Source organism: Konateibacter massiliensis, from assembly GCF_900184995.1.
Classification (GTDB): domain Bacteria; phylum Bacillota; class Clostridia; order Lachnospirales; family Lachnospiraceae; genus Lachnotalea; species Lachnotalea massiliensis.
Window position 1 is genome coordinate 516,830 of record NZ_LT860099.1, and the last position, 115,343, is coordinate 632,172.

Below are 115,343 nucleotides of genomic sequence, written 5' to 3' on the forward strand. Positions count from 1 at the left end.
GGCGGGAGCAGACACATTTGATGAGGCGTTTATATTTTTTAGCAACGCAAAAAGGGGTGGTGTAAATGAATAGAATCAATACGCTTGCTTTTCGCATTGTAGCGCAGCTTCGGCATGACAAGAGGACAATGGCACTTATTTTATTTGCGCCGATTATCGTACTTGTCATGATATACTCTATACTAGGTAACGATGATGTGACTTATAAGATCGGTATTATTTCGGCACCGGAGTCTTATGTCACGCAATTGACGGAAAACGAAGATATTTCAGTAGAAAGCATAGATTTTTCCGAAGCGGATAGGGAAAATGCGATAGATGCTATAAAAGCAGAAGAGATTGCGGCGGCTGTTTATGTGTCAGATGACCTTGCAAGTATAGACGTTTATCTGGACGGGACAAACACTACAACCGCAAAACAGGTTATCGCAGTAATTAAAAGCTCTCTAAACCTCACTTTGCGGGCAAATTCTCCGATTGCACTGTCAGAGGCTGCGGTTGCAACAAACTATATCTATGGTTCCGAGAATACAAGCAACTTTGACAACTTTGGTACGCCAATGATTGGAATTATCATTTTCTTTTTTGTATTTTTGATTGGCGGCATTAACTTTTTAGGAGAACGAAGCTCGGGAACTTTGGAAAAAATGCTTTCTACGCCAATTAGACGAGGAGAAATTGTCGTTGGCTATGTGATAGGCTTTAGTATTCTTGCGCTGCTTCAAACTGTAATTTTAACACTGTTTGTTGTGTATGTGCTGAACGTGACTGTGGTTGGAAGCATTTGGTATGTGCTTCTTATCAACCTTTTGACCGCTCTTATGGCATTAACGCTAGGAATGTCGATTTCCTGCCTGGCTTCCAGTGAATTTCAGATGGTGCAGTTTATTCCGATTGTCATTATTCCGCAGATTTTTCTTTGCGGATTATTTGATCTGACTTCCGGCTGGGAGGTCTTTAGCAAATTCATGCCGCTCACCTATTCAGTCGATGCGCTCCGTGAGGTGATGCTTCACGGAAATGGTATCGAAACTATCTGGTTGGATTTACTTGCGATACTAGGCTTTTCTGCAATTTTTATGTTGCTCAATATTTCTTTTTTAAGAAGACAGAGGAGCATATAAGGAAACAACAGGTTTTCTATGAATTTTAGTTATCATAGAAAACCTGTTGTTATATTGGGGACGGATTACTGTGCCAGTTCCTCCCACTTTTCATAAAGCTCCAGCAATTCCTCTTCAATTGCTGTCTTTTCATTATTTAATTCCACAAGCTTTGCCACGTTCGTGCAAATATCAGGCTGGACAATCAAGTCATCAATCACGGAATTTCGCTCCTCCAACTCATGGATTCTCTTTTCAGTTTTGGCGAGCTCATTTTCACGTTTTCGATTTCTTGCCTGTTCTTCCTTTTGCTGTTTCCAGTCCAGCTTGGAGGCATTGTCCTCAGACGAAGCAGCTTCAACAGCAACGTTCGAGCCGGCATATATCTTTGTCAACTCCTCGCGTTTTTCCATATAATAGTCGTAATTTCCAATGTAATTGACAAGCGTGTTATGTGTTAAATCTAGTATTCTTGTAGCTGTTTTATTGATAAAATAACGGTCGTGGGAGACAAATAAAACAGTGCCGGTATAGCTGTTTAAGGCAGATTCCAAAATTTCCTTTGAGGTGATGTCCAAATGGTTGGTCGGCTCATCGAGAATCAAAAAGTTTGCTTCCGAAAGCATAAGCTTTGCCAGAGACACGCGCCCGCGTTCACCACCGCTTAAATCCTTAATCCGCTTAAACACATCGTCATTCGTAAAAAGGAAAGCAGCCAGCACATTTCGAATCTGGGTGTTTGTCAAATTCGGATAGGCATCAGAGATTTCTTCAAACAGTGTCTTGTCCTTATTTAACACATTATGTTCCTGATCATAGTAGCCGATTTTCACCTTGGAGCCTAGCTTGATTTCCCCCTTATCAGCAGAGATAATGCCATTAATAATCTTAAGAATGGTCGTTTTGCCGGTTCCGTTGTTACCAATTAAGGCAATCCGCTCGCCGCGCTTGATATCAAAATTAATATTTTCAAAGAGTGAGAGAGGAGGAAACGCCTTAGAAAGTCCCTCTACATCTAGTACATCATTTCCGCTTATGACCTGCGGCTCCAGTTGAATATTCATCTTGTCATTAATCTCTGTCGGCTTGTCTAGCACGTCGATTTTGGCAAGCATTTTTTCGCGGCTTTCTGCGCGTTTGATGGACTTTTCGCGGTTGAAGGATTTCAACCTTGCAATGACCTCTTCCTGATGCTTGATTTCGCGTTGCTGGTTTATATAGGCTTTGATTTCAGCCTCACGGACAGCAGCCCTTTTTTCGGCGTAAGCCGTGTAGTTGCCGGAAAAGACTTTTCCGTTTCCAGAGTCAAGCTCGATAATTTTGGAGACAACCTTATCAAGAAAATAGCGGTCATGCGCCACAATAACAACAGCACCGCTATAGTTTAACAGGAAGGTTTCCAACCATGCAATTGACTCCATATCCAAATGGTTGGTCGGCTCATCGAGCAAAATAATGTCCGGTTTCGAAACAAGAAGCTTACCAAGAGATACACGTGTTTTTTGCCCGCCGGACAAAGAACTGACAAGCTTGTCAAAGTCCTGCTCCGAAAAGCCCAAGCCCTTTAAAATTCCGGTTACCTCACTTTTATAGGCATAACCGTTTTTTAAGTCAAATTCATGAACAGCTCTGTTGTAGGAGTTGAGCATCTCGGTAAGCTCGGCGCCTTCCTTCGAGCGCATTTCCTCCTCCAGCGTCCGGATTTTATTTTCAAGCTGAATCACATCAGCCTTTGTCTCCAAAATTTCCTCATAAATGGTACGGGAGGTTGACAAATCCTGATGCTGCGCCAAATAGCCAATCGATTTTCCTTTTGCTAAAATAACTTCCCCCGAATCAGGCGGAAGCTGGTTCATAATTATTTTAAGCAGGGTGGTTTTTCCCGCCCCGTTAATTCCAACAATAGCAGCCTTTTCCCTGTCATTGATATGAAAGGAAACTTCTTTCAGTATTTCTTCCGTTCCAAAGGCTTTTGATATATTTTGACATGCTAAAACCATAGTAAATATCCTTTCTGTCTGTATGAATAACGCAATATAACCCAGTATTATTATACAGGAAATACAATAAATTGCAATTACCTAGCTTGAAATTAAATCGTTAAGTGAGACGTTTATTGCGTTGATTTTGACAAGTTTGGAGGTGGAGCAATGCTTTACAAGTCAAAGAGAGAATTTCTAAACAAACCTAGAATTATAATTGATTGAATTTGTAAAATAGTGTAATATAATTTTATACTAATTATAATATTTATTATATTAAGGAGGAGTAAATTAAAATGAGGAATTCAAATAACTTAAAAACATTGACAAGTCTTGCACTTATAGAGACACAGTTGTTATCACAAGATTATTTATCAACATTTTTACCATTTATTGCAACTCTTGTTATTAAAAAGGAATACGAATTTATAGATTTAGGTATTATTGTGCAAGATTTTAAAGAGGAGTATGGGATTAGTGTTCCAAGAGCACCGATGCAATCCATTCTTTCAAAAGCAGTATCCACAGGTTTAATTATTCATTCACAAGATGGAAGATTTTTACCTGTTGTATCAGAAATGCAAAAAATATCTTTCTTAAGTGGGCAAAGTGAAAGCAATAATCAAATACAAATTATACTTAGTGGATTTATAGAGTTCGTCCTAAATAAACATAATATTACTATTGATCAAAGTGAGGCAGTAGATATTTTTATTAATTTTCTTGATGAATACTCACCTCAAGCAGTCTCAAGTAGAGAATATGATAGTGCTAATAATGAAAAATTTTTATCAAATAAAAATTTGTATTTGATGGGGGAGTTTATTCAATCAACGATTTCTACAAACTTTTTATTATTTGAGACTATTCGTAAATTATCTATGTCTTATCTTATAACAACAGCTCTAACTTTTGATGAACCAGTGGAAACTAGAACAAAAGAATTATCTGGATTAACAATTTATTTAGATACTCCTATTGTACTGAGATTACTTGGACTTCAAACAGAAGAATTGCAACTTGCATATAAAGAAATGTTTGATAATTTTAAATTAACTATTAATCCAACGTTAATGATTTTTCAACACACATTAGATGAAATTTCTGGGATTATTTCAGATTGTGCTAATTGGATTGATAATGCTGCTTATAATCCAATATATGCTAATCCTGCATTATTAAATTTTGTAAAGAAAAAATTTAGTAAAACTCAAGTAGAACTATATAAATCAACATTGGAAGGAAAATTACTAGACATAGGAATTGAAATAGATAATAATGAATATTATCAAATTTTAAATAAAAGTTCACAAATTGATATAATTAAACTAGAAAAAAAATTAGTTGATGCATATACTCAAAATAATCCACAATATGATGTGATTAGGAATAAAAATTCAATAGATTATGATATCCGTTCTGTTGAGAATATTATTAAGCTTTGGGGGACAAAATCATCAAAATCATATAGCCGTTTAGGATATTTATTTATAACCAATAATTCCACACTTGCTTATGTTAGTCGAAAATTTACATCAGAATATTGGTGGGATGGAAAAAATCACAAAGCACCATGTATTACAGATTATTATTTAGGGACTATGGTTTGGTTAAGTACTCCTGCTAATAAAATCGAAAGTGTTAGTAAATTAAAATTAATAGCAGACTGCAGTGTAGCCACAACTCTTTCTAGAGAGGTTATGGAAAAGTTTTCAAATGAATTGAAAAAGCTACAAAACGAAAAAGGAATTGAAAATGGGGACTATTTGCTTATACGTAAATATGCTTATGAAAAGAATTATTTACAAAATCTTACACTAAATGAAGAAATGGCTTTTAAAGATGATATTCTTGAACAATTATTAGAGGATATTAAGGCGGACATACAAAAACCATTTGTTGAAACTATTAAAGAAAAAGAATTACAAATTAATAGTTTGGTAAATGAGAAAGATGAACAATACAAGATTATAAAGTCATTAGAACACGAGAAGGAAAAAGAACTAGTAACACAAAATGCAGTGCAAAAAGAGATTGAAGAACTTGCCGATAAAGCCACAAAGCGAATGATTAATACTTTTGCTCCTATATCCTTTGCTATATTTGCATTTATTACTGTTATATTACAAGTTACCCCAACATTTTCAAATTTAACTTCTTTTATAAAAGTAATAGTGATGTTAGAATTTAAATAGTACAAGTCAAAATGAGAAATTCCAATATAAAAAATTATGGTACAATACTTGTACTGAATCATGGAGGGTCTCATTATGCCGAAGAACTATGACAAACAATTTAAATTGGATTGCATCCAGTACTATCATGACCACAAGGAGCTTGGTTTGATTGGCTGNGCTGGTTTAGTTTCTTTATGTTCGGCTGTTATATTTGGAGTTATGAAGTCTAATTTATTCAAATTATATAGTAGATTTAATATATATATGAGAAATTATTATTCGGTAAAACGATTTAAAGAAAACTTGAAGTTAACTAAAGAGGTTTAGGATATATATAAATTCGTTTTCTTTTACTATTTTATTCAAAGAAACCAAATACTGGAATAAGGCAGCGACTATTTAGCGAGCTATTGCGAAATAGTCGCTTTTCAAAAGCTGTTTCAAAGGAGAATATATAATACTCTCATATTTTTAAAATTGGAAAATCTACATTGGCACAATTCACCTTCAATTATATAATTGGTTCTTTGCTTGAAGGGAAAAACTCGCCACGCCTGTACTTGTAAATATTTCAAACAATTTTTTTTAATTTCTGCACTGGTTTCATCATTGATGTAGTAACGACCACACATTATATTTTTAACAACTATTGTACACCAATTTATATAAAATAATAAACTTCTATTGATTTATTAAATAGACAAATATAAGACAAATCGCAAGGTAAGAATAAAATGGAGGCTATCGGTATAACCAACATCCTGCTGCTTTAATTTACCCAATGAAGATAGCCTACAAAAATAATTTACTTATTATATTTCATAGAAGAAACACAAAATATTGATAGCAAGATATTGTAAATTATCGTATGTATAAACGTCGCATTCAACAATACAACTTTTGTTTTTGAGTTATTACTAAACAATATATTTTTTATAAAACTTTAGGGTTTTAAAACTTAAAATTCTCAGTGAAATCAGGCAATTAGAGGTCTTTAATAATACTGTAAAGTATGGTACAATAACAGAATGATAACTGATTATTTTGATGATACAGGTATCCGAATCCAAAATACACAGATAAAGTGAGGAATTTATATGGAACGAGAAGTAAGGCAGGGAGAATTTTATAAGCATTTTAAAAATAAATTATATCAGATTATAGCAATTGCGACGGATTCTGAGACAAGGGAAAAGATGGTTGTATATCAGGCGTTATATGATGATTTTAAGGTGTATGTGAGACCTTATCAGATGTTTGTAAGTGAAGTAGACCACATAAAGTATCCAGAGGTTAAACAAAAATACCGTTTTGAAAAATGTACAGTAGGCTCTGGCATAGCTATGACAGAAATTCTCCCGGCGTCTTCACCGGATTTGGAGGAAGGCGAAATTTCTCCGCTGTTATTGGATTTTTTGGAATGCAGCACCTATGAAGAAAAGCTGGACAAATTTATGATGATGAAAGATAAGTTGGATGACCGCCTGCTAAATGATATTGCAATGTCTTTGGATATCACAGTGGACAGTGAAAATCTGAAAGAAAAATTTGAGGAAATTAAGAACTGCCTGATGACGTTTGTCCACTTTGAAGATAATAGAATGAGGTAAATTTGTATTTCGATAAAACTTGATTATACTGTAAAAATATACTATAATTTTAGTAGTTTATTCCTATATATAATTACAGTGTCAAAAGTAACTATTAATATAATAGCAACTTAATTTTAAATCCAAAGGAGGAAGAATTATGGCATTTTTCGATTTTGATAAACTGGGTGAAACTATTTCAGCAAAAAGCAAGGATGTTGCAAAAAAAGCAAAGCAGGTAGCAGAGATAACAAGTTTAAACGGTAAAATCGGTACACAGGAAGACATTATCAGAAGAACTTATTTGGAAATTGGTCAGAAATACTATGAGCAGCACAAGCAGGACACTTCAAGTGAATTTGGGGCAGAATGCGAAGTGATTACAGAAGCGCTTGATGAAATTGCCAGAATTAAAAGTGAAATACAGTTATTAAAAAATTGCAAGGTCTGCCCAAAATGCGGAGCAGAGGTATCTTACGATGCAATATTTTGTTCCTCTTGCGGTTCTCAGTTTGAAATAGTGAATGAGGAAGATGGAACAGAGGAAGCTGCAAATGAAACAGCGGAAGAAAAACCAGAATTTGTGGAAGCAGAGGTTGTAGAAGAAGAGAATTTAGAAAAGCCTTCTTCTGAAACACAAGAATAGATATGAAAAAAATATAAAAGTCAAGACCACCGGCTTAGCCGGTGGCTTGCTCTGACCCTGTAAGGGTCTATTCCCTGCTTGCGCCCGGAGGCGCCTGATGGTTTTGCCAACCGCACTTCCTTCTCAGGCAGCCCTAAAGGGCCTTTTTTATTGCCTCCTTACTCCTGCAAGCTCCTTGAGCCTTTCATTATAGCTTTATTCCCTAGCTTCCCTTTCAGGGACTACTTCTTGCTTTTTTGTACTGGCTCACCCGTGAACGGGTCTATATATTCATTCAATGTCATTTGATCCGATTCATGATCTTCTTTCAATTGATTTGCAATATATTCTTGTATCTTCTTTGTATTTTTTCCTACCGTATCTACATAATATCCTCTACACCAAAAATGGCGATTTCCATACTTATATTTTAGATTAGCATGTCTTTCAAATATCATCAGTGAACTTTTTCCTTTTAGATATCCCATTATTTCAGACACACTATATTTGGGTGGTATTCTAACTAACATGTGAATATGATCCACACAACATTCTGCTTCCATTATCTCTATTCCTTTACGCTTACATAATGTACTTAATATTTGAGCAATATCTGCTTTAATTTTTCCATATACTATCTGTCTTCTGTATTTTGGTGCAAATACCAAATGATACTTGCATTCCCATTTAGTATGGGCTAAACTATTCATATCCATTTTGGATACCTCCTATGTCTTTTTTGTGGTTGGCTAAACCCGCAATTATTATAACATAGGAGGTTTTTTGCTTGAAGCTAAAGCAAAACCGTGGGACCACCGGCATAGCCGGAGGTTTATTTTTTCTGTTTATACAAAAAAGTAAAACAGGCACTTTAAGTGCCTGTTTTATTATTCTCCCTTAAACTGCTCCTGATAAATATCCTCAGAAATTTTATCCAGATAATCCTCATCAAGCTCCCCGTAAGCTTTTTTCACAATCGCTTTGATATTATCTATACGTTTAAAATACTTTTCCTCTTCCTGCATATCGTCTGTGATTTCATTGTCGGTCAGTTCAGAAGTAATGTTTTTCCCAAACCACACCAGAATATCATCGGTCAATTGATTTTCGCTTTCTGCCTCTTTTGCAAGCCGTTTAGAAGATTTTAACGAAGCGAAGCCGATTATGATGAAAGCAATCAGCATAATTCCAATGCCGCTGTAAGTAATATATTTGCCCGGAGAAGCAAGGTGCAGGTTAATAATATCTGTAATCACCAGAAGGAGCACTGCCAGTCCGCCAAAGCCGACAAGTAAAAGTGTATAAGCGGAAGAGAGGGTATCTTTGTATTTGTCCTCCTTCTTCATATAGACAGGAGTGCTCTTGGTAAGACTGTTTCCTTCTTCCCCATAATGCTCCTCTGTTTCCTCATAATCAGGAATTTCCCCTGCGATTATCTCAGAATGATAGAGGGATTTTTCCTCCATAATTGCTTTGTCATATTCTTCCAAGGATTCCACAAGCTCTTCCTTGCAATCCTCACAAATCGTAACACCATCTACATATTCATTTCTGCATTTGGGACACCAAGCCATAATTATTCTCCTTTTATTTTCATGCTAATATATGAATAGTAGCATAATTTGGTTCTGCATTTCAACATTTTCCACTAAATTGTAAAAAATAATTAAATTTTTTCGAATAGTATAGTATACTAAAGGCTAGGAAATATACAAGAATAAAGAAACAAAAGCAAAGGTTTACATAAATATATTATGTTAAACCAAAAAAGAAAGGCTGATATGAAAGGCAAAATTTTAAACAAGACAATATTAAATCGTGAGCTTGCCGTCTACCTGCCGGACCACTACGATACATCTGATAAAATATATCCTGTCATTTATGTGCAAGACGGCGATACCTTCCAAAAGCTGTTTTCCAAAATAATGGTTGACATAGAAGCGAATACCATATTAAAGGAGCATGTTATCGTGGCAATCACGCCTGAAAACAGGCTGGATGAATATACACCTTGGTCTGCAAGGGCAAACAGTGACCGTTTCCCGGACTTTGGCGGAAAAGGGGATAACTACTTGGAATTTTTAGGCATGATTTTTCACGTTTTATAGCAGAGGAATTCCGGGTAAGCAATGCAAAGGAAGATAAAAAAATCATGGGACATTCCCTTGGCGCACTGATTTGTCTGTACTCCATCTTCAGAAACGACGATTACGGAAAAATAGCAAGCCTATGTGCCTCCCAGTGGTATGATAAATGGCTTTCGTTTATTGAAACGGAGCATATAATAAATAAGGATATAAACCTTCTTCTCCTTGCAGGCAGAAGAGAGGGCGAAGGAAAGAGTACCATCCAAAAGGATACGACAAAGTGCACACAATTATCCTGTGAAATTTTTCAAAAAAGACTTGGAAACGACAGGGTGGAAATGCTGTGGGATGATTACGGCCATCATGATAACATGATTTCCAGATACACGACGGCACTGGAATTTTTGATGAAGGATTGAAGCAAATGAAAATAACATTATTGACAGTAGGAAAAATAAAAGAAAAATATTTTACAGGGGCAATTGAAGAATATACAAAACGTTTAAGCCGATATTGTAAGCTTGAGATTATTGAAGTGGCGGATGAAAAAACTCCCGACAATGCAAGTGCGGCGATGGAGGACATCATCAGGGCAAAAGAAGCGGAGCGGCTTCTCAAATATATTCCCGAGCAGGCATATGTGATCGCACTTGCAATTGAAGGAAACATGTTAGATTCGGTTGAACTTTCTCAAAGGATAGAGCAGCTCGGTGTTAGCGGACAAAGCCATATCATCTTCCTTATTGGAGGTTCTCTCGGACTAGACAAAATAGTTTTAGCGAGGGCAGACTACAAACTGAGTTTTTCCAAGATGACCTTTCCGCATCAGCTTATGAGAGTAATTCTTCTGGAACAAATCTATCGCGCCTATCGGATTAGTCACAATGAGCCTTATCATAAATAAAGTATAAAACTTGTAACAATATTTGAAATCATGGTATAATAATCGCGCTTGGCGAGGTATTTTCGAGCTTAGAAAGATATAATACCTAAATCCTTAGCGAGGTATTTCACGAGCTTAGTATTTATGGTATAATAGTAGCGTTAGTGCAAAAAAACAAATCAGTTCTTACTATACAACGGAGGAAATTATGGCATACGAAATGCTTGTTCTGGACATCGATGGAACTTTGACAAACTCAAAAAAAGAAATATCACAGACAACCAAGGAGGCAATCAAGGCAATTCAGGCGAGAGGACATCACGTCGTGCTTGCATCAGGAAGACCGACTCCAGGAATACTGCCGATTGCAAAAGAATTAAAGCTAGAAGAATTCGGCGGATATATCCTGTCCTTTAACGGAGCAAAAGTAATCAACTGCCAAACAGGAGATGTTATTTTCCAGAATACCCTTCCGCCCGAAATGCTTTCACAGGTATACGAGGCCGCAGTGGAGGAGAAGGTTGGAATTGTTACCTATGATGATACCTCCATTATAACGGCAAGCGAGATAGATGAATATATGGAAAAGGAAAGTAAAATAAACCATATGCCGATAAAGAAGGTAGAGGATTTTATTTCCTATGTCGACTATCCAATCAATAAATGCCTTATAACAGGCGAGCCTGTTTATCTGGCGGAAGTAGAAAAGAGAATGAAGGCGCGTTTTGGAGATAAGCTGAGCATTTATCGCTCTGAGCCGTTTTTCTTGGAGATTATGCCTCTGCATATCGATAAAGCACATTCCCTTGAAAAGCTTTTGGATACCCTTCATATGTCAAGAGAGCAGATGATTAGCTGCGGCGATGGATATAATGACCTGACTATGATACAATATGCAGGGAAGGGTGTTGCGATGGCAAATGCTCAAAAAGAAATAAGAGAAGCGGCAGACTATATTACCTTGTCAAACGACGAAGACGGCGTAGCGCATGTAATTGATAAGTTTATGCTGCCTTAATTCATAAAAAGGAGAAACAAATGAGTCAAATCGTACTCGCGTCATCTTCACCAAGACGCAAAGAATTACTGGAAAAAATCGGAGTTACATTCATTATTGATCCAAGCACCTGCGAGGAAGTGATAGAGGATACAGACCCTGCAAAGGTTGTATTGTCACTTTCCAATCAAAAAGCAGTTGATGTGGCTGCACGGCATGAGAACGCTCTTATTATTGGAGCAGATACCATTGTGGCAAAGGATAATCAGATTCTTGGAAAACCAAAGAACAGGGAAGATGCTTACCGCATGCTGAAACTGTTGGAGGGAACAGCACATCAGGCTTACACAGGAGTAACGGTAATTGAGAAAAAGGCAGGGACAGAAAGAATATATTCCTTTTATTCTGCTACCGATGTAACCTTTTATTCCATGACAGATGAAGAAATTTATAACTATATTGACAGCAAGGAGCCTATGGACAAAGCAGGTGCCTACGGAATACAAGGAAAATCAGCAATTTTTATCAAGGAAATAAAAGGGGATTATAACACAATAGTGGGGCTTCCAACGGCTCTGCTGTATCAGACATTAGCTTCAGAAGGTATAAACCTTCTGACATATTAGGAGGTTTTGTAAATGTATAAAGGGTGTATTTTTGACTTGGACGGAACGCTTGCCGATACCGTCGAATCGATAGCGTATAGTGCCAACCGTGCAATACAGGAATGTGGTTTTGAGCCAAATCCTGTGGAGGCTTATAAGCTTTTTGCAGGAGATGGCGCAGATAAAATGCTTGAGAGAGGTCTGATTGCTGCCGGTGATGAAAACTTAAGATGTTTTGAGCAGGTAAAGCAGCGCTATAAAGAGATTTTTGAGAAGGACTGCATGTATAAGGTAAAACCTTATGAGGGAATACCAGAGCTTTTGAAGGAGCTGAAGGATAAAAATATAAAAATTGCAGTGCTTTCTAACAAGCCGCATAAGCGCACGGTAGATGTAATTGAGTCGTTGTTCGGCAAGGATTACTTTGATATCATTATGGGACAATCCAAGCATATCAAGCGAAAGCCAAGCCCCGATGGTGCATTGATTATTGCCGATGAATTTGGCTTACTGACGAACGAATGCATTTATATCGGGGATACCAATACAGATATGATTACAGGCAAATCGGCAAATATGTTTACGGTAGGTGTTACATGGGGCTTTCGGGACCGTCAGGAATTAGAGGAGAATTATGCGGACCTGATTATCGATTCCCCGTTGGAATTATTAGAGATAGAGGATATACAATGATTAAGCTGATAGCAAGTGATTTAGACGGCACTCTGTTGCAAAACGAAGCACAAAGTCTGAGTGAGCAGGTCGTACCGTACATAAAAAAGTTAAAGGAAATGGGCATCATCTTCGTGGCAGCAAGCGGCAGGCAGTACGCCAATCTGCAGCGATTGTTTGAGCCGGTTAAGGATGAAATAGCATATATTTGTGAGAACGGAGCACTTGTTGTTTATAAAGGGCAGATTCTATACAAATCTATTATCGATAAAGAGCTGGGAGAGGAAATTCTTGTTGATATCCGCGATCGTGATGGTTGTGAAATACTTCTGTCCGGCATGAATACGTCCTACCTTGAGCCAAAGACAAACGAGTATGCGCATAGGATGCAGTATATTGTAAAAAATAATGTGACAATCATAAAAGACATTTTAAATGTGACGGAGGATTACTTAAAAATATCCGTCTACGAGAGAGAAGGAATTGATAATTCTGAGGAGTATTTCAGGGAAAAATGGGGCGATAAGGTTACGGTAGTGACATCAGGAACGGCATGGCTTGACATGATTTCCCTTGACACAAATAAAGGAAACGCGATGAAGGTGCTGCAAAAGCACTTTGGTATTTTGCCGGAGGAGACAATGGCATTCGGTGACAACTACAACGATGTGGAAATGCTTTCCAATGCAGGCTACAGCTATGCCATGAAGGGCGGCAAAAAAGATATCATAGACCTATGCAAGTTTTCTTCTGACAGGGTGGAGCCGGTTTTGGCGGATATCATAAGCGGTAAAATTCGGTAACAAAAGCAAAAGGGGGAGGAAACGCAGAAAGGATAATACAAGATATGATAAAATTGATTGCAACTGATATTGACGGAACACTTGTAAAAGACGGCTCTGCCGATATCAATCCTGAAATTTTTGATGTGATAATGGAGCTGAAGGAAAAAGGCGCTGTGTTTGCAGCGGCAAGCGGCAGACAGTATCCAAGTATTAGAAGACTGTTTGATCCCATTCATGAGAATATGATATTTATCGCTGAAAACGGTGCTTATATCAAATGCCGCGGTGTTGAAATGTTTAAATCCAATATGGACAAGGAGATTGTGAAGGAACTTGTGATAGAAGCAAGGGGATTTGAGTCCGAAAAGCTCTATCTCACTGTATCCACTCCAGAATGTCTTTATATCGAGACGAAGGACGAGGAATTTTATGATGTGCTTGTCAACGGCTACCGCAACAATGTCAAGCAGGTTGATGATGTTTTAAAGGAAGATTTGGATGTTATTAAAATTGCACTTTACAAAGCAGACGGTATCCGAGATATAGCTGACAACAAGCTGATTCCTAAGTGGAGGAATAGGTTAAAGGTTGTGATGGCAGGAGCTGAGTGGCTAGACTTTATGGACAGCAGTGTTGATAAGGGAGAGGCATTGTCTACAATACAAAAAGCACTTTCCATCAGCCGGGAAGAGACAATGGCGTTTGGTGATAATATCAATGATATCGGAATGTTGAGCAATGCAGGAGAAAGCTACGCAGTAGCGACGGCAAGAGAAGAATTAAAGGCGATTGCAAAGCACATTGCAGGCTCTTACTTAGAGGACGGTGTTTTGACAGAGCTGAAAAAATTATTATAAAGGATAAGGAGTACACCTATGTATCAGTTTGATGAAGAATGTCTTACCACATTTTTAAAGGTGCAGGATAAGATATATAAAGAAAAAGTCGCAGAGACATTAGAGGAAGCAGATGAATTTTTGGAGGAGTGCATGGCAGTTGTGCTGGGTTCCCCGAAAGAAATTATGGAATACTGGGACGAGCTGGGCCTTGATATACAGGGTATGTCTTTGCAGGATATAGAGGATTCCATTGAGGTAATTAAATTGCCAAGTGGAAGATATTTGGTAGTGGAGAGCTAATGAAGAAAAATGATATCATATTAATTGGGATTGTAGTCGTACTCGCCATAATCGGCTTTGCTTTTTTTCAGCTTACGGCAAAGGAAGGGGCAGAGGTTGTGGTGACCGTGGAAGGACAAGAGTATGGCGTGTATCCACTTAATAAAGAGGCGGAAATTGAAATTAAGAGTAATGGCGGCATAAACGTGCTTGTCATCAAAGATAACAAGGCGAAGATGATGGAGGCAGATTGCCCGGATGAATTATGCGTAAACCAGCAGCCAGCCATAAGCAAAACAGGTGAGACAATCACCTGCCTGCCGCATAAGGTGGTCGTTACCGTGAAAAACGGGGAAGAAAGTGAAGTGGACGCAATAGCAAAATAAAAGCGACGGAGGAATGGGACATGCTGTCATATATAAAGGGCGAAGTAGTGGAAGTAGAAGAGGATTTATTAATACTTGAGTCCAATGAAATTGGGTACAATATAAGAATTTCGGGTCAGACTGCTGCAAACCTTCCAAGAGCAGGCGAGCGGATTAAGATATATACTTACATGCATGTGCGTGAGGATGCCATCAATTTATTTGGCTTTATGACAAAGGATGACTTGAATGTATTTAAGCTGCTAATCGGCGTGTCTGGTATTGGACCGAAGGGCGCTCTTGGAATTTTGTCAGTATTATCGGCAGATGATATACGTTTTGCTGTTTTATCCGACGATGTCAAGACTATATCGAAGGCACCTGGCGTCGGCTCCAAGACCGCACAGAGGCTTATTATTGAGTTGAAGGATAAATTAAAGCTTGAGGATGCTTTTGAGCAAAGACTTGAGAACAATCAGGCTGTCGCACAAGGTATTGACGGCAGGGGTGATGCAAAGGGAGAAGCTGTGCTTGCCCTCACCGCTCTTGGATATTCCAATTCCGAGGCACTTCGTGCCGTGAAGGAAGCGGATATTACAGAGGATATGGATTCGGAGACAATTTTAAAGGCAGCGTTGAAAAAGCTGACATTTTTATAAAGATAAAGGATTGAGTTAGCGATGGGAAAACGAATTATTACAACTGAATTAACCGAAGAAGATAGTAAGATTGAAAGTAATTTGCGTCCCATGACGCTAAACGAGTATATCGGACAGCAAAAGGCGAAAGACAATTTAAAGATATATATCGAGGCGGCAAAGCAGCGTCAGGAAGCGCTTGATCATGTATTATTTTACGGACCTCCGGGACTTGGAAAGACAACACTTGCAGGAATCATTGCAAACGAGATGCAGGTAAACCTAAAGGTGACCTCGGGACCGGCGATTGAAAAGCCCGGTGAGATGGCAGCAATTTTAAACAATCTGCAAGAGGGTGATTTGCTTTTCGTGGATGAGATACACCGCTTAAACAGACAGGTGGAGGAAGTTTTGTATCCTGCGATGGAAGACTACGCCATCGATATTATCATCGGAAAAGGTCCGACGGCACGCTCGATTCGCCTTGATTTGCCGAAATTTACTTTGGTTGGTGCAACAACAAGGGCAGGGCTTTTGACAGCACCGCTGAGGGACCGTTTTGGAGTCGTTCACCGTCTGGAATTTTATACGACGGAGGAGCTGACAGAAATTATTACGCGTTCCGCAAAAGTACTGGAAGTCGAGATTGATGAAAAGGGTGCAAAGGAACTTGCCAGAAGGTCAAGAGGAACGCCAAGACTTGCAAACCGCCTGTTAAAGCGCGTCAGAGATTTTGCTCAGGTAAAATATGACGGCGTGATTACCGAAGAAGTTGCAAAATTTGCATTGGATTTACTGGACGTGGATAAATATGGACTGGACCATATTGACCGCACTATATTAGTGACGATGATAGAAAAGTTTCAGGGCGGCCCCGTCGGGCTTGATACACTTGCAGCCGCCATCGGGGAAGACTCCGGCACAATCGAGGAGGTATACGAACCATACCTGATTAAAAACGGATTTATCAACCGCACACCAAGAGGCCGAACCGTTACAGACCTTGCCTATCATCATTTAGGTCTTTCTGGAAATGAATAACGTTGATTATTCTATTTTTATCGTTTATAATGTAACTTATTAAGCCAAGCATTGTAAATCACATAAATGGAAATGGGGTTAATTTAGTATGGCAATGAAAAATAGCATAGACGTAATCATTGGCGGGAAGGTACTGACACTGAGCGGGTATGAAAGCGAAGCCTACTTACAGCAGATAGGCTCCTATATCAACCATAAAATATCGGAAGTTACGCAGACTCCCGGTTTTAATCACCTGAATTATGATACGCAGAATATGTATATCCAGCTGAATATCGCAGACGATTATTTCAAGGCGAAAACGCAGGCAGATTCGCTTGCTCAGGAGTTGGAATTAAGAGAAAAAGAAATCTATGACTTTAAGCATGATTTGATAAATGAAAAATTAAAATCAGAGGAAGCCGAAAAGAAAAAAGAGGCACTGCAAAAAGAGATAAATGAATTGCAGAAAAAGCTGGTAAAGCTTCAGACAAAACTGAGAGAAGAACCAGATGAGACAGAAAATGAATCAGAATAATATGTAATTGGCTGTTGCAAATACTGTAACAGCCAATTACATATGAGGTTAAAGAAATGAATGAGAAAAGAGTAGAACTTTTAGCACCCGCAGGGTCGCTTGAGGGAATGAAGGCGGCAATCAATGCAGGGGCAGATGCGGTTTATATCGGGGGTCTGATGTTTGGCGCGAGGGCATATGCCGATAACCTGAATGAGGAAACCCTAAAATATGCGATAGACTATGCTCATTTGCACGGCAGAAAGCTCTATCTTACAGTAAATACGCTGCTGAAAAACGAAGAACTAAATGGCAAGCTCTACAGCTATCTAAAGGAGTACTATGAGCATGGTCTGGATGCCGTCATTGTCCAGGATATGGGCGTTTTCCAGTTTGTGAGGGAGCATTTTCCGCAGCTTCCAATCCATGTGAGCACACAGATGAGCATCAGCGGTGTGGAGGGAGTAAAAATGCTTCAGGAATTAGGAGCATCCCGCGTCGTGACGGCAAGAGAGCTTTCCCTGAAGGAACTTCGTGAAATCTATGATGAGACAGGCATGGAGATAGAGAGCTTTGTTCATGGCGCCCTTTGCTATTGCTACTCCGGTCAATGCCTGATGAGCAGTTTTATCGGCGGAAGAAGCGGCAATCGCGGCAGGTGTGCCCAGCCGTGCAGATTACCTTATAAGGTAATGAAGAACGGAAAACAAATTAATTCCAACAAGGAAACTTACGTGTTGAGTCCAAAGGATATGTGCACCATTGATATCATCCCTGATATTATTGAGGCAGGGGTTTATTCCTTTAAGATAGAAGGGCGAATGAAGAAGCCGGAATATGCGGCAGGAGTTGCTCGCATTTACCGCAAATATATTGACTTATATTTGGAAAAAGGACGGACAGGTTATCGTGTGGCGGAGCATGACAGAAAAGAGCTGGAGGATATTTTCAACCGCTGCGGTTTTAATCAAGGCTATTATAAGACACATAACGGAAGAGACATGATTACGCTTAAAGAACCGGTAAAACGTGCCAGAAATGAAGCGCTTTTTGATGAGCTTACCCAGTATGCCGATAAGGAACCGAAGGAAAAAATAAGCGGCGTACTGACGTTACGGGTGGGAAAACCCGCAAAGCTAAAGCTTAATTTTCAGCACATCGAAGCGGAAGTAACAGGAGCCGAGGTGGAACCTGCCTTGAAACAACCGATGGACCGGGAGAGAATTGAAAAGCAAATCAAAAAGACAGGAAACACGCCGTTTGAATTTGAAATTCTAACGATTGAGATGGAAGAAGCTGTTTTTATGCCAATCCAAGGGCTAAATGAGCTTAGAAGAGCGGCATTAGAAGAGCTTGAGTCGAAAATACTGGCAGAGTATAAGAGGAATCAGTCAGAGACAGCAATGCAGGAGCTGACAGCCCCCAAAAAGGAAGCTGTCAAAAAACGGACGGAATTCCCAATCCACGTTTATATTGAACAGGAAGCCTATTTACAGGAGGTTTTAAAATTCAAGGAAGTGGAGAAGGTTTATCTGGACATCAATCTGATTGAGAAGCCGATGAAGTATTATGCTGATTTATGCCATCATGCTGGGAAAAAGTGTATCTTAAGTTTACCACATATTTTCAGGAATACGAAAAATACCACATATCAGCCGTATGAGGACTTTCTTATAGAGGAACTGGATGGCATCTTAGTGAAAAATTATGAAGAATATCGGTATTTAAAATCGTTAAATTATACGAAAGAGATTATAATTGACTATAATGTCTATACTTTTAATCAGAAAGCACATGAATTCTGGATGAAGGAAAAGGTGACAAGTGACACGGCACCGGTGGAATTAAATGACAGAGAGCTTGCCAGACGCGGGGTTTCGGAAAGTGAATTCATCGTGTACGGTCATCTTCCGGTTATGGTTTCGGCACAATGTGTTCATAAAACAACGGAGAAATGTGATAAAATAAACACGAAGCTGTATTTAAAGGATAGAATGAATAAACAGTTTTTTGTACGGAACAATTGTAAATACTGCTACAACGTCATTTATAATTGTGAACCTCTTGTACTGCTGGAAAATGCAAAAGAGATAAGAGAGCTGTCTCCAAAGAGTCTGAGACTTCATTTTACAATCGAGGAGCCAAAAGAGACAGCCGAAATTTTAAGGCAGTATACCGACTGCTTTGTCTATCAAAATCAGGTCAATCATTCATTTAAGACATTTACAAGAGGACATTTTAAACGAGGAATAGAGTAGGTGCTAATGTGACAAACATACTAATTGAACTATCCAGATATCTAATCATAATAGCAATTGCGATTTACACATATAAGGGTTTTGCAATCTTTCGCTTTCATGAAGAGGAGGACAAAAATGCGGTTTTGCGGGTACAGAACCAGCTTATGTTCGCCATTCATTTTATGGCGTTTTTGGTTTTGTTTTTGACGACAAAGACGACAGAAATTATTATTTTGTATTTGGCGCAGGTGATATTTTTATCTGCCGTCATCGCCTTGTATCGTGTGATTTATCCAAAGGCATCACGACTGATTATCAACCATATGTGCATGCTGCTTGCGATCAGTTTTATCATTTTAACAAGATTATCCTATACCAAGTCCATCAAGCAGTTTAAAATCGTGATTATATCGACGATTATTACACTTTTTATCCCATATCTGATAAAGAAGCTCAAATTCTTGGATAAACTGGGATATGTCTATGCAGGTGTTGGAATTGGACTGTTAGGGCTTGTGGCGATTGCGGGAAGCATCAGCTACGGTGCAAAGCTGTCATTTAGCATCGGAGGAGTCAGCTTACAGCCTTCGGAGTTTATCAAAATTACCTTTGTCTTTTTTGCCGCAGCCTTATTAAGTAAATCACAGGAACTAAAGCAGCTTATTATCGTGACGGGGCTTGCCGGTCTCCATGTTTTGATTTTGGTGGCTTCCAAGGATCTTGGAGGGGCTTTGATTTACTTTATAACCTATACTTTTATGCTGTATGTGGCGTCAAAAGAATATCTTTATCTGACAGGAGGTCTGCTTGCCGGGGCATTTGCGGCTCTTGCAGGCTATAAGCTTTTCAGTCACGTAAGAGTCAGGGTTATCGCATGGCAGGACCCTTTCCGGGTCATTGAGAACGAGGGCTATCAAATCAGCCAGTCCCTCTTTGCTATCGGAACGGGAGGCTGGTTTGGAATGGGCTTGTATCAGGGTATTCCTGACACGATACCGGTTGTGGATCAGGATTTTATCTTTTCGGCAATCGTGGAGGAGCTGGGCGGTATTTTCGGATTGTGCCTAATTTTAATCTGTGTGAGCTGTTTCGTAATGTTTGTTAATATTGCCATGCAGGCAAAAGATGATTTTTACAGGCTTGTCGCGCTTGGTCTTGCTCTTATGTACGGATTCCAGGTGTTTTTGACGATAGGAGGAGTGACCAAATTTATCCCACTTACGGGAGTGACGCTGCCGCTTGTCAGCTATGGAGGAAGTTCGATCCTAAGTACGCTAATTATGTTTGCAATTATTCAGGGACTATATATTTTGAAACAAGATGAGGACGAAAAAGTTGAAAAAGTTAAATCAGATTCTGGAAGAAAGACAAGACAAACAGAAAAGAAAAAGAAAGAAGAATTCTGACAACAGGGAGCTTTCTGTGGTGGTTTACATATTTGTGGGGCTTTTTATTCTTCTTATGGGGTATTTTGTCTATTACAATGTCATGATAAGCCCGACTGCGATTAACAGCTCTTACAATAAGAGGCAGGATTTATTTGCAAAAAAAGTGGTAAGAGGCGAGATACGGTCGGCGGACGGAAAAGTGCTTGCAAAAACGAACGTAAGCGATGACAAGACGGAGACAAGAGAGTATCCGTATAATAATATATATGCCCATGTGGTAGGCTATTCCACAAAGGGAAAAGCTGGGCTTGAATCACTTATGAACTTTAGCCTTCTACGCTCCAATGCACCGTTATTAGAGAGGGTTGTGAAGGAATTTCAGGGAGTAAAAAACACCGGTGACAACGTGATTACAACTCTTGACAGCAAAATTCAGGAGACCGCCTATAATGCGTTGGGTTCGCACAACGGAGCTATTGTTGTGATGGAGGCAGATACAGGCAAAATATTGGCAATGGTTTCAAAGCCGGACTATAACCCAAACAATATTGACTCGTTGTGGGACAGTCTCGTTGCTGCGGAAAATACAGAGGACAGCTCATTATTAAACCGTGCGACACAGGGAAAATATCCTCCGGGCTCTACCTTCAAGATGCTGACACTTTTGGAGTATATCAGGGAGAATCCTGACAGCTATCAGGATTATACTTACTCTTGTACCGGACAGATTTCAGTGGATGGAAGTGTGATTAACTGTTATCACAACACGGCACACGGCGAAGTGGACTTATTTGAGTCCTTTGCAAAATCCTGTAATTCCTCGTTTGCAAATATCGGATTAAGTCTGGATATCACAGCGCTTTCTAATCTATGTGACAAATTTTTATTCAATGAGGAATTGCCTTATGCAATGGTGTATAACAAAAGCAGCTTCAGCCTTACAAAAAACTCGGAGACCTATGATATCATGCAGACCATGATAGGTCAGGGAGAGACACTTGTATCACCGCTTCATATGGCATTGCTTGCCCAGACCATAGCAAATGAAGGCGTTATGATGAAGCCTTATCTTGTTGACCATACAGAAAATTATGAAGGAAGAATAATCAAGCAATACACTTCATCCGCTTACGGAACGATAATTTCCACGGATGAGGCTGCTATAATGAAGGATTTTATGCACGAAGTTGTCGAAAAAGGTACGGCATCTAAGCTGAGCGGCCAGACCTATACGGTTGCAGGAAAAACAGGCTCGGCGGAATTTGGAAATGTTAAGGGGCAAAGCCATGCATGGTTTGTCGGCTTTTCCGAGGTAGAGGATTCCGATATTGTAGTCAGCATTATTGTGGAGGAAGCCGGAGCCGGAAGTGAATATGCAGTTCCGATTGCCAAGAAAATATTTGACGCATATTATAACTAAGTTCTTGCATGGATACAGGAAAAGGGTTATACTATAGTTAGTCGTGTGACACACCATAATACAGGAGGGATTGCAATGATTGAAGCAACTAGCTGTGGCGGTGTGGTAATATTTCGGGGCAAAATATTGGTCTTGTATAAAAATTTTAAAAATAAGTATGAAGGCTGGGTTTTACCAAAAGGAACTGTGGAGGACGGAGAGGATTACAAGGAAACCGCTGCAAGAGAAGTTCTTGAAGAAACCGGAGTGAATGCTGCAATTATTAAATATGTTGGCAAAAGCCAATATAGCTTTAATGTGCCGGAGGACACAGTTGAAAAAGATGTTCATTGGTATTTAATGATGGCTGATAGTTATTACAGCAAACCACAGCGTGAGGAATATTTTATGGATTCAGGCTATTATAAGTTTCATGAAGCCTACCATCTGCTAAAATTTTCCAATGAGAAGCAAATTTTAGAAAAAGCGTATAATGAATATTTGGACTTAAAGAAGTATAATCTTTGGGGAAGCCACAAGTATTTCTAATCGAATGAAAGCCTGTCTTTGACAGGCTTTTTTTATAGCATATCTTGCGTAATTTCGAGAGCTATGCTATAGTATAACTTATGTTAGGTCTAACTAACCGCTTGGTACAATAGGAAATATTCAGCAAAAGAGGAATGTAAGATGAATTTAAATAACTTAGTGCTGCAATATGCAAAGGCAAATCTTGAAATAGACGGCTCATACCGCCTGTCCATCCCGCCCGGAAGCAAGGTGACTGCCCAGACTACCGTAAAGGGTGTGTGTGGTTTCGTGATTCCGATATGCGGCAGGGCAAAATTTACGGTATGCAATGAGGAATATGAATTAAAGAGAGGGGTTATCCTTCACGCCGGTTCCGGTATGGACTTGAGCAAGGAGGTAATCGGAGACAAAAACTGGGAATTTATTTTGCTCCATTACAGGGTACTTGGCGAGGAAAGGACAAAAGAATCGCTTATGGATATGAATTATACCATGAAGGTTTTCCCTGATCAGCATGAGGAAATTATAAAAATACTCGATGCCATTCTCTCCCTGCAAAAAGAATTTGGCACAAAACATGTTTTAAAAAATAAAATTTTGTTATATGAGCTGATTGCAAAGATATTCAGCTTTTCTGAGGTTCGGCAGAGTGCAGAGCCAAAGGATAAGATAGAAGAGGTGTTAGGCTATATTCACGAACACTTGGAAGAAAACTTGTCTGTGTCTGAGATTGCCGAAAATTTTCAATGGAATGCAAAGCAGTTTAATTATTCCTTCCAGAAAAGAGTAGGGCTTTCCCCGAAGAAATATATTATGACGACTCAGATCAAACGTGCCAAGGAGCTTTTATTGGAAAGCGATCTCCCCATCATAGAAATAGCAAATCAGGTGGGATATGAGGATGCTTTGCATTTTAGCCGGATTTTTAAGCAAAATACGGGCGTTTCTCCCAGCTTGTTTCGACGTCAGGTAGAAAAAAATCCATATTAATTTGAAAAAAGTCTATTCAAATTTTAGATTTGGTATGTTATATTTTCCTTTGTAATTGAAAATGAGTATCATAATCAAAAGGAGAATATTATGAAGAAACCAATATCGTTATTAACAGTAGGTGTGTTGTCTTTATCCCTGCTTGCGGGTTGCGGCAGTAACAGTGCAGCAACAGAGGAGGCAACTGCAACAGAAGCTTCGGCAGAGACAACTGAAGTGACAAATACAGAGGAAGATATTGCTGACATCGCAGAAACAGAAAGCAGTGAGACGGTTTCTGCAGGCATTACATATCCATATGTCTACACAGACGAGGCGGACAGAGAGGTTACAATCGAGGAGGAGCCAACTGTTATTGTGGCAAATTACTTACCGCTTTGGGAAAGTTTAACTTTACTCGGTGTTAAGCCGACTGCCGTGACAGGTGCTGAAAACTACATCGCTACGTGGGATGCATTTGAGGGCTACGATGTAACCGGAGTTCAGGATTTGGGTACAGATGGAATAAATTTAGAGTTACTGGCAGAATTACAGCCCGACATTATTTTAAACCAGAGTGCTGATATGGGAAATCTGGATATTGAAAATCTGGAAAAGGTAGCTCCGGTAGTTGTTTTCGGAAACGCATCAAAAATGGATTGGAGACTTAGCTTAAGAGAAGTGGCAAAGGTCGTAAATAAAGAAGAAAAAGCGGAGGAAGTAATCGCCGAGGTGGATGCCAAATTGGCTGAGGAGAGAGAAAAGCTTGCCGCAAAATACGAAGGACAGACAATGATACAGTTCTCGGTTATGGGTGAGGATAAGTACTTCGCGGCATATCGCCCTGATTTATACGATAAGGAAACCGGTTTGGGACTGAATGCTCCGGAAGGTTTCACCACATCCGAAACCTATGAGCAGCTTTCTATGGAAGCTATTGTGCAGATGAATCCGGATTACATTTTTGTAAATGTATTTGACGGAGATGAAGCATTATTGGAAGCATTGGAACAAAATTCCGTATGGCAGTCTCTAAAAGCAGTGCAGGACGGACATGTATACCGCCTGGACGGCAGCGGACATGCAGCAAGTGCTCTTGCTACTTTATACACGGTTAACTTTATTACAGACGCATTAACCGCAGAATAGAAAAGGTAAACTCGGCATAAGCATTTGCCCGAGCACGCATCATGCAAGGCAGCATAAAGCACGCAAAGTGTGAGCAAAGCTCACACTTTTTTATGCGCACGAATGCAGGCGGAAGATGTCACTGCGTGGCTGCTTTGTTATGCTGTCTGTTTTAGCTACAGAGGAAAGGCGGAAAGGAGAAACTATGAACGCCGCTAAACAACCACCAAAAAACAGGACACAGATTTGCATTATCGTTATAACAGGAAGCTTGCTTGTACTTGGGGCAGCTATATTTTTATCTCTCATAACGGGGGCTGCGAGTTTATCGCTTCGAACCGTATCTGATTCATTTTTTCACTTTGAAGCAGGAAACTCTAGTCATCTGCTCGTACGCGATATGAGAGTGCCAAGAGTGATGGCTGGCGCACTCATCGGTGCCGCGCTTGCTGTAGCAGGAGCTATTATGCAGGGAATGACTAAAAATCCACTTGCCGATTCTGGCTTGATGGGACTCAGTGCCGGAGCGGGCTTATTTTTGGCTATTTCGTTGGTTATTATGCAGGGAATGAGCTATTCGGGTATTATCGTCATGACTTTTTTAGGCGCAGCCTTCGGTGCGGTCTGTGTAAATATTGTAAGCACTCTGGTTCCCGGCGGAAACCAGCCAATGAAGCTTGTTTTGGCAGGTGCAACCATAAGCACGCTGTTTTCCGCTATCAGCCAGGCATTTGCAATCTATACAAACAGTTCCCAGAGTATTATGTTTTGGACGCTGGGAAACGTATCCGGCACAAATTGGGCACAGTTAAAAATAGGTGGGCCGGTTATTTTATTCAGCCTTATCATTGCAATTATGCTGTCTCGAAGAATTTCTATATTAAATATGGGAGAAGAAATGGCGAAAGGACTCGGTGTCAATACAAAGCAAACCCAAATTATAGGGAGTGTTGTTGTTGTTCTTCTTTCGGGAACCTCTTTTGCCCTGTGCGGCAGTATCACCTTTGTCGGAATGATGATACCGCATTTTGCAAGATTTCTGATAGGCCCTGATTACAGACTTGTTATACCGGTCAGTGCAGTTCAGGGAGCTGCTCTGGTTGTCATTGCGGATATACTTTCAAAGACCTTGAGTCCGCCTGCGGAAATACCGATTGGAGCAATTATTTCCATTATAGGTGTTCCGATCTTTCTCTATTATGCAAGAAAAGAAAAGGGGAGGGATTAGACATGAGACACTTATTTGAAAAATATAAATACCAATGTACTTTGGTTCTAACCCTTGCGCTGTTAATTGTTTTATTTTTTATCAGTATCAATGCGGGCTATACAAAAATTGGCTTCTTCGATGTTTTAAGAATACTGACCGGAGGCGGAGATTCAAGAGAGAACCTTGTCATATTCAGCTTTCGGCTTCCTCGTATTGTGATTGCCATATTGATTGGTATGGGCTTTTCGCTTTCAGGCTGTGTTCTACAGGGAATTACAAGAAATCCCCTCGCTGATCCGGGGCTGATGGGAATTAATTCAGGAGCCGGAATTGTCGTTGTAATCTTCACTACTTTATCCGGAACATTGAGTATCGGAAGCGTTCTGATGCTACCGTTTTTCTCCCTTCTTGGGGCATTGCTCACAAGTATGGTATTGTATATCATTTCAACCGATAAAACCTATGGCTTGAAACCGACACGCCTTATCTTAAACGGTATAGCAATTCAAGCCGGTATTAACGCTCTTATGACCTTGATTGTATTGCAGCTTGACGATACCCAGTTTGATTTTATAGCCGTATGGCAGGCGGGGAGCATCTGGAATTCGAATTGGAAGCTGGTTGCCAGCCTTGTTCCGTGGATTGTCATCGGCATGTTCTTCCTTTTTTATAAGGCGAAGGAGCTTGATATTTTAATGGTAGGAGATGAGTTATCCTCCGGTCTTGGCGTCTCGGTTGCAAAGGAGAAGAAAAAACTGTTATTTGCAGCGGTGGCATTGGCAGCGGCATCCGTAACAGTAAGCGGCAGTCTGCATTTTGTCGGGCTTTTAGGACCTCATATGGCAAGGCGGATTGTGGGTGCAAGGCATAAGGCCTTATTGCCGTTTTGTGCCCTGACAGGGGCTATTTTGGTGCTTGCAGCGGACACAATCGGAAGAACGATTGTTGAGCCGTCCGAAATACCAGCAGGAATTATAGCTGCCATATTAGGAGCACCTTACTTTATATTTTTAATGATTACAAACAGCCGTATGAAGAAGGAGAGGTAAAAGAATGACGGATTTTAAAATAAAAGACATTGAAGTAAGCTATGGAGAAAATACGATTATCAACAATTTAAGCTTCGACGTTCCGATCGGCAAGATAACGACTATCATAGGCCCTAACGGCTGCGGAAAGTCAACGCTCCTAAAAACCATTGGGAGAATTATGAAAGCCAAAAACGGAGCAGTTTATCTGGACGGAAAAGATATTCACACGTTATCCAGCAAAGAATTTGCAAAAAAGCTTGCCATTCTTCCCCAAACTCCGATTGCTCCGGATGGACTTACCGCTGAGGAACTGGTTTCCTACGGCAGATATGCCCACCAGAAGGGGTTTGGAAAGCAAAGCGAGAAGGACAAGGAAATTGTAAGATGGGCATTGGAGGCGACGAATCTCTCAGAGCTTGGTCAGAGAAATGTCGATAACATGTCAGGTGGACAGAGACAGCGTGTCTGGATTGCGATGGCGTTGGCACAGCAGACTGACATGATTTTGTTAGATGAGCCTACCACCTATCTGGATGTAGCATACCAGCTTGAGGTATTAGAGCTTCTTGAAGACTTAAACAAGATACACGGCTGTACGATTGTCATGGTTTTACATGATATTAATCTTGCCTCCCGCTACGCGGATTATCTTATCGCATTAAAAGGCGGTAATATTGTGAGTTTTGGTACTCCTCGTGAGGTTGTGACAAAGGAGCTGCTTCGAGAGGTTTATCAGATTGATGCTGATATTATGACGGAGGAGCACAGCAAAAAGCCTGTCTGCATTTCTTACAGGCTGACAAACAGAAAAAAAGCGATTGATAAAGTGAAACTTAATTTAGATGGGGTTTTACCCCAACTAAATTGTAGTTGAACTTATCTAGGGACGTAGCAGCTGTTATTCCCACTTTTTAAGTGGGGATATTACAGCTGGTAGTCATCAGATAAAGGCATAAAGGCGGTAGGTTAATATGAAAAAAATAGCGATTTACGGGAAAGGCGGTATCGGAAAATCCACAACCGTATCAAACCTGTCTGCGGCACTTGCGGTAAGCGGTTTGAAGGTAATGCAGATTGGTTGTGATCCAAAGGCAGATTCTACAAGAAATCTGACCGGTGGTGAAAAGATTCCGACCGTTTTGGAGTTACTTCGAGATAAAGAAAATGTGACATTAGAAGATTTGGTTTATGTGGGGGACGAGGGAGTTCTATGCGTGGAAGCGGGAGGTCCGGTACCCGGTATCGGCTGCGCCGGAAGAGGAATCATTACAGCATTTGAAAAGCTTGAGGAGTTAAATGCCTTTGAGGTATACCAGCCGGATATCGTGTTGTACGACGTGCTTGGCGATGTGGTCTGCGGTGGCTTTGCCATGCCGATACGCGGCGGTTACGCGGAGGAGGTATACATTGTGTCCTCCGGTGAAATGATGTCGCTGTATGCGGCTTCTAACATTGCCTCGGCAGTAAAAATGTTTGGAAAACGAAAATATGCTTCGTTAAAAGGCATTATTTTGAACAGCAAAAATATTGAAAATGAAGAAGCACTTGTGGAACAGGCGGCAAAGGAGATTGAGACAGACGTCATCTATAAGATCCCCCGAAATCCTTTGGTACAGCAGGCGGAGGCACTTGGGAAAACAGTTGTCAGTGCCTTTCCTGACAGTGAAATGTCAAAAACCTATTCTGCTCTTGCTGCGATGCTTTAGAGAAAGGAATATTATATGAGTAACCCAAACAAGGCGTTTCGCCTATCTGAAATAGAGAGCAATCAAGGCATCCGCTTTTCTCATGCAGGCGCCACCCCTGGGCATCACTGTCCGATGCACACTGCCTTATCCGCTGTCCGCAGCATGAAAGGTGTGTCAACTCTTGTTGTAGGAATGCCCGAATGCGGATTTTACAGCAGATATGTATTGGAAAATCCCATCGGTGTAAACGGGGAGCTTCACTACACATACATACTTGATTCAAACGAGGTGGTGTTTGGCTGTCGTGACGGTTTAATCGCAGCATTGGAAGAGATGGAGCGAGATCAGGCAAAGGCAATTGTCGTTGTGATGACCTGTATTCCGGCATTGATTGGTGAAGACATTGCGGAGATTACCGAAACCTTTTCCGAGGAACACGACACAAAAGCAGTCTGTCTTGACTTGGCACATTACAAAAGGAATGGCTATGAGGCAGGCTTCTATGAAATTTACGCCGCTTTGACGGCATTTTGTGATAAGCCTGATCCGATTAAAACGTCCCAAAGACAGGTGACCTTACTCGGACAGGCATCCGGCGCAGAAGCAGATTTGCTAAAGAGTTGGATAAGCAAGAATGATTATCAAATAACAGAGATAAATCCCCGTCTTATCCTCCAAGATTTTATACAGGTGACAAGCTCTTGCCTTACCATTGTAACTCACATTCATTTCCTTCCTTTGGCAAAAAAGCTGGAAAAGGAATATGAGATTCCGTTTGTCTTTTTAGGCGGTGCTTATTCACTTTCAGAGATTAAAGAGTGTTATCTGGAAATTCAAACCAGACTTTCCTTATCGGATATCCCGGAGTTTCCGTCATTTTCTTTGGCGGAGCAGTTGGAGGCACAGGTAAAAAAAGAACTGGCTGGCAGTCATTTTATTGTGACAAACACTATTGAGGATATTCTGCCGCTGACAAAATATTTGTGCTCTCTGTCAATAAAGCCTTGTTTTCTCCATTTGGAGGAATACCAGCCTTGGATGAAGGCGTGGAAGGAAGAAATTATTTCTTATTCCGCAAATCCACTTATTTCCTATGTCGTACGAAAGGATGCAGGAGAGGAGTTGTTAAAAGAATCCGGATTTTGGGAGGAAACAGGATTTCGTTTTTCCATCGGGGAGAGGGGAGTCGGGGAAACAGCACATATCAAGGCACAACGCTCACTAGGGCTTTCCTCGATTGGCTGCGAGAGAACATTTTCTTTGTTAAAACGCCTGGAAGGAATTTGGAAGGAGGAACATCATGCCACTGTATAAAAACAGACCTGAACCATCAGGCAGAATGGGGCTTTTATGGGCTCTTGCACCTGTTTCTGATGCGGCAATCATCGAATTTGGCTCTATGGGGCATATGATTTATGCAGATAAATTTCTGGGGCACACCGGACTTGTAAAATATGCAAAGCTTGTTACCACTCACTTATCAGAGAAGGATATCGCACTTGGTATCACAAAGCGCTTGGAGGACAGCGTAAAGGAGATTGTGAGGAAGAAGGAGGCGAAAGCCATATTTTTGCTGCCCTCAAGTGTACCGGAAATGATTGGAACGGACTTGGAGGCAATCGGAGGGGAACTGCAATTTTCATACCCGGATATTCCGATTGTTACCTTTAAGGCGGGAAATTTTAAAGCAACGAAAGAGCAGGGAATGGAGGAAGCATATTACAGTCTTGTGAAGAAATTCTCAGAGTTTCATGCTTTTGAGGCTGCGGACAGACTTAGCAAAGGAACGCTGCGCTTTAACTTGATTGGACCGGCATGTGATTGGTCTCGTTTTCAATCGGATGCGAGGGAAATCAGCAGAATGCTGACAGGAGCCTTTCATATGGAGGAAGCGGCAATATTTGGCTCTTCTTCGACTGTTGAATCGCTTCTTAAAATGTCTCAGGCAGACATTACCCTTGTCCTTCGAAAAGACGGAATCAAGGCGGCGAAGGAACTGGAAAGACAGTACAAAATTCCGTATTTGTACCTGACTCCATATGGTTATACCGGAACACTTCAATGGATAGAGCGGCTGGAGGAGGTACTTGCTAAAAAGGCAGATATAAGTTTCTTAGAGCAGGAAAAACAGGAGGTCAGTCACGTTGTATCACATTGCAGAGAATGGGTGAATTACCGAAAAGCCAAAGCAAAGCTGTGGGTTGGGGGAGAGGATGAGCTTTCGGGAGGCTTACAGGAGTTTGCTGTCACTGACTTGGGATTTTTGCCGGGAGAGGGCGAGATTCATATGTCAGATTTGCATGAGTTAAGAGAAAATCCGGGTAAATGTTCGACTGAGATACGTCGAAGCACCTTGTCCAATGATATCAATCCTTATGAAGCGCCCTTTATGGGATTTCGCGGTGCCATGAATTTATGCTCGCTCTGGTATCAGCATCTCACAACCGGATAAGGGTTATATTGCTTTACATGTGTAAACAAAATATTAAATTTCTAAAATAAACTCAAACTTTCTTAACTCTTTTTAAAACCATAGTCTCTTTCCTATTTTAGGAGTATAATCACTGAGAAGATTATATCAAACACTAACTAGGAAAGAAGGATGAAGTCTATGGTTCAACTGTTTCGCGATATGTCAATCAAGGCAAAATTATTGGGAGGTTTTTTACTTATCGCCATACTTTCACTCATTATTGGTGTGTATGGTTCCGTCAATATGAATAAAATTGCCGCGAAGGGCAATCTTATGTATTCGGACAATCTAAGGAGCATTGATCAATTACATTCAATCAACGAGGAATTATATGCAATTCGAGGAGACGTAAATATCATTGCATATTCAAAGGACCCTGACGCAATCAAAAAGGCGGCTGAAACGGTTGAGGAGCTGCGTATTGTTAATCAGGAATATATTGATGCATATGGAAAGAACAACCTTTCAGAAGAAGAACGAGATAACTGGAATGCTTTTTTAGCGGATGTGGAAACGTATAAAAGTGCAAGACAGGAACTGATTGATGCGGCTTTGGCAGGACAATATGACGCGGCTCTTACCAAATTGCCTGAAGTCACAACAATCCGAGAAGAGATGATGACAAAGCTTGATGCTTTTATTGCTTCAGAACAGGAGGTAGCAAGTGTAGGAAATGAAGCGAATCAAGCAATCGCTGCTACTTCTTCACTGGTAATGGGTATTCTGATTATCATCGGTATTGTTGCATCAATCGGTCTTGGTATCGGTTTATCCTTCAGTATTGCAAATGCAGTTAAGAAAGGGCTTAACTTTGCCGCTGCACTGGGAGATGGGGACTTAACGGTCAAGATTGATACAAAGGGCAAGGATGAGCTCGGAAAATTGATTATAGCATTGAATGAAGCTCAGACGAATATGAGACAAATTGTTTCCGGTATCGTGGAGCAGACAGACGAGGTTGCTGCTGCCAGCGAGGAGCTATCCGCAACACTGGAGGAAATATCAGGAAGCTTTGAAAGTATCAATGATAATACCTCAACAATCGCAGATGGAGTACTGGATATTCAGTCTGCCACACAGCAATTGACAGCCACTGTGGAGCAGGTCGATTCGGGCGTTACCCAGCTTGCAACCAATTCCTCTGAGGGAAGCAGCCAGGCGGCTGAAATCAAGAGCCGTGCAATTGAAATCAAGAAAAAGGGCGGCGAGTCACAGCAGTCTGCAGAAGCTCTCTTTATTGAAAAACAGAAAAATATATTGGATTCAATTGAAAAGGGTAAGGTCGTAGAGGAAATTTCCAATATTGCAAACCTGATTAACGGTATTGCAAGCCAGACTAATTTACTTGCTTTAAATGCTTCAATTGAAGCTGCAAGGGCGGGAGAGCACGGTAAAGGCTTTGCGGTTGTGGCAACGGAAATCGGTACTCTGGCAAGCCAATCCACCCAATATGTAAGCGAGATTACTGCGGTAGTAAACAATGTAAAAAGTGCCTTTGACAATCTGGCAAACAACTCCAAGCAGGTACTGGATTATATGGATGCTGATGTAAGAGCGGGCTTTGCTTTACTTGTCGACACAGGTATAACTTACGAGAAAGATGCTGTTTATGTAAGCGGCTTGTCGCAGGATACAGCGGCAATGGCAGAGGAATTAAATGCTTCCACCGAGGAAATCTCAAGTGTTATCCAGACCATTGCAGCCAATATGGATCACACCGCTGCGAGCTTTCATGAAATTCGGGTTAACATGAAGGAAACAACGGAAGCGATGGATCACATTGCAAAGACAGCAGAGAATCAGGCTGTGATTGCAGAGACCTTGAGTAATCTGACTTCCAGATTTAAAATATAATCATACAAGTAAAATAACCAGGTTCCTTTTTGTGTGCAGGAACTTGGTTATTTTGATTCGACCATATTTTCGTAATATAAAAAATAACCTTCACATATGATTTATTAGTATATTAATATAAGGTGGAAGGAAAATGGAGTCAGAAATAAATGTACTAAAGCGAACAAAAGACACGTTGCGTGCCTTCGTGGATGCTGTCATTCCACGTTCCCCGGGACTTGTCCCCAAATATGGAGCAGTACAATATTACGGTGCGGTCGATTTTCTTGTAGAAGAGTACCTGATTGTAACCTTAAATGAATATGTGCCGAATCTGGCGGAGGCGGTAGCAGAAATGCTCAATATTGCAGCACAAAAGCTGATTTCCAGAAGGGAAAACAAGGAGAATCTTATCTTATCGGAAAGCGGAATTTTTGCCTCCCTTGCACCGAATGACAGACTGCTCGCTATTGCTTTGTTAAAAAAACATCAATATACTTCCTCCCAACTGCTTTCTCCTTTTGAAGCCATATATTTTAATGTCACAGACAATCTGGTACGAATGACGATAATGGGATACTATTCGGAGTGGTTTGGTTATGGGACAACAAGGCTGCTGCTGCCAAACGACCGTGAATTGGAATTTTACCCATTAAGCTGGGAACAGGTAGGTTATCCGGGACCGAGACCTCCGCGCCCGCTAAGAGCGGTGCCACCAGAAGGGAGTGTAGAAAATGAATCAGAATTTTGACGTTATTGTAATTGGCGCAGGAGGCGGAGGCGCTGTCGTTGCAAAGGAGCTTAGCGAGAAAGGACTTCATGTTGCTGTTTTAGAAGCAGGACCTTGGTATGGAAATAAAAAATGGGAAAAGCCGAATGACGAACAGGGCGGAGAAAGCAGCGCAGATTTTAATGATTTAGATATCGGAATCTTAAAGGAGTGCTTTACTGATTTAGAGGAGGATATGAACAGCCTTATATCAGGAAGATTTCGCTGGGGTCCTGCCGATAGAAACAGGGCGCCGTGGGAGAGAAGGGTACCGCACGGCGGCTTCACATGGCAAAATTCGGGAGTAGGAGGCAGCACCCTCCATTATCTTGGAAATCACCCAAGAGCTTTTCCAAAGTCTATAGAGGAAACATGGCCCATTTCCTATCAGGAATTAATTCCTTATTATGAGAGGGTGGAACGAGCATTACCCGTAATCTCTGCTCCGGCAACCGCCAAGGAGAACATATTTTATTATGGGGCAAATAAAATGGGATGGGCACGACTTGATACGCCAGATGTTTTTGAACCCGGATACCGTCCGCAGCCAAATGCAATATTGCTGCGAAACCAGCCCTATTCCTTTGCGGGAGAGGGAAGTTTGGACTATGAGGGGTATGGCTGTACGTTTCGGGGACATTGCGTAAATGGCTGCAACATTGGTCCGACAGTGGACTCCGTTGCAAAGCGCGCCACTCTGGTGAGCTATATTCCGTTTGCTTTAAAAACCGGGAACGTGGAAATCCTTCCAAATATGTTTGTAATTGAAGTTTTGACTGAAATCTTCTGCACCGGAGAGAAACAGGCAATTGGGGTGGTGGCTCGAAACACCTGGTCAGGCGAGACGAAGGAATTTCGTGCAAAAGTGATTGTCATGGCGGCGGGTGCAATTGAAACCCCGAGACTTTGGCTCAATTCAAAGCTTCCTGACAATCCTTGGGTAGGAAGAGGTCTGGTAAATCATTGGTTTGACTCTATTACCGGAATTTTTGATGAGCATGTACTGCAAACGGCAATTGACAGAGAAAACATCAATCCTTTTGTCGGTCAAAATGCTGCTGCCAGATTCGATTATCCAGGCCTTGGGGTGCTCGAAACATACGGCTCCAGTCCTGCAATCTTTGCGACACTTCTCTATGCTTCCAGCGAAAAAGGCTTTTATTTTGAAAATGATACAAAGAATCAGGAATGGGACTATGAGGGAATGATTGCAGGTGAACTGTTAAAAGAATGCATGATGAATTACCAAAAAACACTTAGCATTGTCAGCTTTACCGATGACGAGGTCAATGAGCAGAATAGCGTTACACTTGATATGCAGACACGGGATGAAAACGGCTATATTCCTATTATCCGCTATCATCCGAGCCAGAATGACCGTATAAAGAGGGATAATCTTGCAGTTATTGCCGCAAATATTTTACGGGCGGCAGGAGCTAAAATAGTAGTTCGGGCGAATTGGTCGCCTGATATTTATATTCATATTATGAGTACAATGAGAATGGGGCTTGTCACGGATAACAATTGTGAGGCATTTCAGGTAAAAAGGCTCTACATAGCAGATAACAGTGTTTTATACAATGCTTTGGGCGGACCAAATCCAACGCTTACGACGCAGGCTCTTGCAACCCGCACCGCAGATAAGCTTTTTGAAAAATACTTTGCACACTAAATATGTTTCGGAATAAACTAATATCGAAAAGATATCGTGACTGTGAGGGTACCAAACAGTTATCAGATTTCAATATTTAGGAGGCTTATATAAGTTCATATGGATAATATAATTTATCGCACAGAAGACAATCCCGCAATGGGAATTCCATATCAGGATATAAGCTGGCATGATATTCCAGAGCAGCCCTTTGGTCTGGCATCCCGGTTTAATCTGTTTGTATTTGGCGATGCAAATAATATTGTGGACGTAGAAGGTGCTGTGGCAATCGGAGGCAGCTTTTACAGTCCAAGAGGTGTAAGCGTCGGTTTCCAAATGAGAGGAAGTACTCCAGAAACAGAATTTTCACCCGACCTTGTAAGATATATGACGGGAAATGTTACATCCACAAAAGGCCCTTTGGTTGTAATCGGCCATGCGGTGTCCGGTGGTGGTTTTCAGTCCTCCCCGGGAAGCACCTATTACATCGGAAAAAATCATATGGCGGATCAGATTGATGAACTGAGACGGCTGTATGAAGCGAGGGGCGGAAGCCCTTACTGGATTCCTAGCGACAGAGAAGAATATTATTTAATTTCCAGTTATGATGTTCCGCGTATTATACCGGCTTCCAGAATAAACGCAAATCTTCCTGCATTTTTCCAAGCCGCAAGAAGAAGTATGGAAGCGTTTAAGACTTGTATTGAGCAATTAAGCACAAACGGAACCGTGACAAGTAATTCCTATGAGTGGATACTGAACGGAACCGATCCGAAACAAAATATTTTCACCATCGATGTAAGTCCGAACGGACTGATAAATAAAGCCATTCGTCTGAATGTACCGGCTGGCAGCGTTTCCATTATAAGATTCAAAACAGGTCCGCATGCTCATCTGCAAGCAGGAGTATATGGAGATAAAAGTCTTACAAACCGCACACTCTATGTATTTGAGGATGCAACGGAAATTCATATGGAGAAATCCTCTGACATATGGGGAAGCATCTTGGCTCCTCAAGCAATGTTCCATGGCCATAAAACAGGCGGTCATGTAAGTGGAAATGCAGTATTAAATGGCTTTGCCGTAAATGCGAACAGTGGTTTTGAATTTCATAACTATCCGTTTATAGGAGGGGTTGTGTGCGGAGAGGTTATGCCGGGAGAAGAGGTTATCACACCACCAACACCAGCACCTATGCCAACACCGACACCTATGCCAACACCGACACCTATGCCAACACCAGTGCCTATGCCAACACCGACACCGGTACCAACACCAGCACCTATGCCAACGCCTACACCGGCACCAACACCTATGCCTATGCCAACACCTACGCCTATGCCGATGCCGGAAGTTACACCTTGCCCGGCGTGTCCTGAGCCGACACCTTGCCCTACACCACGACCGTGCCCATCTTGCCCAGAACCAACACCTTGCCCAACACCGCAGCCGTGTCCATCTTGCCCAGAACCAACACCTTGTCCAACACCGCAACCTTGCCCAACACCGCAACCTTGTCCTACTTGTCCGACGTGTCCGACATGCCCAGAACCAGTTGTTTGCCCGACATGCCCGACGTGTCCTGAGCCAGTTGTTTGCCCAACGTGTCCGACCTGTCCTGAACCAACACCATGCCCAGAATGTCCGACTTGCCCTGAGTGCCCAGTATGCCCGGAGAGAGAAGAAGTTTCGGACAGACGGCCTATTCCATTCCCTGTCATGGTAAAAGTGACACCGCAGAGGCCTTGCCCTCCGTGTCCGAGCTGCGAGGTTACCGCCGGTGTTATTGCAGGCTGTATTTGTGGCTGTGAATGTCGCAGAAGCCATGAGTGGGAGGTTATGCTTTACGAGATTATAAATGACAGGAAAGTTATGGTTGCCTGTGATACAATTTGCCATATGGAATGTTTTGAGTTTAACGTAGGCTACGGCGGGACATATGTATTGAGAGTATGCCCGGTAAGAACGAATTGGTTTTCAAATACTTGCAGACCGAAAATAAAGTTTACCAATATTGGTGTATCTAATTTTATGGTCGAATAATTTAGATAAAAGCTCTATGTGCTGATAAATTAGTGCATAGAGCTTTTTTGCTGCTAAATCGTTACTGGTACAAATTATACAAGTTTCTATAATATAAAAAAGGTCCAACCCCTAGAGGTTGAACCCTTCAACAAAAAATTTATTTACAGTATTGAGCAATCAAATTTAAAAGGTCGTTTAAGTTACATGAGCTAAAATTGAAACACATATCGCATATCCTCCTTTATAGTTTGTTTTCTTAAGAACAAGTTAATTGTAACACTAATGAAACATAATTGTAATATTTAAAGAATGGTAAGAGAAGCAGCTATTGGAAGATATGGAAATTCAGCATATTAGGGGTAACAGGTAAGTGATTAGACTTTTAAATTATTTTGTCAGCGAATTTCCTTTATCTGTAAAAGACGATAATTTTTCGGTGAACAGCCCTTATATTTTAAAAATATCTCCGCATAATAACTTGGGTTGTTAAAGCCGCAGGAAAATGCAATTTCCGTAATACTTAAGTTGGTTCCGGATAATAATCCAATGCTAACCTCAAGACGGTAGGTATTTAAAAAGTCAATCGGTGTTCTCTTTAAATAATTTTTAAAAATCTGACAGCATTTGCTTCGGCAAACCCCACCCGCCTGTGCGATTTCATCTAATGTGATTTTTGACTTATAATTGTCATAGATAAATGCCACCATATTTTTCTGTATCAGGACATCGGGGTTATCCGTATATTCCTTTGTATTTAGTTTGCCACTCACAAGAGAAAACCAATTGAGCCACATAAGATTTAGTCTGCTCAAAGCATGTAACTCAAACCCGGGCTCTTTTTTCTCATAAATCTCTGCCAGCTCGTCAAAAAAGCGGATTAGCTTTGCTTCCTCAGTAATTTCGGCATTTAAGTATTGCTGTGCAATGCAGGAATGTTCTATAATAGGATCAATATACTTGTTTTTAATACCGATACTTCCAGACAAAAGCTGAGGCTTAAACAAGACGCAGAGAAACTCACAATCCTGATTTTCATTAGAAAAACCATAATGAAGCTGCTTGGAATTGATGATGAGGGCATCACCCTCCCGAATCAAAAACTTCTGTCCGTTTACATAGTAATACATTTCCCCTTTTAGAGACTTGATAAATTCGATATCGCCATGCCAGTGGCACAGTGCCTTTTTCTGGGGAAAATACGAAAGATTTCCCGTTTTAACATAGATAGGAATATTGATATCATCATAATGGACAATCTCAGAAAAATCCTTTAACACACTTAAATTCACCATAGTACACTTCCTTATAAATACGATTGTTATAGTCGAACGGAAAATATTGATAGTTATAATAATTATAATATACTATTATTATAGCAGACAAGATAAATATCGCAACCATATAGGTTGGATTGTAATTTTAGGAGGAGAACGATAATTATGACAATGAGAGAGAGAATAGCCTCCGGCAAGCTATTTACGGACTATTGTGAAGGACTTCCAGAGGACAGAATGTTTGCAAAGAAAAGAATGTTTGCTTTTAACAATACACCGCCGGATTCCTTGGAGGAGCGTACAAGACTTATACAGGAGATATTTGGGTGCGAGACAAAAGTATGGATAGAGCCGCCCTTTTATTTTTGTTACGGAACAAATATTGAAATCGGGGAGGGCTCCTATATCAATTTCAATTGCAATTTTGTGGATGATACGAATATTACACTCGGAAAAAAGGTTATGCTTGGACCAAATGTCACAATTGCGACAGTGGGACACCCTATCAATCCGGATTATCGGGAATACATGTATGCAGATCCTATCAAAATCGGCGATAACTGCTGGATTGGTGCCGGAAGCATCATCTGCCCAGGCGTGACAATCGGAGAAAACAGCGTAATCGGTGCGGGAAGTGTAGTGACAAAGAATATTCCGGCAAACAGCGTGGCAGTCGGGAATCCGTGTAAGGTTCTCAGAGAGATTGACGAACACGACAGAAATTATTATTATAAAGATAGAAAAATAACAGCAGAGGATTTAAAAGAAGAAGCAAAGCTGAGATAACACTAATATGGTAAGATAAAGGAGAATAACTATGAAGGTAATATTTTTAGATATTGACGGAACACTGGTCGGATATGATATGAAAATACCCGAATCTGCAATTAAGGCGATTCAGGAAACGAGAAAAAGAGGAAATAAGGTTTATTTGACGACAGGAAGAAGCAAGGCTGAGGTTTATGAAAACCTTTGGGAAATCGGTCTTGATGGAATGATTGGCGGAAACGGCATGTACATCGAAGATAACGGTGTGGTAATCCAAGACCTCGTCATGAAAAAAGAGGATGTTATAAAAGCAGTGGACTGGATGAAGGAACATGATTTGGGCTTTTATTTAGAGAGTAAAAACGGCCTGTTTGGCAGTGATAATCTTGCGGAGAAATCCTCCCTTGTCATGTACGGCGAGGATACCGAGGAGCACAGAAAGCAAATAGATGCTGTATTTCCTCATATGATATTCGGCACTGATTTTTATCGCGACGATATCGCAAAAATCAGCTTCTGCCTTTATCCTGATTTGTTGGACGAGGCAAAGGAAAAATTCGGCGATATCCTAAAGGTAAGCAGCTGGTCCGGTTCCGGCAAAAAGCAGGAATTCGGTGAATTTGCAATCTTAGGTATCGATAAGGTGCATGCGGTTGACACGCTGCTGGAATATCTAAAGGTTGGTAAGGAAGATACCTTTGCTTTCGGCGATGCAGCAAGTGACAAACAGATGGTAGAATACTGTGAAGTTGGCATTGCAATGGGAAATGCCGAGGAAGGATTAAAGGAAGCAGCCGATTTCGTAACAGACACCGTTGCCGATGACGGACTTTGGAATGCATTTGTAAGATACAATCTTGTATAGAAAAATGTTTTTATTATATCGTTTATTTCAAAATCTGCGAAAATTTTTACCTTTCGCAGATTTTTTTATAGCATAAGAAAGTTCTTTGAACTTCCTATACTATACGTGACTGCATTCGGCGCGGCAAAGCAGACACTCCCTCATGAATGAGGGAGTAGGGAGTTGATGCGGACTTGTCCGCTTTGTTATATAATGTTATACTGTAACTTATCGGAAGTGCATTAAGGAGGACAGAATGAGAGGACTTGGAACAATTATCAATACAGTCGCCGTGATTTTGGGAAGCGGCTTTGGATTATTTTTAAAAAACGGATTAAAGCAAAAGATGCAGGATATCCTGATGCAAACTTGCGGTCTGGCAGTTATCTTTATCGGAATAGCCGGGACGCTTCAGGGCATGATTACGGTTACAGACGGAAAAATTCAGACAAGCGGCTCCATGCTTTTGATTTTTTCACTTGTTATCGGAGGTATTGTTGGAGAGCTGTTAAATATTGAAAACTTTTTAGATACGCTTGGTGATAAATTAAAAGAACTGGCACATGTGAAGGAGGACAATCGTTTTGTGGAGGGGTTTGTCAATACCTCCCTTATTATTTGCGTCGGTGCAATGGCGATTGTGGGTTCTATTCAGGACGGATTGAGCGGAGATTACTCTATGCTTGCAGCAAAGGCTGTATTGGACTTGGTAATTGTCGTGGTTTTTGCCTCTACATACGGAATCGGGGTTATGTTTTCAGCAATCCCTATTTTTGTTTATCAGGGCAGCATCACACTTCTTGCTGCGCTTGCAGGTTCCTTTTTGGGAGATCAGCTCATTGCTAATCTTTCCTTCATCGGCTCTGCCCTTATTTTTTGTGTGGGTGTCAACATCGCCTTTGGGAAAAAATTCAGAGTAGGAAATATGCTTCCGGCATTTTTTATTCCGGTTATATATGAAGTGATTTTGCATTTTTAATATTATGTGGGTTAGGAGATAGAATTATGGAATTTTCACAGAGAATGGACTACTTTAAGGAGAGTATTTTCACAAGACTTCTTGAGATGAAAAATAAGAAGCTTGCAGATGGAGAGAGGGTGATTGACATCAGCATCGGTACGCCGAATATTCCGCCTGCGGACCACATTATGAAGACACTTTGCAGTGCGGTGGCTGATAAGAAAAACTATGTCTATGCCATCCAAGACCAAAGTGCTCTGCAAAAAGCAGTAAGCAGTTGGTATGAAAGACGCTACGGTGTGTATTTAAATCCTGAAACGGAAATATGTTCTTTGCACGGCTCCCAGGAGGGCTTTGCAAATCTCTCTATGACAATTGTAAATGAGGGAGATATTGTGCTTGTGCCGGATCCATGTTACCCCGTATTTGCAGACGGACCGCGTCTTGCCGGAGCCAAGCTTTATTTTATGCCGCAAAAAAAGGAACATGATTATCTGATACAATTTTCGGATATTCCAAAGGATATCGCACAAAAAGCCAAATTAATCATTGTATCTTATCCAAACAACCCGACGGCAGCAATAGCACCTGACAGCTTTTATACAAAGCTTATTGCCTTTGCAAAAGAAAACGATATCATTGTGCTTCACGACAACGCATACAGCGAACTGGTTTTTGACGGCGGGAGCGGAAAAAGCTTTCTTTCCTATCCGGGAGCCAAGGAGGTCGGGGTGGAATTTAATTCCCTTTCTAAAACGTATGCTCTTGCCGGTGCTAGAATCGGTTTTTGTGTCGGCAATGCAAAGGTCGTAGAAAACCTAAAAAAGTTGAAATCAAATTTTGATTATGGCATGTTTATCCCGCTTCAGGAGGCAGCAATCACCGCAATTTCCGGTTCGCAGGAATGTGTGGAAGAGACGAGGAGTTCCTATGAAAGAAGGCGAAATCTTCTCTGTGACGGCTTTCATGCCATCGGCTGGAAGATGGAACGCTCTAAGGCAACTATGTTTGTCTGGGCTCCGATACCGACACATTATAAAAGTTCCGAGGAATTTGCTGTTGACCTGCTAGACAAAGCAGGTGTGTTAGTGACGCCCGGCAGTGCTTTCGGTTCCTGCGGGGAAGGTTATGTCAGGATTGCTCTTGTATGCGATGAAGAGGATATTCAATATGCAATTGCACAGGTGAAGAGGAGTAAAATATTGGAAGGGTGAAATAATTTTTAGCTCGAAATTACTTATTTTAAATTTATTCCTTTACAATTATAAAATTTTTATAAAATTAATATTAAATATTTATTGCCATACTATTAACAACATGTTACACTGGGGGTGTAGTCGATAACTTTTTTTCTCAGATAAGGGGGATACGAATGAATGGAAGTATCAAAAAAGTTTTACAGACAGTTCTTAGTATGAGTATGGTTTTGACTTTAGCTGCAAATGCAAACGTTTACAATGTGCAGGCAGCACAGGAAAGCCTGTCTTCAAAGGGAATGTACACAAATCTTTACAACGTGGAGGATTCTTCTTTTGATGACGCAATCTATGTATCGGCAGACGGAACGAGTAATGGAGCAGGAACGTCAAGCAGCCCGCTGGATTTGGCAAGCGCAATCGCGCAGGCAGCCTCGAAGGATAATGCCACAATTCTTTTAAAATCCGGTACATATAAGTTTACCAGCCAAATTACCATTGATAAATCAAACAGCGGTAAGAGCAGCTCCTATAAGGTGCTAAAGGCATGTAAGGGTGCAACCGTTAAACTGGATTTTTCGGGGGAAAGCTACAACAGCAGTGATACCTCCAAAAATGAGAGAGGAATTCAGCTAAACGGAGATTACTGGTACATAGCAGGCATCACAATTTACGGTGCAGCGGACAACGGAATTATGGTATCAGGCAGTCACAATGTGATTGAACGGTGTATTTTCGATTCCAACCGTGATTCCGGGCTTCAAATCAGCCGTTCCAGCTCATCCGTAACAAACTACTCGGACTGGCCAAGCTATAACTACATTATCAATTCGACTGCAAAAAACAACTGTGATCCTGCCACCTATGAAAATGCCGACGGCTTTGCGTCGAAGCTGACCTGTGGTGACGGAAACGTGTTCGATGGCTGTATTTCTTATAATAACAGCGATGACGGCTGGGATTTGTATGCCAAAACTGATACGGGAGCGATCGGTGTCGTAACCATCCAAAACTGCATTGCCATGCGAAACGGTATGACAGAGGACGGAACGACAAAGGATTCCTGTGACGGAAACGGCTTCAAGCTCGGCGGCTCCGGTGTAGGCACCCCTCACGTTGTCACAAACTGTATTGCAATCCAAAATCTCCATCACGGTTTCACTGACAACAACAATCCAAGTGCGCTTCAAATTACAAATTGTACCGCATTTGACAACAACACCGGCGGAAGCAAGAATAATTTCAGCTTATATCGTTGTCTGAACGCCTATGTGGCAAACTGCGTTTCCTATACAACAAGCAGCACCTCGGACAAATTTGTGAATCTGTCCGCAAAATATCTGGTATATTACAACAGCAGCAAGTGGTACAAGGTTACGGATTTGCAGGTGATGGATACCTCTTCCTCAGCAACAAGGGGAACAGTATTATCTACCGGCATTACATCCTCCGACTTTACGAGCACTTCTGTACCGGCAGTAGGAACAGATTTTGACACACTCTGGAGGAATTCAGACGGTACGCTCAACACAAAAGGAGTGGCAATGATTGCAAGCTCAAGCAGCTATGCAGCCTTTTCCAGTGACGGCGGAACAATCGGCTCCAGATTTTCGGCAAGCAACTCACCGACCCTGCTCACGGTGCCCCACACTAATACGGGCAGCGGCGGAGAAAGTGGCGGCAGTACAGGAGATCCCTCCGACAGTACATCCTATGTACAAAACTTTACAGAAAGTGGTCTGGAAAGTGATTTCTTTACGATAACAGGAAATCTTTCCACAAGTAAAGGAACCGTGACTTACAATGGTTTGACACTGACCACTGCGCTAAAAATTGAGACAAGCACAAATATTTCATTTACGACAAGCAAAGAAGCGGCATTGACCTTGGTATTTAATGAGGACTGCAATAAGAAAATAAAAATTGACGGAACCTCTTACAGCATAAGCAACGGCATACTGGAAACCACACTTTCTGCCGGAGCACATACAATTGCCAAGGAAGATTCGATCAATCTGTATTACATATCGGTCGTGAATAAATAAAGACAGCTTACAATTGTAGACACAGAAGAATAACCTATATAAGACACTGTCATAAAGTACCTAGCTTTATGGCAGTGTTTTTATTATCCGGGAAATTCTGCTTTTTAGTACTATTGCACAAAGCATATTTGTTTTCAAAAAGAAAACTAGTGAAATAAATATCACAAATTATCAAAAAATCATGTTTCTTCGTATTTTTTTAAATACAATATACAATTTCTAGAATCCAAATTCGTTTTTATTGCATGGAAAAATCTTGAACCTCTCTATTCCACCCAAACGAAAACAGCGCAAAACCGAGAAATGACGTAATTTTTGTTAATAATTAAACAGTCGTGACAACTTTTCTATGACTACGTTAATTATACATCAATACTGTTAATTAAAAGACTATTGTTTCGAAAGCGTTGCTTTATTGATATAATATTATTAATAAACGCAACGCAATACGGAGGTGTAATCAATATGAAAACGGCTGAAGGAATCGTCATTGAGGTAGTTGGAAATACTGCCAGAATTAAGGTCGGCAAACATAATGATTGTCAAAATTGTGGAGCTTGTCCGGGAAGCAATTCTGTGGTTGTAAGTGCAAAAAATCCACAGGGCGCAAAACCGGGACAGAGAGTAATTTTTGAAGTAAAAGAAACAAATGCCCTTATCGCTGCATTTATAGTATTCATTTTCCCGCTTATCGGGATTTTAGTCGGAGTACTGTTAGGCGGCCTCATTGGACAGCTCGCTGGTGGCTTTCACGTTGGTTTTCAGGTAATTGGAGGAGTAGTCATGTTTGCCCTTTCCGTTATCGGTATAAAACTGTTTGATCATTATGCAAATAACAACGAAAAAGCCAAACCTTCCATTTTAAAAATATTATAAGAATATAAATTACGAGGTGATTGCAAATGTTAAAAGGTTTTCTGGGGGGAATTCACCCTGCGGACGGTAAGAAAATTACGGCGGAAAAAGCGATTGAAGTGGCTCCACTTCCGCAAAAAGCCATTATTCCAATGAGGCAGCACATCGGAGTAGCCTGTTCTCCGAGTGTAGCAGTGGGAGATTTGGTGAAAAAAGGGCAGGTAATTGCGCGAAGTGAGGCATTTGTTTCAAGCCCGATTCATGCTTCTATATCAGGAAAGATAGTTGCCATCGGTGATTACCCTCATACGTCAGGAACGGATTGTCCGTCAGTCGTAATAGAGAGCGATGGTTTGGATGAATGGGCGGAAGGAATCCCGTTTAACAGAGATTGGAAGAGCCTGAACCAAAAAGAACTTATGGATATTATCAAGGAAGCAGGAATTGTCGGAATGGGCGGAGCTACGTTCCCTACCCATATCAAACTTTCTCCTGCTCCTGAAAAAAAGATTGATACCTTCATCCTAAATGCCGCAGAATGCGAGCCGTATCTAAATGCAGATTATCGCATGATGTTGGAATATTCAAGACGCATTGTGACAGGTGTCAAAATCGCAATGAAGATGCTCGGTGTAACCGATGCCTTTATTGGAATTGAGGATAACAAGCCTCAGGCAGTAAGAGCGATGAAGGAAGCGTTTCAGGGTACAAATGTCCAGATTGCTTCCCTGCCTACAAAATACCCGCAGGGTGCGGAAAAAATGCTGATTAAGGCACTGACAAACCGTGAGGTACCAATCGGCGGTCTTCCGGCAGACATTGGCGTGGTTGTGCAAAACGTAGGAACTGTAATCGCAATCTGCGATGCCGTGGAGCACGGTATTCCGCTTATTGAGAGAGTGGCAACTGTTTCCGGCGATGCCATTAAGGAGCCGAAGAATTTATTGCTGAGAATCGGAACAACCTTTCAGGAGGCAATTGATTTTTGCGGAGGATTTAGCAAAACCCCTGAGAAAATTATCATGGGCGGACCGATGATGGGCTTTGCACAGTCTACATTAGATGTTCCGGTAATCAAGGGTGTCTCCGGTATTTTGGCGTTGAGCCATTCGGTTGTAAATTCCGGTGATGAGCATCCTTGTATCCGCTGCGGAAGCTGCGTGGAGGTCTGTCCGATGGGCTTAGTGCCGAGTATGTTAAGTATTTTAGGAGAGCGCAACAAATATGAAAAAGCAAAAGAAGAGTATGACCTATTTAACTGTATTGAATGCGGAAGCTGCGTTTATGTCTGTCCTGCCAAGAGAAATATCGTCCAGTATATCAGATTTTCCAAGGCACAGGTTGCGGCTCATCCGCCTAAGAAATAGGAGGGGGTGAAGGTATGGATACGCAAATGAAAGAAACTAACACAATATATACCGTCTCAGCTTCACCGCATGTCCGTTGTGAAGAGACAATATCAAAAATCATGTGGAGAGTAAATTTTGCACTGGCACCGGCAGCAATTTTTGGAATTATACATTTCGGATTGCCTGCGCTGATTAACATCATAGTGGCAATTGTTTCTGCAATCGCCGCAGAATATGCGGTACAAAAGATTAGAAAGGTTCGTATTACAGCATTTGACGGAAGTGCCTGTCTTACCGGTCTGCTGCTTGCCATGTGTGTTCCGCCGAGCCTTCCGCCTTATATGATGGCAATCGGAAGCGCAATTGCAATTGTGATTGCAAAACATTCTATGGGTGGCTTGGGCTACAATATTTTCAATCCGGCACATATCGGAAGAGCGGCGCTCATGGTATCCTGGCCAGTGGCAATGACAGGCTGGAGCACCATGCAGACGAAGGTTGATGCGGTAAGTTCTGCTACGCCACTTGGTATTTTAAAGGAACAGGGCTATGGAAGTCTTTTAGATATCTTTGGAAGCAAAAGCAATTTATATCAGGCAATGCTTTTTGGAAACCGAAACGGAAGTATCGGAGAGACCTGTACCGTACTTTTGATACTTGGCGGTATCTACCTGATTTATAAGGGTTACATAAAATGGGAGATTCCTGTAGTTATGATAGGAACGGTCGGTATTTTGACATGGGTTTTCGGACCGGATGGATTGTTTACGGGAGACCCGGTTTTCCATATGATGGCAGGAGGACTTATCCTCGGCGCTTTCTTTATGGCAACTGATATGGTGACAATTCCGATTACAAAACTCGGACAGATTATTTTCGCAGTAGGTGCCGGTATGCTTACCGTATTAATCCGATTAAAGGGCGGATATCCGGAAGGTGTCTGTTATTCCATTCTTTTGATGAACTGTATTACACCGTTGATTGACCTTGCAATCAAGCCAAAAAGATTCGGTGCAAAGGAGGTAATAAAATGGCAGAAGTAACAAAAAGCGAAGCGCATCATGACGAAGCACATGTCCAAAAAGAATACACCATTCTTCAGGTTGCTTTAAACCTGGCGATAGTCTGTATCGTTTCCGGACTAATCATCGCAGTTACTTATTTTATTACTGCACCGATTGCTCTGCAAAAAAATGCCGAGTTGGAAAAACAGGCAATGCAAAATCTGGTGGAGGATGCCACTGACTTTGTGGAGGTTACGGATAAAGCAGATTGGTATGCCGCTCAAAAAAGCGGAGAGACCATCGCTTATATCGTTCCTGCTGAAATCAAGGGCTATGGCGGAATTATCTCCATGCTGGTTGCTGTTTCCATCGAGGACAGAGTACTGGACTATAAAATATTATCGGCAAACGAGACGCCGGGACTCGGCGACAATGCTTCCAAGCTGCCTTTTAGAAGCCAGTTTGAAGGAAAGATAGCGGCCGCCCTCGTTGTGACGAAGGATAAATCAAACACTCAAAACATTCAGGCATTGACCGGAGCCACCATTACCTCAGAAGCGGTGACAAAAGCAGTCAGGACCGCACAAGAGAGTGTAGTTGCGTATATGGGAGGTAATTGAGATGAAAGAACTATGGAAAATTTTTTATAAGGGCTTGTTTGACGAGAACCCGATTTTTCGACTGGCTTTAAGTCTTTGCCCTGCACTTGCAGTTACGACAACGGCACAAAACGCGTTGACAATGGGTTTGTCCGTACTCTTTGTTATCACAAGCAACAACATTGCGGTGTCTTTGACACGAAAGTTTGTAAATCCAAAGGTACGTGTTCCTGTTTACATAACATTTATAGCGACGATTGTAACGGTACTGCAGCTTTTATTGCAGGCGTTCTTCCCGCATCTGTATCAGGCACTTGGAATTTATTTATCACTCATCGTAGTATTTGCAATTATTTTGGCGAGAGCCGAAGTGTTTGCTTCCAAAAACAAGGTTATTCCATCTATTTTTGACGGACTTGGAATGGGAGCTGGTTTTACAATTGCAATGCTCTCCATCGGAATTATCCGTGAGCTGCTTGGCAACGGAACAATATTTGGCATTACGATATTAGGTTCTTGGTATAATCCGGCATTGATTATGATTTTACCGCCGGGCGCATTTATGTTAATCGGTTATATGATTGGCGCAATCAAGCTATGGGATGAGAGAAAAGCAAAAAAACTGAAAGGACGTGAGGTATAATGGCAGCGTATATTACTCTATTTTTAAGTGCGGCAGTTGTAAACAACTTCGTATTAACCCGATTTTTAGGCTTATGTATCTTCTTTGGTGTTTCCAAAAGCTTAAAAGCGTCCGTGGGAATGGGAATGGCGGTTACCTCAGTTATCACCTTAAGCTCCATGCTTGCATGGGTTGTTTATAACTTTGTACTGCGTCCGTTCAATCTGGAATTTTTGAAAACAGTTGTCTTTGTACTGCTTATTGCGAGCTTTGTTCAGCTCTTGGAAATGATCATCAAAAAGCAGGCGCCGGCGCTTTACAATATGTGGGGAATTTATCTTGTTCTTATCGCAACAAACTGTGTTGTACTTGGTGTTCCTCTTCTAAATGCAGAATCAAACTTTAATTTTGTGACAAGTGTTGTAAATGCATTTGGTTCCGGTGTAGGTTTTGCACTTGCCATTGTACTGATGTCAAGTATTCGTGAAAAATTAGTGGATGCGGACGTTCCTAAGTCACTGGAGGGCTCTGGTGTAGCGTTTATTCTAGCCGGCATGCTCGCCTTAGCATTTCTTGGTTTTTCCGGTATGATCGCAGTCTAAAGGAGGCAGAATATGGAAATTGCAATTATGGTTTTAGCTGTAATGGCGGGGGTTGGAGTAGCATTTGGTTTTATTCTTGCCTTTGTAAATAAAAAGTTTTCAATTGAAGTAAATCCGTTGATTCATATTGTAGAGGATGTACTTCCGAAGGGACAGTGCGGTGCCTGTGGTTATGCGGGCTGTGCCGCTTATGCGGAAGCTGTCGTGTTAAACCCTGACGTAGCACCCAACTTATGTGTACCGGGTAAGGACGCGGTAGCGGCGGTAGTGGCAGAGCTGACCGGAAAAGCAAGCGCTGCAATGGAGCCTAAAATTGCCCATGTCAAATGCTATGGCACAAAAAGTAATGCGGTGTTAAGCTATGAGTACAAGGGAATTTCGGACTGTATCGCTGCAAATCTGGTTCAGGGCGGTCCAAAAGGCTGTAAATATGGCTGTCTTGGCTTTGGAACCTGCGTAAAGACCTGTCCGTTTGATGCCATGAGTATGAGTGAGGAAGGACTTCCAATTATTGACCCAGATGTCTGTACCGGCTGCGGAGCATGTGAAGCTGTCTGTCCTAAAAAGGTCATTGATTTGGTTCCGCTAAATGCCCCTGTCTTAGTAAACTGTAACTCAAAGGCAAAGGGTGCCGCTGCGAAAAAGCTTTGTTCTGTTGCATGTCTTGGCTGTGGTATCTGTGCGAAAAACTGTCCGCATGGGGCAATCAGGATTGAGAACAATCTTGCAATTGTCGATACAAAAATATGCAAAGAACAGTGTACCGAGGTTACTTGTACCGCAAAATGTCCGACTAAAGCAATTGAGATGTTAATTGCGAATTAAATTTACTTGCAAATTTAATTGTCATATTTTAAAATATTAAATATTGGAGTGTCTAAAGATACATTTCCTGCCAAGTACCTTGTGTACTTGGCTATCTTAATATCATAGGAAATTGATTTGCAATTCTCTTTTATAGAAATGTACCAAGGCATATTCTCATTTAAAAAGGACGGAACATAACATGAAAAAAATAATTTGTCTTATTCTCACAAGCTGTCTTATTGTTGCCGGTATGACTGCCTGTGGTGTAGAGGAACATTATGAGGAAAGCAAGGTATTAATGGATACCTTAGTCACATTAAATGCCACAGGGAAAAATGCGCAGAAAGCGGTGGAAGAGAGCTTTTCCAGAATCGAAGAAATCGAATCGATAGCTAGTTCCACGATAGAAGGCAGCGATGTGTATCAGATTAATGATGCTGCTGGAAACTCTGCTGTAACGGTACACACCGAAACGCTTACGATGATCCAAAATGCTGTGACATACTCCGAATTATCTGACGGGGCATTTGATATTACAGTCGGTCCGTTAATCAAGCTCTGGGGTATCCACACAGACCATGAAAGAGTACCTTCCGATGAAGAAATTAAGGCAGCACTTCCTCTGGTAGATTATCATAATATCCAAGTTAATGAAAAAGAAAGCAGTGTTATGCTGTTGAAAGAGGGAATGTCAATCGATTTAGGTGCTGTGGCAAAAGGATTTGCGGCAGATGAGGTGCGCAGTATTTTTGAAAAATATGAGATTAAAAATGCCCTGATTAATCTGGGAAACAGCACCATTTACACGATTGGTAAAAACAGTCAGGGAACTTCATGGGGAATTGGAATTGCCAATCCGAGAGATACCGATTTAAGTCATTATTTTGCCATTGTGAGAACCTCCGGTGAAGCATTGTCAACCTCCGGCGATTATGAACGTTTTTTTATTCAAGATGGTAAGCGTTATCATCATATTTTAAATCCAAAGACAGGTTATCCGGCAGACAGCGGCGTTATGAGTACTACAATTGTGACAGACGGTACATTATCAAACAATTCCATGCTCGCTGATATCCTCTCGACCGTCGTATTCGTCCTTGGAAAGGACAAAGGAATAGAATTTGTGGAAAGCCTTGACGGAGTGTCCTGTGCGGTCACAGGACAAGATTATAAACTCTATACCTCCGAAGGCTTTGACACAAGAATTGAAAATTTAAACTCTGAATTTGAGTTTGCTGATTGACGGTGTTTCATGTCTGCTGATGTTTAACTACGCGGCTGATGTAAGCTTTAATCCCAAAATTCCAATCAATATAAAAGCCACGAACAAAAGTCTTGCCAAAGTAACCGGCTCATGGAAAATAACAATTCCCAAGATTACCGTTCCTACCGCACCGATTCCTGTCCAAACGGCATATGCAGTTCCGATTGGTAATGTTTTGGTTGCTGCCGCCAGCAGATAAAAGCTGATTAGCATACCGACAATTGTTATGATGGACGGAACGAGCTTTGTAAATCCATGTGAATATTTTAGCGCAATCGCCCATACTACTTCAAAAATTGCAGCGATTGTAAGATAAATCCAAGCCATATTTTCACCTCCTTTTGCATTCGTGCAATAAATAGTTTTTATATCATAGGAAATCACTTTGCAATTTTCTATGATATAAAAAAGCCTGAAAGATATCATGTTGATATCTCCCAGGCTTTTATCCTTCCGTGACATAGCCAGCGGCTATGAGTTTTCTCTCGGTCACAGACCAGTCTTACTGCGGAACCCTAGAAAACATTTTGTTAAATTTCATAATAAAAACTAGAAACTAAGGCGAGTATACACAATTTATTTTTATAAGTCAATAAAAATTTAAAATTTTATGATATAATGGAAATTACTTAAAACAGAAAGGATTGATAGTATGGAGAACGCACAGCTTTTGGAAATGATAAAGAACAATCCCCATGTTATCGTATCGATAAAGGAACCAACTGAGGAAATGAAGTTGCTTGCTGTCAGGAAAAACGGGCTTATGCTGCAGCATATCAAAAATCCTACCTGCGAGATGAAGGAGCTTGCGATTGAAAATAACGCAAGAGCCATTCGCTTCGTGGAAAATCCAACGGAGGCTATGATGCAAAAGGCAGTGGAAGCGTCATGGATCAATCTGGAATATATCAAAGAACCGACCGAAGAAGTAATAAAAGCGGCATTGGAGCATACCGGCTGGGCGATTAAATATATTGAACATCCAAGTGAAGAGCTTCAGCTCACAGCAGTCAGAAAAAACTACGATGCTCTCAAATTTATCAAGGAGCCTTTTGAGAGTGTACAGGAAGCAGCCGTTTTGATAAGCTATGATGCCCTGCGTTACTTGGAGAATCCGACCGAGAAGGCAGAACAGCTCGCTGTCAAGCAAAATGCAGGTGCTATTTTATTTGTTAAAGATTTGGATAAAAATAAAATATTGGAATTTTTGAAAATAAATATACTAGTCATAAAATATGTGCGAAAGGACATATCCAAGCTGGAATTGGAGGCGGTCCTAAAAGAAGTGATTGCAAGGGAGGATGTGGACGAGAGCTACATCAGAAATTTTTTGAATTATAGTACGATGGACCAGAGTATTATGAATGATTTAGATAAAATACTGTTTATTTATGAATTTGGAAGCAGACGAGCAAAACAAATAACCGTCGATGAAAAGCTAAAGTTTTCATAAAAACAGGGAATGCATATAGATAGGAGCACACATGAATTTTACGGATACAAAGAAAAGTGCTGCTTTGGTGCTCGCAACAGGGGAGGTTCCCTTGATTGTGGGAGACAGCGGCATCGGAAAGACGGCTCTTGCCAAAGAGCTTGCAAAGGAAAACAATTGGAGCTTAATTGTCATTGACGGCAATCTCCTAAAAGAGGGAGAAATCGGCGGACTTCCGACAATAGAAAATTATATCGGCACAGATGAAAACGGCAATCGGTTTGAGAGAAAGACGACGATTTATGCCATTCACCATAAGCTAAAAGAAATTGATGAGCAGCTTGCTAAGGGACGTACCATTCTTTTGTTTATCGATGAGATAAACCGCTGTGAGCATACGGTTCAGCAGGAGCTTATGAACCTGATTTTAAACAAAGAGATTAACGGCTACCATCTATATGAGGGCGTTAAAATTATGGCGGCAATGAACCCATCCGGAAAATACGGCGAGAGCTTTGACTATCAGGTTGTCGATATGGATTCGGCGCAGGAAAACCGCTTTGTGTGGCTTTATATGGAGTCTGATTATATGCAGTGGCTAAGTTGGGCAGTCGATGCAAAAATTGAGCCGGTTGTGACAGAATTTATTTCCACATTTCCCGAATACTTGCACAAGGCAAATGACGGCGGGGTGAAAGCGACGCCAAGAAGCTATGAAAGAATTTCAAAGACTTATGCGATTTATAAAGAGGCAAAGGATTCCATTCCAAGGTCTGTCTTTTTAAATGTCATAAAGGGAAATGTCGGAAAAATGATAGCAGAAGAGTTTGTAAGCTTCTTAGAGGCGGAACACACCCCTCTTTTGACATATGAGGATATTTTTACCGACGAAGCTCTTTCTGAGGCTGTAAAGGGGCAAATACAGGAGGAGAGCCATACAAGACTGTATCTTTCCGCCAAAAACATTTTAAAGGTATTGGAGCAACGAATAAAAGCAGGAGAATACGAGGGCAATACGGTTATATTGAAGCTGAATGACCTTCTCGAACGCTATCCGGTTGATTTGCGTATCGGAATTATGAAGGATATCAAAAACAACTATCCGGCCGTATATCAACAAAGCATAGAGGAGGATTCTTTTGTGGATTTATATTTCAAAGCCTACGAATCAATCAGGGGGTAGTCTATGGAACAGAATCTTGAACGGCAGGCAGCCAAGCTTCGAGGAGAGGTTGAACGACTTCTTGGACTTTTTTCTCATCCAGCTGCCGATGCAACAAAATTTAAAATTGATGTGCCGGAAGACTTTAAACGGGATTTTTTTAGCCTGATTGACAAGGTAAATGCAAGCCTTATGGAAGAAAAAGAGGATTTTTACGGCTATTTTCTCTTTCAGATGGAACGTGAAATCCGTTTTGATATAAACAGCCCGACGGGCACTAATTTCAGCGGTGCAAAATATATCATCTGTTTTAATCCCGCTATTTTTTTAAAACTGAATTTAAAACAGATGGCGAGCAGCATCAAGCATGAGATACTCCATATTTTATCCTTGCATCTAATCCGTGCCAGAGAGATGAGAGGGGTATACAGCAAGCTAGCCGTTAACATGGCGATGGACATTGTTGTAAATAAATACTTGAGCAATCTGCCATCCTATGCGACCACATTAGAGTGGGTCAATAAGAAGTATTCCTTGACGCTAAAGCCCTATGAAACGTTTGAATACTATGCCGCAAAGCTTCAAGAGGTCCTTGCTCTGAAGAATGAGGAAAAAGACAACGAGGACGAAGAAACGAAACCGTATGCTGCCACGCTGTATGATCCGGAGCTGACGCATGATATATGGGAGGAGTCTGATGAAGCAGACGCCCAGACAATGGCTGATTTTACAAAGAAGGCTGTCGATATTTCCCAAAAGGGTGGGATTCCCGATTATTTAGAAACCTTGATTGCTTCTTTAACACATACAGACGAAGAATTACCTTGGAATCTCTACTTAAGCCGCCTTATGGGCATGGTGGAGAGCAATAAAAAGAAGACGGTTACAAGGAGAAACAGAAGGCAGCCTGACAGACTGGATTTGCGAGGAGAGCTTAGGAATCACAAGGCAAATATTATTGTCGCCATTGATATAAGCGGCAGTATCAGCGAGGAAGAGTTTCAAAAGGCAATGTCCGAAATCATCCATATCGTCAAAAATTATGGGCATGAAACTACCGTAATTGAATGTGATGACGAAATCAGGCGGATTTACAAGATTAGATCCGAGCGTGATTTAAGGGATAGGCTCGATACGAAGGGCGGAACAAGATTTACACCGGTGTTTGAATATGCAAACCAGAGTAAGGTCAACCTGCTTATCTACTTCACTGACGGAAAAGGGGAGGACAGGCTAAAGGTTGTGCCGCATGGATATCATGTTCTGTGGGTTATCTCCGGGAAAGGAGAGAATCTTTCCCTAAAGGAGCCTTACGGAGCCGTAAAAAAACTGAAAACAGTTTCCAAGGTGAGACCTATATTAGATGAAACTGACGTGGAGCGCGGCGGGTATTCGATGAATAACCAAGAGCGTTGAATTTATAGAACAGCTTTGTTATAGTTAGAAAAGAAATTGCCACACCAAGGAGATATCAAAAATGATACGAAGAGTTTATGAGAATTACAAACAAATTATCCTATATACGTGCATCGCTGTCGTGGTGGGCATTGCAGTCGGCGTTATAGACGCAGTTTTTGGAAGAATCTTAATTGCCATTACCGATTTTAGAAATGAAAATATAATAAAGCTCGTTCCTTTTTTACCGGTGACCGGCGTTGCTATTATGCTGATGTATCGAAAACTTGGCAAAGAAAGCATAAAAGGAATGACACTTATTTTCCAGACCGGGCATGGTGAGCGGGAGAAGATTCCGAAAAGGCTTATGCCGCTTCTTATGCTCAGCACCTGGATTTCTCACCTGTTTGGCGCAAGTACCGGAAGAGAAGGCGTAGCAGTTCAGCTTGGTGCTACTTTTTCTCATACACTCGGGCGAAAAATGAAGATGCCGGACAACTCGAAAACTCTTTTGGTTGTGGGAATGGCGGCAGGTTTTGCCGGGCTGTTTCAAACACCGCTTGCAGCAACCTTTTTCGCACTCGAAGTACTTACTGCCGGAACCTTGCTGTATGAAGCATTGCTTCCCGCACTGACAGCTTCCTTTGTGGCAAGCTATACTTCCCATATGCTGGGACTTGAAAAATTTAGTGTAAACCTTTCAGATACCTTGAACCTATCGGGCATCACGATTGCCAAAATCATTGTAATCGGAATTGTGTTCGGAATCGTCGGTGGACTTTTTGCGCACCTTCTGGAATCGTCAAAGGGATTTTTTGCAAAAAAAATAGAAGATCCGATTAAGAGAATCTTTTTTATGGGCTGTATTCTCGCTGTTATTTTGTTGCTTTTACATCTGGGAAGATATTGCGGACTCGGAACAAATCTGATTCAGGCGAGTTTTTCAGGCGGCACTATATTTGCCTATGATTTTCTTCTCAAAATTGTTTTGACCATATTTTCCCTGTCAATTGGCTTTCAGGGCGGCGAGGTAACGCCTCTGTTTTCCATCGGGGCGACACTTGGCATTGTGCTTGGATCTCTGCTTGGGCTTCCTCCGGTTATCATCGCCGCACTTGGCTACGCGGCAATCTTTGGGAGCGCCACAAATACTTTGCTCGCACCTATTTTGATTGGGGCAGAGGTGTTCGGAACGGAGAATATTTTAATATTTGCCGTTGTTTGCTCGATTGCTTATGTGTTTAATGGAAATCGGACAATTTATTCGCTGCAAAAGAGAGGATAAAAAAATTTTGCCGCTATCCATGCAGTACTTAAAATAAGAGGAAATGTTTTGCTATCAATGATAAAATAATAGCACAACACGGGGAAAGGAGGGCTTGCATGGAGTGGAATGAGAAATTACAGCGTATCATAGATTATGTTGAAAATCATTTACAGAGAAAAGAAGAACCGATTAACCCAAAAGAAATCTCACAAATTGCGGGTTGTTCGTTTGATTTTTTTCAAAAAGTATTTTCCTATATGAACAATATTAGCTTTGCCGAGTATGTTCGTTTACGAAAACTGACTTTAGCGGGATATGATTTAAAGAGTACCAATAATAAAGTGGTTGATATTAGTTATAAATACGGATATGATTCTCCGACATCATTTACAAAAGCATTTCAACAGTTTCATGGTGTTTCTCCAAAAGAAGCGAGAAATTCTAATATCGAATTAAAGGTTTATCCTAAAATGCAATTTTTCTCCACTCAAAAATATTCTTGGAAACTGGAGCAAAAAAGCAGTTTCCGATTGATAGGAAAGCGTATAAACGTATCCTGTAACGATAATGCACATTATACAAAAATACCTGAATTTTGGAGTGAATGCCAGCGAAACGGGGTGTTTTCGAAACTGATTTCGATGGATTATGGCAATCCTAAAGGGCTATTTGGACTGTTTGGCACTTATGATGAGCAGAGAAATGAAATCGAATATTCGATTATGGTTTTATCTAATCAGGAATTGCCACAAGAATTTATTGAAATTATAATTCCTGATGTCACATGGGCAATTTTTGACTGTAAAGGTGCTGTACCGCAGGCAATACAAAATGGCTGGAACTATTTAAACGAAGAATGGCTGATTAAATATCCATTTCAACATGCACAATGTCCTGAATTAGAATGGTATAGCGACGGAAATTCCTATGATGAAAATTATGTAAGCCAGATTTGGATCCCCATTATAGAGGAGGAATAGTAAATGGTACATTTAGTTTATTGTGATAATATCGGAAAGAAGGGTGAAAAAGTTCTCGACAAGATTTTGACCGGAGAAAAAACAATGATTGTCCGCGGAGCCGCCGGTAGGAAAATTCCACATAGCAGAGTTTTTGAAAAAGAAGAGCTTTATTTTATGGAAAAAGGAAGCTCCAAAATTACGGCAAAGGCAACAGTCAAACAAGTAGACAATTCTGTTAAGTTGTCCGATGAGGAGATTATAAGGATACTCGCGGAGAAACAGCCAAAACTAAATTTGACAGACAAGCAAAAGACTCGATGGCACAAAAAATGCCTTTGCCTTGTTGAATTTTGTGAGGTTGAAGAAATAGAGCCTCTTGAATTTGAACATCAAGGGAATATGGATGATTGGCTTATTATTGATAAAATTGAAGATGTTGTTGCGGGAACAAGTATTCCCTACAATTATGAAAAATCGAAATTCTAAAAAGTATCTATCAAATTAGATACGCAATTTATTGTTAAAATCCGTGCTTGGTTCACATAAATATATTATGGTAAACCGGTAAGGCTTTATTTAAAAAATTATCATATAAAAGAAAGACCCCACTCATATTTATGAACATTATTGTAACTATGAGCGGGGTCTTTTCTTATTCTATTTTCCTATTTCCACCATTCTTCCGGTATTGTCTCTAATTCAATCAAACAGTTAATCTGGTGGGAGAGTACATCCTTCGTCACCTCGTAAACTGCATTCGAATCACATAAAATACAGGCGGCAGACCCAAAACTAACCTTTTTGGCTGCATTTCGGTCATAAAATGCCTGTTCCAGCTTCGGATATTCTTCCGATATATGCGGTTTTATTGCATTATAATGACGATACATACAGGAGGTCCTCAACGTGTTATCCGGCATAACGATTTCAAAGCGAGTCGGCTCTGCCGTAAAGCGTTCCGGCACATCCAAAAACTCCTCAACACAGTGAATATACGTGTTTCGCTCATGACCGACACCGAGAAGCAGAATCTTTGCATCTCTCTGCCGCAGGCGGTCATAACTTCCGCCCGGTTCACACGGGGTTGTCCGGTTTTCTTCCCCTTCGATAAATGCTTTTGCATCTTTTCCCAAGACAGCAAGACTGTGGGTCGGGTGGAGAGAGCGGAGCACTCCTTCGCGCTTCATAAAAAGATTTGGTAAAAGTCCGACACAGGCAGGCTCAGTTTTTGGATCATATACATTGTGGCTCTCCGACATGCTCGCCCAAGTATGCGTCGGAAGAATCAAAAGTCCCTCCGATAAATATTCGGAAAATGCATCGAGTACGGTATCTGCACCGCCTTCGACCTCGCCAATCGCCTTCATAGAGGAGTGAATTAGCAGGGTATCGGTTGGGAGAATTCCCATCTGTTTTATATTGAATAATAAGTCTTGTTTTGTATACATGATGATAACCTCTCTTTTGTTTATTCATACACCGATTATACCTGCAAGCAGAGGGGAATACAATGCCAAAAGTGTAAATTGACACTCTTATTCGCATTATAATATAATAAAAATAAAGCTTTTACTAAGGGAGGGTATATGTATGAATAAGAAAATTTTAGCGATAGTGTTTTTGTGTATTTTAATCATAGGTATTTTTGCCGTGTTTCATTTTATTACGGGCAATAAAAATGCCCCTTCGGTCGTGGGAGAGGGAGCTATGGAACTGGAAGGGGTTGATTTTACGGCAGATTATGAAAAAGAATACAAAAACTTAACCTATACGCTCAAAAACAATACTGATTTTGACATTGAATATGGCGAGGCTTCCTATATTGAAATTCAAAAGAATGACAGTTGGTATCGTGTAAATGCCGATGATGTTTGGATTGCAATCAGTTATACCTTATCTTCAGGTGACGAAAAAACGACAATCGTTAGCTTGCAGGATAAATTGGCTTCCGGAAATTATAGACTTGTAAAGTTTGTTACTGTGCCGGGTTATTCTAATCAGTATGTTGTAATTGCTTATTTTGATGTTAATTGAGTGGAAGGGCAGTATTAATCATCAATATGCTGCCCGCCCCATTCGCATAATTCATGAAGAATTGGCATTAATGATTTTCCACGTTCCGAAAGGTAGTATTCTACCTTTGGCGGTACTTGCGGATATTCATGACGAACAATAAGGTCGCAAGACTCCAGTTCTTTTAACTGATTACTAAGCATTTTATGGGTAATTCCACAAAGTGCTTTTTTGAGTTCATTGTATCGCATGATATCTTTTCTCCACAGCCAAAACAGGATATTTAGCTTCCATTTTCCGCCGATTAGAGATAGAGCATATTCAAATGGTCTTGCATCAACCTCTTTTTTATTTGTACATGTTGCAGCAATTGTTTTATTAGACATAATCACACTCTCTTTCTGGATAGTATCTCACTCGAAAGTGCATACTGTTAAAAATTGTAAACTGATGTTATTATATCTCAGTAATCAAAAAACAACAAGTAATTATTTAATAGGTAAAGGAGAATAATACAATGAATTTATTAACGCAGCCTATCACGATAAAAAATGTAGAAATTAAAAATCGAATTGTAATGCCGCCAATGGCAACCTCAAAATCTGAAGGTGGTCAGGTAACGCAAGAGCTGGTAGATTATTACGATGAAAAATCAAAAGGCGGATATATTGGATTAATCATTACCGAACATAAATATATCAGCAAAGAAGGAATAGCAGATCCAGGACAAATATCCATTTCAAAGGATAGTGATATAGAAGGATTAAAACGCATTACCGATGTTATTCATAAAAATGGAACTAAAGTGATTGCGCAGATTAACCATGCGGGTAGTTTTGCAGACCTTACTGTGTCAGGTAGCGAACCAATTAGTGCCAGTGCAATAGAACCTCACGCTGCTAACGGAAAAAAAGGGGTTGTTCCAAAGGAAATGACTCAGGAGGATATCGACAGAATGATACAGTGTTTTGCCAGTGCGGCAAAAAGAGCAAAAGAAGCCGGATATGATGGGGTTGAAATACATTCTGCTCATGCATATCTGCTCAATCAGTTTTACTCACCGCTTACCAACAAACGTACGGATGGCTACGGTGGCTCTTTGGAGGGAAGAATTAGAATTCATACGGAAGTCATCAAAGCAGTACGTGAGGCAGTCGGAGAAGATTACTTGATTGCACTTCGTTTGGGTGCATGTGACTACACAGAAGGCGGAAGTACTTTAGAAGACGGTGTTTTAGCATCAAAAGCATTTGAAAAAGCAGGCGTAGATTTGTTGGATATTTCCGGTGGCTTTTGCAGATATATGAGACCAGGACATAAAGAGCAAGGATATTTTGGAGAATTAACCGAAGCGATTAAGAGAGAGGTAACGATTCCAGTTATTTTGACAGGAGGTATCGTAGACGGAGAAAGTGCCGAAAGCCTGCTAGAGCAAGGGACGGCTGATTTCATCGGAGTAGGCAGAGCAATCCTAAAAGACTCCGAATGGGCAAAAAAAGTGATCGAGAAAAATTGTAAATAAGAGAAAGCTGCAAGCAGCGTCTCTTGTCATGAATAACAAATAGGTGCAAACGTCGCTATGGACGAATGCACCTGTTTATTATATAATAGTTAGCAATAACTAACTAATTTATAGCAGGAGATGATAGGCAATCAATGGAAAAACATCAAAAATTCTTGGAACGATATGAAGCAAAAGTACATATCGATGACGTAACCAAAAAGTATTTTGTTGAAAAGGACAATATCACCGGTTGGGTTATACAATGTAAGCTGTCTCAAGGTATCGAAATGATCTTCTTTGACTATAAAATTAAAGAAGATCAGGAATTAAATAACTTTGAAGCAGAAAATTTGCTGGAAGTGTTTTATTGTCTTTCCGGTATAGTTGAAATGGAATATGGGGCTTCAAAGTTTAAACTAAAAGAGAATCATATCGGGATATATGACTTAAATAATTGTCCCGAAAAAGTGATTTATAAAAAGGGTGTTTTTAAAGGGATTAGCTTACTTTTGGATATAAAATCAGCAGATCAGGTGATTGAAAGATATATGGCAGGCAAGCAAGGTATCATAAAAGAAATGCAAAACATACTATCTGTCGACCATAAACTTTTTTCTGCATTCGGAAATAGGAATTTAAGGTCTGTATTTCTTGGAATAATTGAGAATCCATTTGATTATGATAAGGAATACTTGATGCTAAAAGCCATGGAGCTGGTATTAATCAGCTCCAGGACCGTCATGCAAAGTATGAAAAGTGATACTTACAATCAGGAAGCCTCAAAGGAATATGAGATGTTTCGTAAAGCAAAGGACTATATTGAATTACACATTGCAGATCCTGTATTAGTTTCAGATATTGCATATGACATTGGAAGCAGTACAAGAACAGTCAATAGAATTTTTCTAAAGTATACGAATCAAACGGCATATCAATTTCTAAAAGAAACCAGGTTGAAACGGGCAAAGGAGCTTCTCATCGGATCTGACTACAGTATCACAGAAATTGCGATTGAAGTAGGTTGGAGTAATTCGAGTAAATTTTCTATTGCTTTTAAAGAAAAGTATGGGGAGTCACCAGTTCAATTTCGAAATACATATAAATTAATATCTTAATGTATTTTTGGAGTGATATCGTACAAATTGGAGTTGCAGCATAATAGTTTCATGCCTATAATGAGTCTTGAGTTAGAGTTAACTAACATAGGACTCTTTTTTTGAATAGAATTTGAGACATTTGAACAGAAGAATGGAGGATATAAATGAGTAATATTTTAAAAGCGCAAAAGGATACTCGTTACTTTGCTTTGAGCTTGCACATAGGAAAAGAGCATAAGAAATTTGTAAAAGAGAATTTAAGACAACAGTTACAGACAGCATTAAGTTCCTTAATTAAAAGTGGTGAAATCGGTGAAATTTCAATTTACACGCTAAATAAGACAGCAGAACGGCATGGAGAGTTTCCTGTATGGAATTATCTTGTTTTGATGCAAATCAGCAAGAGTGATTTAGCACCCCAAATCATGCCTTTGTTAAAGAAAATGGAACTTCCGTTTTTGCCTGATACAATTCGCATGGAAGAGTTGATTACAACACCAAACAGTTCTTATTTAACACCGGGAGAAAAGGCAGGCAAACGAAGAAGCAAACCTTTCTATGCGGTGGAATACGTGGATGTCCATGAAAAGTGTTTGGAAGAATTCAGAAATATTATGATAAAAAATAATGGACCGGCAATGGGATTTATTATGGAACATAAGAGTTGGTGTTATAATTTTCTGGCACTGGAAACAGTGACCGTTTTTTATCATAACACTGATTACCCAACTTGGAACCAGATTCATGTAGTTGGGTTGTATATGGATTCAATTTTACGGTATAAGGCAGACTTTTCCGAGGGATTGGATGCTGCTAATCATATTTCTTTTAAGGACAATTTTGACAGGTTAAAGCAGATTCGAAACATGTTATTTAAGTCGATTGGTAAAAAGATGTAGTTTGTGGTAAAACTAAGCTTCATATCCAAAAACCGTAATTTGGTTCTTACCTGCCATGCAGATTTTAATTTCGATAGCATCTTCCCCGTACCATATCTGTAATGTCATACTCAATTGGGTTAGTTAAATAATTTACAGTTCCTATGATAGACAAACTTATTTCTTGCAATTTAATCCAATCCACCTGAGAATTTGGCCGCCAATAAAGAATCATGGAACTGACACCTACGGCAAGAGCTAGACTAAGACGACAGTAATATTTTATGATAACCTGCTCAATCTCTAAGTACTTATATTGCGTTGGCAACATACTATATTGCAAGACAAGTCTCCCCCGGGTTTGAGTAAGCAGAGCAGAGCTTAGAGAAGCCAAGGTTCCGTTGGCAAGTCCTATTGCATTATTAACATTAGTGAAATCACTTCTGCTGTCATAGGCGACCTGAGTAGCGCTTACAGCACCATACGTATTACATGATATTTCCTCATCAGAAGTACTCAACATAAGGGAATTATCGGCTGTAAGCTTGAAGGCTGAAGGGAAGGCTTGACTTATAGTACTAAAAGGTTGTGTTATTTTAAGGGTCAAAAAATTAGTATCAGCATCACTTAATAAAATTGATACTGCTAATGGCGCAGATACTTGCACAGAGGTGAGATAAATACTTTTTTGTGGTTCCGGTGTCCAAAGAATGGTTTTTGAAGGTTGTATACCTAAGCTATAATAATTCATGATATTAGAACTTTTTTTTATAGTTAATAGGATTTGTTGGTTTGTTGCCGGTATGCTATTTTTAATTTGAAGATTTTGTTTCATTATAGGGCTCTCCTTGAAATACCTATTCATGCATTATAACTCATAGCCTAAAAGGGTAATATTAACGGTTCCAGCAGTACTGGTTGTAATGGAGATTATCTCATCAGAATTAAATTCAATTGGTGAGGGAAAGCTTATACCATAGGTGGCAAGTGTACTGGTAAGAGCTATTGACATAAAGGCAGCATTATTTCCTCTATTTAATTGGACAACCAGTGCGGCAGAGGAAGAAACCTGCAATGCAGTGAGGAAAATGCTCTTATTAGTACCAGGTGTCCATATAGGTGTATTGGTTTGAAGTGTGGTAAAGGTTCGAAACAAGACAATATCAGATGGATATTCTCTTGTAAAAAGGGGATCTTCTAAATTAAAAACGATACTCATCAGTTTTGTATTGCTGCCCATTATAAACTCCTATCAATATCGAAATCTGCTTTACATTTTCTATATTATATGAATGTATTTAAAAAATATTGTTGGTATACATTTCCCAAAATAATAATTTAATTCTTATATAAATATAAAGAAAAAAATTTCACCAAAATGGGAGCTTCTTTCACAGGAGCATATTCGACTGTCAATGTGAGCATTCCCGGCTTAATGGTATAATTGACACTTGGTTGAATAACTCCATTTACGAAAAGGCTGTTATAAGAAGTATGTTTAGGGTCCAGAATCCCCCAGTCTCCATAAACAGTTAATTCGTCTGCATCAGTATAAGTTTTTTCTCTATTTGATAAGGTATTATACTGATAGGTTTCCGCCTTAATCAGTTGATTGTCCTTGTCTTTGATTACTAAATATTCAAGAATAATAGGTGCATTTTCTTTAGGGGGGTCTGCTATGGTTAGGGTTAGAAGACCAGTTTCGACAAAATAATTAGTTTCCGGCTGTAATACTCCATTAATATAAAGGTTAAAAAAGGATACATCGTTTGGATTAGGTATACCATATTCTCCATATATTAATATTTCATCGGTATTTGTAAATTCTTTTTTGATGCCATTTGAAACAGTATTATATTGATAATCAGAAACATTAAGTATTTTATTATTTTTCTTATGAAAAGAGCCGGTAATTTCTGCTAGTAATACCACTGTATTCTTAGAATTTAAAGTTCCGATATCCCAGGTTACTATATTGTTTTTTTGAGATATAGTACCTTTCGTAAAGCTTATGGGAGTAAAGCAAGTCAAATCATCTAATCGTAAAGTATCCGTCATGACAATATTATTAACCGGACCATACCCGTAATTAGATATTCTTATTTCAACTCTCCAAGTATTAATTTTATTTGCATTAACTTCTAGGGGGCCTGATACAATATACTTCTCAATCGATAAATCACCAAATATATCAGGACAATCATTGTTTCTATGAATATCATTTGTTCTGTCGTGAGCAGATAATAAATTTTTCTGTTGCAAGAAGTTGAGACAAGTCTTCAGCTCAACAATGTTATATGCGTGGTTAATAACCGGATTGCAGTAGAAAAAAGACTTTGCATATTTGCGTGGAAAAAGAACTTTAACGGGATACCCCGAAGTTATATTGGAGGTGATACATGAATTCGAATCTGAACTGCCGGCAATAGCTCTGCTTAGTGAACGGCATCCGGTGGTATTGAATAGACCATCAACTTCAATAATAGCAGTCAAAGTTTCACAGGGCAAAATATCTTCAATCTTCCATATAATAGCGTTATCAGAGACTGATATTTTACCTGCTGTTATAGATTTAATCGTTATGTTCTTAAAATCATCTAAAAGAATGTAGTCTATGACAATGAGATTGTTCATAATTTCATTGTATGTGTTAGTAATATTGAGACAGAAAGTCCATTTTTTAGGCTGGTCTAAGAATATCTTCATAGAGTTATTAAAAACATGGGCTTGTAATAATAATTTCTTTTTTTCTATATTCATCTTTGGAGAAACTGCGATTTGAAAATCCTGAGAAAGATTAGAAAAAATCTTTTTTGTATTCATACTTCCTACACCTAGGGCAATACCTAGAGTTTTAAATCCGTTCTGGCAGAAGCAGCCTATAATATCTACCATAAGAACTGAAGTATCTCGTTCTCTTAGTGCATCAATTTTCCAAAGAAGTTCATTGCCTGATATAGCTGCTGCGCCATGAGAAATATTGATGATTTTTATACATTTGATATGATCGAGGAACAGGATATTACTTATTAGAATACCGGATACGGTATTAACACTAAGATTAGAAATTTTTATTTCCACCCTCCATGCATTGACTGTATTAGCATTTACTTTTGTAGGACCTGATGTAATGGTTTGAGTGAGTTTTAATCCTTGGCTAACATTGATAGGGTTTATGCAAATAATATCAGTATTTACAGAACCTGAGGTGGTGCTTCCATATGCCATGCTTCTGCCAATATAGCGAGTTCCTTCCGCTTGAAAGAAACCCTCTACTCTAAAATTAGCAGTAGCGGATTCGCATGGGTCCAGAGTACCAATATTCCAGGTAATTACTCCATCCTTTATTAATATATTTCCGCAGGATACAAAGGTATTTTCAATATTAGTGATGAAATCCAATAGAATTGTATCTATTATGAGAATATTTGCAATGGGTATATGGCTTATATTACTTACTGTTAAGGTGAATTCCCAAATTCCGTTACAACCTGTGGGAATACATTCAGGTCCACACAAAAGAGTACTTTCCAAATAAAGGTAATTGCTTATGTCATCCCATACACAAATATCTATATCTGTTGCAGGGCCGCTGGAAATTTCTCCCGTAGGAAGGATGCCTTCAACTAGAGCAGAATTAAGTTTCGTTGACTTTGCGTTTTTATCTTCAAAAGTAATAAAAGAGATAATAATAGCGGAATCTTTTATAGGAACATCTTCCGTTTTAAGAAGAAGAAGGCCTTTTTGGATTTCATAATTAACCTTTGGTTGCAGTACTCCGTTAATAAATAGGTTAAAAAAAGAGACATCATTAGGATCGAGAATTCCTCTATCACCATATTGAATTAATTCATCATCATTTGTATAGATTCTTTTGACACCATCAGACAGAGTATTATATTGATAGACATCTGCATTTAATAAATTCTTTTCCTGTTTTATAGAAAGTGTGTTATCTTCAAACATAGTGACCACCCCCAAATAAATACATATGTATTTCCTATTTATTGTATAAGGGGTAAGTTATAGCTGAAAAGGGACGTGCAATGATAGCACATCCCCAAATTTGATAATTAGGTTGTTACTGTAGTGTCAGAATCAGCGCTTGGAACAAAGTTAGTTACAATTAGAGTAATTGGAGCTCCAACCGGTATTGTTGCTGCATCATTAACAGTAACCTGAGAACCATCAGTATTAACGGTATATAGACTAGATTGCTGTAATACACCATTTATAAAGAGCAGGTAATATCCATTGTCCGTAGTAGCAGTCGTAAGATTGCCAGTCATGACATCGCCGGCATCATCTATAAATTTCGTCGCCAGAATAGTAAGAACACCGCCTGTTCTGTCATCTTCATCTAGAAGATAGAAATATCTTTCGATTTCTGGGTTGACGTCTACATCAGTTGTAGTAGTAGCATCGATTGCGAGTTTAAATAATTGTGTAGCCATTATCTATTACCCTTTCTACTTCCTTACATTTTAGTGTATGATGCAAGGTATAGATTTGCCACATATTTCGATTATTATAATGAAAAATATCATTAATTGCAGAAATTAAGTTGCTTTGTAAAAAGATGTAGTTGTGTCGCATTGGTTTCCATAATCCATAATTGTATGAATACCATTTATTGATAAATTACTTCCTATCTCTGCAATAACAGAGATGGGAGTATTCATATCGTTTAGAATCCATTCTGTTAAAACGGTGTAAAGCGCGCCTGCCCAATAGCAGTTTGAATAATATAATTCAGGCTGCTCCTTTGAAATGCACTTATTTATACTCTTTTTATATTCATCTAAAATGGTGTCACCATATCCCGCTTGAAGAAGAAGTTTATATTCAGAGGCATGTTTCTGGGTGCTTTCTAGCAGCGCAGTCCACGCTTTATAATTTTCTGTAACTGGATCGAATTGCATCAGTGTATTAGAGGTATCATGAATAATATTTTTTAGATGGTTCGACAAGATATCTTCTTTGGAGGTGTAATTTCGGTAGTATGCAGTTCTGGATACACCCGCTTTTTGGGTAATATCAGTAATTGAAATGTCCTGAAAATTCTTTTCTTTCATCAATAGGATCAGCGCAGATTCAATGCATTCCTTTGTGATAGCATTTGCTTCTGCATTATTTTGTCTTAGTATATTTCTCTTTTTCAATTCTGTGTTCTTCTTCAATGTAACAAATCCTCCCTATTTGTAGCATCCGATACTTAACATCTTGACGCATGAAAAATCGGTTGATACAATTGTATTGACATTACAGATGTAACATCAACATATTACATAATTTATAGGAAAATAACAATAGTGAATTTTATGAAAGGAAGTATAAACATGAAAATATTTTATTTTACAGCTACAGGAAACAGCATGGCGGTAGCAAAGCAGTTCGAAGGAGAATTGTTCTCCATTCCGCAAGTGATGAAAGATGGAGGCAAAGAGTACACGGATGAAGCAATTGGAATTGTGTTTCCGGTCTATGCGAATCAACCGCCGAAAATGGTACAGGAATTTTTAGAAAAAGTAAATTTAAAAGCAGACTATTATTTTGCAATTGCAACGTATGGAATGATGTCTGGTAATCCATTTAAGTATGTTCAGAGAAAAGCAAAAGAACATGGGTATCAATTTGACTATACAAGAACACTGCTGATGGTCGATAATTTTCTGGATAATTTTGATATGAAAGCAGAGATATCAAAGATAGAGAAGAAAAATATTCAGGGAAATCTTAACACGATTAAAAAAGAGATATCGAATCGAAAAAAAGAAGAGATGCATGCAGGTTTTGTTACAAATACAGTAACAAAAATGTGTGAACCATTATTTAAAAAAATGGTAAACGGGCGTACACCAGAGAAATTTATAGTAAATGAGGCGTGTATTCAGTGTGGTATCTGCAGTAAAGTCTGTCCGGCAGGGAATATCAGCGTGAATGATAGGGTTATATTCAGTCAGAAGTGCGAGGGCTGCTATGCCTGTATCCATGCATGTCCAAAGAATGCAATTCATTTAAAAAAAGAAAAAAGTAATGCCAGATGGCGGAATCCGGAAGTCACGGTAAACGACATTATATATTCCAACTGTCAGATTTAAAAATAGTTAAAAAGCCAGTTTACTTATCTGTTAAATAAGTAAACCGGCTCTTGATTATTACAGGAATAGCTACTTAATCAACCTATCCCTTTTTTCCTTTACATGGAATCGTCCCATTTCAACCTTATCAAAAATGTATTTTGTATTCTTATTCGGCATTATCTTGTATGTCAGTCCGCCTACTAATAGTACAGCAATAGCAATAGTATAAATGATTGCTATAATCCAATCCGAACTTTTTACTAAATCATTAGATACAATATAGTAAATATAATAAATTCCGATAGGGTAATGCAGCAGCACAACAGCGCCTAAGCCGGGATTATAGAGGGATTTCATTTTTTTATTGGTTATTATTACATGTACTATAAATTGTGAAAAGCCAAACAGCATAGGCATAAGTCCGAGCCAAATAATATTGGGGAAGAAAACAGGAAGCAAGTAACAGGTGTAGGCAGCTGATACATTTGTTAACATAGCAGAAAATTGATTCAATGGATACCTGTCTGGAATTTTACTGTTTTGCAAAACAATATTCATGATTGCAGGTTCGCCACCCGGAAATCCATATTCTTCAAACTGATGAATAAGTATAGTTGCAAAACTCATCAATTGCAAACGAACCAGCATATCCAGTTGCCCCCAGAATATTGCAAGATAAGCGACTGCACCTATTGCAACCATCAAACCTATGTTGTACCAATGTCTACAAAATAATCTCATAATAATTTCCTCCTTTACACCATCCAACAAGGTGTTGTATGATATGATTATACTATTCTTTAAAAATTCATCAACCATCAGATATGTTCAATCTGTCGGATGATATAATGAAATGAGAGCTGATAATCATGAAAAAACAACCAGAAGTAACAGAACGCACAAAAGCTCTATTGATAGATGCTTTTTGGAAGTTATATCGCGAAAACGATATAAGAAAAATTTCTATAAAAGATATTACTGAAAAGGCTGGCTACAATAGGAGTACATTTTATCAATATTTTAGTGATGTCTATGATTTACTTAGTCAGATGGAAGATTCACTTATTCAATACATTACAGATAATGTTAAGGCAAGTCTTGTTTCAGATATCGGAAATGATTTTATTGAACAGCTCGCAAAACTATACGATTTAAAAGGGGAATATATAAGTGTGTTACTAAGCGAAAACGGGGATCCTATGTTTGCAGAAAAATTAAAATCGGCTCTTAGTCCTATTATTATTGACAAACTTGAAATAAAAAGAGATAAGGCTCATACGGATTTGATGTTTGAATTTGCAATATCGGGAATGCTGTCAGCTATTACAAAATGGTATAATCTAGGCAAGCCCATCTCTTCAGAAGAAATGGTTGTCATGCTGCGTTCTATGTTACGCAAGGGAGTTTCTTCGTATATAGCTTAGAGATTAAATTTTATGTTTTAAATTGAAAATATATGGTAAAATAATCAAAGAGAAGCTTGCTGGTATTGATAAATCAGGCAACAATATTTTTGAGAAGGAGGGAAATAAATTGCGTCATTTTTTTAATTCAAAACTTCGGGTAAAAGAGCAGGAATATGAATATTGCGATTTAGAAAAGGCAGCCAAAGAGTTCGGTATTGATCTGAAGAAAATCCCGTATTCAATCCGTGTTGTACTCGAAAATGTCATAAGAAATTCTAAATCAGAGGAAGAACTGCAAATCAATGTTTTAAAAGTCTTAAACTGGAAAGAAAATATCACCTCTGAAATCGAGTTCTATCCGTCCAGAATTTTGTTGCAGGATTATACAGGGGTACCTTGCATTGTTGATTTAGCCTCTATGCGTGATGCCGCTGTTAAGCTTGGGCTGAAAGAAAGTGAGATTAATCCCGAAATTCCGGTAGATCTTATCATTGACCACTCTGTTCAAATTGATATGGCAGGTACTGAGCGTGCAGCCATTGGCAACACAAGGCTGGAGTTTGAACGAAATATGGAACGCTACCAGATGTTAAAATGGGCTCAGAAAGAGTTTTCTAATCTGCGAGTTGTTCCACCGGATACCGGTATTGTTCACCAAATTAATATTGAATATCTTTCTCCGGTGGTAACGGAGAAAAAAATAGAGAATGCTCTTTTTCTTCAGCCGGATTCGGTTTTCGGTACTGATTCTCACACCACGATGATTAACGGTTTGGGTGTGCTTGGCTGGGGTGTTGGCGGAATAGAAGCGGAGGCTTGTATGCTAGGTGAGCCTTCCGTGTTCCCTATGCCGGAAGTCATCGGCGTGCGACTGATAAACCGCATGCCTGTAGGCATTGTGGCAACTGATTTGGCGCTGAAGATTACACAGGTACTGCGTGAGAAACATGTGGTAGGAAAGTTCGTGGAGTATTTTGGAGACGGCTATGAAAGTCTTTCGCTTGCCGATCGCGCTACCATTGCAAACATGGCTCCCGAATATGGCTCCACCTGCGGTTATTGTCCTCCGGATACTGAAACTCTCCGTTATTTGGAATTGACTGGGAGAAATCAGGAAGAAATCGAAAAAATTTCTGCTTATTTAAAGGCGAATCACTTATTCTATGACTCAAACGATACGGTGGAATACAGTCAGGTGATTGAGGTCGACCTTTCTGATCTGATGACCAGCCTTTCCGGTCCGAAGCGCCCACAGGACCTTGTGCCGATGGATCAGCTATCGATGGCGTTTGAACGCGCAATTGTCAGTCCGATGGGGAATCAAGGATTCGGGCTTAAGGAAGATGAGCTGGAAAAGGAATATGTGTTTGAGCTGGACGGAAAACAAGATGTTTTGAAAACAGGAGATGTTTTAATCGCATCTATCACCAGTTGTACGAATACCTCGAATCCCACAGTTTTGTTTGGTGCCGCTTTGATGGCTAAAAAGGCTGTGGAAAAGGGCTTGACAGTTTCTCCAAAGGTAAAAACTTCTTTTGCACCCGGTTCACAGGCAGTAACCCGTTATTTAGAAAGTTCAGGACTGATTCCATATCTGGAGAAGCTTGGGTTTCATATTGTTGCTTATGGCTGTGCCACCTGTATCGGGAACTCAGGACCGTTAAAACCTGAAATTGAGTCAGTCTTGAAAGAAACAAATCTGGTGGGCGGGGCTGTGCTGAGTGGCAATCGTAACTTTGAAGGTCGTATTCATCCCCTTATTAAGGCAAACTATCTCGGTTCTCCGATGTTGGTGATTGCCTATGCGCTGGCTGGTAATCTACGCAAAAATATAGCGGTTGATCCAATTGGAGTGAATGCTGACGGAGAAAACGTTTATTTAGCAGATATTTGGCCCACAACGGAAGAAATTGATAGGCAGGTAAGAATGCATGTCACATCAGAAAGTTATCGTACCGCATATGGTGAAGTTTATAATGGAAATCAACGCTGGAATGATATTGCAATTACAAATTCTCACACATACAATTGGGACAAGAATTCCACCTATATTGCAAATCCACCTTATTTTGATGATTTAACTGCCGGCAAGACGACTGCCGTTGAATTGAATAACCTGAAAGTGCTTGCCAAGCTGGGCGATTCCGTTACGACCGACCATATTTCACCTGCGGGTAATATTGCGGTAAGTTCCTCTGCCGGAGTTTACCTACAGGAGCATGGTGTAGAGCAGAAGGATTTTAATTCCTATGGATCTCGCAGAGGCAATCACCATGTAATGATTCGCGGTACACTGGCTAATACCCGCCTGCATAATGAACTGGCAGACGGCAAAGAGGGAAGCTTTACCCGTTACCTTCCTACCGGTGAGATTATGAGTATCTATGATGCGAGCTATCTGTACCGGCAAAACGGAACCGGATTGTTGATTTTGGCTGGTAAGGATTACGGTATGGGCTCCTCCAGAGATTGGGCAGCAAAGGGTGTAAAGCTCTTGGGTGTCAGGGCTGTTATTGCCGAGTCCTACGAGCGAATTCATCGTTCTAACTTAGTGATGATGGGAGTGCTGCCACTGGAGTACCTGTCTAATCAGACGGCTGCAACGCTTGGTTTGACTGGTGAAGAAGCTTTTACGGTTCATCTGTCTGCAAATCCCAGAGTGAGAGAGCACGTACAAGTTACCGCCCAAAGACTGGATGGAACGAAGCTTGAATTCGAAGTGGTAGTTCGTTTCGATTCGGAATCAGATATCCGCTATTATCAAAATGATGGTATCTTACCGATGATTTTAAAAGAAAGATCAAGATTTATCTGAGTTACCCGTTATTATATGCCCCAATTAGGGGATATTAAAGTTAAGCTTAAATCAAAGGAGGATTTATCTATGAACAAGTTTGTTTTCAATGATTATTTTCATGAACCAGAAGGAAAAATCGCTAAGCGGATGATTTTTAAAAGCGATAATGTAATTGCCTTTGTTCTTAACATCGCAAAAGGAGAAATATTACCGGGGCACACACATCTCGAATCAACCCTTTTCCTTCAGGTCATGGAGGGTAATGCCAAGGTTGTCACAGATGGAAATGAAACTTCGTTGCAGGTGGGAGAGTTAATGCAGGTTGATGGGCAGGAGAGTTTGCAGGTTATAAACACCGGTGAAGATGTCTTGCGTCTTTTCGTTACGATTTCACCAATGGGTTCAGAGGCCTTTGCAACAGATGCAAATGTTTAATGACTTATCTTTAGCCTTGATTTCTAAAGTTAAACCCTCAGTACGCTGAGGGTTTTATTATTTATGACAAGTGAAGCTGTTTACAGCTTTTATGTTTATTAAATTAGATATCGATAAATAGGAGTTGTCATGTTATAATTAGCATGGCTATCTTGTATTACTAGTATCACATTGTTAAATTTGTATCAAATCATACCAAAAATAAATGCCATAGGAGGTAATCATGGTTAAGGTTCAAAACTTGTCCTACTCATATCCGCAAAAGGATTTATATAAAGAAGTTTCATTTACAATAGAAGATAATGTACATTGTGCATTGATTGGTACCAACGGTACCGGAAAAAGTACGTTACTCGATTTACTGATGCACCCCGAAGAGTATCTGTACGATGGAAAAATAGTAATTGACAACACCGATAAAATCGGATATGTCAGTCAATTTTCGCAACTAGATCCAAAAGAAGATATGACTGTGTTTCAATATATCAGCGATGAATTTGTAAAGCATGAACAGAAAATATTGGACTTTTGTAAGCAAATGGAGACGGCTGTAGATCTAGAAAAGATCTTCGAGGAATATCAAAAAGAATTAGATGAATGGAATGCGATTGATGGAGAGTCTTACGAAATCAATATCAAGAAGCAATTAAAACTGGCTGACCTTCAAAAGTTAGAAGAACAGAATATTAGTAGTCTGAGTGGCGGAGAATTTAAGCTCATTCAGGTGATCAGAGAGATGATGCTGAGTCCAAAGTTTCTTATTATGGATGAACCGGATGTATTTTTGGATTTTAAACATCTGAATGCATTAAGAAACCTAATCAATGCCCACAAAGGAACACTTCTTATCATCACGCATAACCGGTACTTGTTAAATCATTGCTTTAACAAGATACTTCACATGGAAAATATGGATGTTCAGGAATTTAACGGAACCTATACAGAATATAATTATGAACTTCTTGCTACGAAAATTGATTTACAAGAAGCAGCAGTCACAGACGAGGAAGAAATTGAGCGTCAGAGTAAAATTTTAGAAAAATCCAGAGCGAAAGCGACGGCAATGGACAACGCAACTCTTGGAAGAGCTGTACATGCAAGGCAGACTTTGGTTGATCGACTGAAAGCAAGAAGAACAAAAGCACCTTTCGTGGATATCAAGCAACCGGAGATTTATTTGGGACTGGAAAATGAAGTGGAAGATGAAAATATTCTGGAATTGTCGGATTACAGTGTTGCATTTGATGAGAAGCTTTTTGAACATGTGAATTTTGAAATGAAACCCACAGACCATGTAGCAATTGTGGGGAGTAACGGAACCGGAAAAACAACAATGCTATGTGAAATTTTTGAAAATAGGAAAGACACAATCAGGATTAGCGAAGATGCAAAGGTTAGCATGTTTTCCCAGATTACTGGTTCCTTGTATGATGAAGCAAAAACGTTGTTTGAAATCTTCGAAGCAAAAGATTTTGATACGAAAAATGATATAGAGAACTATTTAAAAAAATATGGCTTTGAAGGAGAGACGCTTGGCCAAAAAATAAGTGAATTATCTGGCGGAGAAAAAGATTTATTTCAATTAGCGGTGCTCTCATTAGAAAACGCCAACTTCCTGCTTTTGGATGAACCGACGGGACATTTGGATGTTTATGCGCAAATTGCATTAGAACAGGCGATTTCAGAGTACAAAGGTGCCATTCTTATGGTGTCCCATGATTATTATACGGTGGCTAATTGCATGGACTATGTACTTTTGGTAGAAAACAATACGGTGCGCAAAATGAGTATTCGCAAATTTCGACAGATGATTTATGCCAATTATTTTGACAAAGATTATCTATTATTGGAGCAGAAGAAAAAAGAGACAGAGACCAGAATTCAACAGCTGCTTAGAGCGAATGAGTTTGAAAAGGCAAAGGTTTTGATGGAGCCATTAGAAGAACTTATTAAAGAAATGAAAATGCAGTGATATCATTTAATTAATAAGTTCATAATTCAAAAAATAGCCAGCTGATTGAAACTACTGGCTATTTTTTGAATAAAGATGAAAAAGCAAAACCACTTAACTTGTCAATGGGATTTGAGAAATAATACGTGGCAGAATTAGTAACGCTACAATTAATAACAATAATACGGACCATAATGCGGCAAGGTCTGATAAAGCAAGAATTCTAGGTATTGTAGTTATACTGTGAAACATCGCTATAGCACCTAATATCCCAAGTAATGCAGCATACCACTTTCTCATTTGAAAACCTACCACAGAAGTCCAGCCTATAAGAAAAAATAGGGGCATTTGCAAATAATGTGTAATTGCAGACGGCAATGAAATGCTGTCATAGTAAATTACCGAAAATAAAACGGGTATGAGCAGAAACAGTGATAAAATGCTTATGGCTCCTGTATTGGCCCAAAAGAAATGCTTTCTGGTCAGCCCCTGTGACACATATAATTTTATTGTAATCAGCGGATATACAATCCCCATTACTAAAAGGTATATTTTAGGAGCATATGTGATGGAAAGAGGTATCCATGAAGTATCATCAATTGTTACATAAGAAAATACTATAAAAAGTATAGCTATTGTCAAGGCGAGGATACCTATAAACCAACATGTGCCCTTAGCCTGTATTGTTAGTAGAAGTTTCAAAGCTTTTTTCGTCATTACTCTTTTCCTCCTTTTTCGGTCATATAGATGAATAAATCTTGCAGTGAGGGATGAGAGAATTCAAGACCTGCTTTTTCCCCAGCAAGGAGATCATTTTCTGACAGCACTCCAAACAATACAACCTCTTTCTGCCGGCCTAAGGCTCGCTGGGATAGAATTTCACGACCATTTATGAAGCTGTCTACAACCTCGCTTAAACCCGATACGGCTGTTCCTTTTGATCGCAGGCTATCACAGTCGTTGTGAGCTATTATTTGCCCCTTGTTAATAATTATGGCTTCGCTGAAAAGCCCCTCCATCTCATTGACAAAATGGGTTGAAAACAAAATAAGCTTTGGTCTCTGCATATAGTCTGATAAAAGCTCGCTGATAAAAAGTTTGCGCATGGCAGCATCCATGCCGAGATATGCCTCATCATATATGGTAATAGGCGTCTGTCCGGCGAGCCCGATAATAACACGTATTGCAGAACGCATACCGTGACTTAAGTCACCCATTGTTTTCTTTGCGGGTATTTCAAACAGCTTTATGAGTTTTTCTGCATAGGCGGCATCCCAGTTTGGACGGAGTGCAGCTGTTATTTTTAATAGCTCTTTTATCTTGAAGCTACTTTCAAGTTCACTCTGATCACCAGAAATAAAAGCAACTTGTGGCAATATATTTTTGTTTTCATAAGGATTTTCACCGCATATCGTTATTTTTCCTGAGGTTGGTCTATGATAGGCGGAGAGTAGCGATAAAAGTGAGGTCTTCCCGGCTCCGTTCCTGCCAAGCACTCCACAAATTGCATGCTCTTGAAGTTTTAAATTTACATGATTGAGTGCAAAGGTGTTTCCGTATTTAAGTGATACATTTTCAAGATTAATCATTTTTTTCTCCTTTCCAAGCAAAATTGATCATTTCATGAATCTCCTCAAGGGAAAAGCCCAGAGGTTTTGCCAAAGCTGTTAGAGGCTCTATCTGTTCCTTAAAAAATGCTTGTGAAAAGCGTTTTCTAAGTATTTCAGGGGCATCGGGGCTCACAAACATTCCAAGTCCTCGTTTTTTATAAATTATGCCCTCATCTACCAGAAGATTAATTCCCTTCAGTACGGTGACGGGATTTATGTTGTAATGGTTGACAAGCTGGCTGTTTGATGGTATCTGTTCTTCCGGTGCCAGCCGCCCGTTGAGAATATCCTCCTCAATGGTCTCTTTGATTTGTAGATAGATGGGTCGGTTACTGTCCAGAACTGACTTCATAGCATTCTTCCTTTACTTAGAGAGTGTTATTGTATAGTGGTGTTATATATAAGTATAATACCTGCCAAAAAATATGTCAAGTGATTATTAAAAATCAACATATCAGTAAAAATAATCTGAGCCAGCAAGGCAATGGCTCAGAAGTTACCTTGCCGTTAAGGTTACATCAGGCTCAATCAGTACTTTTTTGTATATTCAGGGCACCGGGGAAGTTAAAAAAATCTTTTGCTAAAAATATAATGTTAGGATGTCAGTAAATATGGTAAAATTAATGTAAGTGAAGAGATTCCGGAGAGAAGAGTTTTTAAAATATTTATTTTTCCATCTATCGGATAAATATCTGTTTTTCCGATAGATAGTGTGGTATAATATAGATGGAGGTGATTTTATGGGTAAAGACTCTCAATATTATAAAGAAAAGAAAAAGGATCAATTAAGGAAGCTTCGTGAATTGCTGACTGAATTGCCGGGATTTGCTATAGACTACATACACGATAAGGAAATTGGAACCCAGACAAGTACGTTGGTTTCTTATTCCTATGACCTGTTAACCTTTTTCCGTTTCCTTAAGGATAAAAATCCTGTTTTCAAAAACAAAGAAATAAAGGATTTTATGCTACGCGACATAGAATTACTTGCTTCCGAAGACATTGTTGAGTATCAACGATATCTGGAGCTAAACGATGTCGGCGAAAAACACGAAAACGGCAAAAAAGCCATTTCCAGAAAAATGTCGCCTTTGCGTGGATTGTTCCAGTATCATCATGAACATGGATATATTGAAAAAAATCCGATGATACTTGTCAAGCTGCCCAAAATCAAAAAGGATAAAAACATCATTCGTATGAACAACTATGAAATTGAGGCAATTATGAATTCCATTGAGTTCGGCAACTCTCAAATGTCAAAAAGGCAGCAAACATTCTGTAATAAAACAAAAAAACGTGATTTAGCCATTTTAACCCTTATGTTAGGTACGGGTATCCGCGTTTCCGAGTGCGCCGGTTTAGATGATACTGACGTTGATTTTCAAGTAAATACTATCACAATCGTTCGAAAAGGCGGTGGCCAGGATTTACTTTATTTTGGCGAGGAGGTACGGGAAGTTCTGCAAGATTATATGGAACTTGAGCGAAAATCCATTATTCCTGAATCCGGACATGAAAAGGCACTCTTCTATTCTATGCAATGCAAGCGGATTAGTATTGACGCAATTGAAAATCTTGTCAAAAAATACGCTAAAATGTCTGTTCCGAACAAGAAAATTACGCCACACAAGCTGAGAAGTACCTACGGAACGGCTCTGTACCGCGAAACAGGCGATATTAGGCTTGTAGCCGATGTTTTAGGGCACGAAAACATTAATACGACCATCGATTACTATGCTGCTATTGAGGATGAGCATAAGAGAAAGGCTGCAAATGCTGTTTCTATTCGGGGAAAATAAGAAAAAATTTTTTCATAGGTTTTCTTCAAGCCATATACGAATTGTTTCTATATCTTCTTTTTCCATAAAAGAATGTTCACTGCTTTGTGAAATTGTCAATTTGCAGTCATGTATTTTCACAAATTTTTGAATAACTTCTAATGATTGCAAATTGTCTTTTCCTCCATAAAGTATTGAAGTTGGGATATCCCATTTTTTAATTGGATGTTTTTTAATATACTGATAATAGTCCCAACGCAATAAATCAACAGGCGTCGGAATTTCTTTTTCCATATATAACTTTTCCTCTGTCACATTAAACCAACAAAACATTTGCTGAATAAGGTATTCCATGTCTAACACAGGCGATTGGAAAAGACAGTTCATAAATTTTCTGTCTGCATAAGTATTTAAACTAAAGTATGCCCCAAGGCTACAAGCATACAACGAAATATCACTCCACATTGAAAATGCATAGTTACCAATCTCTGTAAGGTCGAACATACCATTCCAAATGTCACAACGATAATCACTCTCTCTTCTTTCACCATGTTCCGGCAAATCAAAGCTAAGTGTTTGATAGCCTTTTCTTTCCGCTATTTTAGCAAAATTCTCTGCCTGTTCTTTGCAAGACATTTTCCCATGAACATTGATATATATCTTGTCTGATTTTTCTCCCCAAATAATAGCAGGGATGGTGTTAATTTTAATGCTTTGTGTTTTCATTTTTCCTCCAACTATCGAGGTATTATTCTCATAGGTTTAATACTAAATATAATAGGAATATCAGTTTAACTTATTTATTGTATCTGAAACCTTAATTACATCATGCTCTTTATCACTGTGTCTCCGTAATTTGCGTAAGTCAATAACAATATCCTTAAATCTTCTTATAATTCATATGTATATTTTGCCAGTTCATCTAATTGACCTCTTATTTGCTTAAAATCCTTATCCAAATCCAACGTTTTTACCATAATATCATTGCCACAAATATTATAAGGTAAATCTAAATCTTTCACATTTTCATTTTTTGCATAAAGCAAACATCCTGCTACTTTTCCACCAGACTTTTGTTCTACATTTTTTATATATGCAAATATCTGATATAAATTTCCAGAATGTAAAGTCTGATTCCCATACTGAGAATTCATTGCTAAAGGCGTTCCTTTAGCATAATACTTGGTGTCAATAATTAGCGTATTCTCTTGATAATGTAATGTAATATCTGTCTGCATTGCTGGAAGATATAAGTTAAAATCAGTTCCCAGCTGCCACGCTATTACATCTGCATTAGCACGGAGTTTTGGATGTTCTTTTCGGAAATACTCCAAGACAAATTTTTCATATAGCTTATTCATATGTATTTCATCAACATATTCCCGCATCTTGTATTCTCCCCTTGATTGGGACATTAGTAAATTGTTAATCACAAGATAGCAGATATTAATCAGCATCTTATACGTTGAATTATTCTGATTATATTTAATACTTTTCCATGAGATATGCTTTATATCATCAATCGGAGACACTCCATCAAGAAAAACAAGGCTTTTTTTTAAAACTTTCTTGTTATCTGCTTTTACATTATCACATTTTATGAGAATCATCGCTGTTGTTTTCAGAATTTGATTTAATAAAATGTTTTCCGTATACTCATCATAACTGCAAACTGCTTTTCCCATATGAAGTGATTGTCTTTTAATACACTGTGCTACTTCTAATTTACCCTTTATAGATGACATCTCTTCCGTATTATCTAGATATTCTCTTATTAAGCCACGTTTAATCTGCATAGGGAGTCCAATCGCTAATATAGCTGCACATAGATCAACCATATTATCAAATTCTTCTACATCTAATGATGCAAATCGATTTTCTACTAAAGATTTATATGCATAGGACAGCATATAATAAATGTTTTTTATACGGATATTACTCATTTAATAACCTCTTCTAGTCTACTTCTCCACATATTAAAACTATCTATTTCATCAAACCAATATTCTTTTATCACTGGAATAATTTCATAGCGAATTATATTTTCTACATATCTGTCACCAACTGGCTTATTCGTACAAAAATAGCTATGTCCAATCTGAAAACCACTTCCCAGTTCACTATTGCAAATAAATTCATTCATTTCTTTTATAACCTGAATAATATCATTAAACTTGTCATTATCTGCCTGTTCAATAACATGTTTAAATCCATCAGTATTGAAGCCAGGATCTAAATTTACAAAAGCAAATCTTCTTCTAAGTGCATAATCAATCATTGCAAGGCTTCTATCTGCCGTATTCATCATTCCAATAATATATAAGTTCTTTGGAACAGAAAATTTCTCTTTTCCATATATCAACTGAATACCATAATTGTTTCCTCGTTTATCAGCCTCAATCAGCATAAGTAATTCACCAAATATCTTACTCATGTTTCCACGATTAATTTCGTCTATGACAAAGAAATACTGATTGTCTGGATCCTCTTCTGCAAGTTTACAAAACTGATAGAATGGTCCTTTTTGAAGAGAGAAGCCGTTTTCATTTGGCCTATAGCCTAAAACAAAATCTTCATAACTATAGCTTTGATGGAACTGTACCATCTTTACTCTATCGGTATCTATCTTTTGCATAATAGAATAAGCGAGCCTTTTTGCCGCAAATGTTTTGCCGACACCGGGCGCTCCTTGCAGAATTACGTTTTTCTTAATTGTAATCAATTCCACTAAAGTGTCATATGCATCTTCTGTCATAAAAACTTCCTGTAAAAAATCTTCTTTACAGTAAGTTTTTAATTCCTTTTGACCCATCGCAAGTCCATCTACCATGGATTCCTCAAATAGTTTTTCAAGACTTTCAATAACTTCTAAATAGGGTGTAATATTAGTTAATGCTTTTTGTGCTGGGCGATATGTATTATTCCACTCTCCAACATTCGTCCATTTAACTTTTCTTATATTCTTATATGTGCTTCTTGTACTGTCAAATATATATTCCGATTCAACAATCCCCCTGCCAAGCACAAGATTATTTCCTTTTTTAACGTAAACAATATCTCCCACATTTATTTCTTTGGAAAACTGATAGGTACACAATGCAGAATTCTTGTATGTACTGTCACCAGAATAATGTTTTTGCATGCCTTCTTGCATTTCTGCTTTTGTCATATATGCATTCAAATCTCCCAATTCATCCCATGCAATACCCATTATTCCTTTTTTTTCAAATTCAGCCCACTCAGATGCATTGTCACCAGGTGCATACATCCAGTATGAAACAGTATCTGTTTCCTCTTCAACAACATCATCTAATGGAACCATTTGGTAACTTCCATCAATGATACTTTCTATAACTGTATCTTCCGTATCTTTGACGCGAAAGTTTGTTGCACCTGGATATGTGATGACCTCCATCCGGCTGGTTCTTTTATCTGCTTTCAAAAGAGACCGATATATAATATTTTTCGTAAATCTTCGTTCTATATCAATATCTACTGCCAAATATTCACTATCGTCTTTTTCATCATTGAACGAAATGCTGTATGGGTCTTCCTTTTCATGCTTATGCATTGTAGGATCTGTAGTAATTGTTCCACTTGCCACAATACCTGCATCTTTCCCAGATTGCCAAATATATACCTTGTCACCAGCTTTAATTTTCTTTTCACTTTGATTAACTCCCCATACAATAGAGTCCAACTCATCTATCGCTCGTATAACATCGTAATACTTCGGATTCCCTTGAAACACCCATATATTTTTCTTTTGTTTTACAAAATGACCTTCAAAAATCTCTTCTTCGAAAGAAATTTCAATATGGTTTTCATCTGCAATTTTTGTCAATGCATTTCGCATAGATGTTGATTTATTTCCAGTCTGTTCATAGTAATATTGAATATTTAAAAGATATGATTTAAGTGATTTTTTCATAGCTTCGATCCCATAATCATATCCAACCTGCCTAGTGAAATAATCTGCTATATCCGTAGATGTATGAATTTTAACCAAGGAACCTTTCAGCATACTTCTCAAAATCAATATATTATATTTATAGCTGGTTGCTGCATAGATAGGTATCTCAGCAAGAAGTATCTGAACTGCCTCTTCTTGTTTCATTTTATTCTCTACTACAGCCTTCGTGAGCTCATATATTCTTGCAAGTCCTACTTTCGTAATTTTATTGGCTTCTAAATAATTCTCCATTGTTAAAATCCGCCTCCTAAATTAAGTTTCTCTTATTTGTCCAATTCTTCTTCTGTCAACGTTATGCCTTTCCCCATTTTCTCATAGTCTGGTGACCAATCACGTATATCATATTTGAGTGTGGCACCATTCCAACTGATAAGATTAATTTCTTTCTTCCACTCTTTTGTATTTTCGGGCAACACTCCTCATTGATGACACATATCATTCATAACTTTGTTCTCTTTCATTTATGCCGGGGTGTCGAAATGGTTCATGTCAAACGGAACAAATGTCTAGGGATACCATCTACCATAATCGGAGATACATCCCCCTGAATAAGAGGACGGACATAATTAACAAATGCATCCGTTACATAGTTTCCTTCTTCATTCACCCAGCTTCTGGGAACCAATTTCTCGTCGTTAGCTATTTTATGGACATCCTTTACTTCTGTACCGCTTTGATATGGGTCGTCTGAGAGACGGTTCAATATTACCATTTTGCCGGTATCTCCTTCGTCGGCTGCTTTTACTGCTGCGCCACCTACCTGATATGCTTCCAGAATATCTACTCGGGATGCACAGTGTGAAGCTGCACGCTGCAGGCTGCTAAGCTCGATGGCACGTGTTTTGCAGCCAATCTCTCCCGCAATATAGCTTACTAGATAATTTGCGGTACCAGAAAGTTGTCTATGGCCGAATGCGTCTACAAAATCAATGTTTTGGCCAAGCTCACAGACATAACGTCCGTCCTCAAGGCGTATCCCTTCCGATACGGCTATCACAACGGATGGCTTTTTTGAAAGAAGCTCCCGTACTTTGATGGCAAATTTTTCTATATCGAAAGGCAGCTCGGGCAGGTAAATTAAATCGGGTCCAGCACAGTCCTCACCTCTTGCAAGAGCAGCAGCCCCAGTCAGCCATCCGGCGTTGCGTCCCATAATTTCCACAATAGATACAAGTCCCTTTTCATATTCCAGACAGAAACTGTCTCTTATAATCTCCTTTACCGAGGTGCCGATGTACTTTGCCGCACTTCCAAAACCCGGCGTGTGGTCAGTGAGGGAAAGGTCATTGTCGATCGTCTTGGGACAGCCGATGAAATGAGTCGAGTGTCCAGTGACAATGGCATAGTCAGAAAGTTTCTTAATTGTGTCCATAGAGTCATTTCCGCCAATATAAATAAAGGCTTCAATCTCAAGTTTATCAAGGATACTAAATATTTTTTCGTATACTGCCTTATCCTCGTGGATTTTCGGAAGTTTGTAGCGGCAAGAACCTAAAAAAGCAGCAGGCGTTCTTTTTAGTAATTCTGCATCCAGTTCCGTAATGATGAAATCTGCTAAATCAACATATCTTTCTTGTAACAGCCCCTGAATACCGTGAAGCATTCCATAAACCTTGCCAGCCCCTCGGTCTTTGGCTGTACGATATACTCCCGCTAAACTTGAATTGATAGCAGCTGTTGGTCCACCTGATTGTCCGACGATTACATTTCCTTTCATGCATATACCTTCCTCTCTAATTGACTGTTAATCATATCGAATACGAGTATTTTTATAAAACAATTCATATTAATAGTTTAGTGTATTATGCCCAATTTGTAAACTACTCAAAAAAATAATCTTTAATTCATCATCCAAAACCCTAATATCTCTTAATATAAATAATCTGCACTACAACAGTTTAAACTTTCGAATCAACAGATTCCTGGTAGATGTCCGCGTAAGTTTTTGAATCTTTGATTAGGTCGTCGCAGAAAGCCGCTACGTCACTGCCCGTCACTTCAAGAACGTCTTTCCCTGAGGCTGAACCCTCCTCAAAAAGCTCAACAATCCCTGAGAGCAAACCCGTTCCGTCGGTTAGGTCAACAGGACCGACCTTAAAGAGATATTTTTGAAGCTCTTTATAAACAATCTGATAATCTCGCGGGAGCGCTTTTACACGCGCCATATGCGCCCGCCACTCTTTTTTGCCTTCGATGATATCTTGTATGCTCATTTTATCCTCCTATTTACCTAATTTCTTAGCGATATTATTGTTGAGCTGCTCGCGCCACTTATCGCGATAAGACTTTGCCCCTTCTTCGCCAGCCAACGCTGAACAGAAGCCTTTGATATCGTCGCCCAAAACCTCTTGGACACTCTGACCGTCCGCTGCTGATTCTTCAAGGAGGCCAAGCACGCCGTCTAGAATTGGCATAAGGTTGCGACCGGTAAAATTTCCGTGCGGCAAAAGATTGGCAAAAATTATTCCCCATGCCGCTTGATAATCATCCGGTAGCTTTTTGGCTCGCGATTCAAAAATTTTCAATTCTTTAGTCATGTCACTACCTGTAATCAATTCCCAAAAATTCATTATTTCATCTCCTTTAGCTCGTTAATTTTTGATGCAACAAACTCCCATTTTTCCCAGAACTTCTGTAGTTCCTCGCGCCCTGCGTCGTTGAGTACAAAAAACTTTCGTGGCGGACCTATGTCCGAGGGTTTTTTGGTGATCTCTACCAGCTTGTTTTTTTCAAGCCGAAGCAATATGGTGTACACCGTTCCATCCACAACATCTGTGAAGCCGAGGGCGTTCAGCCGTCTCGTAATTTCGTAGCCGTAGGTTTCTCCGCGGTTTATAATTTCAAGAACGCAGCCTTCCAGCACGCCTTTGAGCATTTCCGTTAGGTTTTCCAATACAATTCCTCCTTCTCTATTTAGTAAGACTTGTATGAAGTATTACTTATTACCGCTATATAGTAACACTAAGTAGCTAATTTGTCAATAATGGTTGTTTTGTTACAAACCCTGCCACCAAAAGAGACACCCTTTCGAGTGTCCCTAAAAGTATACTTTCTCATTTTTGCTAATTTACTCCGTATCAATCTTTACCATTCTATATCCAATCCCTATATGTGTTTGTATATACTTTGAATTGCTTTTGTCACTTTCAATTTTTTTCCTTAATGATGCAACATATACCCTTAATGATGCCAAATCACTTTCCAATGAATTTGTCCATACTTTATCTAATATATAATTATGAGTTAATACTTTTCCTACATTCTTCGCCAGCAAGCACAAAATACCATATTCTAGAGGCATTAAATGAATTTCCTCGTTCCCAATTTTTACAATTGATGCTGAATAATCTATGACAAGATCACCATTTTGAAACACTGCTTCTTCTGACGAACTCCGCGTTTCTAAGTATCTAATTCTTCGAAGAGTAGCTCTGAGTCTTGCAAGTAATTCATCCACACTAAAAGGCTTTGTTAAATAATCATCTGCTCCGGCATCTAGTGCCAGTATTTTATCTCTGTCGTCACTTCTGGCACTGATGACTATAATAGGGATTACCGACCATGAGCGGATTTTTTTGATTACTTCAACTCCATCTATGTCTGGAAGTCCCAAATCCATCAGAATAATATCAAAATGATTTGTTGTCGTAACACTTATTGCCTTCATTCCATTTTCTGCAAGCAAATATTTGTAATCCTGCGTCTCTAATGTTGTTGAAATCAAATTTCTAATTGGAATATCATCCTCGACAACTAAAATAAACGGCTTTTCATTCATCATGAAGCAATACCTCCTCCGCTTTCAGGGTAAATCGAAATACGGTTCCCGTTGGAATATTATTTTGAACATTAATTTCTCCCCCATGGGCTATAATAATTGATTTACAAAGTGCCAATCCTAACCCCATTCCTCTGCGACCATCTGCAATCTTATTGTCTAAGGTGTAAAACATATCAAAAAGTTTTTCTTTCTGTTCATCAGAAATTCCATTCCCGTTGTCAGATACTTCTACTACAATTTTGCCTTTTCGTTTCTTTGTTTTAACGTTAATTTCAGAGCCCTGACAAGTATATTTAACAGCGTTATCCACGAGATTAATGATAACCTGCATAATCAATTTTGCATCCATCTTTGCGACAAGCATATCATCTTCCTCAACCACAGTGATTTTATGTTCTTCACTCTTTCGATTTATATGCTTTAGTGCTTCAAACACAACATCACTGAGCAATTCTGGCTGCAAATTAAGGTTCATTGTTCCATTTTCAATTCTTGTAACTGATAACAAGTTTTCTACTAAATTTATCAACCACATGGAATCATCATATATATCAATATAAAGTTTCTGTCTCTGAACCTCTTCTATTTTTTTATCATTGCCAATCAAAATTCCAGCGTTTCCTGATATTGACGTCAATGGTGTTCGTAAATCATGCGAAATGGAACGCAGCAAATTAGCTCTCAATTGTTCTTGTTCGAGTTTTACAGCCGTATTCTGCTGCTCCCGAATCAACTCTGATTTTTCAAGTGCCAAGGCACACTCGTTCAAAATTGCACCCATAATATCGTTTTCAAAAGCAGGGATTATTTTCTTCTCCATATCTATTCCAATAACTGCAAACACCTTTTCACCAGTCCTAACAGCTAAGTACAGATATTTAGCACCAGGAAGTGTTGTTGTCGAAAAGCCTGCATGTTTATTATTTTTATATGTCCATTCAGCTACCACGATTTCCTGCGGACTCAGTTCCATATCCTTACCATTGCTGTCTTTACGATAGAATGCCGTTGGTATTGGATTAAGTTCAGGGTTACCAAGAAAAAAGCATATATTTTTTTCCAGAAGTTTTCCCAATTGTTCTGTTATATTTTTGGCGATTTCATCTGAAGTATTAGCTTTTTGCAATTTCTGGCTTGTTTCAAGCAAAATCTCTGTTCGATAAGATTTCTTTGCATTTTCTTTGGCATAATTTTTAACCTTCTGTGTTAAGGATGAACTAATAATGGCAGTCAGAAACATAATTAAAAATGTCACAATGTATTCTGAATCATATACGGTAAAAGTATGTGTTGGTTCCGCAAAGAAGAAATTAAATACAAACACACTTAAAATACTATATGCTATACTAAATATTCTTTTCTGTGTAAGCAAAGATGTAAACAATACACCTAGTATATATATCATTGTTATATTAGATTCGCTGAAGCCAAGGTTTTTAATAATTTCTGACAATACTGTACCGATGCACATGATTACCAAAACAGCTGACGAATCCCATAGCACACTTTCTTTTCGAAGCATTGTTTTTGTCTTTTTCTTTTTTTCTACATATTTCTTTTCATACGAATCAGGTACCAAAAAGATTTCTAGATTTGGAGCTGTTTTGGTTAACCTAATCGAAAAGCTTTCCTTAACTGAAAAAAGATTTCTTTTCGTGTATGTTCTTCCGAGTACTATTTTCGATACTCTCGCTACCTTTGCATATTCTGCAATTTGTTCCACTATATCATTCCCATATGACGAAACCACCTTTGCCCCTAGCTGTTCTGCCAGTTGAATATTCTTATTTAAGCGCTCCTTATTCTCTTTCGACATTTCCCAGAAATCTGGTGTTTCTACATAAAATGCTGTGAATTTACCCCTAAATGCTTTTGCCATTCTAGATGCCTGACGGATTACTTTTTCATTTGACGGTGAGGAAGATAAACAAATCAAAATATGTTCTACAGAAGTGCCTTCTGTGTCCGAATTAAGCCAATAATTTTTTTCTTGTATCAAACTGACTCTGTCTGCCATTCTTCGTAATGCAATTTCTCGGAGTGCAATTAAATTATCTAAAGAAAAAAAATTATTTAGTGCCTTTTCTGCCTGAGCACTTTTATATATTTTACCTTGCTTTAAACGTTCCAGTAATTCGACTGGTTCTACATCAACTAATTCCACCTGATTTGCCTCATCAAATAGAGAATCAGGAATTCGTTCTCGTACAGCAATTCCTGTAATACCCGCAATAACATCATTTAAACTTTCCAAGTGCTGAACATTGACAGTCGTATAAACGTCAATTCCGGCATTTAATAATTCTTTTATATCCTGATATCTCTTTAAATGTCTGCATGATTTTGCATTGGTATGTGCAAGTTCATCCACCAATATCAGCTTGGGATTTCTCTGTAATGCAGCATCCAAATCTAATTCGTTCAAGTTTATATTATTATGAGTTATCACTAAGTTTGGCAGCATCTCGAGTCCCTGTGCCAATGCCATTGTATCCGGGCGGGTATGGGGTTCCAGATACCCTATCACAACATCAATTCCCGCTTTCACCGCATCATGAGCAGCTTCAAGCATAGTATATGTTTTACCGACACCCGCTGCGTATCCAAAGAAAATTTTTAAATGTCCTTTGCCTTTTTGTTCTTCTATCTCTTCGATATGCTTTAACAGCTCATCTGGATTACGCTTCCTTTCTTCCATATACCCTCACCTTTTCACTTTTATTCATGAATACATCTTATGCATTCTTACATTATATCACTGGTTAATCCAATATTCCATCCAGGGCTAAATTTACCTTAAGAACATTTACTACTTTTTCACCAAATACCCCAACAAATCGGTTCGTTGTGTACTGATCAATAATGTTTTGTACCTGACTGGCTGAAATACCTCTTGATTTGGCTATTCTTTCGATTTGATAGTTTGCTGCCGTATAACTGATTTGAGGATCAAGCCCACTTCCGGAACTGGTGACTAAATCTACTGGTATTTGATCTGCATCGGCATCTGGGTTAGCACCCTTTATTTTATCTACTCTTTCATTAACTAATTTTGCAAACTCTTCGCTCGTGGTGCTTATGTTAGACGGACTTGCATACAATAGTGTACTGCCGCTTGCATCTGTAAAAGTCTGCGTATTAATATTCATGATTCTACCCCACATATATTTGTCACCAGTAAATTGTTGTCCCAGTAGTTCACTTCCATATTTTTTTCCGTCTGCTTTGATTATACTTCCATTTGCTTTATTGTTAAAAAATACTTGTGATATTGCAGTAATCGTCAACGGATATATAAAACCACATAGCACTGTCATTATGATTACTAAAATGACAGCTCTTTGAAATGTTTCTTTTATTATTTTCATGATTTCCACCTCTATTCTATGATATCAACCCAGTAGCAGCAATTAACATATCAATTAATTTCACAAAAATGAATGGTGTTACAATGCCACCCAGACCATAAACCAAAAGATTCTGTGATAAAAGTTTTCCTGCTGATACTTCTCTGTATTTTACACCTTTTAATGATAACGGAATCAGTGCAATTATGATTAATGCATTATAAATAATTGCCGAAAACACAGCACTCTGCGCACTATGAAGCCGCATGATATTAAGAGCCGCTAAGCCAGGATACAATCCCATAAATAACGCAGGTATAATTGCAAAATATTTTGCAAGATCGTTAGCAATACTAAATGTTGTCAGACTTCCTCTTGTCATCAATAATTGTTTTCCAATTCGAACGATTTCTATCAATTTTGTTGGAGAAGAATCTAAATCTACCATATTCCCTGCCTCTTTTGCCGCCTGTGTTCCGGTATTCATCGCAACAGCAACATCAGCTTGGGCAAGAGCTGGTGCATCATTCGTTCCATCTCCTGTCATAGCGACAAGATGACCTTTTGTCTGAAACTCTCTGATCATTGCAAGTTTTGCTTCCGGTGTAGCCTCAGCAAGAAAATCATCAACCCCTGCTTCTGCTGCAATGGCTGCGGCGGTAAGCGGATTGTCACCAGTAATCATTATTGTCTTAATTCCCATTGTCCGCATATCTGCGAATTTTTCTTTTACACCTGTTTTTATAATATCTTTCAGATAAATAACTCCAATAATGATATGATTTTTCGAAACAACCAATGGTGTTCCGCCTTGATTTGCTATATTTTTGACAACCTTATCGCATTCTTCGCTATAATTTTCTCCAAACATGAGAACATAATCTTTCATAGAATCTGCAGCACCTTTACGAATTTCAATATCATTTATGTTTACACCACTCATTCGTGTTGTTGCAGAGAATGGAACAAATTCCATATCTAATTCATGAAGATTTCTTTCACGTATTCCAAACTTCTCTTTTGCCAAAATTACTACGCTTCTTCCCTCCGGTGTTTCGTCCGGAAGTGATGATAACTGTGCTATATCCGCTAATTCTTCGATGGAATGCCCATCAACTGGTATAAATTCACTTGCCTGTCTATTTCCTAGCGTAATCGTCCCTGTTTTATCGAGCATTAATATATCAACATCACCAGCTGCTTCGATTGCTCTTCCACTCATAGCAAGTACATTTGCCTGATTCAGTCTGCTCATCCCTGCAATACCGATGGATGATAGCAAAGCGCCTATTGTCGTTGGGGCAAGGCAGACAAGTAACGCAATTAAAGATGTTATTGATATTGGATTATAAATGCCTGCTTCCTTTGAAGAAAAAACAGAATAGGAATATAATGACACTGTTACAAGAATGAAGATTGCGGTCAATGCTATTAAAAATATTTGAAGAGCAATTTCATTTGGTGTCTTTTTTCTAGATGAACCTTCTACCATCGCAATCATTTTATCAAGAAAACTCTCTCCGGCTTCGCTGGTCACTTCAATAACAAGCCAGTCAGAAATTACCGTTGTACCTCCGGTGACCGCACTTCTATCACCACCGGCTTCCCTAACGACCGGCGCTGATTCTCCTGTAATGGCGCTTTCATCAACAGAAGCTGCACCTTCTATTACTTCGCCGTCAGCAGGAATCTGTTCTCCTGCTTTCACATAAACCAGATCTCTTTTTTTGAGCAAAGAGGATGAAATACTTTCCATGCTTTCTTTCTTGTCGCATGAATAGATTTTGTGTGCCTCTACATCTTTCTTCGCCGAACGTAATGAATCAGCCTGTGCTTTTCCACGTCCTTCGGCAATCGCCTCAGCGAAATTCGCAAAAAGTACAGTAAACCATAAGATAATTGTTATACCTAAGATGTATCCCGATGAAGCATCTTTATACCCAAATAATGAAAATACAAATAAAATTGTTGTAAATATAGAAGACAGATAAACTAAAAACATAACCGGATTCTCTAGCTGTATCTTCGGGTTTAATTTCGTAAATGAATCTTTTAAAGCTCTTTTCATAATATTTTTATCAGCCATTTTCTTTTTGTTCTCTTTCATTTTTGTATCCTCCTACCTAACCATGCTAAGATATTCCGCTATTGGACCTAATGCTAATGCAGGGAAAAAGCTCAATGCACCAATTAGCAAAATAACAAATAGGAGTAAGAATATAAACATTCCATTACTTGTCGATAACGTACCTGAAGTTGTTGCAATTTTTTTCTTCTTTGCGAGGCTTCCTGCTATGGCAAGTATGGAAAACAAAGGTAAAAATCTGGCTATTAACATGCATAACGCCAGAATAACGTTTAGGAACATGGTATCAGAATTAACTCCTGCAAAAGCCGATCCATTATTTGCACCACTGGACGTAAACATATATAAAAATTCCGAGAACTTGTGAGCTCCTGAATTCCGAAAAACTTCTGAGACCGATGGAACAAGAGCTGCAATACCACTCCCCGCCAGAATAGCAATTGGTGTTGCAAGGCATGCTAATACGGACATCTTCATTTCGAAAGGCTCTATTTTTTTTCCAAGATATTCTGGTGTCCTTCCCACCATTAATCCTGCAATAAATACAGTTAATATGGCAAACCCCAGCATTCCATATAACCCACAGCCTACTCCTCCAAAAATTACTTCTCCTAACTGCATGAGTAACAATAATGTCATTCCGCTTAATGGAGTATATGAATCCAGCATTGAATTTACCGATCCATTGGAAGCAGCTGTTGTAAATACTGACCACGTTACAGAAGATGAAATCCCAAATCTTGCTTCCTTTCCCTCCATATTGCCGCCTGCCTGATGATTAGCACTCGTATCCACTGAACTATTTTTTGTTAGCCCGGTTATTGCACTTTGTTCGTTATATGCTACAACACCTAGGGCAAGTATTAGAACAATCATCATTGCTGAAAAAATAGCAATCCCCTGCTTCTTATCTTTTATATTTCTACCAAAAGCAAAACACAAAGACATTGGTATGAGTAGAATTGATATCATTTCAAGCAGATTTGAAAATGCAGTTGGATTTTCCAGCGGGAATGCCGAATTTGTTCCAAAAAATCCACCTCCATTTGTACCCAATTGTTTAATCGCAATCTGACTTGCAGCCGGGCCTTCTGGTACTACCTGCTCTGTAATTATGGATCCATCCTCCTGAGTTATCGGCTCCACTAGGGATACTTTTTCATAGGATGAAAAGCTTTGAACACCCCCTTGCGAAACCAATAATATGGATAACACGATGGACAAGGGGAGCAATACATATAAAATAATTCGTGTAAAATCAGCCCAGAAATTTCCTATGCCTTCCTGTTCTATTTTTGCAAAACCTCTAATCAGTGCAAATAATACCGAAATTCCAACTGCTGCCGACACAAAGTTTTGTACTGTCAGCCCCATCATCTGTGTGAGATACGACATTTGCGTTTCTCCCATATAAGATTGCCAATTTGTATTCGTAATAAAACTTACCGCCGTATTAAATGCCAAATCCCAGCTTAGCCCTTTTACACCTTCAGGATTTAATGGCAATGCTCCCTGAAACATTAATAGGAACATTAGAATAACAAAGCTTATAACGCTAACCCACACAACTGAAAATGTATATTTTTTCCATGTCATTTCTTCTTCCTGATTTATTTTAAGAATACGATAAATACCTTTCTCACACGGTACTAATAACTTAGATAAAAATACCTTCTCTCCATTCATAACCTTTCCGATATACATTCCAAGCGGAATAGCCAATATTACTGTTATACCTACATATAAAATGTATTGGATAATTGAGTTTCCCATTTCTTTCCTCTCCATTCTTTGATTTAGCATAATTCATTTGCTATACTTACTATAACAATTACGAAATAAAAACTGTATTATAGTTGTTGAAACCAATATTAAAATGGTATTAAAACTCAACCTACTCACGCCAACACTAAATGAGACCGCTCATTCTCAATTAGCTTGAAAATGAACGGTCTCATTTAGTGTTCTTATTTAGTTGAATAATGAAAATCAAAATAGTCCATTATGGACGTTTCACGAAATCCGCAGGACTTGTATAAATTGAGGGCTGTCGCATTCTCGGTGGCAACTTGAAGCATAATCTCCGTCGCATTTATTTCTTTCAATTTTTCTATGGCTTCCAGCAGAATTGCCCGCCCAAAGCCATTTCCACGGTACTTAGGCAAGACACCCAACCCGTAGATTCCTCCAAGCCCATTTACCAACTGCAGATGAACTTTTCCAATGGATTGGTCATCCTTTTTTACAAGATAAATGGTCATGCCACGTTTTTCCTCATCTTCCGGGAGTAGAATATTCTCATTCTCTTCCTCAAGACGGTCGCCAAAATAAACCGCATTTTGGTTGGCTATTTCAAAAGCATCTGCATTCGTAGCCTTTTTAAGGGTGATGTCACACAGCCGTTTCTTGCTTACCTCAAAGGATTCATCATGCAGATACATCTCAAATTCCGAGACGTTATATACCGCTCCGACTTTTGCTAAGAACTTCTGGCCGGAAGCAGATTTTCTATCACATAATAGGAGAATATTACCGGAATCCCTTCGCCTTCCCTCTGCAATTGCCAATTCAAATAATTTTGAAAAAATCCCTTGCCGCCGATAATCCGGATGCACCATTCCGGTAATCTCAAGAGATGAAGCTGCACCTCCAAAGGCAGATATCCCGATATATCCTACCAGTTGCGCACCGGAAAAGTACATGAATTCATTAATGTCATGAATATCAGCCTTGTCAGTACTATTTACAGTATCACTAAGCTTATAATCAAGCTCCAGCTTTAACGTGATTTGGTCTTCATTGGAGCAGTGCAATTGAAGTGAATGAATCAAATCATAATCTTCTTGGCGAAGGCAGTGGTTCAGCTTAATCCATGGTTCATTTATTGTTTTATTCATAATAACTCCTTGTTTAAATCATATTGATGTTTTTATTTAACATATTTAATTTGCTGTTGTGCTTCTGATACTTCTTCTTCCATACTTCTCGTTAACTCTGTAACCAGTTAATATAATTTTCTACAGAGTTTTTACATAATTCAAGAAATGTTTCTTCTCCCAGGGTATTCATTTTAAATAAAACTGCTTGGCTGCCCCCTGAAGTAATGGCACTTATAAATAGATCTTTTCCCGTGCCTGTAATCGTTACGTTCATGCTTACGCGATTACCGCCAGCCATACTGTATCGTTCATAAACCCGGACAGCTACATAGGAATCTTCCAATCTAATATCGCTGCCATCCTCGTAAGTTACTGACGCACTGCCATTGGTAATGTCTCTATGGACCCAATTCAAAAACTCATTGAAATCCCCCTTAAATCTTCGTTCATATTTAGCCATAATTTAAATCCCTCCCTTTAAAATAATTTTAAATGCTTATCTCCTACCGCATCCGAGTCAATAAGATGATTGTATTATTCGTCCGTTTCTTTTGTCGTATATCACAACGGTTACAATTGAAACAAGAACAAGCACGGCATTTGCGGCAATGGTTCCCGTCCAAGTCATCGTCATGGTGCCAAAAATGGGGGACGCCGCATTGAACATGGTGTGGAATAATACACACATGAACACACAGCCTTTTCCTGATATTTTGTAGATTGCCCCGTTGAAAAATCGAAATGCCATAAGTTGAACCGCAAACATCCAAAAGTTAATGAGTCCATCCCCATGATTCGTCCCCGGAATGAAAAAGAGAGGAATATGCCATAAAGTCCAAATAACTCCGGCAAAAATAGCGGATAAAACAAAGCCATATTTTTTGTCAAGTCCGGGCTGCAATATATACATCCAGCCAGTTTCCTCCAAACCACCGATAATAAGATTACCGGGCAGGGATAGAAAGAATGCATAAAATGGAAGCGCCATTTCCGTGTGACCTGAAACTGCAATATGTATTAAAAAATACAATGAAAGCCCTGTAACAACAAACAAATAGCGAGATATCTTATTTTTGACGTAAAAAACAGTTTTCAACCATTCCTTAAAATCCGCTATTCTATTATTTTTCTTCAAAACGATATAGGAAGCAATTGCGGGCGATAAAATATAAATCACAAAAGGAATATTCATCACGAATTGCCGTAATGAGTAAACCCAATTGTGAACCGAATATCCGAATTGTCCAAGTACAATCAAAGAACCTGACACAAGATAGGCTATGCAAAATGTCAGCATTGTAAATTGTATTATAATTTTTTTGTCTGTCAAAATCTCTTCTCCCCACATTTTGAATTCAAATAAAGCACTGCATATTTATTGGATTACAGAGTGACTATGAATATAGAATTCTTCCTGACTAGGTTTATACTCTTTCTCCTTTGCTTCAAATAGTCCATCAAAGGTTACTTGGATTACCCAAAATAACAATTACATCATAGCCCAGTTCCAATACTCGCTGAAAAGAATGTTTCAACAAGGCTTTGCCGTATCCTTTTCTCTGATATTCCGGAAGAATGCTGATTGGGCCAAATGTCAGTATCTGCTTAATCTTGCCTGCCTCGTCAATTAGTTTGGATTTTGTATACATAACATTACCGATTACCTGTCCGTCCAATTCTGCAACAAAGCCTAACTCAGGAATAAAATCCTCATGAATAATGTAATCATTCTCTGTTTCATTTCTAATAATTAGTTTTTTCATTCATGATTCCTCAGTGAAATTCAACTTTTTTCATATAGTAATACACTATTTTAATAAAATTTGTTTTTCCCTTTCGTATTTTAATTTCTTATAAGAAAGAAAAGTAAAATAGTCCAACGTATTTAGTATTTCTGCACATTGATATTCATATTCATTTATTTCTATCGGATAAACGGTATCCTTTTGATAAAAATAATCTGTTCCATATAGAAACCCATTATTTAAACGGAAATAACCCATATAATGTGGTGTATATAAAGCGCTTCCAAAGTCAAAAACTCCCACAATCTGTTTCGTATTTTTATCAATAAAAATATTATTCCAATGTAAATCAAGGTGTGAGAACACCGCATTAGACTGTGGTTTTTGATTTAATTTTTTACAATTTTCATTAACTTTATTTATAATAATTTCACGTTCATTTTCTGTTATACTTTCATAACGTAAGCAGTCACCTAATGCTATTTCTACAATGTTTTTATAAGAATCAGTCCACTGGCTAAACTGTTCTATTTTCCCACTTTTACATATTCCTCCAAAATAATTAGATTCAATGTGATGCATCTTTTCAATTATTCTCAAGGTTTGATCTTTTACATATTTCTGCTCCCCAACATCTAACAATCCCCATAAACTTCCTAACAGTTCATAATCCATATATTCTGTTATAATAAATTTTTCATCCAAATTATAATCTAGAATTTTGGGACAAGGTATACCCTGCTTTTTACATAAAGTTGTACCTATTACTTCTCGTTCTATTTGATTTTCATACAAATTGGGAAGATGCTTCTTATCTTGGATTTTAATAAAATATTTTTCACTTTTATAACTTGCTATATAAGATGAATTAACATCCCCATTGCTACATTGGTTAATGGTTATGTTCTCAATACCTGTGTCAAATAAGTTTTCTAGTATTCCATTCAGAATTTTCATCAGTTAACTCCTTTGTCTATATTCTATTTATTTCAGCTATTTTCAAATACAACTCTTTTGAAATACCTTCAATTTCAATAACGATAAATACCAGTAAATTGGCAATATATAATGTATACAATCTGCCAACAATAATATTTCTTTTCTAGGTAACATTTATATATAGATTATATATTAATTTACTATAATTTTCCATTTATTTTATAATTAATAAAAAACGTATAAATTTATTCAAAAATTAAACGTAAAAATCCGAAAGCAAGCTATATTTTATCATAGCCTGTTTCGGATTTTGGCAACCGTTATAAGGTAGCAAATACAGTTTCACTATAAACACATTTTAAAAATATTTTCAATATCCTGCTGATTTAAAGGTTTAAAGCCCGGAAGTACTCCGCCTTGACAGGCTTTTCTTGCCATATGAGAAAAATTAGTAGTGTCAATTCCAATTTCCGTAAAAGTACTTTGCAGCTCTAAGGTCTTAAATAAGAAGTCATAAACAAGCTCGATACTCTTTTTTGCTACTTCCATAGGTTCTAATTTAGGGTCAATTCCGAAGACATTGCAGCCAAACTGATAAAACTTCGATACAGTAGTTTCATCAAGTGTATAGGTCAGCCATCTTGGTGTCAGGATTGCAAGACCCAGCCCATGGGTGATATCGTAAATTGCAGACAGCTCATGCTCTATCGGATGACAGCTCCAAGCCTGCCTTTTTCCGCCGTTGATAAAGCCGTTGATTGCCCATGAGGAGGTCCACATCAGATTTGCCCTCGCCTCGTAGTTGTCAGGTTCCTCCAATGCAATCGGTGTGTATTTGATGATTGTTTTCATCAAACCCTCCATAACCGTATCAAGCATGTATAAATCCTGATCCATGTTGAAGTAAACTTCCATGATGTGGTTTAACATATCCGCTGAACCACATGCCGTCTGATATTTGTTTACCGTATAGGTAAGTGTCGGGTCTAAGAAAGAAACCTTCGGCTGCATAACCGGAAACAAAAGGCCAATTTTATCCAGTGTGTCAGGATTGCTAATAACTCCGCCGCAGTCCATCTCCGAGCCTGTTGCTGACAAGGTCAGGATATCAATAATCGGAATACATTTTTCTACCGGTACCTTTTCCAAGAGAATATCCCAAGCGTCACCGTCATAGAATGCTGCCGCGCCGATGTATTTGGTACAATCAATTACGGAGCCTCCGCCAACTGCCAAAAGCACGTCAATGTTCTCCGCTTTGCATATGTCAGCCCCCTTATTTACAGAGGCAACTCGTGGGTTCGGCTCAATGCCTGACAACTCAAAAAGCTCCAGCCCTGCTTTTTTTATCTCTGCTACCACCTTATCATAAAGCCCTGTCTTTTTAATTGAGCCTCCTCCATAAGTCAGCAAAACTCGCTTTCCGTACTTGCTCAGCTCTTCGCTTAAATGTCCTAATTGGTTTTCTCCGAAATATACCTTTGTTGGTATGTCATAAATAAAATTGTTCATGGTAATCTCCTTTTCTAATCTACTTTTATATCCACTTTTCAACTGCGCCCTTTTCCTTGCTTACACTTCCTCCATGTATCGCAAGTCCCTTTTCAATTTTGGCGCCAGGACAAAGCTTTTGAATGTCTTTTTCACTGTTTCCCATTCCACTTCCCTCGTGGGTACAAAATGGCTTTATCGTCTTTCCTGTAAAATCGTATTTTTCCAGAAACGTACATACATGCATCGGCATGGTACCCCAATAATTGGGATAACCAATATAGACAACCTCATACTCTGAAATGCTATCCGGCGCATTTTTAAATTCAGGTCTGGCATTGCTGTTTTTATCTCTTTTTGCCTCCTCGATGCATTTATTATAATCTACGTCATATTCTGTCACCGGCTCAATCTCAAACATATCCGCTCCGGTTAATTCCTGTATCATCTGCGCTGCCACTTTTGTATTGCCGACGGAAAGCGACTTTATAGAACCATTTACATAGTTATTCCCTTTTCTGGAAAAATAAACAATTAATTCTTTTGCCATACTATCTCCTCTCTTTCTAAAACATCTGTTAATCTGCTTCTCTATTTTTTCATTTTATTCCTCTCCTTTTCTCTATTAGTTTAAGCAATTTTCTAGCTCTATAAAAATACTACACCTTGGAGTTAAGTCAAAGTCAAGAAACTTTTTAGTACTAGAAAAAGGAGATATTGACAATTTTGTGTTTTTATGGCAAATAACAAAAAACAGGAAACACCTTGGTTTCTATAGGTATTCCCTGTTTTTTATAAATAATATTGTAATGGTTGTTGGATTTTTCTCTAAACTCCTTCTTAGTCTCCCCTAAATATAACGTCTCACTTTTTCCATATAATTTATGTACCCGTCACCGAATTCTTTCACGCACCATCGTTCTTCCGAAAGGATGATCCAATGTGCCGACACCTGAAAAACGATTATTAGCGCAAGCAGGATGAACGACTGTGTAAGGAAAAAGCACCCTAGGAAATAAATAAAATATGACACATACATAGGATTGCGTGATACATGATAAAGTCCGTTAGAATTTATTCCGTTTTCGTCAGGGTTGGCAAAATTCGATGTGGACACGATGCACAATAGGATTCCAACACCATATACAACTGCTCCGGGATAAAACCACAGGGAATCAATATTTATCTTGATAAAACACAGATATAGGAATAGAAGTATATTTGACATTTGATAAAACCAGAATGCAGTCTTTTCTTTCCCTGCCATAGGAGGAAAAAAAGCTGCGCGCTTTAATGCCTCTTTATTTAACAACCCTAAAAGCCCATATCTTATCAGTATAAGCGGAATTAACAGCAAAAATCCATTCATTTTACTCCTCCAAGAGTTGCAATAGTTTTTTAGTAGTATTTGCATTTCTTATCGTAACGCTATTATATGCCAATTTGCCCACGATTTTTGCCCATCTCGTTCTGGAGAACGTTTGAATTGGTGCAGACCAAAAAATCACTTGCCCATAATAGCCAACTTGTTCATACTCCTCTTTTGCAATGCCAACCTGCTCTATTATCTCTGATGCAGTAGCGGGAGGGATTACAAAAATTGCGTTATGCTTTGATTGTGTATCTTCATCCCACCAAGTCGGAGTATTTCGCAGGGCAGCAGATAAATCCTCAGCCGATATGATTGTGACCAGTATGCTTAGATTAAATCTATCCGCTATCGCCGCTTCGCAATTTTTTCTAATCTCTCCTTCATCATCATTATGACTGGAAAAAATAACATTACCACTATTGATATAAGTAAGAACATCCTGATATCCATTCTCTTCAAACATCTTTTTTAACTCCGGCATTGCTATTTTATTTTTACCACCAACATTGATGCCTCGCAATAATGCAATATATTTTTTCATGGGTTTATTCTCCTCATTGCTTATTGTTATAAATTTCATATAGATTGGAATTTAGTATTCCGACACACTCGTAATAATAGGTTTTCCGTCAGCATCTAATAATGGTGTTATCCCACCTGCATAACCACTTTTTACCCAAAGATAATTGACTCCTGTTTCTTTGTCTACTAGTATCTGCCTCACACCTTCATCTTTTAGCTGGCTTCCTTCTCTATGTGTTACTATAAAACGCTGTTCCTTCTTATTCATTATATTATCTCCTTATAAATTAATATTTTTCTATATATAATGGAAAAATTATTTATAAAATCGTTTCCATCCCCATCTTCTGAACCTGCATCCCACATTTCTCATAAAACTTCATAGCCGCTTCATTGCATGTCCAGACATTTAATGTCACATTGTAACAGCCCTCTGATTTTGCAAATTCCAGTACATACTGATATAGCTTTGAGCCGATATTTTTCCCTCGTGCCTCTTCATTAACACATAAATCGTCAATATAGAGCGTTTTTATATTCGTTAAATTACTGCTGTCCTGACTTAGAAGCATACAAAATGAATAACCCAATACTATCCCTTCTTCTACCGCCACAAATATCGGTTTCTTCGTATCCCCCAATATTTCCAAAAGCTGTTCCTCGGAATATTTTTTACCTCCGGCTTTGAATAAATCCGGTCTTTTGTCCGAATGAACTTTCTGAACCTGATATAATAATTTAATTATTTGCGGGATGTCCTTCTCTGTTGCTTTTCTAATTTCCATAATTTGTACCAATCTTTCTATTCTTTTTCGCTTCTTCTATCTTTGTTTTTTATTTATTATAATCAATTTTTTTCTTTCTAAGTTTAGCATATTTTTCTGTAAAATAATAGTAATTTGATAGTCTCTTGACATATACAGTCGACCGATATACAATTCAACTATATAGTTTAACTGTATACAAAGGAGTTGACAAAATGAATCGAAATAAAAACTTACCTTTAACCGAAACCCTCTACTATATTCTTCTGTCATTAGTTGAGCCGGCACACGGATATGCGATTATGCAAAGAGTTGAGACGCTAAGTGACGGACAGGTTCGACTTGCCGCCGGAACATTGTATGGCGCTATAGAAAATCTGCTGAAAAAGGAGTTAATCACTGCTCTGCCAAGCGACGACCCACGCCGAAAAGTATATGTTATTTCAGACGAAGGCAAAAAGACTTTGTACGCAGATTTCCAACGGATGCGTCATATGCTTGCTATAACAGAGCAGATTACTGATATGGAGGTGTTTTCATATGATAAAGTTTAGGTTTTTTATTAATTATGAGAAGGAAGAAAAATGGCTTGAGGGAATCGCAAAACGGGGATGGCAGCTTCGTGGTAAGATGGGATACCTTTATCTTTTTGCCAAAACAGAGCTTGAGGCCAAGACAATAAAAATAGATTACAGAACTTTTCGAGATAAGCAGGATTTCATCGATTACTGCTCCTTATTTGAGGACAGCGGGTGGAAGCATGTCGCAGGTACGAAATCTTCCGGCACCCAGTATTTCCGCAAAATAAGCAACGATAGCGATGAGGATATTTTTTCTGATGCCCTTTCAAAAGCCGGACGCTACAAACGGCTCGCAGATGTATGGTTGTTCTATACCATTCTTTATATTCCGTGCTTTCTCATACTGTTGGTACAAGAACGTTCAAACCCAAACAGCCTGCCAGATGTTAAAGTGTGGTATTGGTTACCGTGGCTTTGCGTTATGCTATTATATGCTTTATTTACGATAAAAGCATTGATTTTGTATCGAAAAGCGGTTAAATCATCGACTGATGACATTGTAAAATGATAACACCGGAAACCACTTTACTGTTTTAAAAGATTGGAGAAACAATATGGGAACAAATGTTCGCTTAGCGTCTTTTGCTGATATGGATGAACTGGAAAATTTGTATGATACTTTAAATGACTACCTTTCGGAACATATAAACTATCCGGGGTGGAGAAAAGGGATTTATCCTACACGCGCAGATGCCCTTGCAGGGATAAGCGAGAAAAGTCTTTATGTAGCAACAACAGACAATAAAATCGTCGGTTCGATTATACTGAGGCATAAACCCGAGGATGCATATCATCAGGTACGTTGGCAAAAAGAATTAGATTATGAAAAAGTCTTTGTTATTTATACGTTTCTGATTCATCCTGATTATTTTAATAAGGGAATGGGAAAAGAATTATTATGTTTTGCAGAGGCGCTTGGAAAAGAACAGGGAATGCTGGCGCTGCGATTAGATGTTTCTGAAGATAATCTTCCGGCAATAAAACTATATGAAAAATGTAGTTTTCATTATATTGATACCGTAGATTTAGGGCTGGAAGAATATGGTCTAAAATGGTTTAAATTATATGAGAAATTAATATAAATAGATTTATCAAATCTAATATAGGAGATGTACTCACATCTCCTTATTCTCGCAGCATTCCCATCCTAGCACGCATCTTTCCCCATATTACAGTCTGAAAATACCTATATGCCTTATCATAAATAAACCAGCCAAGCTGCCCTCCCGCCAAAAACAGTAAGAGCACATTGGTTCCTATTCCCTGCGGAAATAAAAGCTGGGGAAACAGCAACAATGCCGGAATATAAAGCAGATTAAAGAAAACAAACTTTAACGCAAAAAACAGTGTTTTTTTATGCTTCTTTACGTCAATTTTTTCTAAAAGGCGGTATGCCGCCTCATCCCACACAATATACAAGGACAGCCCTGCGTAGGTCAATACATATAATTTGTTCGGTGACAGTAAAAAGCCAAGCAAGATACACGCCACAAAGAAACCGCCTCCTAACCGAAGTCCGAATTCCCGTATTGCAATGCCAACTATAAAAGCTGCCGCCGCAAGCAGGAATAATGTATTCGTCTCAATGACAGAGGCAAATATAATAAGAAGGGCAACGAGTGCCGCAAGTAATCCTAAAAAAGCCACTTGTTTTGCTTTTACATGCATGAAATCAAATCTCCTCCCATACATTCACATAATGAATCTGCACACCAGAGGTCACAGCAAAGGTTTCCGGTTCCGCAGGAGGAACCGCCGTAGCCATAGCCGTTTCCGGTTGTCTGGTAACGTTGTCCGCCCCACTGAAGGCGTCCCAGCAAATCATTGAATTCACGGTTATTTGGCTCTATATTGACAGCCTGACGTGCATAGTTTAACGCTTCTATATTGTTGCCCATACCGGCATGTGCCAGCGCATTAAAATAATGCCAGTATCCTCCTCGGTTGCTGATACCCGAAAGGGCATTTAACGCTTCGTTGTAATGTCTGGAATTGATATAATTGGCAGCAGCTACCATTTTAGGATCCTCCTGCCATGACTGGTATCCGCCGTTTGAATAGGACTGTGACGTTGCTTGCTGTGAAGAATAGCCATAGGACTGACCGCCTCTCTCCCGCTCTGCCATAATCTGCTGGTACGCTTCCTGCACCTGCTTAAATTTTTCTTCCGCCAAGTCAGCAAGCGGATTGTTTGTATTCGTATCAGGATGATACTTTCTGCTCATCTCTCTGTAAGCTCTCTTTATTTCATCGTCAGATGCATTCCGGCTTACGCCAAGCACTTGATATGGATCTGTTATCATAATTTATTAAGTCCTTTCCGTCTTTTGTTTCTTTGAATTATATTTGCTCCAAACACCGCCATATAAAATATTTCTTAGAATTTCCACGTCCAAAACGCAGGGCAGCTTTTCAAATTCATTTGCGGCTTCAGATATCATCAGCGTGAGCATTTCAAAACAAAACTCTTCGTAACGCTCCTGCTCCTTATAAAAAATCAGAGGATTATAGCTTTTATTTTTTATATCATCCTCCAAATCAAAATAGGCATCTATCAAATAAATATATTTTCCCAAGAAAAATCCCAGTCTTCGAAGATTTTCCTCCCAGACATCTTGCTTATAGGCAAAAAGCTCCGCCATAAGCGTTCCAAAACAGCCGCTCACAAAATCGAGGCTTTTCTCATTTGCTGCCTCATATTCCTGAAGCTTCTTTAAGGAGGAGGCGATAACCTCACACTGACGCGGATACTGCTTTTCAATTGTCAGGTACTTCTTTTTTAACACAGCGGCACCTGCCAACGCATTTACCTTCTTTTCATCGCTCCAATCATCCAAAAAATGATGATAAGCCAAAGCGATATTCATATCCGCCGCATAAGCCGTTATCTCGTTTATCAAAAGCTCATGCTTCTTCACCGGGTGGACAATACAATGCTTCTGGCTATAGCTCGTGCTCGATTCGTACAGTGAAGTAAGCAACAGCACTAAAAATGTCATATCATAGGTCAGCGTCATCTGCCCGATAAATCCGTGCCTCTCCTTTAATGTATGACATAACCCGCAATAATAAGCATGATAGCGGTTATATTCTTTAATTTTTAATTCCGGTTTATTCACGGTTACATAACCAAACATATATGCTTCTTTGCTCCTTTTGACATTTTAATCCTACACTATAAATAATACTAATAATTATGAGACCAAAAGTCAATGAATAAATGGTGAATTCTGAAAAAATCCCCTTAAAAATACAAACTTTGTCGTATCTTTAAGGGGTGTCCTGTTTTTATTACCTAGTAAATATCCGCAACTCCGTTGATATTCACATGCTCATCCTCTTCCATCGGAATGATGATACATTTCTTGCCGTCAATAACCTGTGAGGTAATCTGACTCATCTTTTCGTCCTTCACCTTGAGGAGAATATCAAAATCAGCACTATCCTGAAAGTCTGCACCGTCAATTTCCTCTGACAAGCCGTTTTCATTTGACTTTGACGCCTTCACGGTCTCTTCCAGCCTCTCCTGCAAAACGTGTATCTGCTCTACGAGCACCTTATTTGCCTTGTTCTTCTCATTCTCGGCAAGTATCTTTTTATCGAGCAAATATTCCACTGCCGGAAGCTCGTCCTGAAAAGTCTCCTCGTAGGTTTCTTGAATTTTTTCTACAATATCCTCCGGCACTCCACTCTCTGACAGGATTTCCTGAACAGATTCCTTCGTTAAAATCACCGGTTCTTCATCCTCTTTTGCTGCTGCAACCTCATCCTCCACAATCTGGTTTAGGCTCTCTTGAATCTCACTGATCACCTGATTTGTTTTTTCCGAATCACCGATTGTATTTTTGATAATATTGTGGAAGGTATTTTTCTTCTCTGTCGCAGTCGTCTTCACCGGACAGCCAAGTGCGAACTCCATCAGTTCTTTGTGTGGCTCGAGCGCATTTTTGGTGTAAAACATAACCGAGTGGATATCGGTACTTCTCTCGGTAAACGCCGGAAAAATAAATCCTGAATCCGGTACACCCACAACCCAGTCGAGCTTTCTCGGTCCGATTTTATTCTCGTTTTCCAAATAGCCAAGTCCCGGCTTTGTAAGTGTTACCGGACAGATAGCGCATAATATGTATTCATAAACCTCTTCCGACTCATCGAGCTTTGAATTATCGGTCGTTTTTGTCATAACATCGTAGGCATCATGGAATGTCAAAATCAGATAGTTTCCCGCATAGTCGTAATTGTCAATGATAAGCCGGTAAAATGTCTCCATCAATCCTTCATTTTTCAATTTGCTCTCTCGAAGCCCCATTAAAAACTGCTGCTTACCGCCCTGTTCTTCCTCCTCAGCCGGGAAATCAAGCTCAATTAAATTGTTTCCAACCGTACCGGATAGCGTCTTTTTGGCGATATCCAAATATTTATAAAATTCTTCGTCCTCCAGATTTAAAAAGGTCTCCATAAAGTTCAAGACAATCTCTTTTTCTCCGTTTACATAGCAGCCACACATCTTAGTGAAAGTGCAGCCTGTTTTCTTCAGACGGCTTTTCAGCTCGAATACATCTTTTTTATTCATAATTTTTGTTTGTCCTTTCCGCAAAGTTTCACTACTCATTATAAGACAAAAAATGAAATAAATCAAAGCTGAACTTTAATAAATTTTACTCTAAATCATCAAAGTTAAAAGCTGCCGCCTTTGTATAGTTGGTCACCTTAGCCTCAAAAAAGTCCGTTTTCGTGCTGTTAAGGTTGGAAAAGCCTTCAATCCAAGCCATCGGGTTTTCTGTAATCTCAGGATACAGCTCCTCCAGACCAATCGCCTTTAATCTCTGGTTTCCTAAATATTTGATATATTTCTCAATAAGGTCATTGTTGATACCTAAAATCTCATTGTTTGTCACATACTGGCCCCATTCAATCTCATGCTCCACACCCGTTTTCATCATCTCGCGGATTTCCTCCAAAAGCTCCGACGTAAAAAAGTCGGGATTCTCGTTTTTAAGCTCCTTGATGATATTTTGAAACAGTACAAGATGGGTGACCTCGTCTCGATTGATATATTTAAAAATTGTGCTTGTCGCTGTCATTTTTCCCTGTCTTGCCAGCGTATAGAAAAAGCTGAAGCCGGAATAAAAATAAATTCCTTCCAGTATATAGTTTGCGACAACAACACGGATGAAATTATCTGCGGTTGCCTCCTCGTTAAAGCGCTGATAAATATTTGCAATATAGCGGTTTCGCTTTAAAAGATTTTTATCCTCCCTCCACTCGTCGTAAATCTTATCACGCGTCACCGGATTGGTCACGGTATCCAGAATATATGAGTAACTCTGCGCGTGAATTTCTTCCTGAAACGCCTGAATATTAAGCAGCGAAGATACCTCTGCCGCCGTAATATAGCGAGATAGATTCGGCAGGTTTTCACTTTGTACCGAATCGAGGAAGTTTAAGAAAGAAATAATTTTATCAAATGCATTTCTTTCCCCGTCTGTTAAAAGAGGAAACTGTTTGATATCCTCATGCAAGGAGATTTCTTCCGGTATCCAGAAATTATTTAACATCGTGCGGTACAATAAATTCGCCCAATCGTACTTGATACGGTTCCATTCTCTTAGGTTTGTGGTATTTCCGTTGATTAACGACTCCGTTCCTCGGACGCCGTCCTCATTAAAAATTTTCTTTTTCTGCATTTTATCCATTCCTCCAACTTAGCTTGAGCAGCTTGTGCATTCGTCCATTTCAAGTGACTGGTTTCTGATATAATAAATTGTCTTAACCTTATTTTTCCAGCATTCCATATAGAGTTTTAAAACATCCTTCGCGTCCATCTGTGGTGTGATATACAAATTGAAGGACTGAGCCTGATCAATATGACGTTGTCTGACACCGCATGCCTTGATGCTATATAGCTGGTTAATCGTATGAGCTTCCTTGTAGAGCCAAAAGTTATCCTCACGAAGATCCGGTGCCGCCTTCGGCGTAAAGCTGCCTTTCTTCTCTTCAATAAAGAATTTCTTGAAAATCGGGTCAATTCCTGCTGTTGTGCCCGCAATATTTGAGGTACTTCCCGTCGGGGCAACCGCCATGATATAGCCGTTTCTTATGCCGTACTTTTGAACTTCTGCCTTTAATTCATGCCATCTGTCCGACTCATAGCCTCTTCTGTCAAAATATTCACCTGACTGCCACTCTGAGCCTTCAAATGCAGGATAAGCACCTTTTTCCTTTGCTAACTCCAATGACGCTTTGATAGACTGATAGGCGATTTCCTCATACAGCCTGTCCGCCTCCGCAAAATGTTCCTCACTCTCCCACTGAATACCCTGATTGACAAGATAATGGTGGTAACCACTCGTTCCAAGTCCGATGGCACGGTATTTATCTCCTGTAATCTTCGCCTCCGCAACAGGGGCCTGATTCAGCGTAATTACATTATCCAGCATACGGATTTGCAGCGGGATAGTCTCTTTTAAATCTTCTATGTTTACTCTGCCCAGATTAACGGAATTTAGGTTACAGGTCACCATATCACCTGATTTAAGCCGTCTCACCACCTCGAAAGCACCGTCTTTTTCCTCTATCGTCTCCTCAACAAAGGAAGATTCGCTTACATTTTGGGCAATCTCGTGACAAAGATTTGATGCATATATCATGCCGGCATGCTTGTTCGGGTTTGCCTGATTTACCGTATCCCGGAAAAAGATAAACGGCGTTCCCGTCTCCACGGCACTCTTCATAATTTTTTTCATAATATCCAGTGCTGGTACGGTGATGCGCTCTAATGCTTCGTTTTTCTCACATTCCAGATAACGTTTTGTAAATTCCTTGCCGTTCTCTTCGTCGTAGAAGTCTTCCAGATAAAAGCCCATTTCCTTTTTTATCATATATGGATCAAACAGCGACCAGCTCCCACGTGCTTCCAACCGCTCCATAAAAAGATTCGGTATGCTCACTGCCGGAAATACATCGTGTGCTTTTCTTCTGTCGTCACCGTTATTCGTCCTAATATCCAAAAATTCATATAAATCCGAATGCCAGATATCAAGCGTGATGGAGGCTCCGCCCTTTCTTCTTCCAAGCTGATCCACCGCAACCGCAGTGTCATTGTAGAGACGAATCCATGGAATAATTCCTCCTGAGGCATTCTTATGTCCTCTTATCTCACTGTTTAACGCCCTTATTTTCCCAAGATAGATACCCAAGGCGCCGCCATGCTTCGAAACGTTTGAAAACTTCTGATTCACGTCATAAATCGACCACAGATTGTCACCCACAACCGAGATAAAACAACTGCTTAACTGATGATAAGGTGTTCCCGACCCGGCTAGTGTCGGTGTCGCAGTCGTCATCTTCAGCTCACTCAATATATCGTAAAACTTCTTTGCGTAAAAAAGCTTTTTTTCTCCCTCCGGTATTGCAAGATGCATCGCAATTACCATGAACCTCTCCTGAGGAAGCTCCAGCACCTCTTTGTGAAAGCCGCGGATTAAATATCGATCAGCCAAAAGTTTAAGCCCTTCATAGTTAAACAATAAATCCCTGTCTTTCTCTATATATTCGCCTAATTCTTTCAACTCCTGCTCGCTGTATTCTTTCTCCAGATAATCCCCGTAATAGCCCTCCTTCGTCAGCCTATGAAGCAGCTCGGGGAAATCTCCATAGCCAAAATAATCATAGCCTCTGTTGATTGCCGCCTCCTTATAAAGGTCAGACATCAAGAGCCTTGCCGCCACATACTGCCAGTTGATATTCGTTTTCTTGACAAGATTTCCGCTTGTGTCCTTCGTTGTCTGTATTACCTTTTCAATCGCGGTCTGTATTAAAACCTTCTGTATCTCTTTTGTGCTCATTCCATCACGAAACTGGAGATTGGAATCCATCTCGAGCTCATTCGGGTCACAGCCCTTTAGCCCTTCACAGGCATATGCTACCATCTTCTTTGTCTTCTCCACATAGAGCTGTTCATATAAGCCGTTTCGCTTTTTTATTTTAATATCCATTTGCCCACCTTCTTGCATTGTATTTTTTTGATAATGATAACTATTATTATCTAATTCTATTCTATATTCCTAAATTTGTACAGAGGTAAATTAAAATTAATAAAAAGAAAGTGTGAGCTATGCTCACACTTCGATGGTTTTTACTTCTCTATTCATTTTCATCCTATTTCTGTTCAACGTTGCAGAACACAAAGCTGCCCCTTGCCACTAATCTGCCCTTGTCGTCTTCGACCTCTGTCGTTGCAAAACAAAGCTTTGATCCTTTTTTCACAAGCGTTGCCTTGCAGATGATTTTTTCCGTATCCTTCGCCGCCCTTAAAAAGTCCATGGTACCGGTTGCTGTCACACCCTTTTCCTTTTGGCTGTTGTAGGCTACTCCGGCGGTGATATCCGCCAGGTTATAGAGGCAGCCGCCTCCTACGATTTGGAACATATTCAGATGCTCCGGCTTTATATAGAGCTCGCTCTCTGCATACATCTCTTCTACTTTCAGAAAATGAATACCGGAATTTTCCTCTATCACTTTTAGTGCTTCTGTAAAATTTATCATAATACCAAGTCCTTTTATCTAAAGTCAAAGCGGATATTCGTAATCCGCTACGCTACTTACTCATAACCTTATAGCTCTGCTGCTGCAATCTCCGGCCTCTTCGCCTCCAATGCCTTATGTTCATAGTGCATGGATTTGTAGAACGTGATTCCACCTGACATTACGGTTACTTTTGAATAACCGCTCTGCATTAAGATTCTGGCAGCGTTATAAGCGCGAATACCTACCGCACAGTATACGATAATCAGCTTATCTTTGTCAAGCTCCTCCATACGGTCTCTAAGCTGCCCAAGCGGTATATGATAAGACTCAGGAACAGCATATGCCTGCCTCTCAATCGCCTCGGTTACATCAAGTATTGTAAACGTCTCCTTGTCACCGTTTGCAATCAGCTCATCCACTTCGTCATACTCAATAAAGGAAACGTGACCCAACAATACATTTTCTGCCACAAATCCGAGCATATTGACAGGATCCTTTGCAGAAGAAAACGGCGGTGCATAGGCAAGCTCCAATTCGGCAAGATCATAGATTGTGCCGTTTAAACGCATCGTTGTGGCAATCGTGTCAATTCTCTTGTCAACACCCTTTCGCCCTATAATCTGAGCGCCTAGTATCCTTCCATCCTTCTCAAACAGCAATTTCAGTGTGAGCGGTGTTGCTCCCGGGTAATAGCCGGCATGGGACTTCTGATTGATAAGCACGGTATAATAGTCTTTATTTTTTATCTTATTCTGTGCCTTGAGTGTTTTTTCATTTACACCAACTGTTGCAACATTTAAATCAAATACTTTTGCCACAGCAGTTCCCAAGGAGCCGTTATACTTTTTCTTTGCTCCGGCTATGTTGTCTGCCGCGATACGTCCCTGTTTATTGGCAGGTCCCGCCAATGGAATCATCGTTTTTTCCTTCAAAACGTAATTTTTTACCTCAATCACGTCACCAACCGCATAAATATTGGGAACGGAGGTCTGAAGGTACTCATTGACAACAATTCCGCCTCTCTGGTTCAGCTCAAGTCCTGCTTCCTTTGCCAGAAGGCTGTTTGGTTTGACACCGATAGATAAAATAATCATATCCACGGTAACCGTGTTGCCGCTTGTCAACAAAATCTGTGTGCCGTCATTTGTTTTCACAAATGACTTAACTCCGTCTCCTAACACAAGGGAAACGTTGTTTTTCTCCATATTTTCATGTAAAAGCTGTGCGATTTCAAAATCTGCCGGTGCCATAACCTGATTCTGCATTTCAATCAAGGTTACATCAATGCCTGCATGATGTAAATTTTCTGCCATTTCAAGCCCGATAAAACCGCCACCGATAACGGCTGCGCTTTGAGGTTTCTCTTCCTGTAAAAAGGCTTTGATTTTATCTGTATCCCGTATCGTCCATAGAGTAAAAATATTTTCCTGATCAATCCCCTCGAGCGGAGGTTTAATCGGCGAAGAACCGGTTGCCACAATTAAATTGTCATAGCTCTCCTCATATTCTTCCCCTGTTTTAACGTTTTTAACTACGACGCTTTGTTTATCCGACTTAATTTGGGTTACCTCGGAAAGAACACGAACCTCAATGTTAAAGCGTTTTTTCATTCCTTCCGGTGTCTGAAGAAGAAGCTCATCTCTGTTTTGAATCACATCCCCAATATAGTAAGGCAATCCGCAATTGGCAAAGGAAATGTAATCACCTTTCTCCAATATGATAATCTCTGCCTCTGCATCCAATCTTCGAAGACGCGCTGCCGCGGAGGCACCTCCTGCTACACCGCCAATAATTACTGTTTTTTTGCTCATAATCAATACACTCCTTTATTCGTTAATATGTTAAAAATTTAACTTTATAGATTGCTGAAACTGTTTTGATTCTGATTATAAGCTCCTTTTGCTGTGTATTCTGTAACTAAGTCACATTGTTATATTGAGCTATTTATGCGTTGTCGTTTTTCTCTGTGTCCTTTTTCTTCTTATTTTCCTCTCTCTTCGTCTTGATTTCTTCGATTTTGGTATGAAGTTTTGATTCTTCGTCCTTTTTGCCTGAATTATAAAACTTCTCGTTTGTGTCCTCATCAATATAATCTAGATTGAAGTAATCGCCTGTCCGAAACGGCAAATCATGAGCAATCAATGTTCGATTGATAAATGCCTTGATTAAGGTATAGACAACCGCAAACACCGGAACTCCGATAAACATACCGAGTATTCCGAACAAACCGCCGCCAAGCAAAATAGCAACGATAACCCAAAAGCTGGAAAGCCCTGTGGACTGGCCAAGTATCTTCGGCGCCAGTATATTTCCGTCCAAGGTCTGTAAAAGCATGATAAATATAATAAAATAAATACATTTTATAGGGTCTACCAATAAAATTAATAAGCCGCTTGGTATCGCACCAAGATAAGGCCCAAAAAACGGTATCACATTTGCCACACCTACGATAACACTGACAAGCACTGCATATGGTGTACCCATCAGACTTGTACCGATAAAACATAAAATTCCGACAATAAAGGAATCCAGCAATGTACCGCTTATGAACCCGCTGAACATATCATTTGTCAGTCTGAGGTTTTTGATTAAAATATTTGCTCTATATGGCTTTAACACTGCATATACAAGCTTTTTTGTCTGTGCTGCAAACAGCTCCTTGCTGCTCATCACGTAAATTGACACAATCGCACCGATAAAAAGATTTTTCAAAACGCCGATAAAGCTCATAACACCTGAGGAAAGCTGCATTACAAACTGATTAATTCGCGGTAAAATCTGTGTATTTAAAAACTTCTCCATATAATCTGAAATTGTATCCAAGGAAGCAAGTACATTTGTCTCCCACTCAGGATTGTCCGTAAAAACCTGCTGAAGAAGAGTCGAAAAATTCTCATAATTTTGAGGAAATGAGGTGATTAGGCTGCTGATGCTGATAAATAGCTGTGGTATAAGGAGAGAAAACAATCCAACCAAGGCTAAAATCGCCATTGAAAGCGTAATAAAAATGGTCAGTGCCCTGATTCTTTTTTTGCTCTTTTTGGTCTTTTCCTTCTTCCACTTTTCATAGAATAAAGGATTAAACACATGCTTTTCCAAATAGTTTACAACCGGTGATAACAGATATGCAATCACAAGCCCATAGATAACAGGCATTAATATGGTAATCCATTTGCCGAAAAAGCCTTTCATTTCTCCAATATGAAATACTCCGAAAAAAAATAAAATGCTGATTGCTATGACTGAAAATGCGGTTACGCCCCAATATAAATACTTTTTGTCCCAATGGTACTTCATTTTTATCCTCCATAACTCTTATGATAGCAAGATGAAGGGACAAACAGTCCCTTCATCATTTAATATTATAAACAGTATACCATATTTTATGAAATTTTACTATTCATATCTTAACGCATCAATCGGATTCATTTTTGCTGCCTTGTTTGCAGGATAATAACCGAAGAAAATTCCGATTGTCATAGAGAATACGAGTGATACGACAATACTTGTAACCGAGGCGCTTGCCGGATAGCCAAGCAATGTAGCCGCCACGTTCCCTAACACGACACCTACTATAATTCCCAATATTCCTCCTATCATACAGATAATAACAGCTTCAACAATAAATTGAAGTCTTATGGAGGCATTCGTTGCTCCGAGTGCTTTTCGTGTACCAATTTCTCTGGTTCGCTCTGTAATGGAAACAAGCATGATATTCATAACACCGATACCGCCTACCAATAGGGCGATTCCCGCAATAACAGCAATTGCAATTGTTATAGTTGAAAGCATATCTGTCATTGTCGAAACAATAGATTCCATACTAAACGCACTTACCTCAAAATCATTGTTGTTTCTGTAATATGGCTCAAAAAA

The 115,343-nt window shown here is 39.3% G+C and carries 115 protein-coding genes, 1 pseudogene and 1 riboswitch (2 of these 117 running past the window's edge); of the genes and pseudogenes, 66 read left to right on the plus strand and 50 right to left on the minus strand.

Translation table 11 applies throughout. The features are described 5' to 3' along the window. Positions 1 to 73: the final stretch of an ABC transporter ATP-binding protein gene (locus CTY48_RS08155; RefSeq protein ID WP_099468013.1), read on the plus strand. The gene continues 671 nt to the left of window position 1, outside the view; the window shows 73 of its 744 coding nt (coding positions 672-744); the start codon falls outside the window, past its left edge; it ends in the stop codon at positions 71 to 73. Beyond that, positions 66 to 1,124 (plus strand): ABC transporter permease, encoded by a 1,059-nt coding sequence (locus CTY48_RS08160; RefSeq protein ID WP_099468014.1) that lies wholly within the window; start codon positions 66 to 68, stop codon positions 1,122 to 1,124. The genes CTY48_RS08155 and CTY48_RS08160 overlap by 8 nt, the downstream gene beginning before the upstream one ends. A 65-nt stretch (positions 1,125 to 1,189) precedes the next feature. On the opposite strand, the gene CTY48_RS08165 is transcribed toward CTY48_RS08160, so the two are convergent. Then, positions 1,190 to 3,103, minus strand: coding sequence for an ABC-F family ATP-binding cassette domain-containing protein (locus CTY48_RS08165; RefSeq protein ID WP_099468015.1), 1,914 nt, complete (start codon positions 3,101 to 3,103; stop codon positions 1,190 to 1,192). Between the two features lie 278 nt (positions 3,104 to 3,381). Here CTY48_RS08165 and CTY48_RS08170 point away from each other — a divergent pair, with 278 nt between their 5' ends. From CTY48_RS08170 to CTY48_RS08185, 3 genes are all read left to right on the plus strand, one after another. Next, positions 3,382 to 5,280, plus strand: a complete 1,899-nt coding sequence (locus tag CTY48_RS08170) for a hypothetical protein (RefSeq protein ID WP_099468016.1) — start codon at positions 3,382 to 3,384, stop codon at positions 5,278 to 5,280. A 1,079-nt stretch (positions 5,281 to 6,359) separates the two neighbouring features. Further along, positions 6,360 to 6,872, plus strand: a complete 513-nt coding sequence (locus CTY48_RS08180; protein WP_099468017.1) for a DUF1653 domain-containing protein — start codon at positions 6,360 to 6,362, stop codon at positions 6,870 to 6,872. 139 nt (positions 6,873 to 7,011) lie between these two features. Next, the gene (locus tag CTY48_RS08185) at positions 7,012 to 7,497 is read left to right on the plus strand and encodes a zinc ribbon domain-containing protein (protein WP_099468018.1); all 486 of its coding nucleotides are present in this window, start codon (positions 7,012 to 7,014) and stop codon (positions 7,495 to 7,497) included. Between the two features lie 221 nt (positions 7,498 to 7,718). Here CTY48_RS08185 and tnpA read toward each other — a convergent pair whose 3' ends face one another. Next, positions 7,719 to 8,192, minus strand: coding sequence for an IS200/IS605 family transposase (tnpA, locus tag CTY48_RS08190; RefSeq protein ID WP_099466475.1), 474 nt, complete (start codon positions 8,190 to 8,192; stop codon positions 7,719 to 7,721). Between the two features lie 171 nt (positions 8,193 to 8,363). Beyond that, on the minus strand, positions 8,364 to 9,050 hold the full coding sequence (locus tag CTY48_RS08195; protein WP_099468019.1) for a hypothetical protein: 687 nt from the start codon (positions 9,048 to 9,050) through the stop codon (positions 8,364 to 8,366). A gap of 207 nt (positions 9,051 to 9,257) precedes the next feature. On the opposite strand from CTY48_RS08195, the gene CTY48_RS19855 reads away from it, so the two are divergent. The 29 genes from CTY48_RS19855 (at position 9,258) to CTY48_RS08335 (ending at position 37,516) form a co-directional block, all read left to right on the plus strand. Next, the gene (locus CTY48_RS19855) at positions 9,258 to 9,584 is read left to right on the plus strand and encodes an alpha/beta hydrolase-fold protein (RefSeq protein WP_236354828.1); all 327 of its coding nucleotides are present in this window, start codon (positions 9,258 to 9,260) and stop codon (positions 9,582 to 9,584) included. Positions 9,585 to 9,628: 44 nt separating this feature from the next. Beyond that, positions 9,629 to 9,982 (plus strand): hypothetical protein, encoded by a 354-nt coding sequence (locus tag CTY48_RS19860; protein WP_236354831.1) that lies wholly within the window; start codon positions 9,629 to 9,631, stop codon positions 9,980 to 9,982. Positions 9,983 to 9,987: 5 nt separating this feature from the next. After that, the gene (rlmH, locus tag CTY48_RS08205; RefSeq protein ID WP_099468020.1) at positions 9,988 to 10,467 is read left to right on the plus strand and encodes a 23S rRNA (pseudouridine(1915)-N(3))-methyltransferase RlmH; all 480 of its coding nucleotides are present in this window, start codon (positions 9,988 to 9,990) and stop codon (positions 10,465 to 10,467) included. A 187-nt stretch (positions 10,468 to 10,654) separates the two neighbouring features. After that, a complete protein-coding gene (locus CTY48_RS08210; protein ID WP_099468021.1) occupies positions 10,655 to 11,464 on the plus strand; it encodes a Cof-type HAD-IIB family hydrolase in 810 nt (269 codons plus the stop codon). A 20-nt stretch (positions 11,465 to 11,484) separates the two neighbouring features. Beyond that, positions 11,485 to 12,069 carry a Maf family protein gene (locus tag CTY48_RS08215; protein WP_099468022.1) on the plus strand — a complete coding sequence of 195 codons (585 nt, stop codon included), beginning with the start codon at positions 11,485 to 11,487 and terminating at the stop codon, positions 12,067 to 12,069. 12 nt (positions 12,070 to 12,081) lie between these two features. Then, positions 12,082 to 12,741, plus strand: a complete 660-nt coding sequence (locus tag CTY48_RS08220) for an HAD family hydrolase (protein ID WP_099468023.1) — start codon at positions 12,082 to 12,084, stop codon at positions 12,739 to 12,741. Then, complete coding sequence (locus tag CTY48_RS08225; protein ID WP_099468024.1) at positions 12,738 to 13,523, plus strand: HAD family hydrolase; 786 nt, start codon at positions 12,738 to 12,740, stop codon at positions 13,521 to 13,523. The genes CTY48_RS08220 and CTY48_RS08225 overlap by 4 nt, the downstream gene beginning before the upstream one ends. Positions 13,524 to 13,567: 44 nt before the next feature. Beyond that, positions 13,568 to 14,362: a Cof-type HAD-IIB family hydrolase gene (locus tag CTY48_RS08230; protein WP_099468025.1), complete on the plus strand. Its 795-nt coding sequence runs from the start codon at positions 13,568 to 13,570 to the stop codon at positions 14,360 to 14,362. An 18-nt stretch (positions 14,363 to 14,380) separates the two neighbouring features. After that, positions 14,381 to 14,644: a glyoxalase gene (locus CTY48_RS08235; protein WP_099468026.1), complete on the plus strand. Its 264-nt coding sequence runs from the start codon at positions 14,381 to 14,383 to the stop codon at positions 14,642 to 14,644. Continuing rightward, positions 14,644 to 15,009: a NusG domain II-containing protein gene (locus CTY48_RS08240; protein ID WP_099468027.1), complete on the plus strand. Its 366-nt coding sequence runs from the start codon at positions 14,644 to 14,646 to the stop codon at positions 15,007 to 15,009. Before CTY48_RS08235 ends, CTY48_RS08240 begins: the two co-directional genes overlap by 1 nt. Positions 15,010 to 15,029: 20 nt before the next feature. After that, a complete protein-coding gene (gene ruvA / locus CTY48_RS08245; protein WP_099468028.1) occupies positions 15,030 to 15,647 on the plus strand; it encodes a Holliday junction branch migration protein RuvA in 618 nt (205 codons plus the stop codon). 21 nt (positions 15,648 to 15,668) lie between these two features. Then, on the plus strand, positions 15,669 to 16,667 hold the full coding sequence (gene ruvB, locus CTY48_RS08250) for a Holliday junction branch migration DNA helicase RuvB (protein WP_099468029.1): 999 nt from the start codon (positions 15,669 to 15,671) through the stop codon (positions 16,665 to 16,667). Positions 16,668 to 16,755: 88 nt separating this feature from the next. Continuing rightward, entirely contained in the window at positions 16,756 to 17,184 is a 429-nt protein-coding gene (locus tag CTY48_RS08255) for a cell division protein ZapA (protein ID WP_099468030.1), read from the plus strand. Between the two features lie 56 nt (positions 17,185 to 17,240). Continuing rightward, complete coding sequence (locus CTY48_RS08260) at positions 17,241 to 19,421, plus strand: U32 family peptidase (protein WP_099468031.1); 2,181 nt, start codon at positions 17,241 to 17,243, stop codon at positions 19,419 to 19,421. An 8-nt stretch (positions 19,422 to 19,429) separates the two neighbouring features. Then, positions 19,430 to 20,809 (plus strand): FtsW/RodA/SpoVE family cell cycle protein, encoded by a 1,380-nt coding sequence (locus CTY48_RS08265; protein ID WP_099468032.1) that lies wholly within the window; start codon positions 19,430 to 19,432, stop codon positions 20,807 to 20,809. Next, the gene (locus tag CTY48_RS08270) at positions 20,724 to 22,211 is read left to right on the plus strand and encodes a peptidoglycan D,D-transpeptidase FtsI family protein (RefSeq protein ID WP_408609842.1); all 1,488 of its coding nucleotides are present in this window, start codon (positions 20,724 to 20,726) and stop codon (positions 22,209 to 22,211) included. Before CTY48_RS08265 ends, CTY48_RS08270 begins: the two co-directional genes overlap by 86 nt. A 75-nt stretch (positions 22,212 to 22,286) precedes the next feature. Beyond that, positions 22,287 to 22,739 (plus strand): NUDIX hydrolase, encoded by a 453-nt coding sequence (locus tag CTY48_RS08275; RefSeq protein WP_099468033.1) that lies wholly within the window; start codon positions 22,287 to 22,289, stop codon positions 22,737 to 22,739. Positions 22,740 to 22,880: 141 nt separating this feature from the next. Then, complete coding sequence (locus CTY48_RS08280; protein WP_099468034.1) at positions 22,881 to 23,711, plus strand: helix-turn-helix domain-containing protein; 831 nt, start codon at positions 22,881 to 22,883, stop codon at positions 23,709 to 23,711. Between the two features lie 90 nt (positions 23,712 to 23,801). Then, the gene (locus CTY48_RS08285) at positions 23,802 to 24,839 is read left to right on the plus strand and encodes an ABC transporter substrate-binding protein (RefSeq protein ID WP_099468035.1); all 1,038 of its coding nucleotides are present in this window, start codon (positions 23,802 to 23,804) and stop codon (positions 24,837 to 24,839) included. Positions 24,840 to 25,023: 184 nt separating this feature from the next. Next, positions 25,024 to 26,046 (plus strand): FecCD family ABC transporter permease, encoded by a 1,023-nt coding sequence (locus tag CTY48_RS08290; protein ID WP_180272684.1) that lies wholly within the window; start codon positions 25,024 to 25,026, stop codon positions 26,044 to 26,046. A gap of 2 nt (positions 26,047 to 26,048) precedes the next feature. Next, complete coding sequence (locus CTY48_RS08295) at positions 26,049 to 27,077, plus strand: FecCD family ABC transporter permease (RefSeq protein ID WP_099468037.1); 1,029 nt, start codon at positions 26,049 to 26,051, stop codon at positions 27,075 to 27,077. A 4-nt stretch (positions 27,078 to 27,081) separates the two neighbouring features. After that, complete coding sequence (locus tag CTY48_RS08300; protein WP_099468038.1) at positions 27,082 to 27,933, plus strand: ABC transporter ATP-binding protein; 852 nt, start codon at positions 27,082 to 27,084, stop codon at positions 27,931 to 27,933. A gap of 97 nt (positions 27,934 to 28,030) precedes the next feature. Beyond that, positions 28,031 to 28,765, plus strand: coding sequence for a nucleotide-binding protein (locus CTY48_RS08305; protein ID WP_099468039.1), 735 nt, complete (start codon positions 28,031 to 28,033; stop codon positions 28,763 to 28,765). Positions 28,766 to 28,780: 15 nt separating this feature from the next. Beyond that, positions 28,781 to 30,061 carry a nitrogenase component 1 gene (locus CTY48_RS08310; RefSeq protein ID WP_099468040.1) on the plus strand — a complete coding sequence of 427 codons (1,281 nt, stop codon included), beginning with the start codon at positions 28,781 to 28,783 and terminating at the stop codon, positions 30,059 to 30,061. Further along, the gene (locus CTY48_RS08315) at positions 30,048 to 31,199 is read left to right on the plus strand and encodes a nitrogenase component 1 (protein WP_099468041.1); all 1,152 of its coding nucleotides are present in this window, start codon (positions 30,048 to 30,050) and stop codon (positions 31,197 to 31,199) included. The genes CTY48_RS08310 and CTY48_RS08315 overlap by 14 nt, the downstream gene beginning before the upstream one ends. A gap of 159 nt (positions 31,200 to 31,358) precedes the next feature. Beyond that, entirely contained in the window at positions 31,359 to 33,074 is a 1,716-nt protein-coding gene (locus CTY48_RS08320) for a methyl-accepting chemotaxis protein (RefSeq protein WP_180272685.1), read from the plus strand. 133 nt (positions 33,075 to 33,207) lie between these two features. Further along, entirely contained in the window at positions 33,208 to 33,804 is a 597-nt protein-coding gene (locus CTY48_RS08325) for a hypothetical protein (protein WP_099468043.1), read from the plus strand. Further along, positions 33,788 to 35,494, plus strand: a complete 1,707-nt coding sequence (locus tag CTY48_RS08330; RefSeq protein WP_099468044.1) for a GMC family oxidoreductase N-terminal domain-containing protein — start codon at positions 33,788 to 33,790, stop codon at positions 35,492 to 35,494. Before CTY48_RS08325 ends, CTY48_RS08330 begins: the two co-directional genes overlap by 17 nt. A 99-nt stretch (positions 35,495 to 35,593) precedes the next feature. Next, complete coding sequence (locus CTY48_RS08335; RefSeq protein ID WP_099468045.1) at positions 35,594 to 37,516, plus strand: choice-of-anchor A family protein; 1,923 nt, start codon at positions 35,594 to 35,596, stop codon at positions 37,514 to 37,516. Between the two features lie 377 nt (positions 37,517 to 37,893). On the opposite strand, the gene CTY48_RS08340 is transcribed toward CTY48_RS08335, so the two are convergent. Beyond that, entirely contained in the window at positions 37,894 to 38,790 is an 897-nt protein-coding gene (locus CTY48_RS08340) for an AraC family transcriptional regulator (RefSeq protein WP_099468046.1), read from the minus strand. Positions 38,791 to 38,937: 147 nt separating this feature from the next. Here CTY48_RS08340 and CTY48_RS08345 point away from each other — a divergent pair, with 147 nt between their 5' ends. The 13 genes from CTY48_RS08345 to CTY48_RS08405 all read left to right on the plus strand — a co-directional run bounded on the left by CTY48_RS08345 (position 38,938) and on the right by CTY48_RS08405 (position 51,667). Continuing rightward, entirely contained in the window at positions 38,938 to 39,558 is a 621-nt protein-coding gene (locus tag CTY48_RS08345) for a sugar O-acetyltransferase (RefSeq protein ID WP_099468047.1), read from the plus strand. Positions 39,559 to 39,589: 31 nt separating this feature from the next. Continuing rightward, a complete protein-coding gene (locus tag CTY48_RS08350) occupies positions 39,590 to 40,405 on the plus strand; it encodes a Cof-type HAD-IIB family hydrolase (protein ID WP_099468048.1) in 816 nt (271 codons plus the stop codon). Between the two features lie 235 nt (positions 40,406 to 40,640). Further along, positions 40,641 to 41,363, plus strand: coding sequence for a DUF554 domain-containing protein (locus CTY48_RS08355; RefSeq protein ID WP_099468049.1), 723 nt, complete (start codon positions 40,641 to 40,643; stop codon positions 41,361 to 41,363). Positions 41,364 to 41,389: 26 nt separating this feature from the next. Next, positions 41,390 to 42,559: an aminotransferase class I/II-fold pyridoxal phosphate-dependent enzyme gene (locus CTY48_RS08360; protein ID WP_099468050.1), complete on the plus strand. Its 1,170-nt coding sequence runs from the start codon at positions 41,390 to 41,392 to the stop codon at positions 42,557 to 42,559. A gap of 158 nt (positions 42,560 to 42,717) precedes the next feature. Beyond that, on the plus strand, positions 42,718 to 44,586 hold the full coding sequence (locus CTY48_RS08365; RefSeq protein ID WP_099468051.1) for a right-handed parallel beta-helix repeat-containing protein: 1,869 nt from the start codon (positions 42,718 to 42,720) through the stop codon (positions 44,584 to 44,586). A 465-nt stretch (positions 44,587 to 45,051) separates the two neighbouring features. Further along, entirely contained in the window at positions 45,052 to 45,462 is a 411-nt protein-coding gene (locus tag CTY48_RS08370) for a SoxR reducing system RseC family protein (RefSeq protein WP_099468052.1), read from the plus strand. A gap of 26 nt (positions 45,463 to 45,488) precedes the next feature. Further along, entirely contained in the window at positions 45,489 to 46,808 is a 1,320-nt protein-coding gene (gene rsxC / locus CTY48_RS08375; RefSeq protein WP_099468053.1) for an electron transport complex subunit RsxC, read from the plus strand. 14 nt (positions 46,809 to 46,822) lie between these two features. Further along, positions 46,823 to 47,833, plus strand: a complete 1,011-nt coding sequence (locus tag CTY48_RS08380) for an RnfABCDGE type electron transport complex subunit D (RefSeq protein WP_236354837.1) — start codon at positions 46,823 to 46,825, stop codon at positions 47,831 to 47,833. Further along, positions 47,821 to 48,414, plus strand: coding sequence for an FMN-binding protein (locus CTY48_RS08385; protein ID WP_099468054.1), 594 nt, complete (start codon positions 47,821 to 47,823; stop codon positions 48,412 to 48,414). The genes CTY48_RS08380 and CTY48_RS08385 overlap by 13 nt, the downstream gene beginning before the upstream one ends. 1 nt (position 48,415) lies before the next feature. Further along, positions 48,416 to 49,036: an electron transport complex subunit RsxE gene (gene rsxE, locus CTY48_RS08390; protein ID WP_099468055.1), complete on the plus strand. Its 621-nt coding sequence runs from the start codon at positions 48,416 to 48,418 to the stop codon at positions 49,034 to 49,036. Beyond that, on the plus strand, positions 49,036 to 49,617 hold the full coding sequence (locus tag CTY48_RS08395) for an electron transport complex protein RnfA (protein WP_099468056.1): 582 nt from the start codon (positions 49,036 to 49,038) through the stop codon (positions 49,615 to 49,617). Before rsxE ends, CTY48_RS08395 begins: the two co-directional genes overlap by 1 nt. A 12-nt stretch (positions 49,618 to 49,629) precedes the next feature. Further along, the gene (gene rnfB, locus CTY48_RS08400; protein WP_099468057.1) at positions 49,630 to 50,442 is read left to right on the plus strand and encodes an RnfABCDGE type electron transport complex subunit B; all 813 of its coding nucleotides are present in this window, start codon (positions 49,630 to 49,632) and stop codon (positions 50,440 to 50,442) included. A 181-nt stretch (positions 50,443 to 50,623) separates the two neighbouring features. Beyond that, entirely contained in the window at positions 50,624 to 51,667 is a 1,044-nt protein-coding gene (locus tag CTY48_RS08405; protein WP_099468058.1) for an FAD:protein FMN transferase, read from the plus strand. Positions 51,668 to 51,694: 27 nt separating this feature from the next. Here CTY48_RS08405 and sugE read toward each other — a convergent pair whose 3' ends face one another. Beyond that, positions 51,695 to 52,015 (minus strand): quaternary ammonium compound efflux SMR transporter SugE, encoded by a 321-nt coding sequence (gene sugE, locus CTY48_RS08410; RefSeq protein ID WP_099470107.1) that lies wholly within the window; start codon positions 52,013 to 52,015, stop codon positions 51,695 to 51,697. A gap of 105 nt (positions 52,016 to 52,120) precedes the next feature. Further along, positions 52,121 to 52,218: riboswitch (guanidine-I (ykkC/yxkD leader) on the minus strand. 122 nt (positions 52,219 to 52,340) lie between these two features. On the opposite strand from sugE, the gene CTY48_RS08415 reads away from it, so the two are divergent. The 6 genes from CTY48_RS08415 to CTY48_RS08440 all read left to right on the plus strand — a co-directional run bounded on the left by CTY48_RS08415 (position 52,341) and on the right by CTY48_RS08440 (position 58,392). Further along, positions 52,341 to 53,141 carry a hypothetical protein gene (locus CTY48_RS08415; RefSeq protein ID WP_099468059.1) on the plus strand — a complete coding sequence of 267 codons (801 nt, stop codon included), beginning with the start codon at positions 52,341 to 52,343 and terminating at the stop codon, positions 53,139 to 53,141. Between the two features lie 31 nt (positions 53,142 to 53,172). After that, positions 53,173 to 54,303, plus strand: coding sequence for an ATP-binding protein (locus CTY48_RS08420; protein WP_099468060.1), 1,131 nt, complete (start codon positions 53,173 to 53,175; stop codon positions 54,301 to 54,303). A 3-nt stretch (positions 54,304 to 54,306) separates the two neighbouring features. Further along, positions 54,307 to 55,698 (plus strand): vWA domain-containing protein, encoded by a 1,392-nt coding sequence (locus CTY48_RS08425; protein WP_099468061.1) that lies wholly within the window; start codon positions 54,307 to 54,309, stop codon positions 55,696 to 55,698. A gap of 61 nt (positions 55,699 to 55,759) precedes the next feature. Next, complete coding sequence (locus CTY48_RS08430) at positions 55,760 to 56,962, plus strand: chloride channel protein (RefSeq protein WP_099468062.1); 1,203 nt, start codon at positions 55,760 to 55,762, stop codon at positions 56,960 to 56,962. Between the two features lie 98 nt (positions 56,963 to 57,060). Beyond that, positions 57,061 to 57,924, plus strand: coding sequence for an AraC family transcriptional regulator (locus tag CTY48_RS08435; RefSeq protein ID WP_099468063.1), 864 nt, complete (start codon positions 57,061 to 57,063; stop codon positions 57,922 to 57,924). Between the two features lie 3 nt (positions 57,925 to 57,927). Next, positions 57,928 to 58,392, plus strand: a complete 465-nt coding sequence (locus tag CTY48_RS08440) for a hypothetical protein (RefSeq protein WP_099468064.1) — start codon at positions 57,928 to 57,930, stop codon at positions 58,390 to 58,392. A 179-nt stretch (positions 58,393 to 58,571) separates the two neighbouring features. Here CTY48_RS08440 and CTY48_RS08445 read toward each other — a convergent pair whose 3' ends face one another. Then, positions 58,572 to 59,354: an AAC(3) family N-acetyltransferase gene (locus CTY48_RS08445; protein ID WP_099468065.1), complete on the minus strand. Its 783-nt coding sequence runs from the start codon at positions 59,352 to 59,354 to the stop codon at positions 58,572 to 58,574. 142 nt (positions 59,355 to 59,496) lie between these two features. On the opposite strand from CTY48_RS08445, the gene CTY48_RS08450 reads away from it, so the two are divergent. Continuing rightward, a complete protein-coding gene (locus CTY48_RS08450) occupies positions 59,497 to 59,940 on the plus strand; it encodes an immunoglobulin-like domain-containing protein (RefSeq protein ID WP_099468066.1) in 444 nt (147 codons plus the stop codon). A gap of 14 nt (positions 59,941 to 59,954) precedes the next feature. Here the strand turns inward: CTY48_RS08450 and CTY48_RS08455 are convergent, their stop codons facing one another. Beyond that, positions 59,955 to 60,305, minus strand: a complete 351-nt coding sequence (locus tag CTY48_RS08455) for a winged helix-turn-helix transcriptional regulator (RefSeq protein WP_099468067.1) — start codon at positions 60,303 to 60,305, stop codon at positions 59,955 to 59,957. A 131-nt stretch (positions 60,306 to 60,436) separates the two neighbouring features. On the opposite strand from CTY48_RS08455, the gene CTY48_RS08460 reads away from it, so the two are divergent. The 3 genes from CTY48_RS08460 (at position 60,437) to CTY48_RS08470 (ending at position 63,419) form a co-directional block, all read left to right on the plus strand. Further along, entirely contained in the window at positions 60,437 to 61,441 is a 1,005-nt protein-coding gene (locus tag CTY48_RS08460) for an NADH:flavin oxidoreductase (protein ID WP_099468068.1), read from the plus strand. 134 nt (positions 61,442 to 61,575) lie between these two features. Beyond that, positions 61,576 to 62,538: a helix-turn-helix domain-containing protein gene (locus CTY48_RS08465; RefSeq protein ID WP_099468069.1), complete on the plus strand. Its 963-nt coding sequence runs from the start codon at positions 61,576 to 61,578 to the stop codon at positions 62,536 to 62,538. 146 nt (positions 62,539 to 62,684) lie between these two features. Beyond that, complete coding sequence (locus CTY48_RS08470) at positions 62,685 to 63,419, plus strand: hypothetical protein (RefSeq protein ID WP_099468070.1); 735 nt, start codon at positions 62,685 to 62,687, stop codon at positions 63,417 to 63,419. A gap of 64 nt (positions 63,420 to 63,483) precedes the next feature. On the opposite strand, the gene CTY48_RS08475 is transcribed toward CTY48_RS08470, so the two are convergent. The 5 genes from CTY48_RS08475 to CTY48_RS08495 form a co-directional block, all read right to left on the minus strand. After that, positions 63,484 to 64,233: a hypothetical protein gene (locus CTY48_RS08475; RefSeq protein ID WP_236354838.1), complete on the minus strand. Its 750-nt coding sequence runs from the start codon at positions 64,231 to 64,233 to the stop codon at positions 63,484 to 63,486. A 33-nt stretch (positions 64,234 to 64,266) separates the two neighbouring features. Continuing rightward, a complete protein-coding gene (locus CTY48_RS08480; protein ID WP_099468071.1) occupies positions 64,267 to 64,638 on the minus strand; it encodes a hypothetical protein in 372 nt (123 codons plus the stop codon). 98 nt (positions 64,639 to 64,736) lie between these two features. Then, positions 64,737 to 67,364 carry a DUF4183 domain-containing protein gene (locus CTY48_RS08485; RefSeq protein WP_099468072.1) on the minus strand — a complete coding sequence of 876 codons (2,628 nt, stop codon included), beginning with the start codon at positions 67,362 to 67,364 and terminating at the stop codon, positions 64,737 to 64,739. 107 nt (positions 67,365 to 67,471) lie between these two features. Beyond that, entirely contained in the window at positions 67,472 to 67,852 is a 381-nt protein-coding gene (locus CTY48_RS08490; RefSeq protein ID WP_099468073.1) for a DUF4183 domain-containing protein, read from the minus strand. A 105-nt stretch (positions 67,853 to 67,957) separates the two neighbouring features. After that, a complete protein-coding gene (locus CTY48_RS08495; protein WP_143452716.1) occupies positions 67,958 to 68,560 on the minus strand; it encodes a TetR/AcrR family transcriptional regulator in 603 nt (200 codons plus the stop codon). A gap of 177 nt (positions 68,561 to 68,737) precedes the next feature. On the opposite strand from CTY48_RS08495, the gene CTY48_RS08500 reads away from it, so the two are divergent. After that, on the plus strand, positions 68,738 to 69,499 hold the full coding sequence (locus CTY48_RS08500; RefSeq protein ID WP_180272686.1) for an EFR1 family ferrodoxin: 762 nt from the start codon (positions 68,738 to 68,740) through the stop codon (positions 69,497 to 69,499). 69 nt (positions 69,500 to 69,568) lie between these two features. Here the strand turns inward: CTY48_RS08500 and CTY48_RS08505 are convergent, their stop codons facing one another. Further along, positions 69,569 to 70,222 (minus strand): HXXEE domain-containing protein, encoded by a 654-nt coding sequence (locus CTY48_RS08505; protein WP_099468076.1) that lies wholly within the window; start codon positions 70,220 to 70,222, stop codon positions 69,569 to 69,571. A gap of 128 nt (positions 70,223 to 70,350) precedes the next feature. On the opposite strand from CTY48_RS08505, the gene CTY48_RS08510 reads away from it, so the two are divergent. The 4 genes from CTY48_RS08510 to CTY48_RS08525 all read left to right on the plus strand — a co-directional run bounded on the left by CTY48_RS08510 (position 70,351) and on the right by CTY48_RS08525 (position 76,091). Then, the gene (locus CTY48_RS08510) at positions 70,351 to 70,905 is read left to right on the plus strand and encodes a TetR/AcrR family transcriptional regulator (protein ID WP_099468077.1); all 555 of its coding nucleotides are present in this window, start codon (positions 70,351 to 70,353) and stop codon (positions 70,903 to 70,905) included. 109 nt (positions 70,906 to 71,014) lie between these two features. Beyond that, positions 71,015 to 73,702 (plus strand): aconitate hydratase AcnA, encoded by a 2,688-nt coding sequence (gene acnA / locus CTY48_RS08515; RefSeq protein ID WP_099470108.1) that lies wholly within the window; start codon positions 71,015 to 71,017, stop codon positions 73,700 to 73,702. A gap of 69 nt (positions 73,703 to 73,771) precedes the next feature. Then, complete coding sequence (locus tag CTY48_RS08520; RefSeq protein ID WP_099468078.1) at positions 73,772 to 74,119, plus strand: cupin domain-containing protein; 348 nt, start codon at positions 73,772 to 73,774, stop codon at positions 74,117 to 74,119. A 223-nt stretch (positions 74,120 to 74,342) separates the two neighbouring features. Continuing rightward, positions 74,343 to 76,091, plus strand: a complete 1,749-nt coding sequence (locus CTY48_RS08525) for an ATP-binding cassette domain-containing protein (RefSeq protein WP_099468079.1) — start codon at positions 74,343 to 74,345, stop codon at positions 76,089 to 76,091. 93 nt (positions 76,092 to 76,184) lie between these two features. Here the strand turns inward: CTY48_RS08525 and CTY48_RS08530 are convergent, their stop codons facing one another. Genes CTY48_RS08530 through CTY48_RS08540 form a run of 3 tightly spaced genes read right to left on the minus strand, consistent with a single transcriptional unit; the run spans position 76,185 to position 78,032 of the window. Next, complete coding sequence (locus CTY48_RS08530; RefSeq protein WP_099468080.1) at positions 76,185 to 76,787, minus strand: hypothetical protein; 603 nt, start codon at positions 76,785 to 76,787, stop codon at positions 76,185 to 76,187. Further along, positions 76,787 to 77,659: an ATP-binding cassette domain-containing protein gene (locus CTY48_RS08535; RefSeq protein WP_099468081.1), complete on the minus strand. Its 873-nt coding sequence runs from the start codon at positions 77,657 to 77,659 to the stop codon at positions 76,787 to 76,789. Before CTY48_RS08535 ends, CTY48_RS08530 begins: the two co-directional genes overlap by 1 nt. Then, positions 77,652 to 78,032 carry a GntR family transcriptional regulator gene (locus tag CTY48_RS08540; RefSeq protein WP_099468082.1) on the minus strand — a complete coding sequence of 127 codons (381 nt, stop codon included), beginning with the start codon at positions 78,030 to 78,032 and terminating at the stop codon, positions 77,652 to 77,654. Before CTY48_RS08540 ends, CTY48_RS08535 begins: the two co-directional genes overlap by 8 nt. A 388-nt stretch (positions 78,033 to 78,420) precedes the next feature. On the opposite strand from CTY48_RS08540, the gene CTY48_RS08545 reads away from it, so the two are divergent. Continuing rightward, a complete protein-coding gene (locus CTY48_RS08545) occupies positions 78,421 to 79,479 on the plus strand; it encodes a tyrosine-type recombinase/integrase (RefSeq protein WP_099468083.1) in 1,059 nt (352 codons plus the stop codon). A gap of 12 nt (positions 79,480 to 79,491) precedes the next feature. On the opposite strand, the gene CTY48_RS08550 is transcribed toward CTY48_RS08545, so the two are convergent. The 24 genes and pseudogenes from CTY48_RS08550 to CTY48_RS08665 all read right to left on the minus strand — a co-directional run bounded on the left by CTY48_RS08550 (position 79,492) and on the right by CTY48_RS08665 (position 102,378). After that, positions 79,492 to 80,184, minus strand: coding sequence for an alpha/beta hydrolase (locus tag CTY48_RS08550; RefSeq protein WP_099468084.1), 693 nt, complete (start codon positions 80,182 to 80,184; stop codon positions 79,492 to 79,494). A gap of 164 nt (positions 80,185 to 80,348) precedes the next feature. Further along, complete coding sequence (locus CTY48_RS08555) at positions 80,349 to 81,401, minus strand: 5-methylcytosine restriction system specificity protein McrC (RefSeq protein WP_099468085.1); 1,053 nt, start codon at positions 81,399 to 81,401, stop codon at positions 80,349 to 80,351. Beyond that, positions 81,398 to 83,662, minus strand: coding sequence for an AAA family ATPase (locus tag CTY48_RS08560; protein ID WP_099468086.1), 2,265 nt, complete (start codon positions 83,660 to 83,662; stop codon positions 81,398 to 81,400). Before CTY48_RS08560 ends, CTY48_RS08555 begins: the two co-directional genes overlap by 4 nt. Before the next feature lie 32 nt (positions 83,663 to 83,694). After that, positions 83,695 to 83,847 carry a YdbC family protein gene (locus CTY48_RS08565; RefSeq protein ID WP_099468087.1) on the minus strand — a complete coding sequence of 51 codons (153 nt, stop codon included), beginning with the start codon at positions 83,845 to 83,847 and terminating at the stop codon, positions 83,695 to 83,697. 68 nt (positions 83,848 to 83,915) lie between these two features. Then, a complete protein-coding gene (locus CTY48_RS08570; RefSeq protein ID WP_099468088.1) occupies positions 83,916 to 85,148 on the minus strand; it encodes a 6-phosphofructokinase in 1,233 nt (410 codons plus the stop codon). A 181-nt stretch (positions 85,149 to 85,329) separates the two neighbouring features. Beyond that, positions 85,330 to 85,644, minus strand: coding sequence for a DUF1048 domain-containing protein (locus CTY48_RS08575; protein ID WP_099468089.1), 315 nt, complete (start codon positions 85,642 to 85,644; stop codon positions 85,330 to 85,332). Positions 85,645 to 85,653: 9 nt separating this feature from the next. After that, complete coding sequence (locus tag CTY48_RS08580; protein WP_099468090.1) at positions 85,654 to 86,001, minus strand: DUF1048 domain-containing protein; 348 nt, start codon at positions 85,999 to 86,001, stop codon at positions 85,654 to 85,656. After that, on the minus strand, positions 86,001 to 86,324 hold the full coding sequence (locus tag CTY48_RS08585) for a PadR family transcriptional regulator (RefSeq protein ID WP_236354839.1): 324 nt from the start codon (positions 86,322 to 86,324) through the stop codon (positions 86,001 to 86,003). The genes CTY48_RS08580 and CTY48_RS08585 overlap by 1 nt, the downstream gene beginning before the upstream one ends. A 174-nt stretch (positions 86,325 to 86,498) precedes the next feature. Continuing rightward, a complete protein-coding gene (locus CTY48_RS08590) occupies positions 86,499 to 87,212 on the minus strand; it encodes a response regulator transcription factor (RefSeq protein WP_331463153.1) in 714 nt (237 codons plus the stop codon). Further along, the gene (locus CTY48_RS08595; protein ID WP_099468091.1) at positions 87,202 to 89,910 is read right to left on the minus strand and encodes a sensor histidine kinase; all 2,709 of its coding nucleotides are present in this window, start codon (positions 89,908 to 89,910) and stop codon (positions 87,202 to 87,204) included. Before CTY48_RS08595 ends, CTY48_RS08590 begins: the two co-directional genes overlap by 11 nt. Before the next feature lie 64 nt (positions 89,911 to 89,974). Next, a complete protein-coding gene (kdpC, locus tag CTY48_RS08600) occupies positions 89,975 to 90,580 on the minus strand; it encodes a potassium-transporting ATPase subunit KdpC (protein WP_099468092.1) in 606 nt (201 codons plus the stop codon). Positions 90,581 to 90,596: 16 nt separating this feature from the next. Continuing rightward, positions 90,597 to 92,666, minus strand: a complete 2,070-nt coding sequence (gene kdpB, locus CTY48_RS08605) for a potassium-transporting ATPase subunit KdpB (RefSeq protein ID WP_099468093.1) — start codon at positions 92,664 to 92,666, stop codon at positions 90,597 to 90,599. Between the two features lie 12 nt (positions 92,667 to 92,678). Further along, positions 92,679 to 94,418, minus strand: a complete 1,740-nt coding sequence (kdpA, locus tag CTY48_RS08610) for a potassium-transporting ATPase subunit KdpA (RefSeq protein ID WP_099468094.1) — start codon at positions 94,416 to 94,418, stop codon at positions 92,679 to 92,681. A gap of 194 nt (positions 94,419 to 94,612) precedes the next feature. Then, a complete protein-coding gene (locus tag CTY48_RS08615; RefSeq protein WP_099468095.1) occupies positions 94,613 to 95,542 on the minus strand; it encodes a GNAT family N-acetyltransferase in 930 nt (309 codons plus the stop codon). A 91-nt stretch (positions 95,543 to 95,633) separates the two neighbouring features. Next, positions 95,634 to 95,984 carry a DUF6054 family protein gene (locus CTY48_RS08620; RefSeq protein ID WP_099468096.1) on the minus strand — a complete coding sequence of 117 codons (351 nt, stop codon included), beginning with the start codon at positions 95,982 to 95,984 and terminating at the stop codon, positions 95,634 to 95,636. Positions 95,985 to 96,041: 57 nt separating this feature from the next. Beyond that, entirely contained in the window at positions 96,042 to 96,854 is an 813-nt protein-coding gene (locus CTY48_RS08625; protein ID WP_099468097.1) for a CPBP family intramembrane glutamic endopeptidase, read from the minus strand. Between the two features lie 133 nt (positions 96,855 to 96,987). Next, positions 96,988 to 97,287: pseudogene (locus tag CTY48_RS08630) on the minus strand (GNAT family N-acetyltransferase); the annotation flags it as partial. 45 nt (positions 97,288 to 97,332) lie between these two features. Continuing rightward, positions 97,333 to 98,226, minus strand: coding sequence for an aminoglycoside phosphotransferase family protein (locus CTY48_RS08635; protein ID WP_099468099.1), 894 nt, complete (start codon positions 98,224 to 98,226; stop codon positions 97,333 to 97,335). 327 nt (positions 98,227 to 98,553) lie between these two features. Beyond that, positions 98,554 to 99,720, minus strand: coding sequence for an iron-containing alcohol dehydrogenase (locus tag CTY48_RS08640; RefSeq protein WP_099468100.1), 1,167 nt, complete (start codon positions 99,718 to 99,720; stop codon positions 98,554 to 98,556). A 25-nt stretch (positions 99,721 to 99,745) separates the two neighbouring features. After that, entirely contained in the window at positions 99,746 to 100,249 is a 504-nt protein-coding gene (locus tag CTY48_RS08645; protein ID WP_099468101.1) for a flavodoxin, read from the minus strand. A 300-nt stretch (positions 100,250 to 100,549) separates the two neighbouring features. Then, positions 100,550 to 101,068 carry a methyltransferase family protein gene (locus CTY48_RS08650; protein ID WP_099468102.1) on the minus strand — a complete coding sequence of 173 codons (519 nt, stop codon included), beginning with the start codon at positions 101,066 to 101,068 and terminating at the stop codon, positions 100,550 to 100,552. A 1-nt stretch (position 101,069) separates the two neighbouring features. Beyond that, entirely contained in the window at positions 101,070 to 101,612 is a 543-nt protein-coding gene (locus tag CTY48_RS08655; protein WP_099468103.1) for a DUF1697 domain-containing protein, read from the minus strand. 51 nt (positions 101,613 to 101,663) lie between these two features. Continuing rightward, positions 101,664 to 101,861, minus strand: a complete 198-nt coding sequence (locus tag CTY48_RS08660; RefSeq protein ID WP_099468104.1) for a DUF6440 family protein — start codon at positions 101,859 to 101,861, stop codon at positions 101,664 to 101,666. Positions 101,862 to 101,913: 52 nt separating this feature from the next. Next, positions 101,914 to 102,378, minus strand: coding sequence for a GNAT family N-acetyltransferase (locus CTY48_RS08665; RefSeq protein WP_099468105.1), 465 nt, complete (start codon positions 102,376 to 102,378; stop codon positions 101,914 to 101,916). Between the two features lie 194 nt (positions 102,379 to 102,572). On the opposite strand from CTY48_RS08665, the gene CTY48_RS08670 reads away from it, so the two are divergent. From CTY48_RS08670 to CTY48_RS08680, 3 genes are read left to right on the plus strand one after another with little or no spacing between them, the layout of a single operon-like run. Continuing rightward, complete coding sequence (locus tag CTY48_RS08670; protein WP_099468106.1) at positions 102,573 to 102,911, plus strand: PadR family transcriptional regulator; 339 nt, start codon at positions 102,573 to 102,575, stop codon at positions 102,909 to 102,911. After that, positions 102,898 to 103,446 (plus strand): DUF2812 domain-containing protein, encoded by a 549-nt coding sequence (locus CTY48_RS08675; protein ID WP_099468107.1) that lies wholly within the window; start codon positions 102,898 to 102,900, stop codon positions 103,444 to 103,446. Before CTY48_RS08670 ends, CTY48_RS08675 begins: the two co-directional genes overlap by 14 nt. 46 nt (positions 103,447 to 103,492) lie before the next feature. Next, a complete protein-coding gene (locus CTY48_RS08680; protein WP_099468108.1) occupies positions 103,493 to 104,020 on the plus strand; it encodes a GNAT family N-acetyltransferase in 528 nt (175 codons plus the stop codon). A 43-nt stretch (positions 104,021 to 104,063) separates the two neighbouring features. On the opposite strand, the gene CTY48_RS08685 is transcribed toward CTY48_RS08680, so the two are convergent. The 10 genes from CTY48_RS08685 to CTY48_RS08730 all read right to left on the minus strand — a co-directional run. Continuing rightward, positions 104,064 to 104,606, minus strand: coding sequence for a hypothetical protein (locus CTY48_RS08685; protein ID WP_099468109.1), 543 nt, complete (start codon positions 104,604 to 104,606; stop codon positions 104,064 to 104,066). Then, positions 104,597 to 105,241 carry a DnaJ domain-containing protein gene (locus tag CTY48_RS08690; RefSeq protein ID WP_099468110.1) on the minus strand — a complete coding sequence of 215 codons (645 nt, stop codon included), beginning with the start codon at positions 105,239 to 105,241 and terminating at the stop codon, positions 104,597 to 104,599. Before CTY48_RS08690 ends, CTY48_RS08685 begins: the two co-directional genes overlap by 10 nt. Before the next feature lie 6 nt (positions 105,242 to 105,247). Then, the gene (locus CTY48_RS08695) at positions 105,248 to 106,075 is read right to left on the minus strand and encodes a DUF5685 family protein (protein ID WP_099468111.1); all 828 of its coding nucleotides are present in this window, start codon (positions 106,073 to 106,075) and stop codon (positions 105,248 to 105,250) included. A gap of 158 nt (positions 106,076 to 106,233) precedes the next feature. Next, positions 106,234 to 107,511 carry a DUF4317 domain-containing protein gene (locus CTY48_RS08700; protein WP_099468112.1) on the minus strand — a complete coding sequence of 426 codons (1,278 nt, stop codon included), beginning with the start codon at positions 107,509 to 107,511 and terminating at the stop codon, positions 106,234 to 106,236. A gap of 85 nt (positions 107,512 to 107,596) precedes the next feature. Next, positions 107,597 to 108,634 (minus strand): ribonucleotide-diphosphate reductase subunit beta, encoded by a 1,038-nt coding sequence (locus tag CTY48_RS08705; protein ID WP_334293743.1) that lies wholly within the window; start codon positions 108,632 to 108,634, stop codon positions 107,597 to 107,599. Between the two features lie 9 nt (positions 108,635 to 108,643). After that, entirely contained in the window at positions 108,644 to 110,935 is a 2,292-nt protein-coding gene (locus tag CTY48_RS08710) for a ribonucleoside-diphosphate reductase subunit alpha (RefSeq protein ID WP_099468114.1), read from the minus strand. A 163-nt stretch (positions 110,936 to 111,098) separates the two neighbouring features. Beyond that, entirely contained in the window at positions 111,099 to 111,485 is a 387-nt protein-coding gene (locus tag CTY48_RS08715; RefSeq protein ID WP_099468115.1) for a PaaI family thioesterase, read from the minus strand. Positions 111,486 to 111,553: 68 nt separating this feature from the next. Further along, positions 111,554 to 113,278, minus strand: a complete 1,725-nt coding sequence (locus CTY48_RS08720) for a CoA-disulfide reductase (protein WP_099468116.1) — start codon at positions 113,276 to 113,278, stop codon at positions 111,554 to 111,556. Between the two features lie 133 nt (positions 113,279 to 113,411). Next, a complete protein-coding gene (locus CTY48_RS08725; protein WP_099468117.1) occupies positions 113,412 to 114,764 on the minus strand; it encodes an AI-2E family transporter in 1,353 nt (450 codons plus the stop codon). 99 nt (positions 114,765 to 114,863) lie between these two features. Next, on the minus strand, positions 114,864 to 115,343 hold the 3' end of the coding sequence (locus tag CTY48_RS08730; RefSeq protein WP_099468118.1) for an ABC transporter permease. The gene runs 813 nt beyond the window's last position; only the last 480 of its 1,293 coding nucleotides appear in the window; its start codon lies beyond the right edge, outside the window — the gene reads right to left on this strand; its stop codon occupies positions 114,864 to 114,866.

Coding starts and splice junctions, on each gene's coding strand:
- CTY48_RS08160 (WP_099468014.1), top strand. CDS start 66: ATGAATAGAATCAATACGCTTGCTTTTCGCATTGTAGCGCAGCTTCGG.
- CTY48_RS08165 (WP_099468015.1), bottom strand. CDS start 3,103: ATGGTTTTAGCATGTCAAAATATATCAAAAGCCTTTGGAACGGAAGAA.
- CTY48_RS08170 (WP_099468016.1), top strand. CDS start 3,382: ATGAGGAATTCAAATAACTTAAAAACATTGACAAGTCTTGCACTTATA.
- CTY48_RS08180 (WP_099468017.1), top strand. CDS start 6,360: ATGGAACGAGAAGTAAGGCAGGGAGAATTTTATAAGCATTTTAAAAAT.
- CTY48_RS08185 (WP_099468018.1), top strand. CDS start 7,012: ATGGCATTTTTCGATTTTGATAAACTGGGTGAAACTATTTCAGCAAAA.
- tnpA (WP_099466475.1), bottom strand. CDS start 8,192: ATGGATATGAATAGTTTAGCCCATACTAAATGGGAATGCAAGTATCAT.
- CTY48_RS08195 (WP_099468019.1), bottom strand. CDS start 9,050: ATGGCTTGGTGTCCCAAATGCAGAAATGAATATGTAGATGGTGTTACG.
- CTY48_RS19855 (WP_236354828.1), top strand. CDS start 9,258: ATGAAAGGCAAAATTTTAAACAAGACAATATTAAATCGTGAGCTTGCC.
- CTY48_RS19860 (WP_236354831.1), top strand. CDS start 9,629: ATGGGACATTCCCTTGGCGCACTGATTTGTCTGTACTCCATCTTCAGA.
- rlmH (WP_099468020.1), top strand. CDS start 9,988: ATGAAAATAACATTATTGACAGTAGGAAAAATAAAAGAAAAATATTTT.
- CTY48_RS08210 (WP_099468021.1), top strand. CDS start 10,655: ATGGCATACGAAATGCTTGTTCTGGACATCGATGGAACTTTGACAAAC.
- CTY48_RS08215 (WP_099468022.1), top strand. CDS start 11,485: ATGAGTCAAATCGTACTCGCGTCATCTTCACCAAGACGCAAAGAATTA.
- CTY48_RS08220 (WP_099468023.1), top strand. CDS start 12,082: ATGTATAAAGGGTGTATTTTTGACTTGGACGGAACGCTTGCCGATACC.
- CTY48_RS08225 (WP_099468024.1), top strand. CDS start 12,738: ATGATTAAGCTGATAGCAAGTGATTTAGACGGCACTCTGTTGCAAAAC.
- CTY48_RS08230 (WP_099468025.1), top strand. CDS start 13,568: ATGATAAAATTGATTGCAACTGATATTGACGGAACACTTGTAAAAGAC.
- CTY48_RS08235 (WP_099468026.1), top strand. CDS start 14,381: ATGTATCAGTTTGATGAAGAATGTCTTACCACATTTTTAAAGGTGCAG.
- CTY48_RS08240 (WP_099468027.1), top strand. CDS start 14,644: ATGAAGAAAAATGATATCATATTAATTGGGATTGTAGTCGTACTCGCC.
- ruvA (WP_099468028.1), top strand. CDS start 15,030: ATGCTGTCATATATAAAGGGCGAAGTAGTGGAAGTAGAAGAGGATTTA.
- ruvB (WP_099468029.1), top strand. CDS start 15,669: ATGGGAAAACGAATTATTACAACTGAATTAACCGAAGAAGATAGTAAG.
- CTY48_RS08255 (WP_099468030.1), top strand. CDS start 16,756: ATGGCAATGAAAAATAGCATAGACGTAATCATTGGCGGGAAGGTACTG.
- CTY48_RS08260 (WP_099468031.1), top strand. CDS start 17,241: ATGAATGAGAAAAGAGTAGAACTTTTAGCACCCGCAGGGTCGCTTGAG.
- CTY48_RS08270 (WP_408609842.1), top strand. CDS start 20,724: ATGAGGACGAAAAAGTTGAAAAAGTTAAATCAGATTCTGGAAGAAAGA.
- CTY48_RS08275 (WP_099468033.1), top strand. CDS start 22,287: ATGATTGAAGCAACTAGCTGTGGCGGTGTGGTAATATTTCGGGGCAAA.
- CTY48_RS08280 (WP_099468034.1), top strand. CDS start 22,881: ATGAATTTAAATAACTTAGTGCTGCAATATGCAAAGGCAAATCTTGAA.
- CTY48_RS08285 (WP_099468035.1), top strand. CDS start 23,802: ATGAAGAAACCAATATCGTTATTAACAGTAGGTGTGTTGTCTTTATCC.
- CTY48_RS08290 (WP_180272684.1), top strand. CDS start 25,024: ATGAACGCCGCTAAACAACCACCAAAAAACAGGACACAGATTTGCATT.
- CTY48_RS08295 (WP_099468037.1), top strand. CDS start 26,049: ATGAGACACTTATTTGAAAAATATAAATACCAATGTACTTTGGTTCTA.
- CTY48_RS08300 (WP_099468038.1), top strand. CDS start 27,082: ATGACGGATTTTAAAATAAAAGACATTGAAGTAAGCTATGGAGAAAAT.
- CTY48_RS08305 (WP_099468039.1), top strand. CDS start 28,031: ATGAAAAAAATAGCGATTTACGGGAAAGGCGGTATCGGAAAATCCACA.
- CTY48_RS08310 (WP_099468040.1), top strand. CDS start 28,781: ATGAGTAACCCAAACAAGGCGTTTCGCCTATCTGAAATAGAGAGCAAT.
- CTY48_RS08315 (WP_099468041.1), top strand. CDS start 30,048: ATGCCACTGTATAAAAACAGACCTGAACCATCAGGCAGAATGGGGCTT.
- CTY48_RS08320 (WP_180272685.1), top strand. CDS start 31,359: ATGGTTCAACTGTTTCGCGATATGTCAATCAAGGCAAAATTATTGGGA.
- CTY48_RS08325 (WP_099468043.1), top strand. CDS start 33,208: ATGGAGTCAGAAATAAATGTACTAAAGCGAACAAAAGACACGTTGCGT.
- CTY48_RS08330 (WP_099468044.1), top strand. CDS start 33,788: ATGAATCAGAATTTTGACGTTATTGTAATTGGCGCAGGAGGCGGAGGC.
- CTY48_RS08335 (WP_099468045.1), top strand. CDS start 35,594: ATGGATAATATAATTTATCGCACAGAAGACAATCCCGCAATGGGAATT.
- CTY48_RS08340 (WP_099468046.1), bottom strand. CDS start 38,790: ATGGTGAATTTAAGTGTGTTAAAGGATTTTTCTGAGATTGTCCATTAT.
- CTY48_RS08345 (WP_099468047.1), top strand. CDS start 38,938: ATGACAATGAGAGAGAGAATAGCCTCCGGCAAGCTATTTACGGACTAT.
- CTY48_RS08350 (WP_099468048.1), top strand. CDS start 39,590: ATGAAGGTAATATTTTTAGATATTGACGGAACACTGGTCGGATATGAT.
- CTY48_RS08355 (WP_099468049.1), top strand. CDS start 40,641: ATGAGAGGACTTGGAACAATTATCAATACAGTCGCCGTGATTTTGGGA.
- CTY48_RS08360 (WP_099468050.1), top strand. CDS start 41,390: ATGGAATTTTCACAGAGAATGGACTACTTTAAGGAGAGTATTTTCACA.
- CTY48_RS08365 (WP_099468051.1), top strand. CDS start 42,718: ATGAATGGAAGTATCAAAAAAGTTTTACAGACAGTTCTTAGTATGAGT.
- CTY48_RS08370 (WP_099468052.1), top strand. CDS start 45,052: ATGAAAACGGCTGAAGGAATCGTCATTGAGGTAGTTGGAAATACTGCC.
- rsxC (WP_099468053.1), top strand. CDS start 45,489: ATGTTAAAAGGTTTTCTGGGGGGAATTCACCCTGCGGACGGTAAGAAA.
- CTY48_RS08380 (WP_236354837.1), top strand. CDS start 46,823: ATGGATACGCAAATGAAAGAAACTAACACAATATATACCGTCTCAGCT.
- CTY48_RS08385 (WP_099468054.1), top strand. CDS start 47,821: ATGGCAGAAGTAACAAAAAGCGAAGCGCATCATGACGAAGCACATGTC.
- rsxE (WP_099468055.1), top strand. CDS start 48,416: ATGAAAGAACTATGGAAAATTTTTTATAAGGGCTTGTTTGACGAGAAC.
- CTY48_RS08395 (WP_099468056.1), top strand. CDS start 49,036: ATGGCAGCGTATATTACTCTATTTTTAAGTGCGGCAGTTGTAAACAAC.
- rnfB (WP_099468057.1), top strand. CDS start 49,630: ATGGAAATTGCAATTATGGTTTTAGCTGTAATGGCGGGGGTTGGAGTA.
- CTY48_RS08405 (WP_099468058.1), top strand. CDS start 50,624: ATGAAAAAAATAATTTGTCTTATTCTCACAAGCTGTCTTATTGTTGCC.
- sugE (WP_099470107.1), bottom strand. CDS start 52,015: ATGGCTTGGATTTATCTTACAATCGCTGCAATTTTTGAAGTAGTATGG.
- CTY48_RS08415 (WP_099468059.1), top strand. CDS start 52,341: ATGGAGAACGCACAGCTTTTGGAAATGATAAAGAACAATCCCCATGTT.
- CTY48_RS08420 (WP_099468060.1), top strand. CDS start 53,173: ATGAATTTTACGGATACAAAGAAAAGTGCTGCTTTGGTGCTCGCAACA.
- CTY48_RS08425 (WP_099468061.1), top strand. CDS start 54,307: ATGGAACAGAATCTTGAACGGCAGGCAGCCAAGCTTCGAGGAGAGGTT.
- CTY48_RS08430 (WP_099468062.1), top strand. CDS start 55,760: ATGATACGAAGAGTTTATGAGAATTACAAACAAATTATCCTATATACG.
- CTY48_RS08435 (WP_099468063.1), top strand. CDS start 57,061: ATGGAGTGGAATGAGAAATTACAGCGTATCATAGATTATGTTGAAAAT.
- CTY48_RS08440 (WP_099468064.1), top strand. CDS start 57,928: ATGGTACATTTAGTTTATTGTGATAATATCGGAAAGAAGGGTGAAAAA.
- CTY48_RS08445 (WP_099468065.1), bottom strand. CDS start 59,354: ATGTATACAAAACAAGACTTATTATTCAATATAAAACAGATGGGAATT.
- CTY48_RS08450 (WP_099468066.1), top strand. CDS start 59,497: ATGAATAAGAAAATTTTAGCGATAGTGTTTTTGTGTATTTTAATCATA.
- CTY48_RS08455 (WP_099468067.1), bottom strand. CDS start 60,305: ATGTCTAATAAAACAATTGCTGCAACATGTACAAATAAAAAAGAGGTT.
- CTY48_RS08460 (WP_099468068.1), top strand. CDS start 60,437: ATGAATTTATTAACGCAGCCTATCACGATAAAAAATGTAGAAATTAAA.
- CTY48_RS08465 (WP_099468069.1), top strand. CDS start 61,576: ATGGAAAAACATCAAAAATTCTTGGAACGATATGAAGCAAAAGTACAT.
- CTY48_RS08470 (WP_099468070.1), top strand. CDS start 62,685: ATGAGTAATATTTTAAAAGCGCAAAAGGATACTCGTTACTTTGCTTTG.
- CTY48_RS08475 (WP_236354838.1), bottom strand. CDS start 64,233: ATGAAACAAAATCTTCAAATTAAAAATAGCATACCGGCAACAAACCAA.
- CTY48_RS08480 (WP_099468071.1), bottom strand. CDS start 64,638: ATGGGCAGCAATACAAAACTGATGAGTATCGTTTTTAATTTAGAAGAT.
- CTY48_RS08485 (WP_099468072.1), bottom strand. CDS start 67,364: ATGTTTGAAGATAACACACTTTCTATAAAACAGGAAAAGAATTTATTA.
- CTY48_RS08490 (WP_099468073.1), bottom strand. CDS start 67,852: ATGGCTACACAATTATTTAAACTCGCAATCGATGCTACTACTACAACT.
- CTY48_RS08500 (WP_180272686.1), top strand. CDS start 68,738: ATGAAAATATTTTATTTTACAGCTACAGGAAACAGCATGGCGGTAGCA.
- CTY48_RS08505 (WP_099468076.1), bottom strand. CDS start 70,222: ATGAGATTATTTTGTAGACATTGGTACAACATAGGTTTGATGGTTGCA.
- CTY48_RS08510 (WP_099468077.1), top strand. CDS start 70,351: ATGAAAAAACAACCAGAAGTAACAGAACGCACAAAAGCTCTATTGATA.
- CTY48_RS08520 (WP_099468078.1), top strand. CDS start 73,772: ATGAACAAGTTTGTTTTCAATGATTATTTTCATGAACCAGAAGGAAAA.
- CTY48_RS08525 (WP_099468079.1), top strand. CDS start 74,343: ATGGTTAAGGTTCAAAACTTGTCCTACTCATATCCGCAAAAGGATTTA.
- CTY48_RS08530 (WP_099468080.1), bottom strand. CDS start 76,787: ATGACGAAAAAAGCTTTGAAACTTCTACTAACAATACAGGCTAAGGGC.
- CTY48_RS08535 (WP_099468081.1), bottom strand. CDS start 77,659: ATGATTAATCTTGAAAATGTATCACTTAAATACGGAAACACCTTTGCA.
- CTY48_RS08540 (WP_099468082.1), bottom strand. CDS start 78,032: ATGAAGTCAGTTCTGGACAGTAACCGACCCATCTATCTACAAATCAAA.
- CTY48_RS08545 (WP_099468083.1), top strand. CDS start 78,421: ATGGGTAAAGACTCTCAATATTATAAAGAAAAGAAAAAGGATCAATTA.
- CTY48_RS08550 (WP_099468084.1), bottom strand. CDS start 80,184: ATGAAAACACAAAGCATTAAAATTAACACCATCCCTGCTATTATTTGG.
- CTY48_RS08555 (WP_099468085.1), bottom strand. CDS start 81,401: ATGAGTAATATCCGTATAAAAAACATTTATTATATGCTGTCCTATGCA.
- CTY48_RS08560 (WP_099468086.1), bottom strand. CDS start 83,662: ATGGAGAATTATTTAGAAGCCAATAAAATTACGAAAGTAGGACTTGCA.
- CTY48_RS08570 (WP_099468088.1), bottom strand. CDS start 85,148: ATGAAAGGAAATGTAATCGTCGGACAATCAGGTGGACCAACAGCTGCT.
- CTY48_RS08575 (WP_099468089.1), bottom strand. CDS start 85,644: ATGAGCATACAAGATATCATCGAAGGCAAAAAAGAGTGGCGGGCGCAT.
- CTY48_RS08580 (WP_099468090.1), bottom strand. CDS start 86,001: ATGAATTTTTGGGAATTGATTACAGGTAGTGACATGACTAAAGAATTG.
- CTY48_RS08590 (WP_331463153.1), bottom strand. CDS start 87,212: ATGATGAATGAAAAGCCGTTTATTTTAGTTGTCGAGGATGATATTCCA.
- CTY48_RS08595 (WP_099468091.1), bottom strand. CDS start 89,910: ATGGAAGAAAGGAAGCGTAATCCAGATGAGCTGTTAAAGCATATCGAA.
- kdpC (WP_099468092.1), bottom strand. CDS start 90,580: ATGAAAATAATAAAAGAAACATTTCAAAGAGCTGTCATTTTAGTAATC.
- kdpB (WP_099468093.1), bottom strand. CDS start 92,666: ATGAAAGAGAACAAAAAGAAAATGGCTGATAAAAATATTATGAAAAGA.
- kdpA (WP_099468094.1), bottom strand. CDS start 94,418: ATGGGAAACTCAATTATCCAATACATTTTATATGTAGGTATAACAGTA.
- CTY48_RS08615 (WP_099468095.1), bottom strand. CDS start 95,542: ATGAATAAAACAATAAATGAACCATGGATTAAGCTGAACCACTGCCTT.
- CTY48_RS08620 (WP_099468096.1), bottom strand. CDS start 95,984: ATGGCTAAATATGAACGAAGATTTAAGGGGGATTTCAATGAGTTTTTG.
- CTY48_RS08635 (WP_099468099.1), bottom strand. CDS start 98,226: ATGAAAATTCTGAATGGAATACTAGAAAACTTATTTGACACAGGTATT.
- CTY48_RS08640 (WP_099468100.1), bottom strand. CDS start 99,720: ATGAACAATTTTATTTATGACATACCAACAAAGGTATATTTCGGAGAA.
- CTY48_RS08645 (WP_099468101.1), bottom strand. CDS start 100,249: ATGGCAAAAGAATTAATTGTTTATTTTTCCAGAAAAGGGAATAACTAT.
- CTY48_RS08650 (WP_099468102.1), bottom strand. CDS start 101,068: ATGAATGGATTTTTGCTGTTAATTCCGCTTATACTGATAAGATATGGG.
- CTY48_RS08655 (WP_099468103.1), bottom strand. CDS start 101,612: ATGAAAAAATATATTGCATTATTGCGAGGCATCAATGTTGGTGGTAAA.
- CTY48_RS08660 (WP_099468104.1), bottom strand. CDS start 101,861: ATGAATAAGAAGGAACAGCGTTTTATAGTAACACATAGAGAAGGAAGC.
- CTY48_RS08665 (WP_099468105.1), bottom strand. CDS start 102,378: ATGGAAATTAGAAAAGCAACAGAGAAGGACATCCCGCAAATAATTAAA.
- CTY48_RS08670 (WP_099468106.1), top strand. CDS start 102,573: ATGAATCGAAATAAAAACTTACCTTTAACCGAAACCCTCTACTATATT.
- CTY48_RS08675 (WP_099468107.1), top strand. CDS start 102,898: ATGATAAAGTTTAGGTTTTTTATTAATTATGAGAAGGAAGAAAAATGG.
- CTY48_RS08680 (WP_099468108.1), top strand. CDS start 103,493: ATGGGAACAAATGTTCGCTTAGCGTCTTTTGCTGATATGGATGAACTG.
- CTY48_RS08685 (WP_099468109.1), bottom strand. CDS start 104,606: ATGCATGTAAAAGCAAAACAAGTGGCTTTTTTAGGATTACTTGCGGCA.
- CTY48_RS08690 (WP_099468110.1), bottom strand. CDS start 105,241: ATGATAACAGATCCATATCAAGTGCTTGGCGTAAGCCGGAATGCATCT.
- CTY48_RS08695 (WP_099468111.1), bottom strand. CDS start 106,075: ATGTTTGGTTATGTAACCGTGAATAAACCGGAATTAAAAATTAAAGAA.
- CTY48_RS08700 (WP_099468112.1), bottom strand. CDS start 107,511: ATGAATAAAAAAGATGTATTCGAGCTGAAAAGCCGTCTGAAGAAAACA.
- CTY48_RS08705 (WP_334293743.1), bottom strand. CDS start 108,634: ATGGATAAAATGCAGAAAAAGAAAATTTTTAATGAGGACGGCGTCCGA.
- CTY48_RS08710 (WP_099468114.1), bottom strand. CDS start 110,935: ATGGATATTAAAATAAAAAAGCGAAACGGCTTATATGAACAGCTCTAT.
- CTY48_RS08715 (WP_099468115.1), bottom strand. CDS start 111,485: ATGATAAATTTTACAGAAGCACTAAAAGTGATAGAGGAAAATTCCGGT.
- CTY48_RS08720 (WP_099468116.1), bottom strand. CDS start 113,278: ATGAGCAAAAAAACAGTAATTATTGGCGGTGTAGCAGGAGGTGCCTCC.
- CTY48_RS08725 (WP_099468117.1), bottom strand. CDS start 114,764: ATGAAGTACCATTGGGACAAAAAGTATTTATATTGGGGCGTAACCGCA.